This window comes from Xanthomonas sp. LMG 8993 (assembly GCF_009835065.2).
In the GTDB taxonomy this organism is placed as follows: domain Bacteria; phylum Pseudomonadota; class Gammaproteobacteria; order Xanthomonadales; family Xanthomonadaceae; genus Xanthomonas; species Xanthomonas arboricola.
Genome location: NZ_QVIF02000011.1, coordinates 1 through 115,343 on the forward strand (window position 1 = coordinate 1; position 115,343 = coordinate 115,343).

Annotated in this window: 84 protein-coding genes, 1 pseudogene and 1 riboswitch (1 of these 86 running past the window's edge); of the genes and pseudogenes, 44 read left to right on the top strand and 41 right to left on the bottom strand. The window is 66.3% G+C overall.

The genetic code is table 11. The features are described from left to right. The first annotated feature begins 334 nt into the window (after nucleotides 1-334). The 3 genes from mutM to DYQ94_RS17520 all read left to right on the top strand — a co-directional run bounded on the left by mutM (nucleotide 335) and on the right by DYQ94_RS17520 (nucleotide 4,107). Nucleotides 335-1,150, top strand: a complete 816-nt coding sequence (mutM, locus tag DYQ94_RS17510; protein ID WP_126966969.1) for a bifunctional DNA-formamidopyrimidine glycosylase/DNA-(apurinic or apyrimidinic site) lyase — start codon at nucleotides 335-337, stop codon at nucleotides 1,148-1,150. Nucleotides 1,151-1,333: 183 nt separating this feature from the next. Next, nucleotides 1,334-2,437: a DUF4380 domain-containing protein gene (locus DYQ94_RS17515; RefSeq protein ID WP_160955256.1), complete on the top strand. Its 1,104-nt coding sequence runs from the start codon at nucleotides 1,334-1,336 to the stop codon at nucleotides 2,435-2,437. 68 nt (nucleotides 2,438-2,505) lie between these two features. Beyond that, on the top strand, nucleotides 2,506-4,107 hold the full coding sequence (locus DYQ94_RS17520; protein ID WP_160955255.1) for an OpgD/OpgG family glucan biosynthesis protein: 1,602 nt from the start codon (nucleotides 2,506-2,508) through the stop codon (nucleotides 4,105-4,107). A 147-nt stretch (nucleotides 4,108-4,254) separates the two neighbouring features. Here DYQ94_RS17520 and DYQ94_RS17525 read toward each other — a convergent pair whose 3' ends face one another. Then, complete coding sequence (locus DYQ94_RS17525; protein WP_024937659.1) at nucleotides 4,255-5,499, bottom strand: GAF domain-containing sensor histidine kinase; 1,245 nt, start codon at nucleotides 5,497-5,499, stop codon at nucleotides 4,255-4,257. Nucleotides 5,500-5,705: 206 nt separating this feature from the next. Further along, complete coding sequence (locus DYQ94_RS17530; protein WP_024937658.1) at nucleotides 5,706-6,371, bottom strand: thymidine kinase; 666 nt, start codon at nucleotides 6,369-6,371, stop codon at nucleotides 5,706-5,708. Between the two features lie 113 nt (nucleotides 6,372-6,484). Here DYQ94_RS17530 and rep point away from each other — a divergent pair, with 113 nt between their 5' ends. From rep to DYQ94_RS17545, 3 genes are all read left to right on the top strand, one after another. Continuing rightward, nucleotides 6,485-8,461, top strand: coding sequence for a DNA helicase Rep (rep, locus tag DYQ94_RS17535; protein ID WP_024937657.1), 1,977 nt, complete (start codon nucleotides 6,485-6,487; stop codon nucleotides 8,459-8,461). Nucleotides 8,462-8,524: 63 nt separating this feature from the next. Further along, nucleotides 8,525-9,115: a GNAT family N-acetyltransferase gene (locus tag DYQ94_RS17540; RefSeq protein WP_160955254.1), complete on the top strand. Its 591-nt coding sequence runs from the start codon at nucleotides 8,525-8,527 to the stop codon at nucleotides 9,113-9,115. 150 nt (nucleotides 9,116-9,265) lie between these two features. Further along, the gene (locus DYQ94_RS17545) at nucleotides 9,266-10,300 is read left to right on the top strand and encodes a DUF4272 domain-containing protein (RefSeq protein WP_160955253.1); all 1,035 of its coding nucleotides are present in this window, start codon (nucleotides 9,266-9,268) and stop codon (nucleotides 10,298-10,300) included. A gap of 132 nt (nucleotides 10,301-10,432) precedes the next feature. On the opposite strand, the gene DYQ94_RS17550 is transcribed toward DYQ94_RS17545, so the two are convergent. Beyond that, nucleotides 10,433-11,101, bottom strand: coding sequence for a YceH family protein (locus tag DYQ94_RS17550; protein WP_160955252.1), 669 nt, complete (start codon nucleotides 11,099-11,101; stop codon nucleotides 10,433-10,435). Between the two features lie 57 nt (nucleotides 11,102-11,158). After that, a complete protein-coding gene (locus DYQ94_RS17555; protein WP_160955251.1) occupies nucleotides 11,159-11,365 on the bottom strand; it encodes a hypothetical protein in 207 nt (68 codons plus the stop codon). 16 nt (nucleotides 11,366-11,381) lie between these two features. Between DYQ94_RS17555 and DYQ94_RS17560 the strand changes: the two genes are divergently transcribed. Together DYQ94_RS17560 and pyrF are read left to right on the top strand one after the other, a co-directional pair. Further along, nucleotides 11,382-12,347 carry a 5'-nucleotidase, lipoprotein e(P4) family gene (locus DYQ94_RS17560; RefSeq protein WP_160955250.1) on the top strand — a complete coding sequence of 322 codons (966 nt, stop codon included), beginning with the start codon at nucleotides 11,382-11,384 and terminating at the stop codon, nucleotides 12,345-12,347. Beyond that, nucleotides 12,344-13,075: an orotidine-5'-phosphate decarboxylase gene (gene pyrF / locus DYQ94_RS17565; RefSeq protein WP_160955249.1), complete on the top strand. Its 732-nt coding sequence runs from the start codon at nucleotides 12,344-12,346 to the stop codon at nucleotides 13,073-13,075. Before DYQ94_RS17560 ends, pyrF begins: the two co-directional genes overlap by 4 nt. Nucleotides 13,076-13,326: 251 nt before the next feature. Here the strand turns inward: pyrF and DYQ94_RS17570 are convergent, their stop codons facing one another. The 4 genes from DYQ94_RS17570 to DYQ94_RS17585 form a co-directional block, all read right to left on the bottom strand. Further along, nucleotides 13,327-14,847, bottom strand: coding sequence for a tryptophan halogenase family protein (locus DYQ94_RS17570; protein ID WP_104590377.1), 1,521 nt, complete (start codon nucleotides 14,845-14,847; stop codon nucleotides 13,327-13,329). Between the two features lie 107 nt (nucleotides 14,848-14,954). Then, a complete protein-coding gene (locus DYQ94_RS17575) occupies nucleotides 14,955-17,990 on the bottom strand; it encodes a TonB-dependent receptor domain-containing protein (protein ID WP_054592241.1) in 3,036 nt (1,011 codons plus the stop codon). Nucleotides 17,991-18,307: 317 nt separating this feature from the next. Next, nucleotides 18,308-21,337: a TonB-dependent receptor gene (locus DYQ94_RS17580; RefSeq protein WP_102256377.1), complete on the bottom strand. Its 3,030-nt coding sequence runs from the start codon at nucleotides 21,335-21,337 to the stop codon at nucleotides 18,308-18,310. 135 nt (nucleotides 21,338-21,472) lie between these two features. Further along, nucleotides 21,473-22,525 (bottom strand): LacI family DNA-binding transcriptional regulator, encoded by a 1,053-nt coding sequence (locus tag DYQ94_RS17585; RefSeq protein ID WP_024937639.1) that lies wholly within the window; start codon nucleotides 22,523-22,525, stop codon nucleotides 21,473-21,475. A 406-nt stretch (nucleotides 22,526-22,931) separates the two neighbouring features. On the opposite strand from DYQ94_RS17585, the gene DYQ94_RS17590 reads away from it, so the two are divergent. The 3 genes from DYQ94_RS17590 to DYQ94_RS17600 all read left to right on the top strand — a co-directional run bounded on the left by DYQ94_RS17590 (nucleotide 22,932) and on the right by DYQ94_RS17600 (nucleotide 27,878). Next, nucleotides 22,932-23,906 carry a hypothetical protein gene (locus DYQ94_RS17590; protein ID WP_160955232.1) on the top strand — a complete coding sequence of 325 codons (975 nt, stop codon included), beginning with the start codon at nucleotides 22,932-22,934 and terminating at the stop codon, nucleotides 23,904-23,906. After that, nucleotides 23,906-26,572, top strand: a complete 2,667-nt coding sequence (gene plsB, locus DYQ94_RS17595) for a glycerol-3-phosphate 1-O-acyltransferase PlsB (protein ID WP_104647869.1) — start codon at nucleotides 23,906-23,908, stop codon at nucleotides 26,570-26,572. The genes DYQ94_RS17590 and plsB overlap by 1 nt, the downstream gene beginning before the upstream one ends. A 325-nt stretch (nucleotides 26,573-26,897) precedes the next feature. Beyond that, on the top strand, nucleotides 26,898-27,878 hold the full coding sequence (locus DYQ94_RS17600) for a zinc-binding dehydrogenase (protein ID WP_160955233.1): 981 nt from the start codon (nucleotides 26,898-26,900) through the stop codon (nucleotides 27,876-27,878). A gap of 416 nt (nucleotides 27,879-28,294) precedes the next feature. Here the strand turns inward: DYQ94_RS17600 and DYQ94_RS17605 are convergent, their stop codons facing one another. Then, a complete protein-coding gene (locus DYQ94_RS17605; protein ID WP_023905744.1) occupies nucleotides 28,295-28,498 on the bottom strand; it encodes a YdcH family protein in 204 nt (67 codons plus the stop codon). 156 nt (nucleotides 28,499-28,654) lie between these two features. Between DYQ94_RS17605 and DYQ94_RS17610 the strand changes: the two genes are divergently transcribed. Beyond that, nucleotides 28,655-29,227: a hypothetical protein gene (locus DYQ94_RS17610; protein ID WP_039527696.1), complete on the top strand. Its 573-nt coding sequence runs from the start codon at nucleotides 28,655-28,657 to the stop codon at nucleotides 29,225-29,227. 189 nt (nucleotides 29,228-29,416) lie between these two features. Next, nucleotides 29,417-29,770 carry a ribonuclease E inhibitor RraB gene (locus tag DYQ94_RS17615; protein ID WP_160955234.1) on the top strand — a complete coding sequence of 118 codons (354 nt, stop codon included), beginning with the start codon at nucleotides 29,417-29,419 and terminating at the stop codon, nucleotides 29,768-29,770. Nucleotides 29,771-29,869: 99 nt separating this feature from the next. Here DYQ94_RS17615 and DYQ94_RS17620 read toward each other — a convergent pair whose 3' ends face one another. From DYQ94_RS17620 to DYQ94_RS17635, 4 genes are all read right to left on the bottom strand, one after another. Further along, the gene (locus tag DYQ94_RS17620; RefSeq protein WP_065033360.1) at nucleotides 29,870-30,403 is read right to left on the bottom strand and encodes a lipocalin family protein; all 534 of its coding nucleotides are present in this window, start codon (nucleotides 30,401-30,403) and stop codon (nucleotides 29,870-29,872) included. 345 nt (nucleotides 30,404-30,748) lie between these two features. Further along, entirely contained in the window at nucleotides 30,749-31,783 is a 1,035-nt protein-coding gene (locus DYQ94_RS17625; protein ID WP_184429189.1) for a glycoside hydrolase family 43 protein, read from the bottom strand. Nucleotides 31,784-31,819: 36 nt separating this feature from the next. Then, entirely contained in the window at nucleotides 31,820-33,307 is a 1,488-nt protein-coding gene (locus tag DYQ94_RS17630; RefSeq protein ID WP_039563770.1) for an MFS transporter, read from the bottom strand. Between the two features lie 99 nt (nucleotides 33,308-33,406). Next, on the bottom strand, nucleotides 33,407-36,349 hold the full coding sequence (locus DYQ94_RS17635; RefSeq protein ID WP_160955235.1) for a TonB-dependent receptor: 2,943 nt from the start codon (nucleotides 36,347-36,349) through the stop codon (nucleotides 33,407-33,409). A 282-nt stretch (nucleotides 36,350-36,631) separates the two neighbouring features. Here DYQ94_RS17635 and DYQ94_RS17640 point away from each other — a divergent pair, with 282 nt between their 5' ends. From DYQ94_RS17640 to DYQ94_RS17665, 6 genes are all read left to right on the top strand, one after another. Beyond that, complete coding sequence (locus DYQ94_RS17640; protein WP_126966950.1) at nucleotides 36,632-38,137, top strand: MFS transporter; 1,506 nt, start codon at nucleotides 36,632-36,634, stop codon at nucleotides 38,135-38,137. Nucleotides 38,138-38,147: 10 nt separating this feature from the next. Beyond that, a complete protein-coding gene (locus DYQ94_RS17645) occupies nucleotides 38,148-39,134 on the top strand; it encodes an endo-1,4-beta-xylanase (RefSeq protein ID WP_126966949.1) in 987 nt (328 codons plus the stop codon). Between the two features lie 43 nt (nucleotides 39,135-39,177). Next, complete coding sequence (gene uxaC, locus DYQ94_RS17650; RefSeq protein ID WP_126966948.1) at nucleotides 39,178-40,599, top strand: glucuronate isomerase; 1,422 nt, start codon at nucleotides 39,178-39,180, stop codon at nucleotides 40,597-40,599. Between the two features lie 163 nt (nucleotides 40,600-40,762). After that, nucleotides 40,763-43,462 (top strand): beta-galactosidase GalB, encoded by a 2,700-nt coding sequence (gene galB, locus DYQ94_RS17655; RefSeq protein WP_425519015.1) that lies wholly within the window; start codon nucleotides 40,763-40,765, stop codon nucleotides 43,460-43,462. Between the two features lie 50 nt (nucleotides 43,463-43,512). Continuing rightward, nucleotides 43,513-44,697, top strand: coding sequence for an endo-1,4-beta-xylanase (locus DYQ94_RS17660; protein ID WP_126966946.1), 1,185 nt, complete (start codon nucleotides 43,513-43,515; stop codon nucleotides 44,695-44,697). A gap of 76 nt (nucleotides 44,698-44,773) precedes the next feature. Beyond that, a complete protein-coding gene (locus DYQ94_RS17665) occupies nucleotides 44,774-45,820 on the top strand; it encodes an SMP-30/gluconolactonase/LRE family protein (RefSeq protein WP_126966945.1) in 1,047 nt (348 codons plus the stop codon). A 206-nt stretch (nucleotides 45,821-46,026) separates the two neighbouring features. On the opposite strand, the gene DYQ94_RS17670 is transcribed toward DYQ94_RS17665, so the two are convergent. Together DYQ94_RS17670 and DYQ94_RS17675 are read right to left on the bottom strand one after the other, a co-directional pair. After that, nucleotides 46,027-46,923: a DUF3800 domain-containing protein gene (locus DYQ94_RS17670; RefSeq protein ID WP_237475025.1), complete on the bottom strand. Its 897-nt coding sequence runs from the start codon at nucleotides 46,921-46,923 to the stop codon at nucleotides 46,027-46,029. Between the two features lie 117 nt (nucleotides 46,924-47,040). After that, nucleotides 47,041-48,084 carry a Kelch repeat-containing protein gene (locus DYQ94_RS17675; protein WP_065033366.1) on the bottom strand — a complete coding sequence of 348 codons (1,044 nt, stop codon included), beginning with the start codon at nucleotides 48,082-48,084 and terminating at the stop codon, nucleotides 47,041-47,043. Nucleotides 48,085-48,245: 161 nt separating this feature from the next. Between DYQ94_RS17675 and DYQ94_RS17680 the strand changes: the two genes are divergently transcribed. Next, complete coding sequence (locus tag DYQ94_RS17680) at nucleotides 48,246-49,256, top strand: DNA-binding protein (RefSeq protein ID WP_202397606.1); 1,011 nt, start codon at nucleotides 48,246-48,248, stop codon at nucleotides 49,254-49,256. 80 nt (nucleotides 49,257-49,336) lie between these two features. Here DYQ94_RS17680 and DYQ94_RS17685 read toward each other — a convergent pair whose 3' ends face one another. After that, on the bottom strand, nucleotides 49,337-49,495 hold the full coding sequence (locus DYQ94_RS17685) for a DUF2256 domain-containing protein (protein ID WP_046346114.1): 159 nt from the start codon (nucleotides 49,493-49,495) through the stop codon (nucleotides 49,337-49,339). Between the two features lie 227 nt (nucleotides 49,496-49,722). On the opposite strand from DYQ94_RS17685, the gene DYQ94_RS17690 reads away from it, so the two are divergent. Next, the gene (locus tag DYQ94_RS17690) at nucleotides 49,723-50,145 is read left to right on the top strand and encodes a hypothetical protein (RefSeq protein ID WP_046345117.1); all 423 of its coding nucleotides are present in this window, start codon (nucleotides 49,723-49,725) and stop codon (nucleotides 50,143-50,145) included. Nucleotides 50,146-50,217: 72 nt separating this feature from the next. Further along, a complete protein-coding gene (locus DYQ94_RS17695; RefSeq protein ID WP_054591735.1) occupies nucleotides 50,218-50,589 on the top strand; it encodes a hypothetical protein in 372 nt (123 codons plus the stop codon). A gap of 66 nt (nucleotides 50,590-50,655) precedes the next feature. On the opposite strand, the gene DYQ94_RS17700 is transcribed toward DYQ94_RS17695, so the two are convergent. Further along, the gene (locus DYQ94_RS17700) at nucleotides 50,656-51,660 is read right to left on the bottom strand and encodes a 2-hydroxyacid dehydrogenase (protein WP_126966944.1); all 1,005 of its coding nucleotides are present in this window, start codon (nucleotides 51,658-51,660) and stop codon (nucleotides 50,656-50,658) included. A gap of 337 nt (nucleotides 51,661-51,997) precedes the next feature. Next, nucleotides 51,998-52,327 (bottom strand): SymE family type I addiction module toxin, encoded by a 330-nt coding sequence (locus DYQ94_RS17705; protein WP_241235278.1) that lies wholly within the window; start codon nucleotides 52,325-52,327, stop codon nucleotides 51,998-52,000. Nucleotides 52,328-52,761: 434 nt separating this feature from the next. Between DYQ94_RS17705 and DYQ94_RS17710 the strand changes: the two genes are divergently transcribed. Then, nucleotides 52,762-53,148, top strand: a complete 387-nt coding sequence (locus tag DYQ94_RS17710; RefSeq protein ID WP_126966943.1) for a bleomycin resistance protein — start codon at nucleotides 52,762-52,764, stop codon at nucleotides 53,146-53,148. A gap of 147 nt (nucleotides 53,149-53,295) precedes the next feature. Here the strand turns inward: DYQ94_RS17710 and DYQ94_RS17715 are convergent, their stop codons facing one another. The 7 genes from DYQ94_RS17715 to DYQ94_RS17745 all read right to left on the bottom strand — a co-directional run bounded on the left by DYQ94_RS17715 (nucleotide 53,296) and on the right by DYQ94_RS17745 (nucleotide 65,083). Then, nucleotides 53,296-54,759 (bottom strand): mannitol dehydrogenase family protein, encoded by a 1,464-nt coding sequence (locus tag DYQ94_RS17715; RefSeq protein ID WP_160955237.1) that lies wholly within the window; start codon nucleotides 54,757-54,759, stop codon nucleotides 53,296-53,298. Between the two features lie 229 nt (nucleotides 54,760-54,988). Beyond that, nucleotides 54,989-57,676: a glycoside hydrolase family 3 protein gene (locus tag DYQ94_RS17720; RefSeq protein WP_160955238.1), complete on the bottom strand. Its 2,688-nt coding sequence runs from the start codon at nucleotides 57,674-57,676 to the stop codon at nucleotides 54,989-54,991. Nucleotides 57,677-57,678: 2 nt separating this feature from the next. Next, nucleotides 57,679-59,373, bottom strand: a complete 1,695-nt coding sequence (locus tag DYQ94_RS17725) for a glycoside hydrolase family 43 protein (protein ID WP_160955239.1) — start codon at nucleotides 59,371-59,373, stop codon at nucleotides 57,679-57,681. After that, entirely contained in the window at nucleotides 59,373-60,632 is a 1,260-nt protein-coding gene (gene manD, locus DYQ94_RS17730) for a D-mannonate dehydratase ManD (protein ID WP_104543696.1), read from the bottom strand. The genes DYQ94_RS17725 and manD overlap by 1 nt, the downstream gene beginning before the upstream one ends. A gap of 11 nt (nucleotides 60,633-60,643) precedes the next feature. Further along, nucleotides 60,644-62,608, bottom strand: a complete 1,965-nt coding sequence (locus DYQ94_RS17735) for a sialate O-acetylesterase (RefSeq protein WP_126966939.1) — start codon at nucleotides 62,606-62,608, stop codon at nucleotides 60,644-60,646. Then, complete coding sequence (locus tag DYQ94_RS17740) at nucleotides 62,605-64,800, bottom strand: alpha-glucuronidase family glycosyl hydrolase (protein WP_126966970.1); 2,196 nt, start codon at nucleotides 64,798-64,800, stop codon at nucleotides 62,605-62,607. The genes DYQ94_RS17735 and DYQ94_RS17740 overlap by 4 nt, the downstream gene beginning before the upstream one ends. A 118-nt stretch (nucleotides 64,801-64,918) precedes the next feature. Beyond that, the gene (locus DYQ94_RS17745) at nucleotides 64,919-65,083 is read right to left on the bottom strand and encodes a hypothetical protein (RefSeq protein WP_016903660.1); all 165 of its coding nucleotides are present in this window, start codon (nucleotides 65,081-65,083) and stop codon (nucleotides 64,919-64,921) included. Between DYQ94_RS17745 and DYQ94_RS17750 the strand changes: the two genes are divergently transcribed. After that, nucleotides 65,034-66,050: a LacI family DNA-binding transcriptional regulator gene (locus DYQ94_RS17750; protein ID WP_228960737.1), complete on the top strand. Its 1,017-nt coding sequence runs from the start codon at nucleotides 65,034-65,036 to the stop codon at nucleotides 66,048-66,050. The genes DYQ94_RS17745 and DYQ94_RS17750 overlap by 50 nt on opposite strands. A 69-nt stretch (nucleotides 66,051-66,119) precedes the next feature. Here DYQ94_RS17750 and xylA read toward each other — a convergent pair whose 3' ends face one another. Continuing rightward, nucleotides 66,120-67,457, bottom strand: coding sequence for a xylose isomerase (gene xylA, locus DYQ94_RS17755; protein ID WP_046342382.1), 1,338 nt, complete (start codon nucleotides 67,455-67,457; stop codon nucleotides 66,120-66,122). A gap of 481 nt (nucleotides 67,458-67,938) precedes the next feature. On the opposite strand from xylA, the gene ttcA reads away from it, so the two are divergent. From ttcA to DYQ94_RS17770, 3 genes are all read left to right on the top strand, one after another. After that, complete coding sequence (gene ttcA / locus DYQ94_RS17760) at nucleotides 67,939-68,859, top strand: tRNA 2-thiocytidine(32) synthetase TtcA (protein WP_065048696.1); 921 nt, start codon at nucleotides 67,939-67,941, stop codon at nucleotides 68,857-68,859. A 66-nt stretch (nucleotides 68,860-68,925) separates the two neighbouring features. Continuing rightward, nucleotides 68,926-69,831 carry a recombination-associated protein RdgC gene (locus DYQ94_RS17765; protein ID WP_007974628.1) on the top strand — a complete coding sequence of 302 codons (906 nt, stop codon included), beginning with the start codon at nucleotides 68,926-68,928 and terminating at the stop codon, nucleotides 69,829-69,831. 741 nt (nucleotides 69,832-70,572) lie between these two features. Beyond that, nucleotides 70,573-71,358 (top strand): YgjP family zinc-dependent metalloprotease, encoded by a 786-nt coding sequence (locus tag DYQ94_RS17770; protein WP_039513591.1) that lies wholly within the window; start codon nucleotides 70,573-70,575, stop codon nucleotides 71,356-71,358. Between the two features lie 150 nt (nucleotides 71,359-71,508). Here DYQ94_RS17770 and DYQ94_RS17775 read toward each other — a convergent pair whose 3' ends face one another. The 3 genes from DYQ94_RS17775 to hemH all read right to left on the bottom strand — a co-directional run bounded on the left by DYQ94_RS17775 (nucleotide 71,509) and on the right by hemH (nucleotide 73,771). Further along, nucleotides 71,509-71,796: a hypothetical protein gene (locus tag DYQ94_RS17775; protein WP_065048698.1), complete on the bottom strand. Its 288-nt coding sequence runs from the start codon at nucleotides 71,794-71,796 to the stop codon at nucleotides 71,509-71,511. 140 nt (nucleotides 71,797-71,936) lie between these two features. After that, entirely contained in the window at nucleotides 71,937-72,803 is an 867-nt protein-coding gene (locus tag DYQ94_RS17780; RefSeq protein WP_160955283.1) for an alpha/beta fold hydrolase, read from the bottom strand. A gap of 2 nt (nucleotides 72,804-72,805) precedes the next feature. Then, entirely contained in the window at nucleotides 72,806-73,771 is a 966-nt protein-coding gene (hemH, locus tag DYQ94_RS17785) for a ferrochelatase (RefSeq protein WP_126965101.1), read from the bottom strand. A gap of 152 nt (nucleotides 73,772-73,923) precedes the next feature. Here hemH and DYQ94_RS17790 point away from each other — a divergent pair, with 152 nt between their 5' ends. From DYQ94_RS17790 to tatC, 4 genes are all read left to right on the top strand, one after another. Further along, on the top strand, nucleotides 73,924-74,826 hold the full coding sequence (locus DYQ94_RS17790; RefSeq protein ID WP_024937602.1) for a lipid-binding SYLF domain-containing protein: 903 nt from the start codon (nucleotides 73,924-73,926) through the stop codon (nucleotides 74,824-74,826). 73 nt (nucleotides 74,827-74,899) lie between these two features. Next, nucleotides 74,900-75,127, top strand: a complete 228-nt coding sequence (tatA, locus tag DYQ94_RS17795; RefSeq protein ID WP_016904256.1) for a Sec-independent protein translocase subunit TatA — start codon at nucleotides 74,900-74,902, stop codon at nucleotides 75,125-75,127. 15 nt (nucleotides 75,128-75,142) lie between these two features. Continuing rightward, on the top strand, nucleotides 75,143-75,775 hold the full coding sequence (gene tatB, locus DYQ94_RS17800) for a Sec-independent protein translocase protein TatB (protein ID WP_126965083.1): 633 nt from the start codon (nucleotides 75,143-75,145) through the stop codon (nucleotides 75,773-75,775). Then, complete coding sequence (gene tatC / locus DYQ94_RS17805; RefSeq protein WP_024937600.1) at nucleotides 75,772-76,509, top strand: twin-arginine translocase subunit TatC; 738 nt, start codon at nucleotides 75,772-75,774, stop codon at nucleotides 76,507-76,509. The genes tatB and tatC overlap by 4 nt, the downstream gene beginning before the upstream one ends. Before the next feature lie 267 nt (nucleotides 76,510-76,776). On the opposite strand, the gene DYQ94_RS17810 is transcribed toward tatC, so the two are convergent. From DYQ94_RS17810 to DYQ94_RS17820, 3 genes are all read right to left on the bottom strand, one after another. Continuing rightward, nucleotides 76,777-77,676: a BPSS1780 family membrane protein gene (locus DYQ94_RS17810; protein WP_016904253.1), complete on the bottom strand. Its 900-nt coding sequence runs from the start codon at nucleotides 77,674-77,676 to the stop codon at nucleotides 76,777-76,779. 45 nt (nucleotides 77,677-77,721) lie between these two features. Further along, on the bottom strand, nucleotides 77,722-78,486 hold the full coding sequence (locus DYQ94_RS17815) for a glutamine amidotransferase (protein ID WP_115510014.1): 765 nt from the start codon (nucleotides 78,484-78,486) through the stop codon (nucleotides 77,722-77,724). Between the two features lie 544 nt (nucleotides 78,487-79,030). Next, a complete protein-coding gene (locus DYQ94_RS17820) occupies nucleotides 79,031-80,845 on the bottom strand; it encodes a GspE/PulE family protein (RefSeq protein WP_054591723.1) in 1,815 nt (604 codons plus the stop codon). A gap of 90 nt (nucleotides 80,846-80,935) precedes the next feature. Here DYQ94_RS17820 and glyQ point away from each other — a divergent pair, with 90 nt between their 5' ends. The 3 genes from glyQ to DYQ94_RS17835 all read left to right on the top strand — a co-directional run bounded on the left by glyQ (nucleotide 80,936) and on the right by DYQ94_RS17835 (nucleotide 85,957). Next, the gene (gene glyQ, locus DYQ94_RS17825; protein WP_039513568.1) at nucleotides 80,936-81,844 is read left to right on the top strand and encodes a glycine--tRNA ligase subunit alpha; all 909 of its coding nucleotides are present in this window, start codon (nucleotides 80,936-80,938) and stop codon (nucleotides 81,842-81,844) included. Nucleotides 81,845-82,139: 295 nt separating this feature from the next. Then, nucleotides 82,140-84,368 (top strand): glycine--tRNA ligase subunit beta, encoded by a 2,229-nt coding sequence (gene glyS / locus DYQ94_RS17830; protein ID WP_126965084.1) that lies wholly within the window; start codon nucleotides 82,140-82,142, stop codon nucleotides 84,366-84,368. Beyond that, on the top strand, nucleotides 84,368-85,957 hold the full coding sequence (locus DYQ94_RS17835) for a tetratricopeptide repeat-containing sulfotransferase family protein (protein ID WP_126965085.1): 1,590 nt from the start codon (nucleotides 84,368-84,370) through the stop codon (nucleotides 85,955-85,957). The genes glyS and DYQ94_RS17835 overlap by 1 nt, the downstream gene beginning before the upstream one ends. A gap of 217 nt (nucleotides 85,958-86,174) precedes the next feature. On the opposite strand, the gene DYQ94_RS17840 is transcribed toward DYQ94_RS17835, so the two are convergent. Continuing rightward, nucleotides 86,175-88,880 carry a TonB-dependent receptor domain-containing protein gene (locus DYQ94_RS17840; protein WP_184429199.1) on the bottom strand — a complete coding sequence of 902 codons (2,706 nt, stop codon included), beginning with the start codon at nucleotides 88,878-88,880 and terminating at the stop codon, nucleotides 86,175-86,177. Between the two features lie 224 nt (nucleotides 88,881-89,104). On the opposite strand from DYQ94_RS17840, the gene DYQ94_RS17845 reads away from it, so the two are divergent. The 5 genes from DYQ94_RS17845 to DYQ94_RS17865 all read left to right on the top strand — a co-directional run bounded on the left by DYQ94_RS17845 (nucleotide 89,105) and on the right by DYQ94_RS17865 (nucleotide 96,130). Beyond that, on the top strand, nucleotides 89,105-90,886 hold the full coding sequence (locus DYQ94_RS17845; protein ID WP_016903873.1) for an autotransporter assembly complex protein TamA: 1,782 nt from the start codon (nucleotides 89,105-89,107) through the stop codon (nucleotides 90,884-90,886). Next, nucleotides 90,883-94,743 carry a translocation/assembly module TamB domain-containing protein gene (locus DYQ94_RS17850; RefSeq protein ID WP_126965087.1) on the top strand — a complete coding sequence of 1,287 codons (3,861 nt, stop codon included), beginning with the start codon at nucleotides 90,883-90,885 and terminating at the stop codon, nucleotides 94,741-94,743. The genes DYQ94_RS17845 and DYQ94_RS17850 overlap by 4 nt, the downstream gene beginning before the upstream one ends. 284 nt (nucleotides 94,744-95,027) lie before the next feature. Further along, nucleotides 95,028-95,462 carry a hypothetical protein gene (locus tag DYQ94_RS17855; protein ID WP_126965088.1) on the top strand — a complete coding sequence of 145 codons (435 nt, stop codon included), beginning with the start codon at nucleotides 95,028-95,030 and terminating at the stop codon, nucleotides 95,460-95,462. 10 nt (nucleotides 95,463-95,472) lie between these two features. After that, entirely contained in the window at nucleotides 95,473-95,922 is a 450-nt protein-coding gene (locus DYQ94_RS17860) for a 3-dehydroquinate dehydratase (RefSeq protein WP_046345097.1), read from the top strand. After that, nucleotides 95,903-96,130, top strand: a complete 228-nt coding sequence (locus tag DYQ94_RS17865) for a hypothetical protein (RefSeq protein ID WP_016903869.1) — start codon at nucleotides 95,903-95,905, stop codon at nucleotides 96,128-96,130. The genes DYQ94_RS17860 and DYQ94_RS17865 overlap by 20 nt, the downstream gene beginning before the upstream one ends. A 90-nt stretch (nucleotides 96,131-96,220) precedes the next feature. Here DYQ94_RS17865 and DYQ94_RS17870 read toward each other — a convergent pair whose 3' ends face one another. Further along, the gene (locus tag DYQ94_RS17870) at nucleotides 96,221-97,951 is read right to left on the bottom strand and encodes an outer membrane protein assembly factor BamB family protein (protein ID WP_024937591.1); all 1,731 of its coding nucleotides are present in this window, start codon (nucleotides 97,949-97,951) and stop codon (nucleotides 96,221-96,223) included. 551 nt (nucleotides 97,952-98,502) lie between these two features. Beyond that, on the bottom strand, nucleotides 98,503-99,087 hold the full coding sequence (locus DYQ94_RS17875; protein WP_126965090.1) for a gluconokinase: 585 nt from the start codon (nucleotides 99,085-99,087) through the stop codon (nucleotides 98,503-98,505). Between the two features lie 158 nt (nucleotides 99,088-99,245). On the opposite strand from DYQ94_RS17875, the gene DYQ94_RS17880 reads away from it, so the two are divergent. The 3 genes and pseudogenes from DYQ94_RS17880 to DYQ94_RS17890 all read left to right on the top strand — a co-directional run bounded on the left by DYQ94_RS17880 (nucleotide 99,246) and on the right by DYQ94_RS17890 (nucleotide 106,702). Further along, nucleotides 99,246-100,628 (top strand): MFS transporter, encoded by a 1,383-nt coding sequence (locus DYQ94_RS17880; protein WP_126965091.1) that lies wholly within the window; start codon nucleotides 99,246-99,248, stop codon nucleotides 100,626-100,628. A 2-nt stretch (nucleotides 100,629-100,630) separates the two neighbouring features. Continuing rightward, nucleotides 100,631-103,045: pseudogene (locus tag DYQ94_RS17885) on the top strand (GH36-type glycosyl hydrolase domain-containing protein); the annotation flags it as partial. Nucleotides 103,046-103,252: 207 nt separating this feature from the next. Then, a complete protein-coding gene (locus DYQ94_RS17890) occupies nucleotides 103,253-106,702 on the top strand; it encodes a hybrid sensor histidine kinase/response regulator (RefSeq protein ID WP_126965093.1) in 3,450 nt (1,149 codons plus the stop codon). Nucleotides 106,703-106,798: 96 nt separating this feature from the next. On the opposite strand, the gene DYQ94_RS17895 is transcribed toward DYQ94_RS17890, so the two are convergent. Both DYQ94_RS17895 and DYQ94_RS17900 read right to left on the bottom strand, forming a co-directional pair. Further along, nucleotides 106,799-107,383 carry a manganese efflux pump MntP gene (locus DYQ94_RS17895; protein ID WP_039521230.1) on the bottom strand — a complete coding sequence of 195 codons (585 nt, stop codon included), beginning with the start codon at nucleotides 107,381-107,383 and terminating at the stop codon, nucleotides 106,799-106,801. 12 nt (nucleotides 107,384-107,395) lie between these two features. Continuing rightward, nucleotides 107,396-107,558: riboswitch (yybP-ykoY riboswitch) on the bottom strand. Nucleotides 107,559-108,156: 598 nt separating this feature from the next. After that, the gene (locus DYQ94_RS17900) at nucleotides 108,157-108,906 is read right to left on the bottom strand and encodes an IclR family transcriptional regulator (protein WP_126965094.1); all 750 of its coding nucleotides are present in this window, start codon (nucleotides 108,904-108,906) and stop codon (nucleotides 108,157-108,159) included. Between the two features lie 180 nt (nucleotides 108,907-109,086). Here DYQ94_RS17900 and fucP point away from each other — a divergent pair, with 180 nt between their 5' ends. Beyond that, nucleotides 109,087-110,394, top strand: coding sequence for an L-fucose:H+ symporter permease (gene fucP, locus DYQ94_RS17905; RefSeq protein ID WP_126965095.1), 1,308 nt, complete (start codon nucleotides 109,087-109,089; stop codon nucleotides 110,392-110,394). Beyond that, nucleotides 110,391-110,759: an L-fucose mutarotase gene (locus DYQ94_RS17910; protein WP_104575721.1), complete on the top strand. Its 369-nt coding sequence runs from the start codon at nucleotides 110,391-110,393 to the stop codon at nucleotides 110,757-110,759. Before fucP ends, DYQ94_RS17910 begins: the two co-directional genes overlap by 4 nt. A 488-nt stretch (nucleotides 110,760-111,247) precedes the next feature. Here the strand turns inward: DYQ94_RS17910 and DYQ94_RS17915 are convergent, their stop codons facing one another. The 4 genes from DYQ94_RS17915 to DYQ94_RS17930 form a co-directional block, all read right to left on the bottom strand. After that, nucleotides 111,248-112,567 (bottom strand): L-fuconate dehydratase, encoded by a 1,320-nt coding sequence (locus DYQ94_RS17915; protein ID WP_104590333.1) that lies wholly within the window; start codon nucleotides 112,565-112,567, stop codon nucleotides 111,248-111,250. 481 nt (nucleotides 112,568-113,048) lie between these two features. Continuing rightward, nucleotides 113,049-113,906: a fumarylacetoacetate hydrolase family protein gene (locus DYQ94_RS17920; RefSeq protein WP_016901782.1), complete on the bottom strand. Its 858-nt coding sequence runs from the start codon at nucleotides 113,904-113,906 to the stop codon at nucleotides 113,049-113,051. 158 nt (nucleotides 113,907-114,064) lie between these two features. After that, the gene (locus DYQ94_RS17925) at nucleotides 114,065-114,835 is read right to left on the bottom strand and encodes an SDR family oxidoreductase (protein WP_039521219.1); all 771 of its coding nucleotides are present in this window, start codon (nucleotides 114,833-114,835) and stop codon (nucleotides 114,065-114,067) included. Beyond that, on the bottom strand, nucleotides 114,832-115,343 hold the 3' portion of the coding sequence (locus DYQ94_RS17930) for an amidohydrolase family protein (RefSeq protein WP_160954422.1). 361 nt of this gene lie beyond the right edge of the window; 512 of the gene's 873 nt are visible here — the last part of the coding sequence; its start codon lies off the right edge, out of view; it ends in the stop codon at nucleotides 114,832-114,834. Before DYQ94_RS17930 ends, DYQ94_RS17925 begins: the two co-directional genes overlap by 4 nt.

Genomic DNA, 115,343 nt, shown 5'->3' on the forward strand with positions numbered 1-115,343 from the left:
TGCGCCGATGGTAGTGTGGCTCAAGCCATGCGAGAGTAGGTCATCGCCAGGGGCTTTACCCGAAACCCTCAGTCCAACAGGACTGAGGGTTTCTTTTTGTGCGAAATTTAGCCAAAGCCAAAGCCAAAGCCAAAGCCGAAGCCAGAGCTAAAGCCAGAGCCAGAGCCAGAGGCAGAGCTGAAGCCGAGTAGCGCCAGGGCAATCAAACACTCGGACGCTCCAGGCGCAATCGAGCATCGTAACGAGGCTGGGGCGACGAGCTGGATTTACTGCCGTTGGTCACCATATTGAATCGGTGTCGGTGCACCGCCGGCCTGGCCAATTGGAGACCTGCATGCCCGAGCTGCCCGAAGTCGAAACCACCTTGCGTGGACTGGCTCCGCATCTGGTTGGCCAACGCATCCATGGCGTCATCCTGCGACGCCCCGACCTGCGCTGGCCCATTCCCGAGCAGATCGAGCGCTTGTTGCCCGGTGCGACCATCACCGATGTGCGTCGCCGGGCCAAATACCTGTTGATCGATACAGATGCCGGCGGCAGCGCGCTGCTGCATCTTGGAATGTCCGGAAGCCTGCGCGTCTTACCCGGCGATACCCCGCCGCGGGCGCACGATCACGTGGATATCAGCCTGGAAAATGGCCGTGTCCTGCGCTTCAACGATCCGCGTCGGTTTGGTTGCCTGTTGTGGCAGAGCGATGCACACGTGCACGATCTGCTGGCGGCACTCGGCCCGGAACCCTTATCGGATGCATTTACTGGCGATTATCTGCATGCATTGGCGCATGGCCGGCGCGCGGCAGTGAAAACCTTTCTGATGGATCAGGCGGTCGTCGTCGGCGTGGGGAATATCTATGCGGCAGAAAGCCTGCATCGCGCCGGAATCAGCCCATTACGCGAAGCGGGCAAAGTGTCGTTGGACCGTTACCGGCGTCTGGCCACGGCAGTGAAAGACATCCTCGGTTACGCCATCCAGCGTGGCGGAACCACGCTGCGCGATTTCATCAGCCCGGACGGGGCGCCCGGTTACTTCGAGCAGGAACTCACGGTGTATGGGCGCGAGGGTGAAACCTGCAAGCAGTGTGGACGTGTGTTGAAACACGCCACGATCGGGCAACGTGCGACGGTGTGGTGCAGCAGTTGCCAACGTTGAACGCCGGACAGGTGACCCACGCTGATCGAAACACCAGCCTCCAGTTCTGGATCAGTGACGACCGCTGGCCGTTAGCCCTCGGATAACAGCAAACGGGACCTTGGAGCCACAGTGGCCGATTGCTTGATGGTGCGTTGCCGTGCATCGCGCCACAATCGTGACGTCCTGCGATTGGAGCCGTCCATGCCTGCCTCACTGCGCTACTTAACGCCAATCATGTTTGTGGGTACATCAGCGTTGCCGCTGGCAACAGGCGCATGCGCGGATGAGCTTATGTCCAGCACCAAACCCGCAGTTGAGCGCATCCAGTTGCACAACGGGGTTGTTGAACTCAGTGCCACGCCCGCGTTCGGTGGGCGCGTGCTGTCCTTCAATTTGCGTGGACACCCCAACGTGTTGAAGACCGGCGAGGCGGTTGATCAGCAGCCCGCGCCAGAAGTGTCCGCGACTGCAGGCGATATCCCGTACCTCGGCCACGATGTCTGGGTAGGGCCGCAGAGTCAGTGGTGGGTGCATCAACAGGTCAACCCGACACGTAAGGCGGCCACCGCAGTTTGGCCACCGGATCCGTATCTGTCGTTGGCAACCACACGTGCAGTCACGCGTAGTGACGATCAACTGATCCTGGAAGGCGTGCCCAGTCCGGTCACCGGCGTGCAGCTACGCAAGCGGGTGACTCTTGCATCCACGCGTGCCGATACCGTGGAGGTAGAAGCAATCGCTCGGAATATTCGCAAGGAGTCGATCACCTGGGATCTGTGGTTCAACACGCGGGTCGCGGCGGGCACGCGTGTATTCGTACCGGTTGCCGACGCGGCAGACATTCGCCTCCAGCCGCCGACCGAGGCCGGTACGGTTGCGCCGGCCTACCGGCATCACGGCGGCGTGTTTGCATTGCGTGCCGATGCACGTCAGGACGGGCTGATTCAGCGTGGCAAGGTGTTGTTGCAGCCTTCGGCAGGCTGGATGGCAGGCTTTGCGGGCGACCAGGTGCTGGTGATCCGCTTTGCGCACCAGCCGCTGTCCGCGATCCATCCGGAGCAAGGGCAGGTGGAGCTGTATCTGGACGCGCCGCCGCAGCATCCCGAGCGCGGGCTGCTGGAAATGGAAGTGCACGCGCCGTACCGGCGGCTGGCGCCGGACGAGCGCATGCAGGCGAACGAGCAATGGACCTTGCTGCGCTACACCGGACCCGACGTGCAGCAGGCGCAACATCAGTTCCTGTGCAGCAAGGCGCAGGAGCTGCAGCTGACCAATGCGTGCGCGCCTTCGTCTGCCGCGCCCTGACCTCCGCATTCACCTCCGTGCCGAGCTGTGGCTATGATGGCGGCCATTCCCTGAGCAGACCGATGCGCATGCAACGACGCCACTTCCTGAAGAATGCCGCCGCCGCATTGGCCGCGCTCGGTTTGCCGGCGCTGCCGCAGTGGGCGTTGGCGGCCAAGGCCGTTGGTCTGCGTCGCCTGGGGCAGCCGCAGCCATTCGACTATGGCTGGCTCAAGGGGCAGGCGCGTGCGTTGGCCACGGCGCCTTACAAGAGCCATAAGCAGCTGCTTCCGGGGTCGTTGGAGGCGTTGAACTGGGATCAATACCAGTCGATCCGCTACCGCCAGGACCATGCGCTATGGGCGGACGGCAACGGCAAGTTCCAGGCGAAGTTCTTTCATCTGGGGCTGTATTTCCACACCCCCGTGCATATCTACGACATCGTCGATGGAAAGGCGCAGCAACTTGCCTACGACCCGGCGGCGTTCGATTACGGCAGCAGCGGGCTGGGCGGCAAGCAGTTGCCCAAGGACCTGGGCTTTGCCGGGTTCCGTCTCAATACGCGCAAGGACACCGATCGCGATTTCTCGGCCTTCCTGGGCGCGAGCTATTTCCGTGCGGTCGGCAAGGAAGGCCAGTACGGGCAGTCGGCGCGCGGGCTGGCGATCGACACCGGTACCGGTGGGCCGGAGGAGTTCCCGGACTTCATTGCCTATTACCTGGAGCAGCCGGCCGACGATTCGAACACCGTGGTGGTGTACGGGCTGCTGGATTCGCCCAGCGTTGCCGGTGCGTATCGCTTCGCCATCACCAATGGCGAAGTGCTGGTGATGGAGATCGACAGCGCGCTCTACCCGCGCAAGACCATCGAACGGCTGGGCATCGGCCCGTGCACCAGCATGTACCAGGTCGGCGAAAACGATCGCCGCATGGACTGGGACTGGCGGCCGGAAATCCACGACACCGATGGCCTGGCGATGTGGACCGGCGGTGGCGAGTGGATCTGGCGGCCGCTGTGCAACCCGCTGCAGCTGCGCTTCAACATGTTCGTCGATGAGAATCCGCGCGGATTCGGCCTGCTGCAGCGCGATCGCAACTTCGACCATTACCAGGACGACGGCGTGTTCTACGAGAAGCGCCCCTGCCTGTGGGTGGAACCCAAGAACGGCTGGGGCAAGGGCTCGGTGCAGCTGGTCGAGATTCCGACCGTGGACGAGACCTTCGACAACATCGTGGCGTTCTGGAATCCGCAGGACAAGCCGCAGCCGGGGCAAGAGTTGCTGATGGGGTACCGGTTGTATTGGGGTGCGCATCCGCCGGCCAGCTCGCCGCTGGCGCATTGCGTGGCCACGCGCACCGGCCTGGGCGGCATCGTCGGGCAGAAGCGCAGCCATTTCTCGTGGCGGTTTGCGGTGGATTTTGCCGGGGGCGAACTGGCGGCGTTGGCCAAGGACCCCAAAGCCAAGGTCGAGGCCATCCTCCAGGTGTCGCGTGGCAGCACCGAGATCGTGTCGGCGCGTCCGCTGCATGAGCTCAAGGGCTACCGGGCGATGTTCGACCTGGTGCCGCCGGATGACAGCACCCGGCAGATCGATATCCGCCTGTTCCTGCGCGCCAACGGCAAGCCGCTGACCGAAACCTGGCTGTACCAGTGGACGCCGCCGCCGGCGAGCGAGCGCAAGGTCTACTAGCGCACAGGGACGTCGCGCGACCGATAAGGTGGGCGACTGTCACGCAGGTGCGGATGGCGCAGTGACGACAGGCCGCCGATTTCGAATGGCGACCGCGGCTGCGTTACAGCCGCAAAGTCGCGGATGCGTCGCCCAGGCGCCGCGGACTCAGGCCGACGTCGAGCTGTTGACCAACTGCATGCGCGCACGCGGACGCACGCAGGCCAGGTCCACCCGGAAGCAGGTGCCGTCCTTGCCGCTGAGGATGCGCAGTTCGCCCTGATGGGCCCGGGCGATCTGGGCGGCCATGTGCAGGCCCAGATCCACTTCGGGCAAGGCGCGTCCGCCAGTGTGCACGTGGGTGGAGGCCTGCAGCACGTCGAGCCGGCGCGGATCGATCCCGTCCAGATTGCAGACCTCGATGCGCAGGCGGCCCTGCTCGGTGACCGCGACCGCCTTGATCAGCGAACTTTGTTGCCCCTGCACCACGGCGTTGATCATCAGGCTGCCGAACATCTGTGCCAGGCGCACCGCATCGCCATGCACCGGCTCGTCGATGGCCACATGCGTGGACAACACCTGGTTCGGATACGCGGCGCGGGTTTCGTCGACGACCTGCGACAAGGCATCGAGCAGATCGCTGCCGTTGCCGTAGTCCAGTTGCAGCCAGTCGCGTTCGATACCGCGCGCGAAATCGTTGGCGAAGTCGATCAGTTCTTCCATGCGCCGCAGGCTGCGCTGCATCGACCGGATCGCGCCGCCCTGGCGCTGGTTGAGCGGGTCGATCGCCAGCATGTCCACCACCGCATGCATGGACTGCAGTGGGTTACGTAGATCGTGGCCAAGGATGCCGATGAATTCTTCGCGCAGGCGCGCGGAGGCGCCGATACGCCCCAGTTCGCTGCGTGCGCGCCGCGATTCCTGCGCGCTCTCTTCGGCGCGCTGCTCGGCCTGGATCTGCGCTGCCAGCAGTTGCGCCAGCAGCTCGACCTTTTCCACCATCGGCGCATCCATGACGCGCGGCAGCGGGTCCAGCGCGCACAAGGTGCCGAACACGCTGCCGTCGTCGAATTTGATCGGCACCGACACATAGCTCTCGAAGCCATACAGCCGCGGCGTGGGGTGGTCGCGGAAGACGGGGTGCTCGGAGGCATGGCCGAACCACAAGGCGTTGCCCTGGGTACGCACGCTGTCGCAGAAGGTGGTGACCAGGGGCAGCTCGTCGCCGGGCGCCAGGCCGAACGACAGCTCGTCGCGGACCTGGCAGGTGATCCAGCGCGTATCGGTCACGCGCGCAACAGCCGCGAACCCCATGCCGGTCAGACGGGTGAGAATGGTCAGGACATCCGGGACCGACGATAGCCGGCCAACACGCGCGATATCTGCGCGTAACTCGGGAGGAAGCGGACCCATGAATTGCCTCCCGACAAGTGGATGGTCGCCAGTTTACAGGACTGCGGTTGCGCCTGGTTGCGCGTGGATCGCTGCAACGGCACGGCAACGATACGCCTGTTGATGTGTAGCGGAAATACAGCGGCGATCGAATGCCTGCAGGGGTTTAGCGGCGCATCACACGTGCATACCGGGGCAATGCGTCGATAGCGTTTCGGCTGAATTCTTCAGCCCGTCCCCGTGCCGGTTTCCCTGTCCGACGAGCCCGCAGGCGGCAGCGGCAACGCGATCTGCAGCGGGTCGATGCGGCCTTCGCCACGCATGATCTTCTTGAACTCGGCGCGGCTGACCGACACGTAGCGCTCGTTGCCGCCGATCTCCACCTGCGGGCCGTCCTGCACGGCGTGGCCTTGCGCATCCACGCGTACGGTCATGGTGGCCTTGCTGCCGCTGTGGCAGATGGTCTTGATCTCCTCCAGCTCGTCGGCCCAGGCCAGCAGGAACTGGCTGCCCTCGAACAGCTCGCCGCGGAAGTCGGTGCGCAGGCCGTAGCACAGCACCGGAATGCGCAGGCGGTCGACCACCTCGCTCAACTGCCAGACCTGGCCACGGTTGAGGAACTGCGCCTCGTCCACCAGCACGCAATGCAGCGCGCCTTCGGCCTGGATGTCGCGTTCGATCAGTTGCTGCAACTCGGTGCCGCGATCGAAGGTGCGCCCGTCCGCGCGCAGGCCGATCCGCGAGGCCACCACGCCGCTGCCGGCGCGGTGATCGAGCTTGGGCGTGAGGATCAAGGTGCGCATGCCGCGTTCGCGGTAGTTGTGCGCCGACTGCAGCAAGGTGGTGGTCTTGCCGGCATTCATTGCCGAGTAGTAGAAGTAGAGCTTGGCCATTGGTGGATTTTACCGGGCCGGGCGGCCGGCGGTGACGGCCATCTGCATGAACCGGTGGCGCAGGCCTGCCCGGCGCGGCGCCGTTACAATGGCCTGCTCTGTTGGAAGCCTCTATGCACGGTCTCAATCCCCCGCAAAGCGCCGCAGTGTTGCACTGCGAAGGTCCCTTGTTGGTGCTGGCCGGTGCCGGCAGCGGCAAGACGCGCGTGATCGTGGAGAAGATCGCGCACCTGATCGCCACCGGCCGCTATCCGGCCAAGCGCATCGCCGCGATCACCTTCACCAACAAGTCGGCCAAGGAGATGCGCGAGCGTGTGGCCAAGCGCATCCGTGGCGATGGCGCCGATGGCCTGACCATCTGTACCTTCCACGCGCTGGGGCTGAAGTTCCTGCAGATCGAGCACGCCGCTGCCGGCTTGAAGCGCGGCTTTTCGATCTTCGATTCCGACGATGCCGCCGCCCAGATCAAGGACCTGATGCACGGCGCCAAGCCCGATGCGATCGAAGATGCCAAGAACCTGATCTCGCGCGCCAAGAACGCCGGCCTGTCACCCGAACAGGCGATGGCGGCGGCACGCAGCAACCGCGAAAAGGAAGCCGCCAGCCTGTACGAGCGCTACCAGGCGCGGCTGACCACCTTCAACGCAGTGGACTTCGACGACCTGATCCGCCTGCCGGTGCAGATCCTGGAGGCCAACGAAGAGATCGTGATGGGCTGGCGCGAGCGCATCGGCTACCTGCTGGTGGACGAGTGCCAGGACACCAACGATGCGCAGTACCGGCTGCTGAAAATGCTGGCCGGGCCGCGCGGCAACTTCACCTGCGTGGGCGACGACGATCAGAGCATCTACGCCTGGCGCGGTGCCAATCCGGAAAACCTGCAGCAGATGGGGCGCGATTATCCGGCGCTGGAAATCATCAAGCTGGAACAGAATTACCGCTGCTCCAACCGCGTGCTGCGTGCGGCCAATGCCTTGATCGCGCACAACCCGCACGAGCATTTGAAGACCTTGTGGAGCGATCAGGCCGACGGCGAGCGCATCCGCGTGTGGGAATGCCGCGACAGCGAGCACGAAGCGGAAAAGGTCGCCGCCGAGATCTCGTTCCTCGGCACCGCCAAGCAGGTGCCGTGGAGCGATTTCTGCATCCTGTTTCGCGGCAATTTCCAATCGCGGCCGTTGGAAAAGGCGCTGCAGCTGCTGCGCGTGCCGTATCACCTGACCGGCGGCACTGCGTTTCTGGAGCGGCAGGAAGTCAAGGACGTGCTGTCGTGGTTGCGGCTGATCGTCAACCCCGAAGATGACGCGGCGTTTTTGCGCGCGGTGCAGTCGCCCAAGCGCGAGGTCGGTGCGACCTCGCTGGCGCGGCTGGCCGAGCTTGCCAGTGCGAAGTCGGTGCCGATGTCGCGCGCGGCCGAGTCGATGGGCGCGCTGCAGCACCTGCCGCCGCGTGCGGCCAATGGCCTGAGTGCGTTCACCGATATCCTGCGCGATATGCGCGAGCATTCGGCCAGGCTGCCGGCGGGGGAACTGGTGCGCATGCTGGCCGACAAATCCGGCCTGCTCAACGACCTGCGCAATCAGTCCAAGGACGAAACCGGCTTCCAGCGGCGCAAGCGCAATCTGGACGAGCTGGCCGAGTGGTTCGAAGGCGGGCCGCGTGGTGCAAGTGCCAGCGATCTGGCCGCGCAGCTGGCGTTGTTGTCGCGCAACGACAAGGACGATGGCGGCAACCAGGTACGCATGATGACCATGCACGCGTCCAAGGGCCTGGAATTCCGTTACGTGTTCATCGTCGGCTGCGAGGACGGCGTGCTGCCGCATGAAGTGAGCCTGGAAGAAGGCAACCTGCAGGAAGAGCGCCGGCTGCTGTATGTGGGCATCACCCGGGCCAAGGAGCAGCTGTGGATGAGCCACAGCAAATTGACGCGCAAGTTCGGCGAGCATGTGCGGCTCAAGCCCAGCCGCTTCTTCGACGAGATCCCGGCCGAAGAATTGCAGCGCGATGGTGCCGACCCAGTGGCCGATGCCGAGCGCAAGAAAGAGCGCGCCAGTGCGGGCTTGGCGGCGATCCAGGCGTTGTTCGACTAGCGGTTGTTGCGTACCGCGCAGGCTTGCCAGCGACACGCCTGCACGGCAGTCTGGTTTGCCCTGATGCTGGAGTGCGCCGTGACTGACGTGATCGAAACCCCGCGTTTGCGCCTGCGGACATTGGATCCCGAGCGCGATGCCGACGCAGTGCTGACGCTGGTCAACGACCCCGGCTTCATCGCCGGCATCAACGACCGCGGTGTGCGCACCCGCGAGCAGGCGCGTGATCATCTGCGTGAGTGGGCGCAGGCGCACCAGGAAAAATACGGCTTTGCGCACTGGGCGGTGGAGACGCGCGCGGAAGGGGCGTTTGCCGGCACATTGGGGTTGTTGTGCCGCGATACCTTGCCGATGCCGCATATCGGCTTTGCGCTGCTGCCCGAGCACCGCGGCAAGGGCTATGTCAGCGAGGCCGGGCGCGCGGTGCTGGACCATGCGCGTGATGTGCTGGGGTTGCCGCAGTTGTGCGCGATCGTGTCGCCGGACAATGCCGATTCGATTCGCGCGCTGGAAAAACTTGGGTTGCAGCGGCAAGGCCTGCGCGTGTTGAGCCAGGAGGACCATCCGGTGCTGTATTACACGATCGCGCTCGCTCCGGCCGACATGGACAGCCGGGCAGGCCTGCGGCACCCTGGCGGCGACTCTCACCGCTGAACGCGGCCGACACAACGCAGCAAACAGTCGTCAGCGTGGCGGGCACGGCGCGCAGGCACTTCGGTAGACGAACGGCGCAGCGACTCCGCACCGCACCTGCCTGGCGATAAGCGCCGTCGTTGTGTCCGTCGCCCCAACAAGGACACTTGCATGCCATTGCTGGTCAACGCCTATTCCACACTGCGCGAGCCGTTGTGGCCGGATTTCCTGCCGCGCGTCGCCGTGCAGCACCGCGACCACGCCGATCCGGAATTGGCCACGCATCTGCATGGTTTCGTCGGCTACGTGAGTCAGGCCGGCGACGGCCAGATGACTCAGCCGCGCTATCACCTGATGCGGCATGTGCAGCGGGTGCGCCAGCACTTCACCTTCGAGGTCGACGATGCGGCTTTCGGGGAATTGGCGCAATGGGCCGAGCAGGCCAATGCGGTGTGTTTTCTGGCCGATGGCAGCGTGCGCGACCCGCAGGGGCGGGTGCTGATCAGCCAGGGCGAGCCGGCGATCGATGAGCAGGCGCAGGTGCCGTATCCGCCGGATGCCTTGCAGCGGCGTGCGCAGCAACTCGCGCAGCTGACCGCGCAAGGCATTCGCGTGCCACCCAGCCTGCCGCCGGTGCCTGGCGAGGCCGAAGCACGGGTGCGCGATGCGGAGGCGGTGACGCAGCGCATGCTGGCGTTGTTTGCGGTGGCCTTGCGTGCGGAGATGCTGGCCGCCGGCGATGCGCCACCGGCGTTGGAAGCGATGGACACCCGCCTGCCCGGTGTGGCGGCGGCACTGTCGCCGCAGGAGCGCGCCTTTTTTGCCCAGCCTGCGCCGGAGCCCCAGCAGCTCGCCAACTTCGGCTGGCGCTACGAGAGCCTGGCCGTGCTGCAGTGGGCCCTGGGGCTGGCCGAGGCGCTGCCGGAGCCGACCGACCTGTGCGATGTGCCCCTGGCGGCCCAGCGCGCGCTGGAGCATGCCGAAGCCGCGACGCGGCCGTCGCTGACGCTACGGCCGGTGCCCGAGCTGCTGGATGCGCTGGACCGGCACTTGCGCCTGCATTGGGCGGTGCGCCAGGCCGGCCAGAGCGAGCAACCGCCACCGGCCGGCATCGTGCCGGGCGTGGTCTACGAGCGTCACTACACCCTCAACTGGCTGCTGCACTTCGAAGACGCCGACTGGGATGAGGTGGATACGCCGACGTAAGCGGGCCGGCCGCACGCTGCGCCGTCACTGCGCGGCCTGCGCGTCGTCTGGCGGTCTGGCTGGTCGTTGCGTGCTTTGCGCCCCGCGCAGGGGTCGATGTGAAGCGGGCATCTCCAGGTGCGGACCGTCGCGCTAGGCGCCAGCCGCCTCCAGGCGCGCCTGCACGGCGGCCAGCGCATCCTGCAGCTCGGCGACGGTGGCTTCCAGCGTTTGTACGCGCGCTTCCAGCTCGCTGCTGTCGGCACTGCTGCGGGGGCCTGGCGCAGCGCGTGCCGCCGCGGCCTGCAGTGCGTCCAGATCCAGCTCGCCGCTGAGCAGATGCATGTAGCGGTCCTCGCGCTGGCCGCTGGCACGCGGCAGTTGCACCGCCAGGCCGCGCTGGATGAGCCGGTCCAGATGGTGGCGTACGTCGTCGGCATCGTTGAAGCGCGCCAGCCGCTCGCTACGCGCGAACAGCTCGCCCAGCGTCTGCGGGCCGCGCAGCAGCAACAGGCCGATCAGGGCCACCTGCTGGCGGGTCAGGTCCAGCACGCTGCCCAGCCGGTGTTCGTAACGCTCGGCGCGCGAGGAGAACTGCTGGCGGACCAGCCCCAGGGTTTCGAGTTGACGCAGGGCGTGATGCACCACGCCTGTCTGCAGGTTCAGCACCGGCTCGCGTGCGGTCTTCTGGTTGGCGGCCACCTGCGCGGCATTGACCGTGAGCGGATACGCATCCGGCGTGGTCGCCTCTTTTTCGATCAGGCAGCCGAGCACGCGGGCCTGGGCGGTATCGAGGACGGGCGGGGAAGGTGCATCTGTCATGGGGCGACTCCGGGGCAATCAGCGCACAAGCATATGCCGATCCTGTATCGGCGTTCTTCAGGCCGCGATCCCATGCAGGGCAGCCAGAGCGGCAACGGGATCGAAGCGGCCGTCAGTCGTTGAAGGCGCATGAAGCACGCGTGCAACGCCAGCAAATCCCACGGTGACCACGTCGCCGTGCGTGCGCACGTGCCGCTGCCCGCAGCACTGCTGTCGGCCAGAGCGGGCGGCGCGGCGCGAACCCGCTAAAATCGCGGTCTTCATTGCCGCTCCTGTCCTGGTGGATGCCATGCGCCCCTCGCTTTACGCCCCGTTGTCCCTGCTCGCCTGCACTGCGCTGGCCCTGAGCGCCTGCAAACCCGGCGACAAGGAGCTGGCGCAGCGCGCGCAGGACGCCGCCGTGTCCGCCAATGCGGCCGCCGGCGCCGCCGCAGCCAAGACCGCCACGCCGCCCGCAGCCGCCACCGTGCCGGCCGGCGACGACAACCTCAACGCAGTGTTGTGGATGCAGCGCTCGGAGGAATACCGCGCCGTGGCCGAGCAGACCTACCGCGCCGCTGCCGACAAGCTGGACGCTGCGCTGAAGCAGCCCAACTGGGACGCGCTGGTGCCCGAGGAACGCGGCAATGCCGCCACCGGGCTGAAGCCGGCGGTGGTGCTGGACGTGGACGAGACGGTGCTGGACAACTCGCCGTACCAGGCGCGCCTGCTGCGCGACGGCAAGGAATACGACGAGCTGAGTTGGGACCAGTGGGTGGCCGAGAAGAAGGCCAAGCCGATCCCGGGCGTGGTGGATTTCGCCAAGGCCGCCAACGCTCGCGGCATCACCCTGGTCTACATCTCCAACCGCGCCGTGCACCTGAAGGACGCCACGCTTGCCAACCTGCGCAGCGTCGGGCTGCCGGTGGCCGATGACAGCGTGTTTCTGGGCCTTGGCACCGTGGTCCAGGGCTGCGAGCAGAACGGCAGCGAGAAGAACTGCCGGCGCCAGTTGGCCGGCCAGAAATACCGCGTGCTGATGCAGTTCGGCGACCAGTTGGGCGACTTCGTGCAGGTCACCGCCAACACCGGCCAGGCGCGTGGCGCGCTGCTGCAGCAGTACCACGACTGGTTCGGCGAGCGCTGGTGGATGCTGCCCAACCCCAGCTACGGCGGCTGGGAGCCGGCGCAGTTCAACAACGATTACGCCCAGCCCTGGCAGCAGCGCCACGATGCCAAGCGCGCCGCGCTGGAGGTGGCCCGATGAGCCGCGCCCCGTTGCCGCTGGCCGCGCACGAGCGGCTGATCTTCGCGCTGGATGTGCCCGGCCACGACGAGGCGATCGCCTGGGTCGACCGCCTGGGCGAGTCGGTGTCCTTCTACAAGATCGGCATGGAACTGCTGGCCTCCGGCGAGTATTTCCAGGTACTCGACGCCCTGGCCAGGCGCGACAAGCGCGTGTTCGTGGACCTGAAGTTCTTCGACATCCCGGCCACCGTGGCCGGCACCATCCGCCGCCTTGCGCAGTGGCCGGTGAGCTATTGCACCGTGCACGGCTGGCACGCCGGCATGCTGCAGGCCGCCGCCGAGGCCAACCACGGCGACATGCGCCTGCTGGCGGTGACCGTGCTGACCTCGATGGGCCGGCCGGACCTGGCGGCGATGGGCATCGACCGCGAACCGGTGGAGGTGGTGGTGGAGCGCGCGCTGGCCGCGCAGGCCGCCGGCATCGACGGGGTGATCGCCTCCGGCCAGGAGGCCGGCCCGATCCGTAGCGCCACCGGCGCGGGGTTTTCAATCGTCTGCCCCGGCATCCGCCCAGGCGGCCCGGTCGGCGACGATCAGCAACGCACCGTGGGTGTGGCGCAGGCCTTCCACGACGGCGCCGATGCCATCGTGGTCGGCCGGCCGATCCGCCTGGCGGCCCATCCGGCCGCTGCGGCGAATGCGATCCAGGCCGAGATCCAGGCAGTGCTGCGAGCGGAGCAGCACTGAAGGAGCATGGGTTGGTGCACGCTGCGCATGGTGCAAGCAAGCAAAATCAATAAGTTAAAGCGATAGAATTAAAGTGTTGCTTTAACGTTAAAGCCTGCGTACGATGCCCCTCGTCCGATGTCAGTCGGAAGCTGTGCCACTCATTGTCCACCGGGCTTGTCCCGGTTTTCGAAGGGATCGGGCCTTGTGCCCGGTCCTTTTTTTTGCCTGCCGATCGGTGCTTGCAGCGACTGCGTCGGCGGTGCCGTCGCTCAACGCGGCGCCGCTGCCTTGCAGTAGCGATCGATGAACTGCTGGTGGGTCGGCATGACGTCCACGCAGTGGCCGATGGTCTGCGCCACGCTGGCCAGGAAGCGTTCGGCGTCGTGATCGGGTACCTGGTCCACCAGCGGGTGGTAGCCCTGCGGCAGGATGCCCTGGCCGACCATCACCTGCACCCAGCTGATCTCGGCGAACATCTCCTCGGCATTGCGGTAGAAGCGCCCGCTGTCGCGGAACAGGTCCAGCGTGGTCTGCAGTTCCGGGGTGATCGGCATCGTGCGGCAGTGGCGCCAGAACGCGCTGTCGTCGCGCTCGGTGGCGTGGTAGTGCAGCACCAGGAAATCGCGGATGCGGTCGAACTCGAATGCCAGCCGGTCGTTGTAGCGCTGCACCAGCACCGGGCTGATGCCCTCGCGTGGAAACAGCTCCAGCAGCCGGGAAATGCCGGCCTGGATCAGATGGATGCTGGTCGATTCCAGCGGTTCCAGGAAGCCGCTGGCCAGGCCCAGCGCCACCACATTGCGGTTCCAGAACTGCTTGCGGCGCCCGGTGGTGAAGCGCAGCGGGCGCGGGTCGGCCAACGGCTTGCCGTCCAGGTTGGCCAGTAGCGTGGCGGCGGCTTCGTCGTCGCTGATGTGCGCGCTGGAGTACACATAGCCGTTGCCGGTGCGGTGCTGCAGCGGGATGCGCCACTGCCAGCCGGCCGCGCGCGCGGTGGAGCGCGTATACGGCGTGGGCGGGCCGACGTTTTCGCTCGGCACCGCCAGGGCGCGGTCGCAGGGCAGCCAATGGGTGAAGTCGTGGTAGCCGGTGTGCAGCGCTTCTTCGATCAACAGCCCACGGAAGCCGGAGCAGTCGATGAACAGGTCGCCGCTGACGACCTGCCCTGAGGCCAGCTGCAGCGATTGCACGTGGCCGCTGTCCGCATGCAGCTGCACCTGCTCGACCAGGCCTTCGATACGGGTGACGCCGCGCTGTTCGGCGTAAGTGCGCAAGAAGCGCGCGTACTGCGTGGCATCGAAGTGATACGCGTAGGCGATATTGGCCAGCGGCGAATTGGCCGGCACATCGCCGGCCGAGGTCATGAACTTGCCGCGCACCGCGGCCACGGTGTTGAGCGTATAGGCGCCCAACGGCTGCGCCTTGCCGCGCGCGTGCTGCTTGATCCAGTACTGGTGGAACGGCAGCAGCCCAAGCGGGTGCCCAATCTGGGTGCCGAAGCCATGGATGTACGACGTGCCGGGCCGCTGCCAGTCGACGAACTCGATGCCGAGCTTGAAGCTGCCCTGGGTCTGGCGGACGAACTCGGCTTCATCGATGCCGAGCAGGTTATTGAAGGCCTTGATGTGCGGCACGGTGGCCTCGCCGACGCCGACGGTGCCGAGCTGTTCGGACTCGATCAGCTGCACCTTGAAGCCGGGGCCGAGCACGCGCGCGAACGCCGCGGCGGCCATCCAGCCGGCGGTGCCACCGCCGACGATGACGATATTGCGGAGGGGAGCGGGGATCATGCCTGTGTGTTCCTGGGCAAAGATGGCGGACGGACAAACGAACGGGGCCAGCCGGCCCCGTTCGAACTACCACACGCCCACGTCGGCGCGTGTGGCGATGGGGCCAATCAGAACTTGGCGCCGATTTCCAGCACGACACTGCGCGGCACGTAGTTGATTTCGCCACTGGTGTTGATGGCGATGTCCGGATCGAACTGCCCGTTGCTGCCGAAGCCGTTGTAGGCGTACGCGCTGTAGTTCTTGAAGTTGAAGGCGTTGAGCAGGTTCACGCGCGCGTTGAGCTTGAAGTCCCCGACCACGGTGAACTCCTTGGTGGCCTGGAAGTCCACCGTGCGGTAGCCCCAGATATCGCCACCGACCAGGAACTTGCCGCTGCCCGGCGGGGTGACACCGACCTGCTGGCAGGTCGCGCCATCGGGATCGGTGAAGCCGAAGCAGGCGATCGTGTTGATCGGCTCGGGCGTTGCCAGCACCAGCTTGGCACCGAAGGTGACGCCCCACGGACCATCGATCGAACCGGAAGCGACAAAGCGATGTGCGGCCACGGCATCGGACTTCACGAACGGATAGCCGCGGATGGTCGCCTTGTCGAAACCGTACGGCTCATCAATGTTGCGGTTCTGGCGCGCGCTGGTGTGGGTGTAGGACAGGGTCAGGCCCCAACCGGATTCCTTGGTGTACGGCTTGTCGGCCGACAGCAGGACCTGGCTGTTGCGCTGCTCCAGGCCGTTGCTGCCCAGAATAGTGTTCTGGTAACCCGGCACCGGCTCGCCCCACGGCACGTTGCCGTTCTGGAAGTAGGAGCCATCCGGATAGCGGTTGATCAGGCCCATCGCGAAGCCGTCGTAGCTCAGGATGCGCTGGAACGTCACATCGGTCAGCCAGTCGCCCACCTGGTTGGTGATGCCGATGCTGTACTGGTCGCTGTACGGCGTCTTGAGCTTGTTGTTGAACATGAACAACTCGGCGCTGCCAGCGACACCGGGAATGGTGTTGAGCTGATCGATGCCGTTGAGGTAACGCGGGTCGAACGCAACGCACGTGCGGTCTGCGCGATAGCACTGCTGGGTTGCCGGGTTTTCGAAATACACCGCGACCGGCGACAACGCCGCCTTACTGGTTTCCAGGGCCAGCTGCTCGAACAGGTTGCGGTCGTACGAACGCGCGGCACCGCCGTGCAGGATGGCGGCCTCGTCACCGAAGAAGTCGTAGGAGAAACCGAAGCGCGGAGCCCAGGCATCCTTGAAGTTCTTGCGGTTGTTGCCGGTGCTGATGTAATCGGCCACGTTGATGCCGCTGGGTAGCAGACGGTTGGCCCATGGTTGACCGGGGTTTTCCGCATCGTTGGCGTACAGCGCGTCGACGAAGGCCTGCGAGGTCACGAAGTCGGTGTAGGCCGGTGTGTCCTCGTAATCCCAGCGCACGCCGATGTTGATCATCAGCTTGTCGGTGGCGGCCCAATCGTCCTGCAGATAGATGCCGTACTGCTTGGACGGCGATACCACCGTCGCCCGCTGGCCGGGCGTGGTGTAGGGCGCAATGAAGTCGACGCGATACGGCGTGGATTCCACGCTGCCGCCGTTGACGCGGTAGCTGAACTGCGGATTCAGCGCGGCCGCGTCCTGCGAGGTCAGCTCGATGTCCTTGTAGTTCACACCCATCTTGATGGTGTGTTCGCCGTGCCACTGGAAGCTGGTGAAGGTCAGGTCGTTCTGCAGGAACCAGCCCTTCTGGCTCTTGCGCTGCGCATTCCTGCCGCCGGCCGAACCGGTGGTCAGGAAGGTGCGCTCATCGATATCGGTGGAGCCGGCACGCGGCTGGAAATATGTGTAGACGATGCCGTTGCCCAGCGTGCGCGGGGTCGGGTTGTTCTCCGAGTTTTCGGTGCCGACGATGACCTCGTTGAACCAGTTGTCTGCACTGTGCTGCCAACGCAGGTTGGTGCGCTTGTCCTTGTTGATCTTGTCGGTGGCTTGCGCGAGCGTGTTGGTGCCGCCCACGTTGGCGGTCTGGGTCTCGTCGCGATAGATCGTGCTCAGCTCGATGCGATCGCGATCGGTGGGTTCGAAATCGATCTTGCCGAAGAACAGGTCTTCTTCGAACGGCATGTTGGCCGGGCCGTACTGGCTGGCCAGATCGGAAGGCAGCTGGTTGAGGAACGCGGCTGCCTCTGCGCTCGGTTGCACGCTCTTGGGTGCGACGTTCTCCTTGCCTTCGTAGGCAACGAAGAAATGCATGCGGTCCTGGATGATCGGCCCACCCAACGCAAACCCGTATTCCTTGGTCTGCGAATCGATCTTGCCGTTGGCTTCCTCGTCGGGCCGCTTGTCGCGCAGATCCTGGTCGGTGTAGCGATAGAAGGCTTCACCGTGGAATTCGTTGGTGCCGGACTTGGTGGCCGCGGTGATCGCCGCGCCACTGATCTGGCCGTATTCGGCCTTGTAGTTGGAGGTGATGACCTTGTATTCGCCGATCGCCAGCTGCGGGAACGGGTTGCCCTGGGTGTCGCTCTGGCCGGCAACGCCGCCGCTGCGCACGTAGCTCTTCTGGCCGACGCCGTCGATATACAGATTGCCGGCGCTGGCATTGGAGGCGCCACCGCGCAGCTTGGTGTTGCCGTTGCCATCCACCTGAAACACCATGCCCGGCACGGTGTCGGCGAACTCGAGGAAGTTGCGCGTGGCCTGCGGCAATTGCTGGATCTGTCGCGCCGAAATGGTGTTGCCCACCTCGGAGGTCTTGACGTCGCGAATCATCGGCGCGCTGACCGTCACCGTGTCCAGTGTGGTCGCGTCGCCGGCGGGCGCCGCGGCCGCCTCGGTGCCGAGATCGACGGTGGCGCTGGAGGCCACCGACAGGGTCACCGTGCGGCTGGCGCCATTGGATTCGACCTTGTAGGTGCCCGGCTGCAGACCGACGATGGTGTAGTTGCCGTTGGCATTGACCGGTGCGCGTCGCACCGAGCCAGTGGCAAGGTTGGTGACGACGACCTCGCTGCCGCTCTGTGCGGAAGCGACCTGTCCGCGCAACGTGGCGTTGCTGGACTGGGCCATGGCCGGGGTGGTGGCGAACAACGAGGCAGCCAGGGCGCAGCACAACAGGCTACGTGCCGGCAGGGTGGAGACGGTGCGGTGAGTCTTCATGACTTTCCCCCTCCCAGGGGTAAAGCGCGAACCAGTGAAGTGACTGGCGCGTCGAGGTTGGTGCTTGGTGTGGATGGAACGGGTACAGCGGGCAACAAACAAACAGCAGGGACGGCAAACACAGCAAAAACGGTCGCCAACCGGAGCGTGGCGTCTGCGGCATCGCGCGCATCGCGCGTCGCGCCGCAGCAACACACCTCAATCGGGACGATGCAACAAACCTGCGGCCGGCCCCTCCCCATTGCCGTGGGGCCGATGCAGCTTAGGCAGCGGGTACGGTACCGGCGTCGAGACGCCGGATGCCGCCAACGCAGCCGTTACCAGATGATGCGTGCGCTCATGAACAAGGTCCGTGGCGGAGTGGACATCGCGCCGTACTGGTTGATGCTCACGCGCGGGTCGTATACGCCGGCACTGCCCCAGTCGATGCTGTACTGATCGTAGTTGCGGAAGTTCAGCGCATTGATCAGATCACCGCGCACCTGCACCGTCACCGCATCGGTGATGTGCATGTCCTTGGACAACGACAGGTCCAGCTGGCGGGTGCCGAAGATGTCGCCGCCGGCGATGAACTTGCCGCCGGGGGCATCCACCGAGACCACGCGGATGTTGTCCGAACTCGGGCCGCCGTACTGGTCGTAGGAGATCGCCTCGTTGCGCGGCGGCACCGTGGCCAGGGTCAGCTTGGCCGAGCCGCTGATGCCCCAGAACAGGTCGTAGATGCCGGTAAGCACCAGGCGGTGGCGCGGCACCGCATTGAGATCCAGGAACGGATAGTCGGCAATGGTGGCCGCATCGAATCCGTAGCGATCGTCGTTGCCGCGATTGCCGCGCGCACGCGAGAAGGTGTAGGCCGCGGTCAGGCCCCAGCCGCTCTCCTGCGTATAGGGCTTGTCTGCCGACAGCAGCAACTGGCCGGTCTTGGTCTCCACGCCGTTGTTGCCGATGATCAGGTTGCCGAAGCCGCGGGGTGTCTGGCCGAACGCCTGGTTGCCGTTCTGGAAGAAATCGCCGTTGGCATAGCGGTTGCCCAGGGTGAAGATGAAACCGTCCTTGCTGTGGATGTACGACAGCGTGGCCGAGGTGTTCCAGTCGCCCAGCTGGGTGCGCAGGCCCAGCGAATACTGGTCGGCATACGGCGTCTTCAGATCGTTGTTGAGCAGGTCGATTTCGCCGTTGCGCACGCGCGCATCGACCAGGTTGGCCAGGCTGTCGGGATTGCTCACATAGGTCGGATCGAAGGCGGTGCAGGTACCCGGCGCCGGGACGCAGTTGGTGGGCCCGGCAAAACGGATCGTGTACTGCGCCAGCGCGGATTTGATCTGCTCCAGGCCCATCACGTCGAACAGGTTGCGGTCGTAGCTGCGGCCGGCACCGCCGAACAGCACCAGCGACTCGTCGCCACGGAAGTCGTAGGAAAAGCCCAGGCGCGGTGCGAAGTTGTTGTTGTCCTGTTTGCGATTGCGGCCGTTGCTGATGTAGTCGTTGATGTCCACCCCGCCCTTGGCCAGCTGCTCGGCGTAGGTGGCGCTCACGGCCGGATCGGTGCCGGGGCCGTTCAAGGCCGCCACCACTTCCGGCGGGGTCACGTTGTCCAGGTACGAGGGAATCTTTTCGCCATCCCAGCGCACGCCGATATTCAACTGCAGCTTGTCGTTGACGTCCCAATCGTCCTGGATGTACAGGCCCAGCTGCTTGCTGGTGGTGGTCACCGACGGTGCGGCACCGGCGAACGGCAGGTTGAAGCGCACTTGGTAGGGAATGGCCGAGGTGCCCGCGCCATCGCCCACCGCGTAGTAGAACGACGGGTTGGCCGCAGAGTTTTCGCTCTGGGTCAGCTCCACTTCCTTGTACTTCACGCCCATCTTGATGACGTGGTTGCCGTGCCACTCCAGGTTGTTGAAGGTCAGGTCGTTCTGGAAGCTGGGGCCTTTCTGGCCCTTGCGCTGGATCGCCAGGCCGCTGGTGGCGCCGTCGTTGAGCAGCACGTCGTCTTCGGCGATGCCGCGCGTGTACACGCTCTGGCTGCCCACGGTATAGGCGGTGGGATTGAACAGCACGTCCTCATAGGACACGCGCGCTTCGTTGACGTAGCGCTCGCCGTAATGCTGCCAGCGCAGGTCGAAGCGCTTTTCGGTGTTGAGGTTGATCTTGGAGGCGATCGCGGTGGTCTGGCCGCCGACGCTGTCGCGGCTTTCCTCGTCGCGGTACTTGCCGGTGAGCTCGAGGCGGTCGTTCTCGCCGATGTCCCAGTCGACCTTGCCGAAATACAGGTCTTCGTTGAACGGGCGGGTGACCGAGCCGAGCCGGCTCTGCACGCCGGCGGGCAGGTCGTCGCTGAGCGCGCTGAAGCGATCGGGCACGGCCACCGGATCGGCCGAGACCTCGAAGCCCTTGCCTTCGTAGCTGAAGAAGAAATGCGCCTTGTCCTGCACGATCGGTCCGCTCAGCGCAAAGCCGTATTCGTCCTGGTGGGTCTTGCGCTTGCTGCCATCGGAGTTGGGTGCGCCGGCGCGTTCGTCGGGCTGGCGCGCGCGGAAATCGGTATTGCTGGTGCGTCCGAAGATCTCGCCGTGGAACTCATTGCCGCCAGACTTGGTCGAGGCCACGATCGCTGCCGAACCGACCTGGTCGAACTCGGCCTTGTAGTTGGAGGTGATGACCTTGTACTCGCCGATGGCCAGCTGCGGGAACGGGTTGCCCGCGCTCTGCTCCTGGCCGGACACGCCACCGAACAGGTAGCTCTTCTGGCCGACGCCGTCGATGTAGACGTTCACCGCCGAGCTGCCCTGCGCGCCGCCGCGGATCTGGCTGTTGCCGTTGGAGTTGGTCTCGAACTGCATGCCCGGCACGGTGTCGGCGAACTCCAGGAAGTTGCGCGTCAGCTGCGGCACGGTGCTGATCTGCTTCAGCGACACGTTGGTGCCCACTTCGGAGGTCTTGACCTCTTGGAGCGTGGTGGCGGTGACCTGCACCGCATCCAGCGTGGTGGCATCGCCGGCAGGCGCCGCGGCTGCGCTGCCGCCCAGGTTCAAGGTGACCGACGAGGCCACCGACAGGGTCACGGTCTGCTCGCTGCCGGGGCCGGCATCCACCTTGTAGGTGCCCGGGGGCAGGCCGACCAGCGCGTAGCTGCCGTCGGCACCGGTGGGCACGCGTCGGACGGCACCGCTGGCGACATTGGTCGCGGTCACGGTGGTGCCGGCCTGTGCTGCCGCAACCTGGCCGCGCAAGGTCGCATTGCTGGACTGGGCCATGGCCGGGGTGCTGGCCAGCAACGAGGCGGCAAGGGCGCAGCACAACAGGCTGCGCGCGGGCAGGGTGGAGACGGTGCGGTAATTCTTCATGACTTTCCCCCTCCCAGGGGTAAAGCGCGAACCAGCGGAGTGGCTGGCGCGTCGGTACTGCGTCAAGCGGGACAGCTGGCAACAACGGCAAAGGACTGCAAGCAACACACGTTCGGCAAAGCGTGGTGGCGCGTTTCAGGTGGGAGGCGCCGCCCGCGGCGCGCTGGACGCGCGCACGATCAGTTCGGGAACCATCTCGGAAAACGCGGGGGGGGCGGCATCGGAGGGCGGGGCGGGCGCATCGACCAGTTGCTGGCCCAGCAACAACTGCAATGCCCGCGCGCCCAGCCCGGCGATATCCACCCGCATGGTGGTCAGCGCCGGCAGCACGTAGCGCGCCATCGGCACGTCGTCGAAGCCGGCCAGCGCGATGTCCTGCGGCACCTTCAGCCCGGCATGGCCGAGCGCGAACAGGCAGCCCAGCGCCATCATGTCGTTGGCCGCGAACACCGCATCCGGGCGCGCGCCCTGTGCCAGCGTCTGGCCGGCGCGGTAGCCGGACTCTTCGTCGAAGTTGCCCGGCAGCACCCACGGCTGCACGTCGGCATCCAGCGCCAGCTCGTCGCGGTAGCCGCGCAGACGCTCGTGCGCATCGAAGTTGTCGGCCGGCCCGGCGATGAAGGCGATGCGGCGGTGGCCGCTGTCGCGCAGGTGCCGGGTCATCGTCCGCGCGCCGCCGTAGTTGTCCACGTTGAGCACCGGGCGCTGGCTGGCCGTGCCGGCGCAGTTGAGCAGCACTGCCGGCAGGCCGCCGGGCAGGGCGTCCTCGTGCACGCCGGAGTCGCCCAGCGAGGGCGACATCACCACCACCCCGTCCACGCGCCCGGGCAGGCGTTCCAGCGCCTTGCGCTGCGCCTGCGGGTCGCCGTGCGAGCTGGACACCAGCAGGTGGTAGCCCTGCTCGCGCGCCACCTGGTCGATGCCGCGGATCAGTTCGGAAAAGAACTCGCCATGCAGGTCAGGCAACACCACCCCGATGGTGTGGGTGCGCCGGCTGCTGAGGCTGCGCGCGGCGTGGTGCGGGATGTAATGCAGCGCGCGGGCCACCTGCAGCACGCGCTCGCGCACCGACTCGGCCACATGCTGGTGCCCATTCATGGTGCGCGAGACCGTTGCCACCGACACCTGCGCTTCGCGCGCGACGTCCTTGATGGTGACGCTACCGCCTTCGGAGCGTGGCCGACTCATGGCAAAACCTCCAGGACAACGCGGTTGCCACCGCACGCCGGGAAGGGTCGCACGGTCCGCTGGCGCAGAACGTTCGTGTCACACATGCACATGAATGACATCGGCCCCAACCGATGGCGACCTCAGAGCGAGATGGCGCGCACGCTAGCAGGAACTGCAAGCGCTTACATGATGCGCTGCACCATTGGGCCAAACGCAGGTGGCACAAGGGCTTGGCGGCATCCCCTGGACAAGTTTGTCCGGGAAGGACAACGGCAGTCAATGTCGGACACTGGGCGACAACATGCATGGAACTACGAAAATCTAACGTTTCCGTACCGTACCCGGGCGCACGGTTGTCGCGCGCCTTGCCGCCAGTGCGTTCAGACAGCAAGATGCGCCGATCGATCAGGGGAACAGCGTGCGCATGTCGCCATCTACCGTCCGCGCCGGCCGGTTCCAGTCCATCGCGTGGGTGCTGCTGGCAGCGCTGTGCCTGGGCAGCTGCCAGCGCGCCGACAAGACCGCCGCCTTGCCGGGCGCAAGCGCCGAGCCAGCCGCAGCGATGCAGTCGATGACCCTGCCCTTGCGACGCAACGACCTGGTCGCCTATGCGCGGATCCGGGTCACACCTGCGCAATACACCCAGCTGGAGGCGGCCTGGCGCAGCGGTGCCAGCCGTTGGCCGCTGACCGAGCTGCCGCTGCCCAACGAGGTCGGCAGCCTGCTCGGCACTTTGTCGGCGCCCGGCGCCGAGCGCCAGCTGCAGCAGGCCTTCGATGCACAGCTGGCCGGCCAGTCGCAGGGCATCCGCCAGGCCGCGCAGTCGCTGGGCCAGTTCGGCGTGCAATACCTGCGCAGCCGCAGCGACTACCAGCCCGAGCAACGCGCCCATTACGTGCAACTGGTCGATGCCCTGAGCGCCTGGGCGGCCACCGCGCCGCTGGCCGACCGCGCGCGTGCCAGGGCCAGCATCGCCGACCTGGTGACCGCCGCCCGCGCCACCGGCATCGGCTCGGACGCCGATCTGCAGCGCTTGGGGATGGAAGAGAGCCTGCGCCGGCTCGGGCCGTTCTGGGCCGCGGCCAAGCAGGTGCTGGAGCGTTACGGCCTGTCGCTGGACAGCAGCCTGGATGCGCTGCGCACCGGCTTGATCAGGCAGGACGGCGACCGCGCCCAGGTGCGGCTGCGCTATCCGCTGGCCGCGCACGACATCGACCTGAGCATCGGCCTGATCAAGCGCGACGGCCACTGGTACCAGCAGCAGACCCAGGACGAGGTGCAGGCGCTGCTCGGCGCTGCGCCGGCGGCGCCCGCACCCGACGCCGCTGCAACGCCTGACACCCCGGCGGCCGCGCCCGCCACGCCCGCCGCCACCGGGCAACGCCCGGCTGGGCGATAATGACCGTGATGCCAGAACAGAATCCCCTGCCGTTCCCGGACGGCCAGCCCGCCCCGCCCAGCGCTGCTGCCGATCTCGGTGCCACGGCCGCCGCCTTGCCGACCGCCGTTCCGGTTCCGCCGGACGCTGCGCCGTCGATCGCGCCCGCCGTCGCCGCTGCCCGCAGCGCCAAGCGCCCGTGGTGGGCGCGCCTGCTCGGCCGCCTGGCCGACCCCTGGCTGAGCCTGACCATCGAACCGGATCAGCCGAGCCGCTACGACGACGGCACGCCGGTGGTCTACGTGCTGGAGGACTACGGCCTGTCCAGCGCGCTGATCCTGGACAAGGCCTGCCGCGAGGCCGGGCTGCCCTCGCCACTGGTGCCGCTGCCGGGCGACCCGCTGCAGCGCAAGCGCGCCTACCTGGCGCTGTCGCGGCGCAGCAGCAGCAATTCGCTGATCCCCGAGCAGCGCGGCGGCAAGACCCATTCGGATTCGCTGGCCAAGCTGCTGCAGGCGCATCGCGTGCGCGCCGACCTGGACGTGCATCTGGTGCCGGTGTCGATCTTCGTCGGCCGCGCGCCGGACAAGCAGAGCGGCTGGTTTGCGGTGCTGTTCTCGGAAAACTGGGCGCTGGTCGGCCGCTTCCGGCGCCTGCTGGCGGTGCTGCTCAACGGCCGCACCACCATCGTGCGCTTCGCTCCGCCGATCTCGCTGCGCCAGACCATGGCCGAGGGCCTGCCGCCCGAGCGCACCCTGCGCAAGCTGCAGCGCGTGCTGCGCACCCACTTCCGGCGCATCCGCGAGGCGGTGATCGGGCCGGACCTGTCCACCCGCCGCCTGCTGGTGGACCAGGTGCTGGCCGCCGATTCGGTACGCGAAGCCATCGCCACCCAGGCCAAGCGCGACAACTCCAAGCCGGTCGATGCCTGGCGCAAGGCGCATGCCTACGCCTGGGAGATCGCCGCCGACTATTCCAGCCCGGTGGTGCGCTCGGCCAGCTTCCTGCTGACCCACGTGTGGAACCGCATCTACGCCGGCGTGCTGGTGCATCACCTGGACAAGCTCAAGCAGGCCGCGCCCGGGCACGAGGTGGTCTACGTGCCCAGCCACCGCAGCCACATGGATTACCTGCTGCTGAGCTACCTGCTGTACGAACGCGGCATCGTGCCGCCGCACATCGTGGCCGGCATCAACCTCAACCTGCCGGTGGTCGGCACGCTGCTGCGCAAGGGCGGCGCGTTCTTCATCCGCCGCTCGATCAAGGGCAATGCGCTGTATTCGGCGGTGCTTAGCGAGTACGTCGCCCAGCTGGTGGCCGGCGGTTACTCGATCGAATACTTCGTCGAAGGCGGGCGCTCGCGCACCGGGCGTCTGCTGCAGCCCAAGGGCGGCATGATCGCGATGACGCTGCGCGCCTACCTGCGCCAGCCGCGCAAGCCGGTGCTGTTCCAGCCGGTCTACATCGGCTACGAGAAGCTGATGGAAGGCAACAGCTACCTGGACGAGCTCACCGGTCGGCCCAAGGAGAAGGAATCCATCTGGGGCCTGCTGTGGTCCATCCCCAAGGTGCTCAAGCAAAACTACGGCCAGGTGGTGGTGAACTTCGGCGAGCCGATCGCGCTCAACGACGTGCTGGCCAAACACGCGCCCGACTGGGACGGCCAACCGCTGCCCGACGACGAAAAGCCCACCTGGCTGGCACCGGCGGTGGACACGCTGTCCACCCAGATCCAGACCCGCATCAACTGCGCCGCCGACGTCAATCCGATCAACCTGCTGGCGCTGGCGCTGCTGTCCACGCCCAAGCACGCGATGGGCGAGGCCGACCTGATCGCGCAGATCGAGCTGTGCAAGAAGCTGCTGGCGGAGATGCCGTATTCGGACCGTGTCACCGTCACCCCGCACACCCCGGCGCGCATCATCACCCACGCCGAAGAGATCAACGTGCTCACGCGCGTGTCGCATCCGCTGGGCGATGTGCTGAGCGTCAGCGGCGACACTGCGGTGTTGCTGAGCTACTTCCGCAACAACGTGCTGCACCTGTTCACCGCCTCGTCGTGGGTGGCGTGCTGTTTCCAGAACAACCGCCGCATGAGCCGTGCCGGTCTGTTGCGCCTGGGGCGCACCGTGTACCCGTTCCTGCAGGCGGAGTTGTTCCTGCCGTGGAGCGAGGACCGATTTGCCGAACGCATCGAGCAGACCATCGACATGTTCGTGCGCGAAGGCCTGCTGCTCAACGTCACCGACGACGATGGCGGCATCCTCACCCGCAATACCGGGCAGACCGACGAGGTGTTCCGCCTGCGTGCGATCGGCCATTCGCTGCAGCAGGCCTTCGAGCGCTATTACATCGCCATCTCGGTGCTGGTGAAGAACGGCCCCGGCGTGCTCGGTGCCGGCGAACTGGAAAGCCTGTGCCAGCAGGCCGCGCAGCGCCTGAGCCTGTTGTACGCCCCGGCCGCCCCGGAGTTCTTCGACAAGACCCTGTTCCGCAGCTTCATCCAGAAACTGCGCGAGCTGCGCCTGGTGTGGCCGGACGAGAACAGCAAGCTGCTGTTCGACGAGCGCCTGGATGCCTGGGCCAAGGACGCCAAGTTCATCCTTGGCCGCGAATTGCGCCATACCATCGAGCGGGTCAGCCCCGAGGCGGTCAAGCCGGACGTGGTGCTGCCGCCGGCCGAGTAAGGCGTCAGTACAAACGCCAGCGTCTCCTTGCGGCAGGTGATGCGGGCAATGGCAGCGCACCCACAAGGAAGAGCAGATGCGCACGACGCCTCCCCTTCTCCCACCGGGAGAAGGTGCCCGAAGGGCGGATGCGGGTCGGTCAGCACGCGACCCCCGGCGCTGTAGTAGGCCAGAGTCACACCAGGCGTGCTCCACCAACGCGCGCAACTTCACACAACAGTTCCGTTCGTTTCATCCGCCTCTTGCAGCAATGCCGATAGCATCGCGCCACCTTTCATCACGATCGGGTGCGTTGGATCACTGGCGTGCCCGGCAGGAGACTTCCATGCGCGCAGCCATCCACACCCAATTCGGCGACCCGGCCAAGGTGCTCGAACTCGGGCAACGGCCCACCCCGCAGCCCGGCAAGGGCCAGGTGCGCATCGCCATGCGTCGCTCGCCCATCCACAACCACGACCTGTGGACGGTGCGTGGCAATTACGGCTACAAGCCGGAGCTTCCCGCAATCGGCGGCAGCGAGGCGGCCGGCGTGATCGACGCCCTCGGCGAAGGCGTACAGGGCCTGCAGACCGGCCAGCGCGTGGTCGCCGCCGGCGTGCACGAGAGCTGGGCGGAGTTTTTCCTGGCCGACGCGTCCGGCGTGGTGCCGCTGCCCGACGCGCTGGACGACGACCGCGGTTGCCAGTTGATCGCCATGCCGCTGAGCGCGCTGATGCTGATCGAGTTCCTGCATGTCGAAAAGGGTGACTGGATTGTGCAGAACACCGCCAACGGCGCGGTCGGCAAGACCGTCGCCATGCTCGCCGCCGCGCGCGGCATCAACGTGGTCAATCTGGTGCGCCGCGACGCCGGCGTGGACGAGCTGCAGGCCCTGGGCTTTGGCAACGCGGTCTCCACCGCCCGGGAGGGCTGGCAGGACAGCGTGCGCGCGCTGGTCGGCGAGGCGCCGATCGTGCGCGCAATCGATTCTGTCGCCGGCAGCGCGGCCGGCGACCTGATGGGGCTGCTTGCCGAAGGCGGCGAGCTGATCTCATTCGGCTCGATGACCGGCGAGCCGCTGCAGATCTCCAGCGGCGATGTGATCTTCAAGCAGGCCAGCGTGCGCGGCTTCTGGGGCAGCAAGGTCATGGCCGCCACCAAGCCCGAGGACAAGCGCCGCATGATCGGCGAACTGCTCAAGGCCGCCGTCGATGGCAGCCTGGCTCTGCCGGTGGAAGCGGTATTCGATCTGGAAGATGCAGCCACGGCGGCCGCGGCAAGCGCCGAACCGGGCCGCCGTGGCAAGATCCTGCTGCGCGCAGGCTGAGGATGGCGGCTCGGGTCGTCTTACGACAGTCGGCGCCTGACGCGCAAAAGCGGTGAGGCGCTTGCACGTCCGCTGACGCGAATAAGCGCCCGGATCCGTTGCCCAGATCGGCCGAAGAGATCGACAATTCTCCAAGACCGGCATATCAAGCCCCTCTCCCCTCGGGGCGAAGCCGCACCGCTTGCGCGCCACTGGCGCGCGTGCCTTTGAGCGCCCGCGTCGCAAGACGTGGGCTGGGGCGCGCAGCGGGGTTGGGGTGAGGGTGTGGCCCAAGCGACAAACGCGACACGCCTCAGCTCAAGCCGGCGCCATGCCGACAAAACCCTGCCTGCGTCATCAACTGACTCAACTTCCTGTCACCGCGACCTTGATATCCACTGCCGCAAAGCAGACCCAGGCGGCCGCACGCACCAACCTCACGCCGGCTCGTCAGGCACCAGCTCCATTTCCAGCCGCGTGATGCAGTCCTTGAGATGCAGCTTGCGCTTCTTCAGGCGCTTCATCTGCAGCTCGTCGTCCATGTTGGCGGGCACGCGCTGGATCTCCTCGTCCAACGCGCGGTGGGCGCGTCGCAACTCGGCGATCTGCTCGGCGATCTCGGCGGGTGAGAGAGTTTCCACGGCTCCGAGCATACACAACCACGGGCCGGCCGCGTCACCTGTGCTTGCCAAGCCGCCCGGGGCTGCGACAATGCCTGCGCGCCGTTGGGGAAACGGCGGCGCGCCTCACCTCATCATTGCCGCGCGGCCACGGCCGTCGAGAAAGGAGTCTTTACGATGCGTTTGCGTTCTTCCCTGCTGGCCCTGAGCCTGCTCACCGCCGCCAACCTGGCCAGCGCCGCCGACGTCGCCAAGTACGACGGCTTTTTGTGCTGCAACCTGCGCACCGACGGCAGCTGGATCAGCGACAGTAACTACGCCGAAGACGGCAAGCGCATGCTTCCCGTAGGAACCCCGGTCAGCGTCACCGGCTTCGGCCGCAACCGCGTCAACCTCAAGATCGCCGGCGAAAAGCAGTCCATCGGCAACGATTACAGCCGCGACCTGGACAACACCGCCTTCGCCGCCCGCTATGTCGTCACCGCCGACCCCAAGCTCAAGCTGGCCACCTTCCCGCCCAAGATCCGCCAGGCCATCAATGACGGCAAGCTCACCGGCGGCATGACCCGCGAACAGGTACTGATGGCGGTCGGCTACCCGATCAGCAGCGAAAACCCGAATCTGGACGCCTCGCTGTGGCGCTACTGGCGCGACAGCTTCTCCGAGTACCAGGTGCAGTTCGGCCCCAGCGGCAAGCTGGTCAAGGTGACGGCCGATCCGCAGTTGATGAATCTGGTTTGGCTGCCGTGAATTGCCCGAGGTGGTCGCACATCGTGCGGCCATCTGCGTAGCAGGTTCATTGCCTGAGCAGGCACCTCGAACACCGGGAGACGGTAGGCTCCAGCAGCCGAGGTCTGGATCCTGGCGACACGCGATCAGAGCGCACAATCAGCGCCAGCGCTCTTCCCTGGCCACCGGCCGCCAAAGACCGAAGCTCACATGCAACGACATCCGGACCTGTATCCCAACGACGATAACGGCAACACCCTCTGGCACATTGCCCAGCAAGGCGTGGACCTGTCGAAGCCGCGCGAGATTGCGTTCTCCGTGGTCTTCCCCACGAAGGAATCGGCCTTGGAGTTCTCGGTGATGCTGCTGCGCTTCGAGCAAAAGGTGCGTTGCTGCCACTATCCGGAAAACACCGAATTTCCGATGGACGTGACGGTGTATCCGACCATGGTCCCGTCGCACAAGGCGATTTCGGCATTCGAGGAAGAGCTGGCCGTGGAGGCCAAGCCCCTGGGTGGCCTGAATGACGGCTGGGAGTTTTCCGTGGATGACAAGGACGCCTGACGCAGCCCGCGTGCGAGAGCCGGCGATGCAGTCACTGCATCGCTGAGCCCGTTGCACCCTCACCGCGTTACCGCGTTACCGCGTTACCGCGTTACCGCATCAGCGCTGCGACTGCGGTACGCGGCGCAGCTGCGACACGTCATAGCCCATGGCGGCGATGCGTTGGACAGCCTGCTGATAGTCGGCCTCGGAGACCTGCGGAGTACGCGCCATGTACCAGACGTAATCGCGCTTGCTGCGCGCCACGATGGTCTGCGCATACGCTGCATCCCGCCAGGCGATCACATATTCGGCCTTGAACGGCCAGAAGAACTGCATGCTCCACAGCGCACCATTGCCTTCCTTCGCCACCTGGCCGATCGGATGCATGGACTTGAGCGGCGCCTGGAAGCTGCCCTTGCGGTAGGTGAAGGTGGTCTGGATGCGGCCGTCCGGCCGCAGCGCATAGCGCTCCACGGCATCGTAGGCCTTGCGCTCGGGCCGGGTGGGAATGTGCGCGATGACGTACCAGTCGCCCATGAAGCGCGGCACGTCGACGCTGTCTGCGCGGGGCAGGGCGGCACGCGACTCGCTCCCACTGGCACTCCCGTAGACCGCTAGCGTCAGCAACAACAGCATTGAACCACCTCGCATGGCAACCTCCACCAGAAAAAACCCGTAGATAGGCCTACGGCGTTACTGTGCGTCCGGATGCAAGCCCATGCGATGCAGTTCCGGACTGAGTGCACGCTGGCGTGGTGTGCCAGCGGCACGACCGTAACGCTCGACATGTCATGGCGGTGTTGAAGCGCCAGGCCGACGCCTTGCGCATGCCAGGAAACGCGTGATCGCGGGAATAGTGGGCGCCGGGTCGACGATCAGCCGCAACGAGGACTACGACGCGCTTTGAAAGCGCAACGGTGACAGGACGTGTCGTTCAGCGCCGGCGGTTGAGCCATGACGCGCTGATAGCCCAGGGAGGCGGTAGCCCGACGGCATTCACCAGGGCGATACCGCGTCTTCCCCATATGGATGAATCGTCGCGATCCTTCCATCCGCGTCGTGCTCCAGCGGTGCCATCTTGATGCTGCGCAGATGCGTCTGCCCGCCCGACAAGACAGCATCGTGATAGAAAAGATACCACTGGCCGTTGAACAGGCAGATGGAGTGATGCGTGGTCCAGCCGACCACCGGTGCGAGCAGCACGCCCTGGTAGGCGAATGGCCCGTACGGGGTATCGCTGGTGGCGTAGCAGATGCGGTGGGTGTCGCCGGTGGAGTAGGACAGGTAATAGCGGCCGGCATGGTGGTGGACCCAGGGGCCTTCGAAGAAGCGGCGGGCGTGGTCGCCTGCGCGTAGCGGGGTGCCGTGTTCGTCGAGGATGATGATCTCGCGGGTGGGTTCGGCCAGTTGCGTCATGCCCTCGTGCAGGCGGGCGACGCGCGGGCCAAGTGCGGGCGCGTCGTCGCCCGGTTCCTGATGGTCCGGCGCATAGACGTTGTCGCGGTACTGCTGCAGCTGGCCGCCCCAGATGCCGCCGAAGTACAGGTAATGCGCGCCGTCGTGGTCGGCAAATACCGCCGGGTCGATCGAGTAGGTGCCGGCGATGGGTTCGGCTGCGGCGACGAACGGGCCTTGCGGGCCATCGCCGACCGCCACGCCGATCTGGAAGATGCCGTCGGCCCGCTTGGCGGGAAAATACAGATAGGTCTTGCCGTCGCGCTGCGCGGCATCCGGTGCCCACATCTGGCGCTGTGCCCACGGCACGTCGCGCACGTGCAGCACTTGCCCGAGGTCTTCCACCGGTGCACCGGGATGGGCCATGCGGAAGACGTGGTAGTCGGCCATGTCGAAGTGCGAGCCGTCGTCGCTGAAGGCAACGCCGGCATCGATGTCGTGCGAGGGATAGATGTACAAGGCGCCGTCGAACACGTGTGCGGAAGGGTCGGCGGTATAGAGGTGGGTGACCAGCGGTGCGGAAATGGCGGTGCGCGCCAGCGCCTGCAGTGCAGCGGTGTGCAGTTCATCGGACATGCGCGTACCTGTGCATGAGGTGGGAGGGAGAGGGCGTCAACTGGTGGCGAGCGCGGCGCTGCGTCGGCGCAGGCCCAGCTCGTGTTCGATGCGGGTTTCCAGCGGCTTGTCGATCTCGTACAGCGCTAGCAACGCTGTACCGAGCAGGAACGGGATGGACGCATACACGCTGATGGCCAGGCGAATGCCGTTTGTCACGGCATCGCTTTGCAGCGGCAGGGCGGCATCGTAGCCATAGAACGCCAGGATGCCGGCGACCAGCGCGCCGCCGACGCTCAGGCCGATCTTCAGGCCGCACAACATCGCCGAGAAGATGATCGCGGTGGCGCGGCGGTGGTTCTTCCATTCCGAGTAGTCGGCCACGTCGGCGATCATCGCCCACAGCAGCGGGATGGTGATGCCGTAGAAGAAGCCGTGCAGCACGTAGGAGGCGAACACCCAGGCGATCGCAGTCGGCGGATACACGTAGAACGCCAGCAGGAACAGCGTGGAGATCAGCAGCGCGCCGCCGAACACGTTGCGCTTGCCGTAGCGGTCGGCCAGCCGCTTGGAGAAGCCGATGCCCACGATCATCGCCAGGATGCCACCGGCGCTGAACACGCTGAAGGCCGAGGTGGGTGCGTCCTGCGGCCATTGCAGCGCGCTCAGGCCGGCGCCGGTCAGCATGCTGTTGATCGCAGCGATGAAGCGGTTGAAGCCGGCGTTGTCGAGGAACAGCGTCAATGCGTTCGCGTCGAGGGTGTACTTGAAGTAGTAAATGTACATCCCGCCCTTCATGGCGAGATTGATGAAGACAAGGATGGTCAGCGACAGCATTACCAGCCAGGGTCTGTTGCGGACCAGATCGGTGAGGTCCTGGCGCACGCTGCTGCGTTGTTCGCTGATCGGCAGCACGCGCTCGCGGGTGGTGAAAAAGGTGATCAGAAAGCACAGCGTGCCGACGGCGGCAAACAGCGCCATGGTGTTGCGAAAGCCCTGTGCCTTGTCGCCATTGCCCAGGATCAAGACCAGCGGCAGCAACAACACCTGGATGATGAACTGTGCAAACGTCACCGCCAGGAAGCGGTACGCCGACAAACTATTGCGCTGCTCCATGCTGCCGGTGAGCACGCCGCTCAATGCCGAGTACGGCAGGTTGTTGGCCACGTACACCAGCATCAGCAGCGTGTAGGTGGCGAAGGCGTAGGCGATCTTGCCCTGCTCGCCGAGTGCGGGTGTGTTGAACGCGGCCAGCGACAAGGCACCGAACGGCAATGCCGTCCACAGGATCCACGGGCGGAACTTGCCCCAGCGCGTGCGGGTGCGGTCGGCCAGGATGCCGATGATGGGCGTGAACACGAACGCGCCGAGCATGCCCACCACGAAGATCAGGGTGGCGGCCACACTCGCCGGGATGCGGAACACATCGGTATAGAAGAACGCCAGGAAGGTGACCAGCGTCTGGAAGATCAGGTTGGCCGCCAGGTCGCCCAGGCTGTAGCCGATCTTTTCGCGCAAGGAGAGCTGTTGTGAGCGATCGTTCATGAGGTGCGGCGGGGCTCAGGGAGTGCTGCGGAAAACGCCGCGGCGCGCGCCAGGCTGCCGGTCGCGATGGGAGGTGATCGCGACCGGCAAACACAGCACTCAAAAGGTACCGCGGATGCCGAGCATGACCGTGCGCCCGGGCTCGTACAGATCGTAGGTGGCGTTGGGCCAGGCGTAGGTGGTGCGCAGCGGCTCGTCGGTGAGGTTGGTGACGTTGAGGGTGATCTGCGGCTTGGACGGCAGCGATTCCAGCGTGTAGCTGGCAGACAGATCCAGCTGCCCGCGCGCATCGGCGTTGAGGCGCGCGTAGGGAATGCCATTCTGGTTGGCGCCGGAGATCACCATGTCGTCGTTCCAGGTGTAGGACAGGCGCACCGAGGCGGCGTCCTTTTCCCAGTACACGGTGCCGTTCCACAGGTTGGGTGCAACGCCGACCGCCACTGCCGGAATGCCTTCGCCTTCGGAGGATTGGGTGACATGGGTGTAGTTCACGCTGAAGCCCAGACCGTCGACCAGCCGGTCCAGCGGCTGCACCCAGATCGCCTCGGTGCCGCGGATGTTGAGCACGCCGTCGGCGTTGACCTGGGTCTGGACATCCACGGTGGCCGCATTCGGGCCGCCGCGCTGGTCCAGGCCGGCCTGCTGAATCGGCAGCAGGCTGTCGTAGGGCACGCCCAGGTCGTTGAAGGGGATACGCCGCACGCCGTTGACGGTGAAGCCGCTGATGCGCTTGTTGAACAACGTCAGGCCCACATAGCCTTCGCCGCCGGTGTACCACTCGCCACCGAAATCCACGTTGGTGGACAGGTACGGCGCCAGGTTCGGATTGCCCTGGGTTGCGGTCTGCGCGGAGGGGTCGCTGAAGTTGGTGTTGGGCAACATCGCGCTGGGGTCAGGCCGGGTGAGCGTGCGCGAGCTGGATAGCCGCAGCACCACGTTGTCGGCCACGTCCCAGGCGGCGTTGAACGAGGGCAGGGTCTCCTTGTAGTCCGAATCCAGCACCTGGACGCGGCGGATGCCGTTGATGGTGACCGGGCCGGTGATGGTCTGGTCGGTGGTCACGTAGCGCACGCCGGCATTGAAGCGCAGCGTGCGGTTCCACACTTCGGTTTCCGCGTTGGTTTCGATATAGAAACCCCAGTTTTTTTCGCGGATGCCGCCGGCCGAGGCACCGGTGTTGGCGGAGTTGGTCTCCGGTGCGGAATCGCGCAGCGCGTAGTAATTGGTGTCGCCCAGGAAGCGGTTGAAATCGGCGGTGATGAAGCCATCCGGGCCGGGGCGCAGATAGCCGGCCAGCGCCGCATTCGGGATTGCCGAGCCAGGGCCGCCGTTGCAGACATTGCCACCGCCACCGCGGCAGACCACCTGCTCCCAGGCGATGCTGTTGTCGAAGCCGCGGATGGTGCGCTCGGCCTGGTCGTAGGCGGCGCCGATCTTGATGTTGCGCTTGTCTTCGCCGAACTGCAGGTCGGCGCGTGCGCCCCGGGTTTCGGTCACGCGTTTTTCGTTCTGGATATTGACCCGGCCGCCGTTCCAGCCCCAGCCCAGATTGGGGTCGTTGAGATCGAGCGGGCTGCTGATCGAGGGGCGGTCGCCGCCTTCGTTGCGGTAATCGACGGTGGTGAACGGCGAGGTGACCAGGATGCTGGGCGACTCGCGCTGCAGCCAGCTGCGCGTGGCATTGGCCTGCACGTTGAGCTTGATGTCCTGGTTCTCGCCGAACAACAGCTCGGCACCCGGATTGACGCTCCAGAACTTGACCTCTTCCCGGTACGGGCGCGCTTCCAGGAAGTACTGCGCATTGGCAAACGTGGCGCTGGTGACCACGTTGTTCTGGTCCAGCTGCATGCCCAGCGGGATCATGTTGCCGTTGCGGCCGATCAGATTCATGCTGATCCGCTCGGTGGTGCGCTTGGCTTCCGAATACAGCGTGTCCAGGTAGAAATGCATGCTGTCGGACGGGCGCCATTCCAGCGACATCACCGAGGCATCGCGGTCGCGATCGCCATTCATGTAGACGCTGCGGCCCAGCCGCGGAATCAGCGCGTCGCTGATCTGGTCGATGCTCAGGCCCGGGTTGCGCGCCAGCAGCCAGGCCGCATCGATGGTCTCGCCGGTGGTCAGGCCGCTGCCGGCGGTGGCCGGCACGCGGTCGGGAATGCGCCAGTTGCCGCCACCATTGACGTTGCACGCGGCCGGTTGATTGGTGGCCGGGGTGCCGGCAGGCGGGGTGAGGCCGCACTGGGTGTAGGTGAGGCCGGGGTTGGTCCAGCCCACGCTTTCGAAGCCGCGCACGCCCAGCTTGCTGCGCACCGAGGCCACGCCCAGCAATGCGCCGAAGGTGCCTTGCTCGTTGGTCCAGCTGCCCATGAAGGCGCCGCGCGGGGTGGTCTTTTCGCTGGTGCTGTTCCAGTCCGCCTGGGCCTGATAGGTGAAGTGCACGCCGGGGCGATCGAACGGACGCGCGCTGCGCATGTCCACCACGCCGGAGACGCCGCCTTCGAGCATGCTGGCGGTGGGCGTCTTGCTGACGGTGAGCTGGGTGAAGAACTCGGTGGGAAACAGGTTCAGATCGACTTCGCGGTTCTGGTTCTGCGCGTTCAGGCCGATCGAGGCGGTGGCGATGCTGGCGCCGTTGAGCGTGGTCTTGGTGAAGCTGGTGCCCAGACCGCGGATGGCGATGTTGAGGCCCTCGCCATTGACGTCGCGCGAGAGCTGCACGCCGGGGATGCGGTTGAGCGACTCGGCGATGTTCATGTCCGGAAACTTGCCGATGTCCTCGGCAAACACGGTGTCGGCAAAGCCCACCGAGTCGCGCTTGGCGTCGGTGGAAAACTGGATGCTGCGCCGGTAGCCGGAGACGGTGACGGTGTCGAGCTGGGTCACCGCATCACCGCTGGCAGCGGCGGCCGTGGGCGGTTGTGCGGTGGCGGCAGCGCTGTCGGCATCGCTGGACTGTGCCCAGGCGGCGGTGCTGGTCATGCCCAGCAGAATGGACCCCAATGCGCAGGACAACGCGGTTTGTGCGTAGCTGTTCTTCACCGTAATCCCTTCCCTAACAGGTGAGCAGATGTCCCACGCATCGCCCCTGCGCAGGGAGTGCCGCTGCCGGTAGCGGCGCGGCGATGGTGCGATGGGGGAGACGGGCGATCAGCGGTGGCCGATGTTAGCGCTACCAAATTCAGAACATCACGCTGCAGGGCAGCATAGGCGACGGAAGGCATCGTGGCGGCTGCGACAGTGGCGCTGATCGGAATGGTGCCGGCTGCATATGGCGCACTGGCGTGTTGCACTGCGCGATGGTTTTTGCCCGGCAGCGTGGTAATGGTAGCGCTATCACCCGTGGCGCAAGGCCACCTTCGTGCAGGTGCAGTGCTCGATGAATCGAACCGAAGAACGCGGCAACCAGAGGCCGGGCCACGCGCGACATGTGGCAGCGCATTGCAGTGGCCGTTGCGCGATTGCCCGTCGCAGGCTGCGTCCAGCAGCGCTATGGCGCCCGCGCACATGAGCGAGTTGCCGCAAGCGGCTGCCCCTGCCGGCACGCTGGCGCGCCTGGGCCGCATGCGTTGGCGTGTCTGCGCACTGCTGCTTGCCGCCACCACCATCAACTATGTCGACCGCCAGGTGCTGGGCGTGCTGGCGCCGTTTCTGCAGACGCAGATCGGCTGGAACGAGATCCAGTATGGCTATATCGTCACCGCGTTCCAGGCCGCCTACGCGCTGGGCCTGTTGTGCAGCGGTGCGGTGATCGACCGCTTCGGCACACGCGTCGGTTACGCACTGGCGATCGGCATCTGGAGCCTGGCGGCGATGGGGCATGCGCTGGCCACCAGCGTGGTGGGCTTTGCGATTGCGCGCTTCTTCCTGGGGCTGGGCGAATCCGGCAACTTCCCCGCTGCGCTGAAGACGGTGGCCGAGTGGTTCCCGCGTCGCGAGCGCGCACTGGCCACCGGCATCTTCAATTCCGGCTCCAACATCGGTGCGATCGTCGCGCCGTTGCTGGTGCCGCTGATCGCCACCGCCTGGGGCTGGCAGGCGGCATTCCTGTTCACCGGCGTGCTCAGCGCCACCTGGCTGCTGGTGTGGTGGCTCAGCTATCACCCGCCCGAGCAGCAACCCGGCCTGTCGGCGGCAGAGCTGGCGCATATCCGCAGCGATGCGCACGAGCCGGTGCAGCGGCGGCTGTCGTGGTTGCAGGTGCTGCGGCATCGGCAGGCCTGGGCGTTCGTGCTGGGCAAGTTCATCACCGACCCGATCTGGTGGTTCTTCCTGTTCTGGCTGCCCAAGTTCCTGCATGCCGAATACGGATTGAGTCTGTTGCAACTGGGCGCGCCGTTGATCGTGATCTTCGTACTGGCCGATATCGGCAGCATTGCCGGCGGCTGGGTCGCCGGGCGCTTCATCGCGCGCGGCTGGAGCGTTAACCGCGCACGCAAGAGCGCAATGCTGATCTGCGCGATCTCGGTGGTGCCGATCGTGTTCGCTGCACGCGCCGATAACCTGTGGCTGGCCGTGGGCCTGATCGGCCTGGCCACCGCTGCGCATCAGGGGTGGTCGGCCAATCTGTTCACGCTGCCATCGGACATGTTTCCACGCCACGCGGTCGCCACCGTGGTCGGCATCGGCGGCTTTGCCGGCGCGGTCGGTGGCATGCTGATCGCCACCTTCATCGGGTTCCTGCTGCAGGCCACCGGCAGTTATGTGCCGGTGTTCCTGATGGCAGGCTCGGCGTATCTGCTGGCGCTGGCGGTGGTACACATGCTGGTGCCACGCTTGGCGCCGGCGCAGCTGCCGGCAGATGCCGCCGCCACCGCCGCATCTTCCTGAGGGGATCATCATGCAATTACGCACACTGGCAATCGGGTTGTTGTTGGCGGCGAACGTCGCAACGCTTGCGCAGGCCGCACCGCTGGCTTCCGGCGCGCCCAAGTTCCTGGGCAGCGCCTACAGTCCGCAACAGTCCCCGGGATTTGCGCAGTACTGGAACAAACTCACGCCGGAAAACAGCGGCAAGTGGGGCAGCGTGGAAGCGGTGCGCGACCAGATGGACTGGAGCGGGCTGGATACCGCCTACCGGCTGGCCAAGGCCAACGGCATGCCGTTCCAGATGCATGTGATGGTGTGGGGCAATCAGCAGCCGGAGTGGATCAAGTCGTTGCGGCCGGCCGAGCAACGCCGCGAGATCGAGCAGTGGTTCGCCGCGGTGGCGCAGCGCTATCCGGAGATCGACCTGCTGGAAGTGGTCAACGAGCCGCTCAACGACCCGCCCAGCAAGGACGACACCGGCGGCGGCAATTATCTGCAGGCGCTCGGCGGCAACGGCGCCAGCGGTTGGGAGTGGGTGCTGCAGTCGTTCCGGCTGGCGCGCCAGCACTTTCCGCGTGCGCGGCTGATGATCAACGACTACAGCATCACCAACAGTCCCCAGGCCACGCAGAAGTACCTGCAGATCGTGCAGTTGCTGCAGCGCGAGCAACTGGTCGATGCGATCGGCGTGCAGGAGCATGCCTTCGAAACCACGCCGAATGTGGCGATGTCGGTGCACCGCGACAATCTCGATGCACTGGCCGCGACCGGCTTGCCGATCTACATCACCGAGTTCGATCTGGACGGGCCCACCGATGCGCAGCAGCTGGCCGCCTACCAGCGTGTGTTCCCGGTGTTCTGGGAGCACCCCGGCGTGCGCGGCATCACGCTGTGGGGCTTTCGTCCCGGGCTGTGGCGCGACAAGGAAGCGGCCTATTTGATTCGCGCCGATGGCACCGAGCGGCCGGCGCTGACCTGGCTGCGCGATTACGTTGCCAGCCACGGTGCGGCGCGGTGATCCCGGTGCCCTGCCTTTTTCCTGCCCGTTCGGCGATCGACTGATGCCTACCTCCATTCCGCTGACCCTCCACGCCGACCGCCTGTTGCCCGCCGACCCCAGCACGCGTGCGATCGCGCGCCGCCTGTACGCGAAGATCGCTGCACTGCCGATCATCAGCCCGCATGGTCATACCGAACCGGCGTGGTTCGCTACCGACGCGCCGTTCGCCAATGCCACCGAGTTATTGCTGGTGCCGGATCACTACGTGTTCCGCATGCTCTACAGCCAGGGCGTCGCACTGGATGCCTTGGGCATTCCGCGTGCGGATGGATCGCGCGCGATCGTGGATCCACGCGCGGCGTGGCGCGTGTTCGCTGAGCACTACACGTTGCTGCGCGGTACGCCGTCAGCGTTGTGGTTGAATCATGTCTTCCATGACGTGTTCGATCTGCGCATCCGGCTGGATGCCGGCACTGCCGATCATTACTACGACCACATCACCGCGGCGCTGCAGACGCCGGCATTCCGTCCGCGTGCCCTGTTCGAGCGCTTCGACATCGAGGTGATTGCCACCACCGAGTCGCCGCTGGACACGCTGCAGCACCACGCGGCCATTCGCGCCAGCGGCTGGAAGGGACGCGTGCTCACCGCGTACCGCCCGGACCCGGTGGTCGACCCCGAACACGAACAGTTTGCCGCTGCGCTGCAGCAGTTCGGCGCGCTCACCGGCGAGGATGTGCTGAGCTGGCAAGGCTATCTGCGTGCGCACCGGCAGCGCCGCGCCTTCTTTGCCGCGCATGGCGCCACCTCGACCGACCACGGCCACCCCAGCGCGGCCACCGCCGATCTGTCGCCGGCCGAGGCGCAACGCCTGTTCGACACCGTGGTACGTGGTGCCGCCACACCGGCGCAGGCCGAGCTGTTCCGCGCGCAGGTGCTGACCGAAATGGCGGCGATGAGCCTGGACGATGGCCTGGTGATGCAGTTGCACCCGGGCTGCTTTCGCAATCACAACCGGCAGTTGTTCCAGACCTTCGGGCGCGACAAGGGCGCCGATATTCCGATGCGCACCGACTACGTGCACGCGCTCAAACCCTTGCTGGACCGGTTCGGCAACGACCCGCGCCTGCGCCTGATCGTGTTTACGCTGGACGAAACCAGCTACAGCCGCGAGCTGGCGCCACTGGCCGGCCATTACCCCTCGTTGTTGCTGGGGCCGGCATGGTGGTTCCATGACGCGCCGGAAGGCATGTGGCGCTTCCGCGAGCAGACCCTGGCCAGCGCCGGCTTCTACAACACCGTGGGCTTCAACGACGATACCCGCGCCTTCCTGTCGATTCCGGCGCGGCACGATGTGGCGCGGCGCGTGGACAGCGCCTTTCTCGCCAAACTGGTCGCCGAGCACAGGCTGGACGAGGACGAGGCGGTCGAGGTTGCGATCGATCTGGCGTATCGCCTGCCCAAGCAAGCCTACAAGCTGTGAGGCTGGGCGAGGCAGCACGCAGCGATGCCTGCACGCGTGCACGTGGTGCGGATGGGACACGCCTGCAGGCACGGTCGATGCGAGGCGCGATATGACGCACACGGGCATGCAGGCGAGGGTGATGCGCGCGCTCAGGGATTGCGCACGCCTCGCGCGTGTCGCGATGCTTTGCATCTGCCTGGTAGTGCCCGCGCTGGCAGCACTACCGGCGCCGACCCAGTTGCCGCGCGAGCGCGTCTCGCTCAACGCGCAGTGGCGCTTCCATCGCGGCGATCCTCCAGACAATCGGCAAATCCTGGACTACGACATCCGCCCGCACGTGCTACGCAGCGAAGACGGCAAGGTGGCCGACGCGCAGCCCGAGCAGGCGCAGCGCCTCGATACCACCGCAACCCGCGTGCTCAAGCCATGGATCCTGCCCACGGCCAATGCCTTGATTGCAGATCCCGCGAAGCGGCACGAACGCCCGCCCGGCCACCCCGGCAGCAGTGTCGCTTTCGTGCAGCCGCAGTTCGACGAAAGCGGCTGGGAGCGCGTGGATCTGCCGCACGACTGGGCCATCGCCGGGCCGTTCCTGGCCGATGGTCCCTATGGCGGCATGGGGCGCTTGCCGAGCTGGGGCGTGGGTTGGTATCGCAAGCGCCTGGACATCCCCGCCAGCGATCGCGGGCGCGCGCTGTTTCTGGATCTCGATGGCGCCATGGCCTATGCCACGGTCTGGCTCAACGGCAAGCTGGTCGGCGGCTGGCCGTATGGCTACAGCTCCTGGCGCGTGGACCTGAGCCCCTATGTGGTGTTTGGTGCGCGCAACCAGCTGGCGATCCGCCTGGACAACCCGCCCGACTCGGCGCGCTGGTATCCGGGCGGCGGGCTGTATCGCAATGTGTGGCTGACCAAAGCTGCGCCGCTGCATGTCGCGCATTGGGGCACGCAGCTGACCACGCCGCAGGTCTCGGCCGACACCGCGCAGGTGCAGCTGGCGATCACGCTGGACAACGCCGCGCGCAGCGCGGTGCAGGCACAGGTCAGCACCGCCATCTATGTGCTCGACGATGCACGCGGCACACGCAGCGGCGCGCCGGTCGCGCGCATTGCCGCCGTGCAGGTTGCGGTTGCCGCCGGTGGCAGCGCCCGTGTGCAGGGCAGTACGCAGATCGACCACCCGCGTCTGTGGGGCCCGCCGCCGACCCAGCGCCCGCACCGCTATGTCGCAGTGACGGAGGTCAGTCAGGACGGGCACGTGGTGGATCGCTACGAAACACCGTTCGGTGTCCGCAGCATCGTGTTCGATGCCGACAAGGGCCTGCTGGTCAACGGCGAACATGTGCCGATTCGCGGCGTGAACAATCATCACGACCTCGGCGCGCTGGGTGCGGCGTTCAACCTGCGCGCCGCCGAGCGGCAACTGCAGTTGCTGCAGCAGATGGGCGCCAATGCCATCCGCATGAGCCACAACCCGCCCGCACCGGAGCTATTGGAGCTGACCGACCGCATGGGCCTGCTGGTGGCGGACGAGGTGTTCGACAGTTGGGAGATGAAGAAGACCCCGCTGGATTTCCACCTGGTGTTCCCGCAGTGGCACGAGCCGGACCTGCGCGCGATGCTGCGGCGCGACCGCAATCATCCTTCGGTGATCCTGTGGAGCGTCGGTAACGAAGTCGGTGAGCAGTACACCGGCGAGCAGGGCGCGGCGATCGCACGCACACTGCACGCCATCGTGCATGAGGAAGACCCCACGCGCCCCGCCACGGTGGCGATGAACTACGCCTCGCCCGAGATGCCGCTGCCCGCTGTGCTGGATGTCATCAGCCTCAACTACCAGGGCGAAGGCATCCGCGACGCACCGGAATTCGCAGGCACCGAGCGCATCCGCAAACAACCGCAATATCCCGCGTTCCATGGCAGGTTCCCGCACAAGCCCATTCTCAGCAGCGAGACCGCCTCGGCGTTGAGCAGCCGCGGTGTGTATCTGTTTCCGGTGACGCCAGACATTAGCGCGCCGGTGCGCGATGGGCGCGGCGGCGATTCGGTCGCGCACCAGGTCAGCGCCTACGAACTGCATGCGGTGGACTTCGGCTCCAGCGCCGACAAGGTGTTCGCGGCGCAGGACCGGCATCGGTATGTCGCCGGCGAATTCGTCTGGACCGGCTTCGATTATCTGGGCGAGCCCACGCCGTACTACAGCTCGCGCAGTTCGTACTCCGGCATCTTCGATCTGGCCGGTTTTCCCAAGGATCGCTACTGGCTGTATCAATCGCGTTGGCGCCCCGATCTGCCGATGGCGCATCTGCTGCCGCACTGGACCTGGCCCGGCCGCGAGGGTCAGGTCACGCCGGTGCATGTGTTCACCTCCGGCGACGAGGCCGAGCTGTTCGTCAATGGCGTCTCGCAGGGGCGCAAGCGCAAGGGCCCGCTGCAGTACCGGCTGCGCTGGGACGCGGTGGTCTACCAACCCGGCGAGCTGCGCGTGCAGGCGTACAAGGAAGGCAAACCCTGGGCCGACGACCGCGTACAAACCGCCGGCAGCGCCGCGCGCATGCAGGTGACGCCCGACCGCGGCAGCATCCGTGGCGACGGGCAGGATCTGAGTTTCGTCACCGTGCGCCTGCTCGATCGCGATGGACGTCCTGTGCCGACCGCCGGCGACCGCCTGCGTTTCCGCATCGAAGGCCCGGGCGAGCTGGTCGCCACCGACAACGGCGATCCCACCAACCTGGAATCCTTCGCCGCGCCGCAGCGCAATGCGTTCAACGGGCTGTGCCTGGCGATCGTGCGTGCCAAGCCCGGCGCGCGTGGCACCATCACGCTGCATGTGGACTCCGACAGTTTGCAGGCCGCCAGTGCGCAGGTGGTGGTGGAGTGATGGGGTTCCCGATGACGCACTACCTGCGGTACCTGCACAGGAATCCGGCGATGCAGCAGACCCACGAGCGCCCAGCAGCAGGCTTGCGTTTTGTTCTGGCCCTGATCGGCGCTGTGATGGCAGTGCCGGCCTTGGCTGACTGCGACACCCGCAGCACCTCGCTCGAGCACGCCTACGCCGACGGCTTTCTGATCGGCACCGCCGTCAATGCCGACATCGTCTCCGGCAAGGACGCTGCCTCTGCCGCGCTGGTCGCCTGCCACTTCAATGCCATCACTGCCGAGAACGTGATGAAGGCCGAAGTGGTCGCTCCGCGCCCGGGCGTGTTCGACTTCGGCACGGCCGACGCCTTCGTCGCCTATGGGCGCGATCACGCCATGTTCGTGGTCGGCCATACCCTGGTCTGGCACAACCAGACGCCGGAGTGGTTCTTCGTCGATGCACAAGGCAAGCCCAACAGCGCCGACGCGCAGCTGGAGCGCATGCGCGCGCACATCGAGCGCGTGGCGGGGCGCTACGTCGGCAAGGTGCAGGCCTGGGACGTGGTCAATGAGATCATCGACGAAGACGGACGTTACCGCGATACCAACTGGGTGCAGCGCGTCGGCGATGGCGACACCGTGGTGCGCAACGCCTTCACCTTTGCCCAACGGTATGCGCCGGATGCGGAGCTCTACTACAACGATTTCAACGCATGGCGGCCGAGCAAGCGCGATGGCATCGTGCGCATGGTCAGGATGCTGCAGCAATCGGGCATCCGCATCGATGGCGTCGGCATGCAGGGACACTGGGGGCTCAACTATCCCAGCCTGCGCGATATCGAAGACGCCATCGATGCCTACGCCGCGCTCGGCATCAAGGTCATGATCACCGAGCTGGACATCGACGTGTTGCCACTGACCAGGGAAGGCCAGGTCATCGGGACCGGACTTGCGCACAAGCAGTTCCAGCTGCCGGAATTCAAGCGCTTTCTCGACCCGTATCGCGAGGGCTTGCCGCCGCAGGTGCAGGCGCAGCTGCGCGATCGCTACGCCGAGCTGTTCGCGCTGTTCTGGCGCAAGCGCGACAAGCTCGCACGCGTCAGCGTGTGGGGTGTCAGCGATGGCATGTCCTGGAAGAACGATTACCCCGTGCCGGGCCGCACCAACTATCCGCTGCTGTTCGATCGCAATCACCAGCCCAAACCGGCGCTGGATGCGGTGTTGGCGGTACCCGCGCACGCTGGCGAGCGCTAGCACGGCTGCCGGCATGCGCAGCAGGCCTGCACGCGCATGGTGGCATCATGGCCCGACTTCGTTACTGGACAGACCGATGCGCTTGCCGCCCTATCTGCTGTTGGCCGTTCCGCTGCTGGCAATCCTCGCCGCCTGCACCAGGAAGGAGGTGCCGCCACCGCGCTTTGCCGCGATCGGGCATCTGCAGAGCTTCGATCGCAGCTTCAGCGACGTGGTCGCTGGCGATGCGCGCATCGAGAAGCTCAGCGAAGGCTTCACCTGGTCCGAAGGCCCGGCCTGGGTCCGCAACGGTGGCTATCTGCTGTTCACCGATGTGCCGGAAAACAAGCTCTATCGCTGGTCCGAGGACGCAGGCCTGTCGGTCCTGCTGTCGCCGTCCGGTTACAGCGGCCCGGAGCAGGCCACGCTGCGCGAAGCCGGCGCCAATGGGCTGTATGCCGAACCGGGCGGCACCGTGTTGCTGGCCGATTCGGGCACGCGCATCGTCGCCAGGCTCGACCCGGCCACGCGCAAGAAGACGCCGCTGGCGACGCAGTTTGAAGGTCACCGTTTCAACAGCCCCAACGATCTGGTCCGCCGCAGCGATGGCGTGGTGTTCTTCACCGACCCGCCTTACGGCCTGAAGGGCATGAACGATTCGCCGGTCAAGCAGCTGCGCTACAACGGCGTCTACCGGCTGGACACCGACGGCAGCGTGCATCTGCTGGACGACAGTCTCAGCCTTCCCAACGGCATCGCACTGTCGCCCGATGCGCGCACCCTTTACGTGGCCAACTCCGATCCGGAGCGCCCGATCTGGATGGCCTACACGCTCGACGCAGCCGGTGCGGTGACCAGCAAGCGCGTGTTCGCCGACGCCTCCGATCTGGTCGCCAAGGACGCGCCCGGCCTGCCCGACGGCATGGCGGTTTCCGCCGACGGCCACCTGTTCGCCACCGGCCCCGGCGGCGTCATCGTGTTCGCCCCCGATGGCCGCAGGCTGGGCCGCATCGAAACCGGCGAACCCATCTCCAACTGCGCCTTCGGCAACGACGGCCATACGCTGTACATGACCTCGCACGCGATGCTGGCGCGGGTGCGGGTCAAGGCGCTTGGCTTGGAGTTTGCCCAATCGCCGCTTTAGTAGGAGCGGCCCTGGCCGCGATGGAGCTGTACCGGTCACCCTGTGTTGCAAATCGTTCTGCTTTCAGCAGTCACAACAGCTGATGGATACGATGTGCTGACAGACCGGTTTTGTAGCAGGCAACCTTGAATTCTGCGGTCCAGAACTCTAGACTCGCACCCTAAGTGGACTGGGGGTTCCCGGTCGGCGTCATAGCCTCGGTGAGATCACCGGGGCTTTTCGCTTTCTGGCGGCGGGAAAATTTTCAGGCCCCAGCCTTCATAGTCGACACCCAATTGACGCCGGCCTTGCTTGCAGAAGAATTTTCGCTGCAGCACGTCGAATGCGCGATTGGGATGATCCGGGCGCAGTACCGATAGCCCGATGGGCCGCGCAACGAGGTCAGCCAGTTGCAAGCCAGATGAGTTGGCCTTTTTGTCCGCAAAGACGATGGTGAAGGGAAGTTGCCGGCCCCAGCGGTTTGCGTCGTCGCAGATCCGCCTGAATTCCAGCTCCAGATCGCGGTCTTCCTTCTTGCCACGGCACTCAACCACCACGTGCGTTGCAACGTCGTCCTGCTTCTTTTCCTGCATCAGTTCGAAAAGTGTTTCCAGGCAGAATGCGAGCGCCAGGTGGTAGGGATTGTCTGCGGTCTGGGCCTTTTCCTTCAGCCGTGTCTTGTCGATGACACAGCTGATCAGGATGAAGTTGTGCGACTCGATGATGCCCGTCAGCTCGTCCAGAAAAATCGTCTTTTCCAACCGATCACTGAAGCGGAAATATCCCTTTTCCTTGCGGATGTCATGCTCGTGGAGAATCACCACGTCATGCCCGAAATGCCTGAACTTGAATGACTCAATCGCGGGAACCACGCGTTGCGCGTAGTGGCCTTTGTGGAAGACACACAAGGCCAGCACAAACACCGGATAGTTGGGATCTACCGACTCCAGGCCGTGGTCGCCGCTTTCATCGACATAGACGATGTAATTGCTGTAACGCGGGTCGGCAGCCGCCAGTAGTGGCGGTGTCGCCGGCTCGCCTTCCGCCTGTACCAGTGGCAGCGAAAATTGCCCGGCAACGCCAGGCATCGTTGATGGCGTGTGATCTGATCCACGTTTCGGCATGACCGCTCCCTGGCGCTGCACATTGGACAACGATGCAGCAGATTAGATCCTCATCTGCAGAGGCACAATCTTCAACCAAGTCTCTCGCAGCATGCCGTACGCGGGAGGCGGAATGGCCTATTGCGCGCTGCTTTCATGCAGTACCAGCACATCATCCAGCTCCGGCCCGCCGCCGCGGTTGCCGCTGCCCGCCACGATGTACAGAGCGTCGCCGACCGCTGCGGCCTGGGTGCCATGGCGCCCTCGCGGCAATGCGGCCAGCGGCGTCCAGGTGGAGGTGGCCGGGTCGTAAGCTTCGACCTCGTCGTGCGCCTTCACCTGGCGCGTGCTCTCGCCGCCCATGACCAGCAGCTGGCCATTGCGTGCAATGGCGGCGGCACCGGCGCGCGGCGTCGGCAGTGCGGCCGGGGCAACGCTCCAGGTGCCGCGCTGGATGTCATAGACATCGACTTCGGAAATGGTCTGCGCCAAGGTGTTGCCGCTCTCGTGCGATGACCTGCGGCCACCGGCCGCGTACAGCTTGCCGTCGAGCACCACTGCATGGAAGTGATCGCGCGCACGCGGTGCGTCGGCCAGCTGCGTCCATTGCTGCGTCCTGGTGTCGAACGCATCCAGCCACGGCACGTACCCGCTCATATGGCCGCGCGTGTTGCCGCCGACCAGGTACAGCACGCCGTCGTGCGCCACCGCGCCTGCCGCGCCGCGGCGACGGCCTTTGGGAATCTCCGCGCCTGCCTGCCAGCGATCGGTGGCAGGGTCGTAGATCAACAAGTGGGTCAGCGCGGCTTCTTCCGGGTAGTCGCCGGTCAGGCCGCCGACGACGTAGATCTTCCCCGACGACACCACTGCCTGCGCATGGCTGACCGCCAGCGGCGGCGTGCTGCCCTTGGACCAACGGCGTGTTGTGGTGTCGAAGATGTCCAGCGGGCGGTCGTCGCGCCCTCCGATCAGATAGAGCCTGTCGCCGACCGACACCAGGCTGTTCTCATGGCGCGCGTGCGGTTTGTTGTGCGGGGTCAGCGTCTGCCAGGAGGCCACCTGCTTCGATTGTGCCGAGGTGGCCACCGGCACCGCCTTGTCGGTGGCCTGACCAAGCGCGGGGAAAGTGCCGACCGCGGCAGCAAACAGGCTTGCGCGGAACCAGCTCGTCAACAGGCGCATGCAGCACTCTTCCGATGGCGTGGGCAGGCCAGTGTAGCGACACGTGCGCGATGATCCACTCGCACAAGCAGGCTGATCCAGGGCCAGGTCGCGCGTGCTTGCGCATTGCCGTGATGTCCCCGGCAGGCTGCCTAGGCAGTCCTGGCTGCCGGCTTCTTCACATGCAGCAGCACCGCGCATGCGAACACTACGGCAACGCGATACGACAGGAGAAAGGTGTGGCACGCAAACCGGCAAAGCAGGCGTCTTCGACAACACCGCCCAAGACAGTTGCCGACGCGGCGGCACGCGGACTGCGGTTGCGCGAGCAGCATGGGCGTGGTGGCACCGCAATCGGCGTTGCGCGTGCGCGCGATCTTTCGGCACGGAAATCGCTTTCCACGCAGACCATCCGGCGCATGCATGCGTACTTCGCGCGCCACAGCGTGGACAAGACTGGCAAGGGCTGGGCCGACCGTAGCGCGCCATCGGCCGGCTACATTGCCTGGCTGCTCTGGGGCGGCGATGCCGGCCAGCGCTGGGCGGCACGGCAGTACCAGCGTCTGGAAGAGGCGGCGAGCGCGAAGACCCCGGCAGGAAAACGAGCAAGCGCGACCACGACGGCCGCCGCCCATGCCAGTGCCGCGGACAAGCGCACCCCGAAGAAGACCGCGAGAAAGAAGGCGGTCGCAAAGAAAGCAACCCGAACGTCGCCAGCGAGGAAACCGTCGGCAACACGGGCCGCGACCAAGAAAACGAGCGCCGCTAGCGCAGCGACGCGCAAGTCGGCGCCCTCGGCCGGCGCCCGCAAGGCGACCGGCAAGAAGGCAGTCAAGAAGGCAGTCAAGAAGACTGCGGCCAGGAAATCTCCTGCAAAGAAGGCAGCATCGACGAAGAAAGCGGTAAACAAGACGGTCGCCCGCCGAACTGCAGCCGGGAAGAGCGCTTCCACGCGCGGTGCAGCGAAGAAAGGCACAAGCAAGACGTCTGCGCCATGGAAAAAGCCCAACCCCAAGAGTCGCTCGCGCTCAGGTCCGCTGTCCCCGGCGCAGAAGGCACAGGCCAGACAACGTGCCAAGGCAGCAGGCCGCCCCTATCCCAATCTGGTGGACAACATGGCAGTGGCAGGTAAAGGCAGCGCTGCCAAGCGGGCGAGTGGATCGGGTGCTGCGAAAAAAGCTGGTAAACGTTAGCCGCAACCGGCTGTCAGAATGGCCGAACCCGCTCGGCTCACGCGCGACGGCACGGGAGAGATGGGTTGCGCGTAAGCAGACTATTGTTCCGGGCGCTGCCGCTTGCTGTTTCGGCGGCATTGGTCCGAACAATACTTCACCTCGTCCCACACCTTTTCCCACTTCTTGCGCCAGCAGAAGGGTCGCCTGCATTGAACGCAGAGCTTTTCCGGCAAGTTCTGCTTCTTGTGGGCGGCCATGGGAATGCGGACGTCGGACGCTGTGCGGCAGGGGTTCAAGCATGCCATAGCGATGCATTGGGCCGAAGCCTCCGCCGCTCCACGAGATGCGTCGGCGGGCTTGGCAGCGTGGTCGTGAAAGCGGCACGCGCAGTGTCTATAGTGATGCAGGTTGGCTTGTGCCGAGATGGAACGAGCCTCCCCAACGCGGGGACATGCACTCGCCTCATCATCAGACAAGGACGCCCATGAAGCTGTTTCCACTTCTACTATCTGCCCTGCTGTACGGCATTTCGCTGTGCCTTCCTGCACTGCATGGCGGTAATGATCAACTGGGTGGATTTGTCATCCTGCTGTTTGGCTGGATGCAGGTGCTCGATGGCCAGTGCCTGGCCTGGATGAGTAACCCGGTGTTCCTGTTGGCATGGCTGTGTTATTTCCTCAAGGCGGACAAGATGGCGGCGGCCCTGTTGGTAGCGGCTTGCCTGATCGGGTTGGATACCTTTCGCGCAACCCGGTTCGACAAGAACGAGGCTGGCCAGCAAGTCATGATCGATCACGTGGGCGCCGCATTCTATGTGTGGGAGTTGAGCTTTGTGGTCCTGCTCGTGCTGGTGCTGACGCGCATCTTCAATACATCCGGCGGCAGCCAGGGCGTCCGGGTATCGTGACCCACAGGCAAGCCAAGATGTCTGAATTGTGCAGATCTGCATGACATCCAGAGGGCGCTCAGGACCATCGACATGTGGCCGGTCAACTTGAACCGCAGGGCGGTCATTGCCATCGCCACGCTGGCGATTGCCTGCATCGCATCCAATCCGGAGGTTGCAGCGGCCATACCACTGCTGGAGATGGTGGGTATCGACGTGTTTGCATACTTGTTGGCAAGCCGGCTGGGCCCGGTTCTGCTGCAGGGCGTGGCGCCGGTGATCCGGGATGCATACATGCGCCGGGGCCACAGGCGGGTGCGGCCACTGGGCCATGCAGTCAACTGCCGCCTGGGTGGATACTTGCGGCAGGTGAGTTGGTACACCGGTCAGCTGGGGCTGGCCGCCGCGGTTGGTTGCACGCGGATCTGTGCGCTGCGTCGCCAGGCAACTGCCGTACCGGCTTGAACCCGAGTACCACGACAGAGGAGTCGATGCGTCGAACCTGCGCGGCTGGTGAGCGAGAAGGTGCCGCTAAGGTGCCGGAACACGATTCGCGCATGGGGAACCGGCAGCGAAATCGGCAAGGTTGCGCAGGGTGATGTCGGAGATCTCCTGCAATGCCTCTGCGGTGAAGAACCCCTGGTGCCCGGTCACCAGCACATTGGGGAAGGTCATCAGGCGCTGAAACGCTTCGTCGTCGATGATTTCGCCCGAGCGGTCCTGGAAGAACAATGCGCTTTCCTGTTCGTAGACATCGATGGCCAGATGGCCGAGCTGGCGGGACTTGAGCGCGCGGATCACCGCATCGGTATCCACCAAGCCACCGCGCGAGGTGTTGACCAGCATCGCACCCGGCTTCATCGACGCCAGCGCCGTGTCATCGATCAGGTGCTGCGTTGCCGGTGTCAGCGGGCAGTGCAGCGAGACGATGTCCGAGCGGGCGAACAGTGTCTCCAGCTCCACCCGCTGCCCAAGCGCATCGAAGCCAGGCGTGGGATAAGGATCAAAGCCCAGCACATCGCAGCCCATCCCTTGAAAGATACGCGCAGTCGCCAGCCCGATCTTGCCCAGCCCGATCAGGCCCACCGTCTTGCCGTGCAAGGTGCGGCCGAGCAGGCCATTGAGCATGAAGTTGCCCTCGCGCACGCGGTTGTAGGCGCGGTGCGTCTGGCGGTTGAGCGTCATGACCAGCGCCAGGGTGTGCTCGGCCACCGCTTCGGGCGAGTAGGCCGGCACGCGTGCCACGAACAGCCCAAGTGCGGTGGCCGCAGCAAGATCCACATTGTTGAAACCGGCGCAGCGCAGCAGCACCGCGCGCACACCGGTCGCGTGCAGTGCCTGCAGCACGGGCGCATCGAGCTGGTCGTTGACGAACACGCAGACCACCTCGCAGCCCTGCGCCAACGCTGCCGTCCGCAGATCGAGTGATGCCTCGAAATAAACGAACTCGGCTGCACATTGCGTGCCTGGGCGTAGTTTCGCTTCATCGAGAAAGCGCTTGTCGTAAGGGCGCGTGCTGAAGACAGCCATTTTCATGCAGAGAACTCCATCGGTGCGCGAATACGGTAGCTTGCGCGTGGCCATGTGGCGCTTGAACCTGTCCGAACGTGGGCGGGGCGTAGGTGAGGCCAAGCATGTCATGTCGAGCGATGCGGCGCAGATGCCATTGCAGGCACGAAGCTCTCTACCGCTGACAGCCCCTGCGCTACGCAGCCTTGCTTTGCTGCTCCGCACCGCAACAGGCACCTCTGCTCTCAGGCGCAAACAGCCGGCCTCCCTTCTGCAATCCAGACAGGAGCAGAATGCGTCCCTTCTCCCGTGCACGGGAGAAGGAACCGCAAAGCGCCGGGTGAGGGCGCTCGCCCCAGGCGTGTCACCTGCGGCGCGATCTCACCGCTGGTACCGCAGGCGCCACGCGGCTGATCAACAGCACGCCGCGTCCCACCGTCACCCGCAACGCATCACCCACTGCGAAACCGCAGTGTTCCAGCCAGCGCCCGGACAGCCGCAGCTTGGGCACCGCACAACCGATGACATCCTCGGCACGCCGCACGTCGTAGTGCTGGTAGCTCATGGTGACCCGCTCGGGAATGCGGAAGCCGGGCTTGCGCAAGGGCGGGGTAGGCGCCAGCGCTGGATCCACCGCTGGCTCAGCACCGGTCATGCCGGCAGCCGGGCGGTGCTTGGATCTGGCGCGTGTCACAACAGACCGCCTGGAAGGCGATGCAGCGCGTGCACTGGCGGTTGCTTTTGGACGGGTCATATCGAACTCCTTGTGCGATAGGAAGTCCGCCATCTCGCTGCTAAACGAGGGTGGCGGACGATGCGCGGTTAGCAGACCGGTCACAAGGAACCGGCAGACCTTGCGGTCTCCGCGCACCGCCCGCCGTAAAGCGAGCACGCCTGCCCATGCGATAAGTCGGGCAAAAGAAAAGCGCCGACATCGTGCAATGGGCGCTGGTGCGCCTTGTGATTACGGGCTGCTAAACCCGGCTGCGGAATGTGCCGCAGCAGAGCGATCTTGCTACTCGCCAATGCAGCGAGTCAAGACAGCACGGCACGGCTCCCAACCGATCCCTCGTATCTGGCGTATTGTTGTGCTCAAAGACGGCTTCGTTATCCCACTACGAGAAAGCGATGACTTCCACTGCCGAAACGCCAGACCGTGCGATTCCACTGCTCCCCGGTCGCTCGATCGAACGCACGGTCGCCTTCTATCGGCGGCTGGGCTTTGTCGGCGACGCGCACCCGCACGATGCGGGCTACGCGATCCTGACGCGTGGCGAGGTGGAGCTGCATTTCTTCGCACACCCGGACCTGGATCCTGCGGCCTGCTATGCGGGCTGCTATATCCGGGTTGGCGATGTCGATGCGGTCTACGCCGCCATGCGCGCCGCGCAGCTACCGGCGCACGGCATCCCCAGACTCGATGCTGTCAGCGACAAGCCCTGGGGCATGCGGGAATTTGCGCTTGTCGATGAGAACGGCAATCTGATCAGGATTGGGCAGCTAATCGGTAGCTAGGCGTCCAATCGCCTGCATCTGCGTACCTGGCTATCCGGAACAGGCCGTCGGTCAGGTGGCACGATATACACGCTGCCCGACATCGCACGATGCAGATATCGGACCTTGTTGGCATGCGATGGCAGCCGGCGATGCGTTTGCCGCGCATCACCGTGCATCGGTTGCCAGCTGTATCTCTGCCGGTGTTGCAGTGCCCAGCGCAGCATAGGCAGCGCGCAGTGCCTCCACAAGACGCGCATCGCCAGAGAGCGTAGCGAACACCGCATCCACGGTGAGGAATGCCGCGATGTCATGGCTGGCATCGCCGGTGGTCGAACGGGCGATGTCGCTGAGGACCTCGCTCAGTGGATCGACCAGGGTAATGCCGTTGGCCGCCTGCCTGCGCACGAACTGCAGCCATGCCGCTACCGGAATGCAGAGCCGGTCGACCCGGCGCCCGGCGTCCAATGCATCGCTGATGACGCCGAGCACGCGCACCGGAATCTTCTGCGAGCCATCCCATGCGATCTGGGCGAGCAGGTGGCGGATGGCGGGGTTGCGGAAGCGGGCGAGGATGGCGCCGCAGTAGTGCTGCAGGTCGAAGCCTTGCATCGGTTGCAGGGTGGGGGCGATGTCCTCGCGCATCAGGGTTTCGACAAAGGTGGCCAGTTGCGTGTGGCGCATGGCGTCGGCGACGGTTTCCAGATCGAGCAGGCTGCCGAGATAGGCGAGTGCGGAGTGCGGGCCGTTGAGCAGGCGCAGTTTGGCGCGTGCATAGCCGGCGATATCGTCGCTGAGAATCACCCCTGCGCTTTCGAAGGCGGGGCGGCCGTTGCAGAAGCGGTCTTCGATCACCCACTGGCTGTAGCGCTCGCGCTGGATCGGCCAGGCGTCGTGCAGACCGGTTTGCGCTTGTACGTTGGTGCGCAGTGCGTCGTCGGTGGCGGGGGTGATGCTGTCGACCATTGAGCGCGGGAAGGTGACGTGCCGGTCGATCCATGCCGCAAGCGCGGGATCGGTTTGCTGTGCGAGCAGCAAGACTGCGCGGCGTAGCAGGTTGCCGTTGTCTTGCAGGTTGTCGCAGCTGAGCACGGTGAACGGTGCGCTGCCCTGCTGCCTGCGTTGTTGCAGGCCGGCGACGAGATAGCCGACGGCGCTGCGCGGTGTGCCGGGGTTGGCGATGTCGTGCGCGATGTCGGGATGGGTGAGGTCGAGGGTGTCGCCTGCGAGGCAATATCCCTTTTCGGTGATGGTGAGGGTGACCAGGCGCACGGCGGGATCGGCCAGGCGCGCGAGCACGGCGGTTTGTTCGTCGGCAGCGCACAGCACCTCGCGGATGGCGCCGATGATGCGCAGCTGCGGGTGTTCGTCGAGCAGGGCGAGGGTGTAGAGGCCGTCTTGTGGGCGCAGGGCGTCGCGCACGCTCGGGCTGTGCAGGGAGACGGTGCAGATGGCCCAGCTGGGGTCCTGCGCGAGCAGGTCATCGATGTAGACGGCCTGGTGGGCACGGTGGAAGGCGCCTGCGCCTAGATGGACGATGCCGATGGTGGTCTGTTTGGGGTCGTAGCTGGGAGTGAGGACGGTGGTTGGTAGGTGCGCGAGTGTTGCGATGGAGAGCGTTGGAATTGGCATGGGTTTTTGTTTGGAATCGTGGGGGTGCTGCAAGTTCGCCTGTGGCCGTACCCTTACCCCAACCCCCGCTCCGCGCCCCGGCCCACGTCTTGCAACGCGGGCGCTCCAAGGCACGCGCGCCAGTGGCGCGCAAGCGGCGCCTCTTCGCCCCGGCGAGAGAGGGGCTTAGGGCAATCGCGGCTGAGGGTCTTCTTTGGCCGTGGCCGCATGGCGAGGGTGTCAACGGCTGCTACTTGTCGGTGACGGTAAAGCGTTGTGTGCTGCGGATGTCTGCACTGGAAGCGCCGATCTGTACTTCGTAGTCGCCTGGATCCACTGCGTAGGCCTTGCGCTGCTCGTCGTAGATGCGCAAGGCGTCTTGCGCCTTGAGGGTGAAGCGCAGCTGCCGTTGTTCGCCGGGTTGCAGGGTGATGCGCTGGAAGCCGCGCAGTTCCTTGATGGCGCGTTCGCGTTGCGGCTTGAGCGGATGCAGATACAGCTGCACTACTTCATCGCCTGCGCGTTGGCCGGTGTTCTTCAGCGTGACCGTGGCCGTGAGCGTGCCATCGGCGGCAACGGTGGTGCGATCAAGGCGTAGATCCGAATACGCAAACTGCGTGTACGACAGGCCATGGCCAAACGGGTACAGCGGCTTGCCGGTGAAGTAGCGATAGGTGCGGCCGCGCATGGCGTAATCGTCGAAGGCGGGCAGGCGCTCGTCTTCCTTGTAGAAGGTGATCGGCAGGCGGCCGCCGGGACTGGCCTGGCCGAACAGCACATCGCCAACCGCGCTGCCGCCGCGTTGACCGGGGTACCAGGCCAGCAGGATGGCGGGCACGTGGTGCTGCGCCCAGTCGATCGCCAGCGCCGAGCCGGTGGTCAGCACCGCAACCACCGGCGTGCCGGTGGCCTGCAGTGCCTGCAGCAATTCGCGCTGCGGTTTGGGCAGGCGGGTGTCGGTGCGGTCGCCGCCGGCAAAACCGGGATAGTTGACGTCCATCTCCTCGCCTTCGACATCGCCGGTGAGGCCACCGACGAACACCACTACCTCGGCGTTGCGTGCGGCGTCCACCGCTTCCTGCAGCGGCGGTTTGGCGCCGGGCATGCGCCAGGCCAGACGCACGCCGGCATCGCGCGTGGCCTCGAAGTATTCCACGCGCAGGTCGTAGGCCTTGCCGGCTTCCAGCGCGACGCTGGCATTGCCGCCGCGCATCCGCGGGGCCTCGCTCCATTGATCGATGAGCAGCTTGCCGTCCAGAAACAGGCGCACGCCGTCGTCGGCGGCAATCTGCAGCTCGTAGGTGCCCGACACCGGCGGCAACAGCTGGCCATGCCAGCGCACGCTGAAGTCGTCCTTGGCCAGCGCTCGGTCGGCCTGCAGTTCACCGCGGCCCACGGCATCGTCGGTGGGCGCATTGCGGTCCCATCGGAAGGCGATACGCGGGTCGATGCGGGTCAGCACCGGCTGGCCGGCCAGGGCGCGGCCCTTGAAGTATTCGCCGGTGAGGCCGTTCTGCTTGGCATCCGGCGCCGGGCGCAGATAGCGGGTGTCGATCGGTGCCGCGGCATTGGGGTCTTCGCGCCCTTCCACCAGGTCGCTGCCGCGCGCGTAGACCACCTGTGCCTGCGGTGCAGCGTCGCGGATGCCTTGCAGGATGGTGACCGGCGCGGCCGGCGTGCCGTAGTAATTGCCCAGCAGCGACATCGGGTCGTCGGCGGTGGGGCCGATCACGGCGATGCGCTTGAGCGTGGGTTTGAGCGGCAGCAGGCCGTCGTTCTTCAGCAGCACCAGCGATTCGCGCGCGGTGCGGCGGGCCAGTGCATCGTGCTCTGGCGATTGATTCACCGCCGCAGGAATCTGCGCCCACGGCACCCTGGCCGGCGGGTCGAACATGCCCAGCCGCATGCGCGAGGTCATCAGCCGCTTGAGCGCGGTGTCGATGCTGGCCTCGTCGATCAGGCCGGCACGCACCGCCGCCGGCAACGCGGCATAGGTGTCGCCGCAATCCAGGTCGGTGCCATGCTTGACTCCGAGCGCGGCGGCGGCCTCGGGCGTGGGCACGATCTTGTGGTTCTGCCAGATATCGCGGATGGCGGCGCAGTCGCTGACGATGTAACCATCGAAACCCCAGTCGCGGCGCAGGATGCCTTCCAGCCGCGTGCTGGCCGAGGCGGATTCGCCATTGACGCGGTTGTAGGCGCCCATCACTGCGGCGACCTTGCCTTCCTGCACCAGGGCCTGGAACGCGGGCAGATAGGTTTCGTGGAGATCGCGCTCGCTGGGATGCACGTCGAAGTGATGACGGTCGGCCTCGGGGCCGCTGTGCACGGCGAAGTGCTTGGCGGTGGCATCGAGCTTGCGGTACGGCCCTTGCTGCGCCTGCAGGCCCTGCACGAAGGTCACGCCCATGCGCGCGGTCAGGAACGGGTCTTCGCCATAGGTTTCCTGCCCGCGGCCCCAGCGTGGATCGCGGAAGATGTTGATGTTGGGCGACCAGAAGGTGAGTCCCTGGTAGCGCTTGTGCTCGCCGCGCGCCAGGAACGCGTGGTGCTTGGCGCGCGCTTCGTCGCTGATGGCGGTGGCCACCTCGGCCATCAACGGGGTATCGAACGTAGCAGCCAGGCCGATCGCCTGCGGAAACACGGTGGCGCCGCCGGCACGCGCCACGCCGTGCAGCGCTTCGTTCCACCAATCGTATTCGGGCACCTGCAGGCGCGGGATCGCCGGGGCGGCGTTCTGCATCTGCGCGGCCTTTTCTTCCAGCGTCATGCGCGACACCAGGTCGGCCGCACGCGCGTCGAACGGGCGTTGGGTATCCAGATACGGCGGCGGCGTTGCGGCCTGCGTGCCGGTGGCGGCCAGCGCCACCGCCAGCAGTAAGCCGCGCGCAGGTGGGCGACGCGGGGCGGTGGCGCGGTGGGCGGGGTGCGAATGCATGGTCAGTCCTCCTGGGTGCGGTGCGGTTCCAGCTGGGCAAACGGCCCGATCATGCTGCCGACGAAGCCGCCGGCCTGTGCGGTGCTGAGCATGCCCGCATCGTCGTTGCGGTGTAGCGATTGCCAGCCGCGCCCATCGGCATCGAAGGCAAAGCTGTACGCACCGCCATCGCCGCTGATCTGCAGGCGCAGCTGCGCCGTTGCGGGGACGCGGGTGCGTGCGAGCGTGGTGGTTCTTGCGCCCTCGCGCTTGTCGAGAAAGACGTCCAGCGCATCGCCGTTGCGTCGCACGCCCAACGCATACCACGCATTGGAATTCTGCAAGACCGCAAGCCCGGCGCTGACGCCGGCCTGCGTGGGCACCGCCAACGCGGTACTTGCGGCAAAGCGCGTGTGTTGCTGGCGCCGCGCGAGGAAGGCGGGTGTGGTTGTGCTATCCAACCCTTGCGCACTGGCATGGAGGGTCAGCCAACCGGCGCGTGCGCTTAGATCGGCCACCTCATGTTTGGGCACACGCAGAGATAGCCATTCGCGCTGCAGCGAGGTGCCGGCGAAGTCGTCGCGCCAGGTGAAGTTGCCCGACAACGGGGCTTGATCTGCCGGGGTCTTGGCGCCGCGCGGGCTCTGTGCGACATACGGAATCGGCTCGCCGGCCGGCAGGATCGACGGCCAGCCATCGCGCCAGTGCACCGGCAGCAGGAAGGTTTCGCGCCCGGTGTTGTAGCGTTCGCCCGCATACGGGCGGCTGGCCAGGAACACCGCCCACCATTGCCCGTCCGGTGTGTCCACCAGATCCACATGCCCGGCATTGCTGATCGGATGCGCGCGCCCGGCCGGCAGGTCGCGTTGGGTCAGGATCGGATTGTGCGGTGATGCGACATACGGCCCCCACACGTTGCGGCTGCGCAGCACCACCTGCGAATGCTGCGGCCCGGTGCCGCCTTCGGCACACGAGAGGTAATACCAACCGTCGCGTTGATACAGATGCGGGCCTTCGATCCAGATCGGCTTGCTGGCCAGATCCACCCCACCGTTGAGCAACACCTTGCGCGGGCCGACCGGTTGATTGTTGGCGAGGTCGAAGCGCTGCATCCAGATCGCGCGATGGCCTTCGTACAACGGCGTGCCTTCCGGCGGGCCGTTGTTGAGCAGGTAGGCGCTGCCGTCGGTATCGAAGAACAACGACGGGTCGATGCCGTCGATGCCCGGCAACCACGTCAGTGCCGACCATGGGCCGGCGGGATTGCGGGCGCTGGCGATGAAGTTGCCGCCGCTGTCGACCGAGGTACCCACCACATAGAAACGCCCGGCATGATGACGGATGCTGGCAGCGAACATGCCACGCGACACGCCCAGCCCGTCGTAGTCGAGCTGTTCGCGGCGCTCGACCACATTGCCGATCTGCGTCCAGTGCACCAGGTCGGTACTTTCGAACACCGGGATCGCCGGGAAATACGCGAACGTGGAGTTGACCAGGTAGTAGCGCTCGCCCACGCGTGTCACGCTGGGGTCCGGGTAGAACCCGGCCAGCACCGGGTTGCGGTAGTGGCCGGGTGGCAATGGCGTGGCGAACACCGCATCGTCGCCGCGATACTCGAACCAGTCGAAGGCGACATCGGCGTGTGCTTGCGCCTGCACGCGCGCAGGTGCGGCCACCGCAAGCAGCAGTGCCGCAAGCGCGGCCGGCAGCCAGCGCATCACCAGTCCCACATCGCACCGTCTTCCAGCCGCGCGATCGGCAACTGCTTGGGCACGTAGGGATACTTCGCGGCCAGGGCTTCGTCGATGTCCACGCCATGCCCGGGTGCTTCGCCGCAATGCAGGCGGCCATCGCGGAATACGTAATCGTGCGGGAACACCGCGTTGGCCTCGTCGGAATGGAACATGTATTCCTGGATGCCGAAGTTGGGCACCCAGGTGTCGAAGTGCAATGCCGCGCCCATGCACACCGGCGACAGATCGGTGGCGCCGTGGAAGCCGGTACGCACCTGATGCAGCGCGGCGAAATCGGCCAGCCGGCGCACATGGGTGATGCCGCCGGCGTGGACGATGGTGGTGCGGATGTAGTCGATCAGTTGCTGCTCGATCAGGTGCTTGCAATCCCACAGCGAATTGAACACCTCGCCCACCGCCAAGGGGGTGACCGTGTGCTGGCGAATCACCTCGAACGCGCGCTGGTTTTCTGCAGGGGTGGCGTCTTCCAGCCAGAACAGCCGGTATGGTTCCAGGTCGCGGCCCAGCCGCGCGGCCTCGATCGGGGTGAGCCGGTGGTGCGCGTCGTGCAGCAGCTCGATCTCGTCGCCATGATCGTTGCGTAGCTGCTCGAACAGCTTGGGCACCACGCCGAGATAGCGTGGTGTGGACCACACCGTTTCGGTCGGCAATTCGCTCTCTGCCGGCTCATACGGTTTGCCGCCGCTGGAAATGCCGTAGGTCTTCTTGATGCCGGGCACGCCGCACTGCGCGCGGATGGCGATGAAGCCCAGCTCGCGGAAGCGGCCCACCTCATCGCTGGTTTCGGCGATATCGCGGCCATTGGCATGGCCGTAGACCAGCGCGCCCTCGCGCGAGCGCCCGCCCAGCAGCTGATACAACGGCAGGCCGGCCATCTTGCCCAGGATGTCCCACAAGGCCACGTCCACCGCAGCGATCGCGCTCATCGTCACCGGGCCGCGCCGCCAGTACGCACCGCGGTAGAAGAATTGCCAGATGTCTTCGATGCGGCCGGCATCGCGGCCGATCAGGTTCGGCACCAGGTGTTCCTGCAGGTACGCCGCCACCGCCAGTTCGCGGCCATTGAGCGTGGCATCGCCCAGCCCGGTGATGCCCGAGCGGGTGCGGATCTTCAGGGTGACGAAGTTGCGGCCCGGGCAGGTGACGATGACGCGCGCCTCGACGATCTCGCGATCGCGGGCCGAGCCTTGCAGCGGAGCAGGGGAGTCGGGGGTCTGTGACATCGTGGTCTCGCTCAGGGAGAAGTGGCGGCAGTGAGGGGGAGTTCGAACGGGCCGGCCGGCAGGCCGCTGCGGTCGTACAAGGTGCATACCGGGCTGTCGGCCCAGCAGTAGCGCACGCGCGTGACGGCCAGGCCGGTGGGAACGCGCAGGCTGATGGCGTGGTCGTGCAAGCTGGCAACGGCATAGCGGCAGCTGTTGGACGCGGCGCCGCACAGCTCGAAGCCGATCGGCGCATCGGCGCCATAGCTGAGCAAGGCGGTGTCCACCTCGTCGAAGGCGATGCGCACGCTGTCGCCTTCGCGTTGCGCGCTGCGCGGCACCGGGCCGGAGGGCGCAAGCGCCTCGCCGTACACCACTTGCCGCGCCACACGCGCCAGGCGCCGGCCCAGTTCCTGCTTGTTGGCCGGATGGATGTCGTAGCGGTCGCCGATGTCGATCGTCACCGCCAGGCCCGCATGCGCATCGTTGGCGACGAAGCGGCGCTGCGCCTCGCGCAGCTGCGCCCAGCCGCTGTCGACCGGCTGGGTGGGCGGCGCGCCATAGTTGGCCAGCTGCACGATCAGCAGCGGCAACTGCGCACCGAAGCGCTGCCGCCAATCGCGTTGCCATGCAGCGAGCAAGGCCGGGTAATGCACCGCATCGCCGGCATTGGATTCGCCCTGGTACCACACCACGCCACGCAGGCCGAGCTGGCCGAGCGGGGCGATCATGCCGTTGTACAAGGTGGTCAGCCCGGCCGCCGACGACCACGGCGCGCGCGGTGGCGAGCCCAGTTGCGGCGGCACGATGCGGTACTGCCAGGGCGCATCCAGTGGCAGCGTGCTGCCATCGGCGAACTGCAGCGCACGCGATTGCGCATCGCCCAGCAGCCCACCGCGCCGATAGGTGTTGAGCACATTGAGCACGATGCTGTTGCGCCCGGCATGCAGGCGCCCGCGCGGCACGCTGTAGCGACGCGGCTGGTCGGCACCGTAACTGCTGCCCACGCCGCGCCCGTTGACCCAGGTCTGGTCCAGTTCGTCCACCGGCCCGAGCAACAAGCTGGCGTCCTGCGCGGCCTGCGCCGGCGTCAGCTCCACGCTGGTGCGGTACCAGACCATGCCGTTGAAGCCGACCAACTGCGGCACACCCCAGTCGTCCCACGCGCCCAATGCCGCCGGTGCGGTTTGCCAGGCGCCGGGCGCATCCGCCTGCCAGGGCTCGCCTTCGCCGTGCGCATGCCACCAGGCCTCCCACAGCGCCCCCCAATGCGGCGCGGCATCCACCGGGTCGCGTGCGTAACGCGCCAGCACATCCAGCGCCGGGCCATCGTCACCGGCAGCGCGCAGTGCCTTCTCACCGATCCAGGCCTGCAGTTGCGAGCCGCCCCAGGAGGCGTTGATCAGGCCCATCGGCACATCGACGGTCTTCTGCAACTCACGCGCGAAGTAATAGCAGGCCGCAGAAAAATCCTTCACCGTCTCCGGTGTGGTGAGTTGCCATGCCGCAGCGCCACCGAAGCGGCGCTGCGGCGTCGGGCTGGACTGCGCCGGCACCTTGAACATGCGGATGCGCGGGTTGTCGGCATCGGCGATCTCGCTGCGTGAATCCAGGGTGCGATGCACCTGCAATTCCATGTTGGATTGGCCCGAGCACAGCCACACATCGCCGATCAGCACGTCATTGACCTGCTGCGTCACGCCCGTGCTGGTGCGTGCGCTCAAGCTGTACGGGCCACCCGCGGCGTGCGCGGGCAGGCGTGCCTCCCAGTGGCCTTGCCGATCTGCGCGTGCCTGCACCTGCTGCGCATCCAGTTGCACGCTCACGCGCGCGCCAGGGGGTGCGTCGCCCCACACCCGGATCGGCGCATCGCGCTGCAACACCACATGCTCCTGAAACAGTGCATGCAGCAGCGGCGCATCGGCCGCCTGCGCCAGGCGCGGCAGCAGTGCTGCGCAGAGCGTTGCCATGATGACCGTCGAGAGGCGCGCGTTCATTTCGGATTCCCCGGTGCATACGGAAACTTCAGCGCCTGGTAATACGCCAACGGATGCGCCGGCGGCGCCGTGCCGGCCGGCAACGGCAGCCCGGACACGCGCTGGAAGTAGGCGATGCTGGCATCGCGCCACCACTGCGCTTCGTCCTGCTGGATCGCCAGGAAGTTCGCTACCTGCTGGTAACGCGGTGGATCGATCTTGCCGGCAAGCCCCTGCCAGGTGGCTCGCATGGCACGCACCTCGTCCACGCCATGGTCGTAATGCCATACCAGCTCGTCCCACAGCGTCCGCCGGGAGGCCATGCGGTGCTCCCAGGGCACATGGTGGAACCACAGCAGGTAATGCTCCGGCACGCGCTGCACATCGCCGAACATGCGCGCCACTGGCTTGGCGTATTGCGCCACCGCATTGCTGCCGCTGGCGCTACGGTCAAAGCCGATCCCGTTACGGTCGGCGCGGTGGTAGTAGACCGGGTCCCAGTCCGGGCGCTCGCTGCCCGCATCCCAGGGTGCCGGGCCGTAGTGATGGCCGCGACCCATCAGGTGATGCAGGCCGAGCGGGGTCATGTAGTCCACCACTGCCTCGCGCGAGCGCAGCATCATGTCGACCACGGGCGTCACCACGTCAGCATCGTTGGAGAAGGTCATGCGTGCCCACTCCTGCGCGATCGCCTGCGGCGACAACTGCGGGTTCCACGCCAGCCGCCCGTACGCATACCAGTTGGCCTGATCGAAGATCGAGCCGCTCCAGTTGCGGTCCGCACCGATGTTGGCCACACCGGCAATGCCGGTCAGGCGCGTGTGTCTGGCATCGTTGAAGAGCGTGCCATCCACGGTTCTGGCAACGGTCGAGCCCTTGCCGTGTGCATAGGTGTCGGCCTGCAGGGTCTCGGCAAACAGCGTGCCCAGATAGGCCAGATGGGTCGAAAAGCCCAGATACTCCTTGGTGATCTGGAACTCCGGCATCAACGGCGTCTTGCGCATCGCACCGAACAGCGGATGGAACGGCTCGCGCGGCTGGAAGTCGATCGCTCCGTTCTTGACCTGCACGATCACGTTGTCGCGGAATTGCCCATCCAGCGGCAGGAACTCGCTGTACGCCTGCTTGGCGCGATCGTCCGGTTGCTCGTGCGAATAGACGAATGCGCGCCACATCACCACCCCGCCGTGCGGCGCCAGCGCGTCGGCCAGCAGATTGGCGCCATCGGCATGGCTGCGCCCGTAATCCTGCGGGCCGGGCTGGCCTTCGGAATTGGCCTTTACCAGGAAACCGCCGAAGTCCGGAATGCGTGCATAGATCTGGTCGGCTTTGTTGCGCCACCACTGCTGTACCTGCGGATCCAGCGGGTCGGCGGTCGTCAAACCGCCGATCTCGATCGGCGCGCTGAAGCGCGCGCTGAGAAACACGCGAATGCCGTAAGGGCGAAACACCTTGGCCAGTGCCGCCGCCTTGTCCAGATACTGCGGCGTCAGGCTCCAGGCCTTGGCGTTGACGTTGTTGAGCACGCTGCCGTTGATGCCCAGCGATGCATTGGCGCGCGCGTACTCGGTGTAGCGTGGATCCAGGTAACCCGGCAGGGTCTGCCAGTTCCATAACGAGGCGCCGGCATAGCCGCGCTCGACCACCCCGTCCAGGTTGTCCCAGTGGTTGAGCATGCGCAGCTGCAAGCGCGGCGACTCGCGCAGGTCCAGCGCGGCCAGCGACTGGCCGGTCTGCAACAGGCGCAGGAAGTGGAATGCCCCATACAGCGCGCCGACATCGCTGCCGCCGACGATGACGGTCGTGCGATGCCCGTCCACGCTGACACTGCGGATCAGATAGCCCTCGCGGCCCAGGCCGGTGGTCTGCAGCTGCAATGCCGCGATCTGCGGCGCAGCCGCCGCGCCCAGCAAGATCGCCCCATCGCGCGTGACATTGGCGGACGACTGCGGCGCAGCACCAAGCAGGCCCGACAGTCCACGCTGCAATTCCTCACGTGCAGCCTGCAACGTCGGCGAGTCGCCGGCGACGATCAACTCGCTTGCGTTGCCACGCAACTGCGCCGCGTCGGCCAGCGGGTGGTAGCGCAACCATAAATCGTAGCCATCCTCGGCCCGCGCGCCGGCACTGGCCAGCATCAATCCGCACAGCAACGTCAGCGCCAGCCACCACGGCTGCGCCAACGCTGCGCAATACGCGCCGCAGCGCCGCATTGCACGCGCGCTCATGCGGCATGCTCCAGCGACATCACCGCACGCCGCGGCGTATCGCCGCTCTGCCTGCTTCCCGGTACCATGCGTCGCATCGTCATGCACGCAGTCGGCGCTTGCGTTACTGCAGCGGGTTGTGTGCATCGTGCAGGTTCGCCACCCACTTGAAGAGGCCACGCTTGGAGAAGGTCAGGAAATCGGTCCGCCGCACCAGCCGCGCGACCACCATCGACGAGGTGGCGGCGCTGGCGAAGGTCTCGCCGATGACGGTCTCGCGCGTGGTCAACAACAACGGCAGCGTGCGCGATGCCACCCGTGCCCGCGTGCTGCGCGCGGTCGACAAGCTGGGCTACACGCCCAACCTGGCGGCCAGTGCCCTGGCCGCCGCGCAGAGCACGCGCATTGCGTTGATCTACAGCGATCCCAGCGGCGCCTACCTGCGTGAGTTGCTGCTGGGCGTGTTGCGGGTTGCCTCGCGCACACCGATCCAGCTGGTGATCGATTGCTGGGACGACCTGGATGCCGACGCCGAACGCCGTGCCGCGCGCAAGCTCGCCAAGGGCGTGGCCGGAGTGATCCTGCCGCCGCCGCTGTGCGAATCCAAGGCCGCGGTACTGGAGCTGGTGCGCGCCAAGGTGCCGGTGGTGGCGATCGCCTCCAACCATTTCAGCCCGGATGTGGCCTGTGTGCGCATCGACGAATTCGCTGCCGCCAAGGAAATCACCGAGCATCTGATCGCGCAGGGCCACACGCGTATCGGTTACATCGCCGGGCATCCCAACCTGTCTGCCAGCACGCGTCGCTTCGAGGGGTTCCAGGCCGCGCTGGCCGATGCGGGCCTGCGGCTGGACCGGCATCTGGTGCAACCGGGCGACTACACCTACAAATCCGGCCTGGTCGCTGCGGAAAAACTGCTGGCGCGCAAACGCCGCCCCAGCGCCATCTTCGCCAGCAACGACGATATGGCCGCCGCCGCAATCTCGGTCGCGCATCGACGCGGGCTGGATGTGCCGCGCGATCTGTCGGTGGTCGGCTTCGACGACACCTCCGCCGCCACTGCGGTATGGCCCGAACTCACCACCGTGCAGCAGCCCATCGCCGCCATGGCCGACGCTGCGCTGGACATCCTGTTGAAGACGATTCGCGCCAAGGAGCGCACGGCGAAGATGGTCGATCATGTGGTCGCGCACCTGCTGGTCAAGCGGGATTCGGTGGCCGCACCGGCGGCGCCGGATGCAACGGAACAGCCATGACGCTGCACGCGGTTCTGCGCGCAGGCCGCCGATGGTCGCCTGCGCGTGCAGGCGACCATCGGCATAACATCAACGCGTCAGATACTGGTTGATCAGGTTCTCGTAGGCTTCCTGACGGCCGCTGAGCTGCTTGGGTTCGTTGCCGGCGGCGTACTTGGCCAGATCCACCAGCGTGCTGCTGCCGTTGGCGAAGTCCGCGCCCGCGCCGCTGTCGAAGCTGGCGTAGCGCTCGGCGCGCCACTGCTCCAGCGGCGAGGAGGTCAGCAGCGCATTGGCCACTTCCAGCCCGCGTGCGAACGCGTCCATGCCGCCGATATGCGCCAGGAACAGATCCTGCGGGTCGGACGACTCGCGGCGCACCTTGGCATCGAAGTTCAGCCCGCCCGGTGCCAGCCCGCCCTGGCGCAGCACCACCAGCATCGCGCCGACGGTGTCGTACAGGTCGGTCGGGAACTGGTCGGTATCCCAGCCGTTCTGCGGGTTGCCGCGGTTGGCATCGATGCTGCCGAGCAGGCCGGCGTCGGATGCCACCTGCAGGTCATGCTCGAAGCTGTGACCCGACAGTGTGGCGTGGTTGGCTTCGATGTTCAGCTTGAAGTCCTGGTCCAGGCCGTGCTGGCGCAGGAAGCCGATCACCGTGGCGCTGTCGAAGTCGTACTGGTGCTTCATCGGCTCCATCGGCTTGGGCTCGATCAGGAAGTTGCCAGTGAAGCCGATCGCGCGGCCGTAGTCGCGTGCCAGGGTCAAGAAGCGCGCCATGTTGTCCTGCTCGCGCTTCATCTGGGTGTTGTGCAGGCAGGCATAGCCTTCGCGGCCGCCCCAGAACACGTAGTTCTCGCCGCCCAGCTCGACGGTGGCATCGATGGCGGCCTTGACCTGCACCGCCGCACGCGCCACCACGTTGAAGTCCGGGTTGGTCGACGCACCATTCATGTAACGCGGGTGCGAGAACAGGTTGGCGGTTCCCCACAACAGCTTGATGCCGGTGTCGGCCTGGCGCTGCTTGGCAATGCCGACCATGTGCTTGAGGTTGCTCTGGTACTCGCCGATGTCGTCGGCATCGGGCGACAGGTCGATGTCGTGGAAGCAGTAGTACGGCACGCCGAGCTTGGTGAAGAACTCGAACGCGGCATCGGCCTTGGCTTCGGCGCGATTCAACGCGGTGTTGCCGATATCCCACGGGTACGCGCGCGTGCCCGGGCCGAACGGATCGGCGCCGTTGCCGCAGAAGCTGTGCCAGTAGGCCACGGCAAAGCGCAGATGCTCGGCCATGGTCTTGTCGCCGACCTGCTTGTTGGCGTCGTAGACCTTGAACGCCAGCGGGTTGTCCGAGTCGCGGCCTTCGAAGCCGATCTTGCCAATACCGGGGAAATATTCCTTGGCGCCGATGTAGACGGTGTTGCTCATGGGGTGGAACTCCTGCAGAGAGGCGAGGGGAGAAGGGAAAGATGTCGCACGCGAGTGACCAGCCACGCAGCGCAGCGATCGCGCATGCAGGCCGTCACCGCCGCCACCGGCGCGCAGTCTCAATCAGCGCCGGGGACGGACGCCGGCACGGGCCCTGACCCGTGCAGCGCAGAATGTTAGCGCTACCACAATCGCGACCGAAAAAAGCCGCGCGATGGAGCGAAGCTGAAGATGCCATGCCGATCCCGAGTGAAGCGGTCTGCCCGACTTTACCCAGCCCGGCGCAGAAAGGCTTGCTGCGCTGCGAGATGTGCGCTGCCCCGAGCACCTGCGGCACACCTCTAGCGTTGATCGGCTCGCTAGCGCCCTGGCACCGCCAAACCAGCGCCGAGCACCCCGCGCGTACGCGGCTGACCGCCCGTTCAGCCGCGTACGCGCGGCGCCGGCCCGCCGCGCGCCGGGCAGCTACAATGGCCGGCTTATGACCGCTGTCCTGCCGCTGCCGCAACCCCTGGCCGACCCCGCGCCGCGCGACCCGCGCCAGCGGTTGCAGCGTGAGCAGCTGCGCCTGGGCAAACGCCTGCAGCGCCAGGTGGGCCAGGCGATTGCCGACTTCGGCATGATCGCCCCCGGCGACAAGATCATGGTCTGCCTGTCCGGCGGCAAGGACAGCTACACCTTGCTGGACATGCTGCTGCAGTTGCAGCGCAAGGCGCCGGTGCCGTTCACCCTGGTGGCGGTCAATCTGGACCAGAAGCAGCCCGACTTCCCCGCGCAGGTGCTGCCCACTTACCTGCGTGGGCTGGATGTACCGTTCGACATCGTTGAGCAGGACACCTATTCGGTGGTCAGCCGGGTGATTCCGGCCGGCAAGACCATGTGTTCATTGTGCTCGCGGCTGCGGCGCGGCGCGCTGTATGCCTACGCCCAGACGCATGGCGTGACCAAGATCGCGCTCGGCCACCATCGCGACGACATCGTGGCCACGTTCTTCATGAATCTGTTCCACCACGCCCGGCTCGCGGCGATGGCACCCAAGCTGCGCAGCGACGACGGCGCGCATGTGGTGATCCGCCCGCTGGCCTACGTGCGCGAAGCCGATATCGCCGCCTACGCGCAGGCGCGCCAGTTCCCGATCATTCCGTGCAACCTGTGCGGCAGCCAGGAAAACCTGCAGCGCCAGCAGGTCGGGCGGATGCTGCAGCAGTGGGACCGCGAGCAGCCCGGGCGGGTCGAGCAGATCGCCCGCGCGCTGGGCGATGTGCGGCCCGAGCAACTGGCCGACCGCACCCTGTTCGATTTCCTGGCGCTGGGCCGCAACGGCGATGCAGCACCGCCCGATCCTGATCCCGATTCCAGCGCCTGGCTCGCCGCCGGCGACAGCGCACACGACAGCGACTGACGCGGCCATCGCGGCGCCGGCAGTCTTTCCACCCTCCCCGTTTCTTCCTCCTCTTCGGTCTGACGCATGTTCTTTCGTAATCTCACCCTGTTCCGTTTCCCGACCACGCTGGATTTCTCCGAGATCGACACGCTGCTGCCGCAAGTGCAGCTCAAGCCGGTCGGCCCGCTGGAAATGAGCTCGCGCGGTTTCATCTCCCCGTTCGGCCGCGACGAGCAGGAAGTGCTCTCGCACCGTCTGGAAGATTTCCTCTGGCTCACCGTCGGTGGCGAGGACAAGATCCTGCCCGGCGCGGTGGTCAACGACCTGCTCGAGCGCAAGGTCGCCGAGATCGAAGAGAAGGAAGGCCGTCGCCCCGGTGGCAAGGCCCGCAAGCGCCTGAAGGACGACCTGATCCATGAGCTGTTGCCGCGCGCCTTCGTCAAGAGCTCGCGCACCGATGCCATTCTGGACCTGCAGCACGGCTACATTGCGGTCAACAGTTCCAGCCGCAAGAGCGGCGAGAACGTGATGAGCGAGATCCGCGGCGCACTCGGCAGCTTCCCGGCACTGCCGTTGAATGCCGAGGTCGCACCGCGCGCCATCCTCACCGGCTGGATCGCCGGCGAACCCTTGCCCGAAGGCCTGAGCCTGGGCGAAGAGTGCGAGATGAAGGATCCGATCGAAGGCGGCGCGGTGGTCAAGTGCCAGCACCAGGAACTGCGCGGCGACGAGATCGACAAGCACCTGGAAGCCGGCAAGCAGGTCACCAAGCTGGCGCTGGTGCTGGACGACAATCTGTCGTTCGTGCTCGGCGACGATCTGGTGATCCGCAAGCTCAAGTTCCTCGATGGCGCACTGGACCAGCTCGAACACAGCGAAGACGACGGCGCACGCGCCGAACTCGATGCCCGTTTCGCGCTGATGAGCGCCGAAATCCGGCGCCTGTTCCTGCTGCTGGAAACCGCGTTGAAACTGAGCAAGGCCGAGTAAGCGCAACGGTCGAGCGGTGGCGTGGTGTTGTCGCGATCGATGCTCGAGTCAAATGCCCGGTGAGTGGAGTGCGCGGTGCCCTCACCGCTCGCGGGACACGCCATGCATCCGTTCGTGGAGGCTCCTTGGCGGCGTCCATGCCGCCAAGGGTTTCGCAACTGGCAAGGACACCGCGCCAGTCAGTTGGTCGGCTGCTTTCTTGAAAGCGTGTCGTCCGGCTACGCTGCGCCAGGCAATGAAAAGTTTGCAGCTTGCGTGTCGAAAACTTGTCCACCGCTCGGCATGCGAAGGAGGAGAGTGAAAAGCTGGTCGACGCACAGTGATCCGACCGGCGCAGGTCATGCCCTGCCTGCAACCACACACCGACCATCTCGACTGGCCCTTGCCCGCTCGCCGTCGCGGGACCTTACGCGGCATGGATGCCGCGTAAGAGCCTACAAGGACGTACTTGCGGCGTGTCCCGCGATGGTGGGCGGGCAAGGGCCCTGCAGCCAAGTCGCCGATCAGCCGCTCTGCAACTGTTCCATTCGCGCTATCCAGTACGACACCCAAAACACAGAGACTTGGCCGTGCTGGGCGGGCAAGGGCCCTGCAACCAGGCCGCAGCTCTAGCGACGTCGGCTGCGCCCACCTGGCGGTGGGCAGCGTCGTTTGCCAGTCGCTCAAAGAAGTCGCGCCAACATCGAATGCATCAATCGCCCCGTCTCACCACCTGACACATCGCAGCGCTATCCTGTGCCCATGTTCAAGCCCGTCCGCCGCCTTATCGCGCCCGCCCCGCAGGTTGTCGAACGCGATTGCCTGCGCCTGCAGCTGGACGGGCGCGAGATCGCGGTGCTGCGCGTGCGCGACCCGCGTGCGCGGCGCATCAAGCTCAGTGTGGACGAACGCGGCGCGCGGCTGACCTTGCCACTGCGCGCAAGCCTGGTGGCCGGCGAACGCTTTCTGCAGGCGCATCTGGACTGGCTGAGCACGCAATTGTCGCGTTATCAGCAGGTGGATGCGTTTCCGGCGCTGGAGCGTGGCGTGCCGGGGCTGCTGCCGTTACGCGGCGCCTTGTTGCCGCTGAGCTGGCACGACGGGCGCTACGCACGCATCGAGGTCACCGATGACGGCGCGCAGTTCCATGTGCCGACCCGCCTGGGCGATGCAGGCCTGCGCCGCACGCTGAAAGAATTCTACGAAGCGCAGGCGCGCGCCGATGTCGGCCGCTGGTTGCCGAGCTATCTGCCCGGCCTGCCGCGCGCCCCGGCGCGGGTGCGGCTGAAGGTGATGTCCTCGCAGTGGGGCTCGCTGGCACCGGATGGCTCGATGGCGCTGGATCTGGCGCTGGTGCTCGGCCGCCCGTCCGCGTTCGAATACGTGCTGGTGCACGAGCTCTGCCACCTGCTGCAGGCCAACCACTCACCGGCGTTCTGGGCCGAGGTGGAACAACGCTTCCCCGCCTGGCGCGACGAGCGCAGCTATTTCCACGAGCACGGCCGCCAGCTCAAGGCGCAACTGCGGCGCTTGTTGCAGGTGGAGTGACGCGGGTCGTCGCGATGCAGTTGCCGTCGCTGTGGCGGCGCTCCTGCAACGATCAATGCGCGAAGTCGGGGCGCCAATGCGCTTCGGGCTTTCGTAGAGCTGCTGCGCGATGGCGCGGCTAGCGAAGTGACATAGCGCCACGCGGCTGCGCTAGCGCCATTGGTAAGACGCGGCGCGCGCAAGGTGCCGGCAGGCCAGCGGCGACAGCCACGCAAAGCGCCTGGTCAGGGCACACTCGATGGCCGCGATGCCGGCCTGCAGCTCGCGTGCCGGTCCCCAATGGTCGGCGTCGCAGGCCACCGACCAGACCTCATCCAGGCGCCGGCGATCGTCCGGATTCAGTTGCGGCGACGCGTGCACCGTCTCCAGGAACGTCCCTGGCAAACTCCACTGCTCGAAGGACTCGATCGCGGCGACAAGCGGGTCTGGATGGCCCATTGCGCTAGCTCAACGGTGCCAGGATGCCGTGCGCCGCTGACGATGCCTGCTGGCACTGAGGTCTGCTGTCGCATGCAAGGCAGCAAGCACGAACGTCAGCGCCATGGCATCGCGCAGGACGCATGCACGCATTCCACGCATCACGCGTGCGGCGGCGGCAACGACGCCAGGAATCCATTGATCACCGCCGCCACCGCGTCCGGCGCTTCCATGTGCACATGATGCGTGCCCGGCAATAGATGCAGGCGTGCATCGCGCATCAGTGCCACGCGGTGATCGCGCAGGGCATCGGGGAAGTACACCTGCGCCGGCGTGGCGAAGATGGCCTGGGTCGGGCAGGCGATGGAGGCCAGCAGCACGTCGATCTGCGCTTCGGTCATGCGGATGGCGGTGGGCAAGGTCAGGCGCGGGTCGCTGCACCAGCTGTAGCCGCCTTCGACCGCGCAGACCCCGCGCTCCACCAGCAGCCGCGCGGCCGGTTCGGTGAGCTGGTTGGCCATCATGCGTGCGCGCACCGGCATCTCCATCGACGGAAACACCCGCAACGGCCGCTGCGCCAGCGTGCGTGCCGACGCCACCGCATCGCGCAGGCGGGTGGCGGTGCTCTCGACCGGCTCGGCCAGCGCACCCAAGGCCTCGATCGCGATCAAGGCCTCGATGCGCTCCGGCGCCGCGGCCGCGAGCAAGCTGGCGACGCCGCCGCCCAGCGAGTGGCCGAGCACGCTGAAGCGCTCCCACCCCAGCGCATCGGCTACCTGCAGCAGGATCGCGATCGCGCTGCTGAGCGTGTATTCGGCGCCGGTCGGCAACCACGCGCTGTGGCCGTGGCCGGGCAGATCCAGCAGCACCAGATCCAGGTCCTGCGCGTGCAGATGCGCGCTCAGCGGCAGGAAGCTGGCGGCATTGTCGAGCCAGCCATGCAGTGCCAGCACCCGGCGCGGGCCACGTTCGGGGTTGCGCAGCCCGGTGACCCGGCCGATCGCCAGGTCGCACGCAAACGGCTCCAATCTCACGCGCGTCGCGCCACTGCGGCCAGTGCCTGCGCATGTGTCGGGCTGGCGTTGAGGCAGGGGATGTAGCTGAGCTTGGCGCCGCGTTCGGCCAGCGTTTCGGCAAAGCCCAGCGCCACTTCTTCCAGGGTTTCCAGGCAGTCGGTGGCAAAACCCGGGCAGACCAGGTCGAAGCTGCGCACGCCGCCTTCAGCCAGTTTCCACAAGGTCGGCTCGGCGTACGGCTGCAGCCAGCGTTCCGAACCGAAGCGCGACTGGTAGCCCATCTGCCATTCGTCCACGCCCAGGCCGAGCGCGGTGACGATGGCCTGCGCGCTGCGCTCGCATTGCTGCGGATACGGGTCGCCGGCATTGGCCACGCGCTGCGGCAGGCCGTGGAAGGAGAACATCAGCTTCTCGCTGCGCCCGTGCGCCTGCCAGTGCGCGCGGATCGAATCGGCGATCGCCGCGACCCAGCCGGCGTCTTCGCAATAGTCCTGGATCACCTCGACCGCGATTTCCGGCGCGCTCGGGCGCCAGGCATCGATCACGTCCTGGATCGAGGCGGTGGTGGTGGTGGAATACTGCGGATACAGCGGCAGCACCACGATGCGCCTGATGCCGCGCGCGCGCAGGCCATCCAGCGTCTTGCGCAGCGCCGGGGCGCCATAGCGCATGGCCCACTCCACGTGCCAGTCCGGCATGACCTCTTTCAGGCCCTCGGCCAGGCGGCGCGTGTACACGGCCAGCGGCGAGCCGTCGGGCAGCCAGACCTTGGCGTATTTCTCGGCCGACTTGGGCCCGCGGATCGGCAGGATCACCCCGTACAGCAGCGGCTTCCAGAACAGCGGCGGGATCGCGACCACGCGGCGGTCGCTGAGGAACTCGGCCAGGTAGCGGCGCACGGCCGGGGCGGTGGGCGACTCGGGGGTGCCGAGATTGACGACCAGCAGGGCGGTATCGGGGGTGGTGTTCATGCGCACCATTCTGGCAGAGCGCAGCAGCGCTGCCGAGGACAGCGCATCGATCGCCGCCATTGACCGCCTCTGCCGCCTGGCTGCGCTCACCACCGATTCATTGCGCCACCACTAACGTCGCGCCATTGCTATCTTTGACGGATTGTCCTCTGGAGCTTGTCATGCCTCGTCTGTCGCGCCTGGCCCTGTTGTTGTCGCTGACCTTCGCCGCCGGCCACGCCGTCGCCGGCCCGGAAGAGGACCAGCGCGCGCGTAACGCGGTGCGCGTGCTCAACGAGATCATGAAGATCCCCGAGCAGGCGATCCCGGACAAGCTGCTCGACGAGGCGCGCGCCATCGTGGTCATCCCCGACACGCTCAAGGCCGGGCTGGTGATCGGCGGCCGGCGCGGGCACGGCCTGATGTCGATGAAGAATGCCGATGGCAGCTGGTCGCAGCCGGTGTTCGTCAAGCTCACAGGCGGCAGCATCGGCTTCCAGGCCGGCGTGCAGTCCTCCGACGTGGTGCTGGTGTTCCGCAACGACCGCAGCCTGGACAACATCGTCAACGGCAAGTTCACCCTCGGTGCCGATGCCGGCGTGGCCGCCGGCCCGGTCGGCCGCAATGCCGCCGCCGCCACCGACGGCCAGCTCAAGGCCGAAATCTGGTCGTGGTCGCGCGCCCGCGGCCTGTTCGCCGGCGTGGCGCTGGACGGTGCGGTGCTGCAGATCGACGATGCCGCCGACCTCAACGCCTACGGTGGCGGCGCCACCCCGCGCATGATCTTCGAAGGCCGCACCAACGAGCGTGCCTCCACCGACGTGATCGCCTTCCGCGACCGCCTGGAAGAGGCGACCTACACCGCACGCGCCAATCGCGGTACCGATGGCAGCGCCGACGATGGGGCCAGCGCGCCGCGTCCGGCAACGCCGCCGCCGGCACCGGCGACCACTACGCCGCCGCCAGCGGTGAACGAGGCCAGCACCGTGCCGATGCAGCCCAGCACGACGCCACCGCCGCAGCAGGGCTTCCAGCCGGTGTCCGATGGCGAAATCCGTACCGAATCGCTGGACGGCAACCGCTGACAGGCTGTCATCCCCCTGCGCGGTGCGCTGGGGTATCCTGCGTCTTCCTTCTTCTTCAGCAAGCGAGCAGATCATGGGCGGTTTCAGCATTTGGCACTGGCTGATCGTGCTGGTGATCGTGTTGCTGGTGTTCGGTACCAAGCGGCTCACCAGCGGTGCCAAGGATCTCGGCAGCGCGGTCAAGGAATTCAAGAAAGGTATGCACGACGACGACAAGCCGGCCGGCAAGCTCGGTGACGACACCCGCACGGCCGAGCAGGCACGTGAGGCGCAGGCCGAGCGCGATCGCGACGCGCGTTGATCCGGAGCGGCGTCGGTGTTTGACATAGGTGTTGGCGAACTGACGCTGATTGCGATCGTCGCCCTGGTGGTGCTCGGTCCCGAGCGCCTGCCCAAGGCGGCCCGGTTTGCCGGACTGTGGGTGCGCCGCGCGCGCATGCAGTGGGATTCGGTCAAGCAGGAGCTGGAGCGCGAGCTGGAAGCCGAAGAGCTCAAGCGCAGCCTGCAGGATGTGCAGGCCTCGCTGCGCGAAGCCGAAGACCAGCTGCGCACCAAGCAGCAGCATCTGGAGCAGGGCGCCCGCGCGCTGCACGACGAGGTGGGGCGCGATATCGATATCCGCAGCCCGGCCACACCGGTGGCGACACCGCTGGAGCTGGCGCACGCGGATCTGTCGGTCGGGGCAACTGCCACGTCGGCAGCAGGCGCTGCGGATGCGGCCGACCATGAGGCCGCACCGGTCATTGCCCAGGCCCAGCCGATTGCGCCGGCGCCCCATCAAACCTCGGTACCGGCCCCGCACGACACCGTGGTGCCGGCGCCGAATGCCGCGCATCTCAGCAGCACCGGCGCGCAGGCGCCGGCCACCGCCACGCCGCTGGAGCCGAGCACGCTGAAAGCGCCGAGCGAGCCGACCGCGCCACACAAGATCCAGGAGAAACAGCCGTGAGCCTGTTCGACGACGCACAGGCCGAAAGCAGTCTGATCGAGCATCTGGTCGAATTGCGCGCGCGCCTGGTGCGCGCCCTGATCGGCCTGGGCGTGGTGCTGCTGGCGTTGCTGCCGTTCTCGCGTGCGATCTATTCGTGGCTGGCCGCGCCGCTGATTTCGCAGCTGCCGCTGGGGCAGACGATGATCGCGATGAACCCGGCCGGTGCGTTCTTCGCACCGCTCAAGCTGACCTTCTTCGTGGCGGTGTTCGTCAGCGTGCCGTGGCTGCTGTACCAGGCCTGGGCCTTCGTGGCGCCGGGCCTGTACCAGCGCGAAAAGAAACTCGCATTCCCATTGCTGGCCTCGGCGGTGGCGTTGTTCTACATCGGCTGCGCGTTTGCGTATTTCCTGGTGTTGCCGGCGGTGTTCCACTTCCTGACCACGTTCAAGCCGGACGTGATCGCCATTACCCCCGACGCCAATTCCTACCTGGATTTCGTGCTGGCGATCTTCTTCGCCTTCGGTGCGAGCTTTGAGCTGCCGGTTGCACTGGTGATCCTGGTGCTGCTGGGCTGGGTCAGCCCCAAGCAGCTGAGCGAAGGCCGCGGCTATGCCATCGTCGGCATCTTCATCCTGGCCGCGGTGCTCACCCCGCCGGACGTGGTCTCGCAGCTGATGCTGGCCATCCCGATGTGCCTGCTCTACGAGCTGGGTATCGTCGCCTCGCGCGCGGTGGGGCCGAAGCCCGCCTAGCGCTTTTGCCGCGGTGAGGCGCGCCGATATGCAGGCGCGCAACCCGGCATCACCCGAACGCAATCACCCCCGTAGGAGCGCACCCGGGCGCGACTGGGCTCTCCTGAGGAAAGCTTCGTCGCGCTCAGGCGCGCTCCTACGGGGTGGGATGGTCAGGCGGCGAACACGTTGGCGCGAGCGAGGGCGTTCCCGGGGGACGCTTCATCGCGCCCAGGTGCGCTCCTACGGATCAGGGTTTCGTTGTCAGCACATTGCCGGTCAAGGCGATCAGGCGGCGAACACATCCGGGCGCGACGGTGCCGTGGGCTGCGCGGTTGCGCCTGCGTGGGTGAACATCTGCTTCCAGGCGGCGTACACCGAGCCGGCGAACACCGGCATCAATACCGCCATCAGCAGCAGCTGGGCCAGCCACATCGCCACGGTCTGCCCGGCCACCAGGCCGACGATCAGCGCCACGATCATCACCGCAAAATAGATGGCGAAGATGGCGATGAAGGCCAGCACGAAGAACACCAGCATCGCCGGCAGGTTGTGCAGGCTGGCGCGCAGGCTCTCGCGCAGTGCATGGCCGCCGGTGCTGCGGTCGAACATCACCTGCGGCGGCATCACGAACAGCGCCAGCGTCATCGCCGCGAAGGTGGCGATGGTCAGCAGCAGCCACAGCAGGATGCGTCCGGCCGGCAGGCTGGCGGCCAGCTGCTCGATCTGCACCGGGTCCGGCTGCGCGCCGGACTGGCTGATCTGGTTGATCTTGATCATCACCTCGGACAACTGCTGCAGCCCGCTGGCGCCGATCATCACCAGCAGCAGCACGCCCAGCAGCAGGCCGGCGATCAGCTGCGGCAGCAGCGACACCAGCAGATGCGGCGCGCGGCCGTCCTGCAGGCCGTGCAGCAGATGCGACGGCTTGGCGATGCGGCCTTCGTCGACCTCGCGGATCGCCCACAGCAGGCCGCCCATGAACAGCGGGCCGGCCAGCACCAGCAGGAACTGCAGGGCCGGGCCCAGCAGCGGTACCAGCACCGACAGCGACACCACCAGGGTGGCCGCCACGCTCCAGATCACCCCCAGCGAGCCAAGCGCCAGCGGCGCCCGCTTCAACAGCGAGAAACCGGTCAACAGCCATTCTGCGCCGGCAGACGCCGGCACCTTGCGGATTTCGCTCATTCCCATTCCGGATCGATACGCACCGGACCATCCGGCGTGGCGCGATTATCGCTGCTTTTGCGTGTGTGCGGCGGGATGAGTGGTCACTGTTTGCAGGCCGCGTGCGTGATGCACGAACCGGCGCAGCAGCTTGCGGGCGATCGGCGCGGCGGTGACCTCGCGGGCGACCGTGCGGGCGCAGTGCCCGTGGCGGGCAATGCACTCGGCGCGCGCCTGCACATAGCCGCGCATGTGGTGGGTGGCGAACTCGGGGTGGAACTGCACGCCCCAGGTGGCCTGCCCCCAGCGGAAGGCATGGCAACGGTCCTGCCGCGAATGCGCCAGCACGATGGCCCCGTCCGGGGCGCGCACCACGGTTTGCATGTGCGTGGCGTGCGCCGGGAAGTGCGCCGGCAGGCCGGCAAACAAGGGGTCCTGCTCGGCCGGTGGGTGCAATTCCAGCGCGATGGTGCCGGACTCGCGCCCGGCCGGGTTGTAGTCGACTTCGCCGCCCAGTGCATGCGCCAGCAGCTGGTGCCCGTAGCAGATGCCGAGCAGCGGCATGCCCTGGTGGGCGGCATCGCGCAGCCAGGCGGCACTGCGTTCGCTCCAGTCGGCGCGGTCGGTGACGTAGGCGGCCGAGCCGCTGACGATGGTGCCGGCAAAGCCGCCGCGGTCGGGCAGGCGGCCGCCGTTGGCGACATCGACGGCGACGGTCTCATGCTCGGCCAGCCCGGCCGCGACGCGGATCCAGTGCCGAAAACGGCCGTATCGCTTCATCTCCGGCACGGGATGCCCGGTTTCGATGATCAGGAACGGCAAGGCGGACATGCGGACGGAAATCCAGCAGCGACTGATGTGCCCGATTGTAGGCAGCTCCAGGCGGTTTTTTTCAAGTGGCGTGCCAACGCATGCAGCTAAGGTTATTCCGGATGGCTATGTGCTGATGGCTGGGGGGCGGGGCGCTGGTTACTTGCGCTGTGTGGATGTAAGAGCAGTAATGGCTGAGATGGCTTGTGCCACGTCGGTTGCCGACTCGGTTGCCGCGGTGATCGTGCGCCGCTGATCTGGTTGTATTCGGCCGTGCCGTGTACCTGGTCAATGGCGAGGCCGAGCCCCTGCCAATGGCGCAATGTGCGTGCCGACGTACCCTCATCCGCCCTTCGGGCAGCTCCTCCCGGTGGGAGAAGGGAGCAAACGGTGGGAGAAGGGAGCGAGCCCCTCTCCCGCCGAGCGAGAGGGCATGGCCTGCGCGCCACTGGCGCGCGTGCCTTGGAGCGCCCGCGTCGCAAACGTGGGCCGGGCCGGGGCGCGGAGCGGGGGTTGGGGTGAGGGGCGCCTGTGCCGATAACCGTGCAAGTCCCAGTCGATCCGCCTAGTCCCGCGGCGGCAACACCGACAACACCTCTTCCACCGTGGTCAGCCCGGCGGCGACCTTCTCCAGGCCGGTGCGCCGCAGCGTGCGCAGGCCCTCGCCACGCGCGGCGTGGCTGAAGCTGGCCAGGTCGGTGTCGGCGCGGATCAGGCTGCGCAGGCGCGGGCTCACCGGCAGCAACTCGTACAGGCCGACACGGCCTAGGTAACCGGTGCGGCGGCATTCCAGGCAGCCGACCGGCGCGTGTACGTTCAGCACCTGCGGCAGCGCTTCGCCCGGCTCGCGGATCGCCGCCCACTCGTCGTCGCTGAGCGTATGCGGGCGCTTGCAGTGCACGCACAAGGTGCGCACCAGCCGCTGCGCCAGCACCCCGTTGAGCGTGGACGCCACCAGGTAATGCGGCACGCCCAGGTCCAGCAGGCGGGTGATCGCCGAGGCAGCGTCGTTGGTGTGCAGCGTGGACAGCACCAGATGCCCGGTGAGCGAAGCCTGCACCGCCATCTGCGCGGTCTCCAGGTCGCGGATCTCGCCGATCATGATGATGTCCGGGTCCTGGCGCAGCAGCGTGCGCACGCCGCTGGCGAAATCCAGGTCGATGTTCTGCTGTACCTGCATCTGGTTGAACTCGGGCGCGATCATTTCGATCGGGTCTTCCACGCTGCATACGTTCACGTCCGGCGTGGCCAGGCGCTTGAGCGTGGAATACAGCGTGGTGGTCTTGCCCGAGCCGGTCGGGCCGGTGACCAGCACGATGCCGTGCGGGCGCTCGACCAGCGCGCTCCAGCCGGCGGCCTCTTCCGGGCTGAAGCCGAGCTGCTCGATGCTCTTGAACGCCGAATCCGGGTCGAAGATGCGCATCACGCACTTCTCGCCGAACGCGGTGGGCATCGTGGACAGGCGCATTTCCACCTCGCGCCCACCCGGCGACCGGGTCTTGATGCGGCCGTCCTGCGGGCGGCGGCGTTCGGCCAGGTCCATGCGCCCGAGCACCTTGATGCGGCTGACCACCGCGGTCATCACCGACGGCGGCACTTCCAGCACCTTGTGCAGCACCCCGTCGATGCGGAAGCGCATGCGCCCGGCCTCGCGACGCGGCTCCAGATGGATGTCACTGGCCCGCTGTTCGTAGGCGTACTGCAGCAGCCAGTCGACGATATGCACGATGTGGTGGTCGTCGGCATTGACGTCGCCGGCGCGGCCCAGTTCCACCAGCTGCTCGAAACTGGGCAGGCCGGCACCCGGTTCGGCGCTGCGCACATCGCCGCGCGCGCCGCGCACCGACTGGGTCACGCCGAAGAACTCCATCGTGTAGCGATGCAGGTCCAGCGGGTTGATCAGCGCCAGCTCGATGCGACGCCGGCTCAGATGCTGCACGTCGGCCAGCCATTCCAGCGCCAGCGGCTCGCTGGTGGCGATCAGCACGCGCTCGGCGTCCAGCGCCAGCGGCAGGATGCGGTGGCGGCGCGCATACGCATGCGAGACCACACCGGTGACCGCGGCCACATCGATGCGGGTGGGATCGATGCGCAGATAACGCAGGCCGGTGCGGGTGGCCAGCCATTCGGTCAGCCGTTCCAGCCCGAGTTCGCCGGCCGGCGGCTGCGCGGCATGCAGCTTGAGATTGGCCAGCAGCACCAGCGGATGCACCTCGCTGGCATTGCGTACGCCGGCGGCGGAGAACTGCACGCGCTCGTGTTCGTGCGGCACCACCATGCCATCGGCGAGCAACGCGGCAGCCACCGGGTCGAACATCAACCGGCCGCGCGGCAGGATCGCCGCTGCGCTGTCTGGATCGGCCGTACGCCGCTGTTCCATGTTCGATGTTCCCCTGCGGCGGTGCTCCGCGGCAAAGCGCTGCGGGTCGGCCGGTATACTAGCGCACCCCTTCCGCACGGCCTTTGCTGCATGTCCGATTCCCGGCGCGTTCCGATCACTTTCCAGGGCCTGATCCAGACCCTCAACCAGTACTGGGCCGAGCAAGGCTGTGTGCTGATCCAGCCGCTGGACCTGGAAGTGGGCGCAGGCACGTTCCATCCGGCCACCTTCCTGCGCGCGCTGGGACCGGAGCCGTGGAATGCGGCCTACGTGCAGCCCTCGCGCCGCCCCACCGATGGTCGCTACGGCGAAAACCCCAACCGCCTGCAGCGCTACTACCAGTACCAGGTGGCGATGAAGCCCAACCCGGACAACATCCAGGACCTGTACCTGGGGTCGCTCAAGGCCCTGGGTATCGATCCGCTGGTGCACGACCTGCGCTTTGTCGAGGACAACTGGGAATCGCCGACGCTCGGCGCCTGGGGCCTGGGCTGGGAGGTCTGGCTCAACGGTATGGAAGTCACCCAGTTCACCTACTTCCAGCAGGCCGGCGGACTGGAGTGCAAGCCGGTGCTGGGCGAGATCACCTACGGGCTGGAACGGCTGTGCATGTACCTGCAGAGCTGCGACAACGTCTACGACCTGGTGTGGACCTACGGCCCGGACGGCACACCGGTGAGCTACGGCGATGTCTACCACCAGAACGAGGTGGAGCAGAGCGCCTACAACTTCGAGCATGCCAACGTGGCCGAGCTGTTCCATCGCTTCGACGCCTGCGAAGCCGAAGCCAGGCACCTGGTCGAGGTCGGCCTGCCGCTGCCGGCCTACGAGCAGGTCACCAAAGCCAGCCATGCGTTCAACCTGCTGGATGCGCGCCGCGCGATCAGCGTGACCGAACGCCAGCGCTACATCCTGCGCGTGCGCGCGCTGGCGCAGGGCGTGGCGCAGGCGTATTACGCACAACGCGAGAAGCTGGGCTTTCCCGGAGTGAAGAAGTAACCAAAGCCTCTCTCCCCCGGGAGAGGGGTTGGGGTGAGGGGACGGAGGCGCAGTCCTCCTGCACCCAGACTCCACAGAGCTTCGCCGGTCCCCTCATCCGCCTCTTCGAGGCACCTTCTCCCGACGGGAGAAGGAACACGCAAGCTTCTCTCCCCACGGGAGAGGGGTTGGGGTGAGGGGACGAGGTGTGGCCCTCCTGCACCCAAACTCCACAGAGCTTCGCCCGTACCCTCATCCGCCCCTTCGGGGCACCTTCTCCCGACCGGAGAAGAGAACACGTAAAGGTCCACGTCTTATGAGCGAACAACTTCCCCTGCTGATCGAACTGGGCACCGAAGAGCTGCCGGTCAAGGCGCTGCCGGGTCTGGCGCAGGCTTTCTTCGATGGCGTGCTGCACGGTCTGGAAAAGCGCGGCGTCGCGGTCACCCGGGGTGATGCCAAGCCGCTATCCACACCACGCCGCCTGGCGGTGCTGCTGCCGGGCGTGGCCACCGAGCAGCCCGAGCAGCGCTCCGAAGTGCTGGGCCCGTATCTCAACATCGCGCTGGATGCCGAGGGCAAGCCGACCAAGGCGCTGGCCGGTTTCGCCGCCAAGGCCGGGATCGACTGGACCGCGCTGGAGCGCACCAGCGACGCCAAGGGCGAGCGCTTCGTGCACCGCGCGGTGACGCCGGGCGCGCGCACCGCCGACCTGCTGCCCGACATCCTGCGCGAGGCGATCGCCGCGATGCCGATCCCCAAGCCGATGCGCTGGGGCGCGCACGAATACGCCTTCGCACGGCCGGTGCAGTGGCTAGTGCTGCTGTTCGGCGACAGCGTGGTTCCGGCCGAGCTGCTGGGCGTGCGTGGCGATCGCCTCAGCCGCGGGCACCGCTTCATGCATCAGGGCGAGGTATCGCTGGCGGCACCGGGCGACTACGTCGAGGCCTTGCGCGCGGCGCATGTGCTGGTGGATGCGGACGCACGCCGTGCGCGCATCGTCGAAGAGGTCGAAGCCGCCGCCAGGCAGGCCGGCGGCAGCGCACGCATCAGCGACGACAACCTGGAGCAGGTGGTCAACCTGGTCGAATGGCCGTCGGCGGTGCTGTGCAGCTTCGAGCGCGACTTCCTGGCGGTGCCGCAGGAAGCGCTGATCGAAACCATGGAGATCAACCAGAAATTCTTCCCGGTGCTGGACGACGGCGGCAAGTTGACCGAGCAGTTCATCGGCATCGCCAATATCGTCTCCAAGGACGTAGCCGAAGTCGCCAAGGGCTACGAGCGGGTGATCCGTCCGCGCTTTGCCGATGCCAAGTTCTTCTTCGACGAAGACCTCAAGCAGGGCCTGGAGGCGATGGGCGCGGGTCTGGCCAGCGTCACGTATCAGGCCAAGCTGGGCACGGTGGCCGACAAGGTGGCGCGTGTGGCGGCGCTGGCCGAGGCGATCGCGCCGCAGGTGGGCGCCGATCCGGCGCAGGCGCGTCGCGCTGCGCAGCTGGCCAAGAACGACTTGCAATCGCGCATGGTCAACGAATTCCCGGAGCTGCAGGGCATTGCCGGGCGTCATTACGCCAAGGCCGCCGGTGAACCGAGCGAGATTTCGCTGGCCATCGACGAGGCCTACCAGCCGCGTTTTGCCGGCGACGACATCGCACTGTCGCCGCTGGGCAAGGTGCTGGCGATTGCCGAACGGCTGGATACCTTGGCTGGTGGCTTTGCGGCCGGTTTGAAGCCGACCGGCAACAAGGACCCGTTCGCGCTGCGGCGCAATGCCCTGGGGCTGGCGCGGACGGTGATTGAGAGTGGGTTTGATCTGGACCTCAAGGATCTGCTCTATCACGCCTACAGCTCTGCAAAACAGTCGATGTCTGAGGTTGTGCTGCGGCAGAAAAAAGATGTTGCAGACAAAGCACGTGCGTCAGGTGTAGATGCCCCCACGTCACATGCGAATCAGCGATCGCTGCATTTGGAAGAATTGGCTGAGCTCTTCGACTTCATCCTCGACCGCCTACGCGGCTACTACGCAGACAAGGGCGTTCCTGCCACCCACTTCAACGCGGTCGCCGCACTGTTCTCGGTCGCGCCCGAGGGCGCTCCTACAGGGCTCGTAGAAGCGCACCTGGGCGCGACCCACGGCTCCCTCTACGACTTCGACCGCCGCATCGATGCGATCGGCATCTTCGCCACGCTGCCTGAAGCCGAAGCCCTGGCCGCAGCCAACAAGCGCATCCGCAACATCTTGCGCAAGGTCGAGGGCGAGATCCCCGGCGACATCGACACCACGCTGCTGCGCGAACCGGCCGAAGAAGCCCTGGCCGAAGCGGTGGAAGCGGCCATCGGCGATACCGGCGATGCGCTGCACCGGCACGACTACGTCGCCGTGCTCGCACGCCTGGCGCGGTTGCGCCCGCAGGTGGACGCGTTCTTTGACGGGGTGATGGTCAACGCCGAAGACGCGCAATTGCGCGCCAATCGTCTGGCCCTGCTGAAGAAGCTCGGCGACCGCCTCGGCAGCGTCGCCGCCATCGAGCATCTGTCCAGCTGATGGCTGCGTCCGCCGGCGCGGTGCACTGGCAGACCGCGCAGGCCGCGTTGGCACGCCGCGACCTGGCTGTGGCGGCGTCTGCGTTGCAGGCGCTGCTGGAGGTGGAGCCGGCGCATGTGTCGGCCCGCGTGCTGCTGGCCGGCACCGTGCTGGCCAACGGCAGGATGCGCGAGGCGGTTGTGCAGCTGCGGCTGGCCGCAGGCGATCTGGGCGACGACGTGGCGATGCGTTGCCGCGTGGCGCAGGCCTTGTTGCGGGTCGGCGAGCATCGCGCACTGCATGCCTTGCTGCGGCACCCGTCGGTGATGCGGTGCCAGGACGGCGCGACCTTGGCCTTGCTCGCGCACGTGCATCAATCGCTGGGCGAACATGTCGACGCACTGGCGATGATGCAGCGCGCGCAGGCCTGCGGATTCGATGGACCGGATTTCCGGTTTTTTCTAGCGGTGCAGTTGCAGTTCAATGGTCGCCTCGATGAAGCGGCGCAGGCGCTGGAGCATGCGCTGGCGCACACGCCCGGCTATGGCCGCGCGGCGTTGACGCGTGCGCGCCTGCGCCGGCAGAGCGCCAGCAGCAACCATGTGGAACAACTGCGTCAACAGTTGCAGCTCGCCAAGCCCGACAGCGAAGATCGCGCCGGGCTGGCGTTCGCGCTGTACAAGGAGCTGGAAGACCTCGGCCAGACCGAGGCCGCCTGGGACGCGCTACAGCACGGCAACGCGGTGATGCATGCACGCCTGCGTCATGACGCCGAGGCCGAGGCGGCGTTGTACGCGCAGCTGGGTGCGTTGGCCGATCAGGGCCTGTTCGCCGCGCAGCAAGCCCCCGTCGCACACGGCCCGCAACCGATCTTCGTGCTCGGTTTGCCGCGCTCGGGCACCACGGTGCTGGAGCGGATGCTGGGCAACCATTCCCAGATCGTGTCGGCTGGCGAGTTGAACGACTTCGGCCATCAACTGCGCTGGGGCACCGACCAGGCCGGTCGCAGCCTGCTGGATGCGCGCCTGCTGCAGGCCTTGCCGACGCTGGACTACGCGCAGATCGGCGCGCGTTACCTGGAACAGACGCAATGGCGAGCCGGATCGGCACGCTGGTACATCGACAAGCTACCGGCCAATGCAGTGGCGATCGGCGCGATCGCGCGCGCCTTGCCGGGGGCATTGATCGTGCATCTGGTACGCGAGCCGATGGCGGTGTGCTTCTCCAATTACCGCGCGCTGTTCGGTGATTCTTACGCCTACAGCTACGACCTGCACACGCTGGCGCGCCACTATCAGGCGTATCACGCCCTGATGGCGCAGTGGCGCGCGGCATTGCCGGGCCGGGTGGTCGATGTGGACTATGCGCAGATGGTGCGCGATCCATCCGCGGTGTTGCAGCAGTTGATGACGCGCTGTGGGCTGCAGATCGAGCCCGGGCAGATCGATATCACCAGCAATGCGGCCGCGTCGGCCACGCTGAGCAGCGTGCAGGTACGCGAAGGCGTGCATGGGCGCAACGTCGAAGAATGGCGGCGCTACGCCACGCAGCTGGGGCCGCTGCGGCAGGCCTTGTTGCGTGCCGGCCTGATCCAGACCGACGCACGCTGACAACGGCCAGCGAAACGACGCGGAGACGCCGCCGCGATGTATGCGCTATGCCCGCAATCGAAAACGCCTGGGTGTCGCCAGCCTCGTCGTGTCTGGCCACTCCAAGTCCGCCCACTCGCAGCAGCGGCGATCCCCAAGCGCTCGATCCAAAAACGCTTGTCTCAAAACGCCAACGGCAGCCCCGTGGCTGCCGTTGGCAAATACCACCCTGGCTGACTCAGTGCGCGCCGAAACGCCAGTTGAGCTCCAGCATGTAGGAACGTCCGTAACCGGTGTAGTTGAAGATGTTGTAGTACGGATAGCTGCTGTAGGTGCGATCGCGCGGCGGCCGGGTGTCGGCCAGGTTGTTGACCGTGGCGGTCAGCGAGATGTCGTCGTTGACCGCATAGTCCAGCGTGGCATTGAGCGTGGTCCACGCACCGACCTTGCGTGCGCCTTCCACCGCATAGCCATCGGTGCTTTGCTGTGCGGTGAAGTTGGGCGTGCGTCCGTAACGCTGGCCGAACAAGGTGGTGGTCCACGCATCCTTCTGCCAGGTGATCGAGGCATTGGTGATGCTGCGGAACTCGGAAGAGAAGAACGGCTCGCTCAGCAGGTCGCGCACCGGGTCTTGCGGGAACTGCTGACTTTCATGCTTGAGCGTGAGGTTGTATTGCGCGTCGAACACGAACAGGCCCCAGGAGTCGGTAGCCAGGTTGTAGGTCGCCTTGGTCAGCACGCCGGAGATTTCCTCGTTGGAAATATTGACCGGGTTGATGCGGATGTTGCTCAGGCGATTGGGTACCGGCGCATCGGCGGCCGTGCGATCGATGCGCGACAGCGCGTCGACGCAGGTCGGCGAGTTGATATCCAGGGCGCCGAGCCGGCAGGCCGATTCGTTCTGCAGCAGGGCATCGGTGCTCAGGTCGCTGACCTTGTCATCGATCTTGATGTTGTAGTAATCGGCGTTGACGCTGAAGCTTGCGCTCGGCGACCACACCACGCCGGCACCCCAGGACTTTGCGGTGATCGACTTCAGATCCGCATTGCCGGACCGACGGCCCTGGATGCTGGTGCCGCCATAGGTGCAGTCGGCGATCGGCACGTTGGGTTCTTCGAGTGCGCAACGGTAGTAATCGTTGACGCCCTGGAAGAAGCCGCTGTCGCCAGCGAAGGAAAATGCCATGTCCGGTGCCTTGAACGCAGTGGCGTAGTTGCCGCGGAACAGCAGCGAATCGATCGGACGGAATTCCAGCGCGGCCTTGTAAGTGAACTTGGAATCGCCGCCGCCGCCCTGGTTCTTGTAGTCGTCGTAGCGGCCCGACAGATTGGCGGTCAAGGTGCTCAGGATCGGCACCCGCATTTCGAAGGCCGCCGCCCAGTTCTCGCGCTTGCCGCTGCCCTGGGTGCCGGTCAGCTGGTAGAAGTCGCCAGCGATCACGCGTTGGTCGGTCGGGTTGGTCCAGTACTGATTACCGGCCTGCACCACACCGGCGACGCCGACCGCACCGGCCGGCAGGTTGAACAACTCGGTGTTGGTCAGCTGCAGGTTGACGTTCTGGGTCCAGGTCCGGGACTTGGTGCGGATTTCGTCGTTGAAGCTGCGGTACTGCGCCGGCGTCAAGGCGCGATAGAAGTTGGCATCGTTGGGTGAATAGATCGGGTAGCCGTAGTACTCGCCCTGCGGAGCGCCAAGGAACTGTTCGCGGAAGAAATCTTCAATGCGGTCGGCCAGCGGCCACTGCTGACGGCTTTCGATGCGATATTCCGAGCGTGCGTAGTAGGCATCGTAGGTCCAGTTGCTGGCACCCAGGCCGCCTTTCAGGCCAAGCGCGATGTTGTAGGAGTCGGCAGTCTGGCGGTCGTTGTTGAAGTTTTGATTGCCGGTTTCCTCCGGCGCAAAGATGCGTTGATAGCTTTCGAGCTGCTGGCTGTCCTGATTGTAGAAAAAACCACCTGTATCGGAGGAGGTCTGCCAGAAGCGGGGGCCGCTATTGACCTCGACCTTGGTGCGATTGAGCAGCAGGGTCGAGTACAGCTCGACGTTATCGTTGAAGGCATAGCTCAGGTTGGCATAGCCGCTGGCGCTGCGTTCCTTGTTGAGGATGCTGGCGTAGCCCGGCTCGGTGCGGCTGCTGCAGAAGTTGCCGCGGTTGGCGCGGTTGTCGTACTGCACCGAGCCATTGAACAGCGGTCCCAATGCAGTGCAATTTTCGGCGCCCGGATCGAGATAGGTGGTGGGCAGGTTATGCAAGGCAATGCGTGAGCCGTAACGCAGGGTCGGGTCAGGATTGTCGCTGGTGGAATCGAAATCGCGGCGCTGGTAGCCGTAGATCGGATCCTGATTGTTGAGCTGCAGGCCCCACACGATGTTGGCGCCACCGATCTCGTTGCCACCGGTGAGCTGGAAGCGCTGGTTGTTGCCGCCACCCCCATCGTAGGTGCCCATGCGGTAATTCATCTGCACGCCGTCCATGCGCTTCTTCAGGATGATGTTGACCACGCCGGCAATGGCGCTGGAGCCGTAGATCGAGGACTGGTTGCCCGGCGCCACGTCGATGCGTTCGACCATGCCCACCGGCACGCTGGCCAGGTCGACGAAATTGCTCTGGCCGTTGTAGAGCAGTGGGTAATCGGCCATCGGCCGGCCGTCGATCAGCACCAGGGTGAAGCCGGGGTCCAGGCCGAGCAGGCTCAGCGATTTGGCGCCGGCAGTGAAGCCGCCACTGAACTGACCGTCCTGGACCGAGCCGGTGGCCATCGGTTGCGAGCGCAGCACGTCGTAGACGTCCTTGAAGCCGCGGCGCTGGATGTCCTGAGCGGTGATCGAAAACACCGGGGTCGCGGTTTCGACCTGGGACCGGGGAATCAACGACCCTGTCACCGTGACCTTGTCCAGTTGAGTCACTTCACCTGAATCCTGTGCCGTCGCAAGCGATGGCATGGTCAGGGCGGTGCACACGGCGGTGACCAGCAAATGACGTTTCATGAAACGCACCTCTCTCTCCAAAGGTATGAACGGGCGCGCGGCAATCGGGGGGCCGCACGCAATGGGTGTCAACGAAACGTTAACAACGTACCGACTGTACCGAGTTCTATCCGATGCCGTATAGGCGTGTTTCTTCAGTTTTTTTGTCCCTTCACGCCCAGGCTGGGTATCCTTTGCCGATGCTTAAAGCCGCGTTTGCTCTCTCCCTGCTGTGCACCCTGTTCGTTCCGCTGCAAGCGGTTGCCCGGGCGACCATCGACAAGATCGAAATCAAGGGCTTGGACGACGACGCCGACGCCGAGATGATCGAGAACATCGAGGTCTCCCTGTCTCTGTATGAGGCCGTCGGCAAGGAGCAAGGCGAGTCGCGGCTGGAGTATCTGCTGGCGCAGGCCGAACGGCAGACGCGCGAGGCGCTAGAACCGTTCGGCTATTACTCGCCGACCATCGAGCTGGCCGCGCCGCGCACCGGCGACAAGGTGACCGTGGTGATCACCGTGGAGCGCGGCGAACCGGTACGCGTGCGGCAGTCGCATATCTCCATCACCGGCTGGGCCGAGCAGGACCGTTACCTGGGCCAGGATCTCAAGCAGTTCGAACCGCGCGAAGGCCAGGTCTTCAGCCATCCGCAGTACGAAGCGAGCAAGGTGCGCATCACCCGCCGGCTGGCCGAGCGCGGTTACTTCGATGCCGACTTCACCCAGCGCCGCGTCGCGGTGACGCGCGCCGAGCACGCCGCCGATATCGATCTGAACTGGGACAGCGGCCGCCGCTACGACATGGGCAAGGTGCGCTTCGACTACGACTACTTCCGTCCCGGCCTGTTCGAGCCGCTGGTGTATTGGGACGAGGGCAGCTACTACCACGAAGGCAAGCTGGATCGCCTGCGCGAGTCGCTGACCAAGCTGGATTACTTCAGCACCATCGACATCCAGCCCAAGCCGGAAGAAGCCGACGACCAGGGCCGGGTGCCGGTGGATGTAAAGCTCACCCGCGCCAAGCGCACCGTCTACACCTCCGGCTTGAGCTACGGCAGCGAGAGCGGCGCCGGTGTGCGTGGCGGCGTGGAGCGCCGCTACGTCAATTCGCGCGGCCACAAGATGGACACGCAGCTGGATTACGCGCAGAACCGCAAGAGCCTGACCACCAGCTACCGCGTGCCGGCGTTCCGCTGGCTGGATGGCTGGTACACCGCCTCGGCGCGGCTCTACGACGAGCAGACCGAATACATCGACCTGCGCAACGTCAAACTCACCGGCAGCCGCAGCGGCCAGATCAACGAGCGCTGGAGTGCGATCGCCTCGATCAACGCCCTGCGCGAGCGCTGGCGGTTCAGCAGCGGCAGCGATTTCACCGATGCGGTCTATGAGACCTCCACGCTGATCTATCCGCAGTTGCAGGTCAATTACGTCAATGTCGACGATCGCCTGTTCCCGCGCAGTGGCGTGTCCGGACAGGCATTCATCCGCGGCGGTGCAGAAGGCGCCGGCTCGGACACCAATTTCGGCCAGCTCTACGGCCAGCTGCGCTGGTTCCTGGGAGCCGGCGACAACGGCCGGGTGATCCTGCGCGGCGAAGGCGGCACCACCTGGACCAGCGACCTGGTGGCGATGCCGCCGAGCCTGCGCTTCTTTGCCGGCGGCGCCAACAGCATCCGCGGCTATGCCTTCCGCGAAGTGGGCCCGCGCACGCCCAAGCCGGACGAATTCGCGCTCGGTGCCAAGAACGTGGTCACCGCCAGTGCCGAATACGAGCATTACCTCAAGGGCGGCCCCTGGGGCGGCGCGGTGTTCGTCGATAGCGGCAGCGCCTTCGACGACACGCCCGACTGGCACACCGGTATCGGCTTCGGCTTGCGCTGGCGCTCGCCGGTGGGCCCGGTGCGCGTGGACATCGCGCATGGCCTGAACGATCCCGACTCGCAGTTCCAGCTCTATATCGATATCGGGGCCAACCTGTGAGTACGCCGACCCCTACGCCACCCGCCGCACCGCGCCGCGCGCGTTTCTACCGCCGCCGCCGCTTCTGGGTGGGCTCGGGGCTGACCTTGCTGGGCCTGGTGTTGCTGGCGCTGATCGCGGTGTACTGGCTGCTGCAGACCGTGGCCGGGCGCGACGTGTTGCTGGCGCAGGTGACCGCGCGCCTGCCGGTCGGTGCCACCTTTACCTATAGCAAGGTCGAAGGCCCAGTGGCCGGCCCACTGACCTTGCGCGATGTCGATTTCCGTTATCAGGACATCCACTTCACCGCCGAGCGTGTGTACCTGGAACCGGACCTGCGCCCGCTGCTCGGGCGCAAGCTGCAGCTGGATGCGGTGCAGGTCAGCAATGCCAGCCTGAATCTGGGCAAGAGCGAGGAGCCGTTCACGCTGCCGAGCTGGCCCGAATCGCTGCCGCAGATCAACGTGCCGCTGGCGATCCAGGCCGACAAGATCGCCGTGGAGAACCTGCGCATCACCCAGCTGCAGCAGCCGATGATCGTCCTGCACAAGGTGCAGGGCGGGCTGGAAGTGGCCACCGGCGAACTGCGCACGCGCAATCTGGTGGTCGATACCGACATGGGCGACTTCCGCCTGCACGGCGACTACGTGCCCAACGACGATTACCGCGCCGACCTGACTGCAACCGCGGTGCTGCCGGCCGCGCGTGGGCGCACCCCGGCCAGCCTGGGGCTGGTCGCACGCGGCGATCTGGACAAGATGGAAGTGGCCATCGCCGGCCGCGCGCCGGCACCGCTGCAGGCCAGTTTGGTGTTCACCGGGCGCGACGATCCGACCTGGGTCTTCAAGGCCGTCACCGACGCGCTGGATACCTCGCTGCTGACGCCGGCCACCAATGGGGAGTATGCCGCCCCGGCCACACCGATCGCGCTGAACCTGCAGGCCTCCGGCAAGGGCGGCAACGCCGACCTGCAAGGCAGCGTCAAGCAGGGCGAGCTCAGCGCCACCTTGCAGCCCTCGCACATCAGCCTGCTGGACCAGGTCATCACCGTCGAACCATTGGTGATCGATGCCTTCGAAGGCCGCGCGCAGTTGCGTGGGACTGCCGATTTCCGCGACACGCAGAATCCGAGCTTTCGTTTTGCGGTCAATGCCAGCGGCCTGCGCTTCACCCCGACGCCGGACCCGGCCACCCCCGATGCGCCGGTGGTGCCGGTGGAATTGGTCGATGCGCGCCTGGGCGTGGCCGGTAACCTGAAGGCGTGGGCGGCGATCGGCCGCGCCACGCTGGAGCGCGACGGGCAGCAGGCCGCGCTGGTGTTCGACAGCCGCGGCAACGATCAACGTGCGCAGCTCAAGCAGGTGCAGGCCAAGACCCCGGGCGGCTCGCTGGATCTCACCGGCGAGGTGGGCTGGACCCCGGAGCTGCAGTGGGATGTCACTGCCCAGCTGGCCAAGTTCGATCCGGGCTACTTCGCGCCGGGCTGGAACGGCAATCTCTCCGGCAAGGTCGCCTCCAAGGGCCGCCAGTTGCCGGCACCGGCCGGTGGCGTGTCGCCGGGCTTCGAGGCCACGGCCGATATCCCGAGCCTGACCGGCCAGCTGCGTCAACGCGCGCTGTCGGCCAACGGCAAGTTCGCCCTGCGTGGTGAACAGGGCGAGGGCCAATTGCAGCTGTCGCTGGGCAATAGCCGTATCACTGCCAGGGGCAAGGTCGGCGACCAGCTGGATATCGCCGCGCAATTGCAGCCGCTGCAGCTGGACGATGTCTTGCCCGGCGCCACCGGCACGATGCGCGGGCAGCTGCAGGTCAGCGGCCGTCGCGACGCGCCCGACATCACTGCCGACCTGGTCGGCAACGGCTTGCGCTGGAACGACTACAGCGCGCAAAGCATCAGCTTGCGCGGGCGTCTGCCGTGGCGCGGCAGCGACGGGCAGCTGGCCTTGCAGGGCACCGCGATCGAAGCCGGCGTAGTGCTGGACAGCGTGCGCGTGCAGGCACGCGGTGCGGTGGAAGCGCTGCGCCTGGATGCGGATATCGCCAACAGCATGGCCAACGTCGCGCTGCAGGGCGATGTCCGTCGCAATGGCGAGCGTTGGCAGGGCCAGGTCGCCACGCTGCGGATCGCACCGGCCAAGGGCGATGCCTGGGCGTTGCGCCAGCCGGCGCAGTTCAGCACCGATGGCGCCGCGTTTACGCTCTCCGACACCTGCCTGGGCGCGGCCACCGGCGGCGCGCTGTGCGCCAGCGCCAACTGGCCGCGCGAGGGCATGGTGGTGCACGGCGATGCACTGCCGCTGTCGCTGGTGCAACCGTGGCTGCCCAAGCAGGAGGGGCGGCAGATCTATCTGCGTGGCGATTTGTCGCTGGACGGCAGCTTCAAGCCGCGCGGCAATGCCTGGGAAGGCTCGTTCCGCATCGCCTCGCCCGAAGGCGGCATCCGCCTGGGCGAAACCCGCTACGCCGCGGTAGCCGGCAACCCCAATCGCGGCGAGTTGCTGCGCTACGACCAGTTCAGCGTGCAGGCCGATTTCACCCCGCAGCAGATCCAGGCCAAGCTGGGTATCGGCTTCCAGGGCGCCGGCTTTGTCGATGCCAAGTTCAACACCGGCTGGGATGCGTACGCGCCGCTCAACGGCGAGCTGTATCTCAATATGTCGCGGCTGTACTGGCTGGAGCTGGTGGTGGCCGATGTGGTGCGGCCCAAGGGTCTGGTCGAAGGTCATGTGAGCCTGCGCGGTACTCGCGACAAGCCGCTGCTGGGTGGCGATGCCACCCTGAGCGATTTCACTGCTGAATATCCGTCGATGGGTTTGACCCTGAGCGAGGGCAAGGGCCGCTTCGACGCGCTACCGGATGGCTCGGCAAAGATCACTGCTTCTGCCAAGTCGGGGCAGGGCACGCTCAACATCGATGGCGGGCTGTCGTGGTTCGGCACCAGCACGCCGTTGCTGCTGAATATCCGCGGCGAAAACGTGCTGGCCTACAACACCAGCGAGTTGCGCATCATCGCCAATCCGGACATGCAGTTCGGCATCACCGACAACACCATGCAACTGCGTGGCAAGGTCACCGTGCCCGAAGCCGACATCGACCTGGAACGCCTGGATCGCGGCACCTCGGTATCCGAGGACGTGGTGGTGCTGGACCCGGTGGATCCGGAAGAAGCGCCCGCCTCGCCGCTGGATATGGATCTGGCCATCGTGCTTGGCGACAAGGTCAACATGAGCGGCTTCGGCCTGAAGGGCGGGCTGAGCGGACAGATGCAGATCCGCGCCCGCCCGGGCCGCGAGATGACCGCCAACGGCGGGCTGGACGTGCGCGGCCGCTACAAGGCCTACGGCCAGGACCTGACCATCAGCCGCGGCCAGCTGACCTGGAACAACAACATCGTCTCCGACCCGCGCGTGAGCCTGCGCGCCGAACGCAAGGTCGGCGATGTCACCGCCGGCATCGACGTCAGCGGCCGCGCCGAATCGCCGCGTGCCGATGTGTGGTCGGAACCGGCGATGTCGCAATCCGAAGCACTGTCGTACCTGGTGCTCGGCCGCGGCCTGTCCACCGCCAGCAGCGACGAAACCCAACAGGTCAGCGCCGCCTCGGCCGCCCTGTCGGCCGGCAGCAGCCTGATCGCCTCGCAGATCGGCGCCAAGCTCGGCCTGGACGAAGCGGGGGTGAGCGAGTCCAGCACCGTCGGCTCGGTGGTGGGCTTCGGCAAGTACCTCTCGCCGAAACTCTACGTCGGCTACGGCGTCTCGATGGTCGGCAGCGGCTCGGTCCTGACGCTGAAATACTTGCTCAGTCGCGGCTTCGATATCGAAGCCGAATCCAGCACGGTGGAGACCAAGGGCTCGGTGAACTGGCGGCGGGAGAAGTAGTCGCCCGCCGTGCATCGGCGCATCGACGGTGTGTGGTGTTGTATTGCGTCAGGTCAGGATATGACGCAATGCGGATGTCCAGGATGAGGCCGTGCGTCAGGCATGGCCAGGTCGAGCGCTGCGGTGATCTAGAACCGGCGCGCGACGTTGCGGGGCAGGGCACGCCCGGCATCGGGCAGGCATTACGCACTCTTTATGCCCGCACGCCAGGGTGCAAATAGCCTCTTTATGCCCGGCAGGCCTACCTTGGCACTCCCGCACTGTGGTGCGTTGAGTCGAACACGATGTGTATCCTGATTTTGCAAGGTCCGCAGGCCGATCCGGCGCAGGTGGCGCCGCTGCAGCTGCCCGAGTGTGCCGGACGCGCGCTGCGCACGCTGGCGTGTGCCGATGTCGATGGTTTGATCGCCGGCTTGCAGGCCGCCGGTGGCGATGCCGAGGTGGAGCTGGTGCTGCTGGATTCGGGTGATCTGGCGCCGTCGGAGCGTGCGCAGGTGCATGCGACCGCATTGCGTGCTGCACTGGACGCGCTGCCTACGCCCTATATCGAGCTACACACCGATGCCGATCAGGAACTGGAGCCGTGGCTGCATCCGCAGCATGCGCCGCTGGCGGTGGTGATTACGCCGCACGATGCACCGCGCGCCTATGCGATGTCGCTGGGTATTGCGGCGCGTTGTCTGCCGTCGCTGTGCGCGCCCTTGCGCGCCGCTGCCTGAGGAGGCCGCCATGTCGATCATGATCGTGCGTGGGCCGGAGGCGGCGATGCCGCTGGTGCGTGGGCCGCAGCCGTTGCCGCGGGCCGTCATTCGGCAGCTCGTGCAATGCGCCGGCGACGCGGGCAAGACGGTGGCCTTGCGTGCCTGCGGGTCGGAGCAGGAGCTGCTGGATGCCTTGCGCGTGGCCGGGCAGGCGCGGATGGAAATCGCGTTGATCGATCCGGGCAGCTGCGTGGACAGCGCGCGCCTGCACCGTGTACTCAGCGCGTTGCCGTACCCGTTCGTGGAGGCTCACGACGATAGCGTGGACCGTCCGGAGCGTTGCCTGCCGGAGGGGTTCGGGCAGCGCATTGCGACGGTGCGCGGTTACTGCGCGCAGAGCTATCTGCTCGGGCTGGAAATCGCGTTGGAACATCTGGGCTGCACGGAGATCCAGGGCGATGTCCACGTCGGTACCTGAGCTGCGCCAGCTGCATTATTTCGCCGACTACGAGGGCTATTGCGACGGTCGGCCGGTGCTGTGGGGGCAACTGGCCCATAGCGTGGACGTGCCTGCCGATGGCGTGCTGGATGCCGCCGGGCTGGTCACTGCGTTGCGCCGCCGTGCGGCAGAGGCGCATGGGCTGGAAGCGGGGCAGATCCGCCTGTGCCAGGTCACGCGGCTGTAGCGGCGTGACACACAACGACGCCACCCGAAGGTGGCGCCGTCGTTCTGCCGTGATTGCGCGTCGCTCGCCGCAGATCACATGGGTTGACGCTTACTTGGCCGGGCTGGCCTCCGGCACGAACTTGGTCAGCTGGTTGGCCGTTGCGGCTGTGCCGAAGTTGAAGCGGCCGTAGCCGGCGCCCCAGTACAGCGCACCGTCCACGATGGCCGGCGAGCTGATCACCGAGCCGGTGGCGTCGTGGTTCCACAGCGTGGCGCCGGTGTCGGCGTCGAGGGCGACCATGTTGCCGGCCATCGAACCGGCGTAGAGCAGGTTCGGCGACACCGTCAGCGAGCCCTGGCCGCCGGCCGGCACGTTCGGATTCACGCGGTTGATGCCGGGCACCTTGACCTGCCACTTGATCCTGCCGGTGGCGGCATCCAGCGCTGCCCACGAGCCGCCGTTGTGGCTCTGGGTATTCGCAGGCCCCAGCGTATAGGTGGCGTTGGAGCTGTTGTTGATGGCCACATAGACCTGCGACTTGTACGGATCGAACGCAGTGCCCCACTCGACGCCGCCAGTGGTGCCGCCGGGACCGACCTGGGTCGACCAGACCTTGGCACCGGTCTTGGCGTCGAAGGCCCAGTAGATGCCGCTCTTCTGCCCTGCGCCGACCAGCTGCTGGGCCTTGCCATCGCGCCACACGGTGAACAGCTGCACGCCTGCGCCGCCGAAGTCGTAATCAGGGCCGGTCAGGTTGGTTGCCTGGGTGTTCGGGCACAGGCCATTGGTGGGCGCCACGATGCACGACAGGTTCCAGGCGTCGTAGCCTTGTGCACGGTCGGCCCAGACCAGCTTGCCGGTGTCCAGATTCAGCGAGATCACCGAGTCGACGTAGTTGTCCGGCGCCATGCACGCCAGTTCGTCCTGCACGGTGAGTTCACTGCCGCGATAAGAGCGTGCGTTGGACACGCAGTTACCCACGCTGGCGGGAATGTTGTAGTTGTTGCCGGTGCCGAAATACAGGCGGCGGTTGATCGGATCGATCGCCACCTGGCCCCACACCGATGCACCGGTATAGCCCTCGGGCACGTTGTAGAACTGCCACACCTTCTTGCCGGTGTTCAGATCCAGCGCCACCACGCTGCCGCGGAAACTGAAGGTGTGGGTCGGGTCCAGGTTGCCCCAGTCGCCGGAGGACACGGGCACGTACACGCGGTTGCCGTAGATCACCGGCGAGGAGGTGATGCGCGCTTGCGGGTTGGCTTCGGCGGTGGTCTTCCACAGCAGCTTGCCGGTCTTCTTGTCGATCGCCAGCACGGTGCCGGCGGCCTGGTCGCCGACGATGATGCTGTTGGCACTGATGGCCGGCGTGTTGCGCGTCACCGAGTTGGCATTGCCGGTGTAGTCGGACAACTTGGCCTGCCAGTTCGGTTTGCCGGTCTGGGTGTCGACGCTATACAGCGTGCCGCCCCAGTCGGGCACATACAACGTTCCACCTTCCACGCTCGGCGTGGCCGAGATGTCGCCGGTGGTGGTCAGGGTCCAGGCCGGCTTGAGGCCTTTGACGGTGGTGCGGTTGATCTTCCACTCGCCCGGCGCGAAGCGCTGATTCAAGTAGCCGCCGCCGGCGGTGGTCCAGCTGGTGGGGCTGGCAAATGGCAGCTGATTGCCGAAGCTGCGCCAGATCTGGCCGGAGCGTGCAAAAGCCTGGGTATCCAGCGACGACACCGACTGTTGTGCGGTTGCGGAGCCGGCCTGGGCGAAAGCCACTGCGCTGGCAAGCAGGCAGGGAACGAGCGTCAAACTGCGAAATCGCAAGCGGCGAATTGAATTTGTCATCACGGCATGTCCATAGATGGAAGGAAGCGCTGGATCCCCCCGGATCTGCCGAGTGAAGATGGCCGATTGTGGCGACCGTGCAACACACGCACCTTTCCGCATTCATTCAACGGTCGGGTCCGCTCGCATCTGGTGCCACCAGCTCGAAAAAATTGCGTTCAAGGTGTTCGCTATTCGCACAAATGCTGATGATTCATCACGATCGGCGCCGCTGCGATAGGAAAAATGATTGGCCGCGATGCATGCGTATTTGCATGCAAATCAATGGTCTACAAAAAGTAACCAGGAAATGTTGCGCCACCTTGTGAGGTTGGCCACGGTGTCGAACACAGCCCCTCTTCCTGCGTGGCGAGAAGGCACGGTTTGCGCGCCACCGGCGCGCACGCCTTGGAGCGCCCGCGTCGCGGAGCGGGGGGGTGGGTGAGGGTACGGTGCGAAGCTTCTGTGTCGTCAAAATGCACGAGGCTTCGCGCGTCCCCTCATCCGCCCCTTCGGGGCATCTTCTCCCGCTGGGAGAAGGAAACAGCCAGGTAGCTGCGTTATCCGGCGCGTTATGCGCTTTGCGGCGAGGGCACGGCGGTGTGCGCTGCAGCGGGAGCGATCAGCGCCAGCTGCGCGATCGCATCCTGCACCACCTCCGCCACCGTGGTGTCCACATCCACCGACACCACATCGGCTTCGTCCAACGGCAATTCCAGGGTCTGCAACTGGCTGTCCAGCAGGCTGGCCGGCATGAAGTGGCCGGCGCGTGCGCTCAGGCGCGCGGCGATCACGTGCGGGGCGGCGTGCAGGAACACGAAGCGGATCGGAATGCCGCTGCGGCGCAGCAATTGCCGATGTGTGCCGCGCAAGCCCGAGAACGCGAGCACCACCGACTCGCCTGCCTGTACGCAGTCGCGCAAGGTGGCCGCCAGCAACTCCACCCACGGCAGACGCATCGCATCGGTGAGTGGCTGGCCGGCGGCCATCTGCGCGCGTGCGGCCACGCTGTGGTAGTCGTCGGCGTCCAGAAAACGGTAGCCGTAATGCGCTGCCAGCGCCTGCGCGATGGTGGTCTTGCCGCTGCCGGAAACGCCCATCACCACGATGGCCAGGGGCGAAGCGGACGCGGGTGTAGCGGGGGCGGCGGTGTCCATCACGTCAGGTTATATCTCCGGATCGATTCGGCATTTTGCCGGATTTCACGTTGGCGGCAGTCGATGCGTGGTGTAGCGTCGGCGCTCCTCGCCAGGTGAGCGGGCCGCCCAGCGTAACGGCGCGCTCGGCCGGGTTCAACGCACTCCAAGGTCTGCCGATGCCGTCATCGCCTGCAACGTCTCCTGCATCGGCGCGCCTGCGCTGGCGCGAAAAACTGGGCTACGGCGCCGGCGATCTGGGCCTGAATCTGTACTGGGCCAACATCTCGGCGTTTCTGCTGATCTTCTACACCGACACCATGCATCTGCCGGCAGCGGCGGTGGGCACGATGATCCTGTTGACCAAGATCGCCGATGCGATCGCCGATCCGGCGATGGGTGCACTGGCCGATCGCACACGCAGCCGCTGGGGCAAATTCCGCCCGTATCTGTTGTGGGGCGCCGTGCCGATGGCGGTGACCGGCGTGCTCGCCTACACCACGCCTGCGCTGGATCAGAACGGACGCATGTGGTGGGCCACGATCAGCTTCCTGGTGATGATGCTGGCCTACACGGTGGTGAGCATTCCGTACTCGGCATTGTCCGGCGTGATCACCGCCGACAGCAGCCAGCGCACCAGCTTGATCAGCCTGCGCTTCATCGCCGCGTTCGTCGGCACCACGTTGGTGAATTACTGCACGCTGGATCTGGTGGCCTGGTTCGGTGCCGGCAACGATGCACTGGGCTGGCAACGCACCATGATGCTGTACGGCGCGGTGGCGGTGGCGTTGTTCGTGACCGTGGCGCTGACCACGCGCGAGCGCGTGCAGCCACCGCCGCAACAGCGCACGCCGATCCGCCGGGATATCGCCGACCTGCTGCAGAACAAGCCGTGGTGCGTGCTGTTCGTACTGTCGCTGATCATCATGATCACCATTGTCATGCGCGGTGGTGCGGGCGTGTATTACCTCAAGTACTACGTGCAGCGGCCGGACCTGACCGGGCTGTTTCTGGGTGGCTATTCGGTGTCGCTGGCAGTGGGCGCCGCGATCACGCCGTTGCTGACACGGCATTGGGACAAGCGCCAGTTGATGACCGCGCTGATGGCGGTGGTGGGCGTGTTGAGTTGCCTGATGTTTTTCATTCCTGCCGACGCGGTGTGGGCGATCTTTGCGTTGAACATGTTGATCGGTCTGGCATTGGGGCCGAAGTCGCCGCTGGCATTTTCGATGTATGCCGACAGCGCCGACTACACCGAATGGCGCACCGGCCGGCGCGCCACCGCGATGACCTTCGCCGCCGCGACCTTCTCGCAAAAGCTCGGTGGCGCGCTGGCCTCGGCTGGCATCGCCTGGGTGCTGGCAGGCATGGGCTATGTGGCCAACAGCGCGCAGTCGGCGGGGTCGTTGACCGGCATCGTGCTGCTGCTGACGGTGATCCCGGGCACGGTGGCGCTGCTGGCAGCCTGGACCATGCGTTTCTATCCGCTCGATGATGGCCTGTTGCGCCGCATCCAACACGAACTGGCCGCGCGCAAGCGCGACGAACAGGAGCACCGCTGACCGTGTCTGCACTCTCCCACGCCGATTCCAGGTCCACGTCCGACGACGATCTTTCCGCGTTGCTGGCGCCCAGCGCCGACGGCACGCGTTATGCGCTCTACAGCCCCACCGCGATGCCGAACGCGGGCGGGTTCTTATGGAACCGCCGCATGATGCTGCAGCTGACTTGCCGTGGTTACGCCACCGGGCAGTTCATGCAGCCGGAGCCGGCCAAATACGCGCATGCACCGCTGCTGGAAGCGCGCAATTTCATGATGCCCGAGCAGCCGTACTACGCGCATCATCCCGGGCGCTTCTTCTATCTCAAGGACGAAGACAGCGGCGCGTTGTATTCGGTGCCGCACGAACCGGTGCGTGCAACGCCGGAGCAGTTCGCGTTTTCCGCGGGCAAGCACGATGTGCGCTGGCAGGTGCGTCACGACGGCATCGTGGTGGAGCTGTGCGTGGCGTTGCCCACCGACGATGCAGTGGAGCTGTGGGAATGCCGCGTGCATAACCAGTCCGGGCGTACGCGCCGGCTCAGCCTGTATCCGTATTTCCCGATCGGCTACATGTCGTGGATGCATCAGGGAGGCGCTTACGAGCCGGCGCTGGGCGGCATCGTCTGCCGTAGCGTGGCGCCGTACCAGAAGGTGGACGACTATTTCCGTCAGCGCGATTTCAAGGACTGCACCTTCCTGTTGCATGAGCAGCCGCCGGTGGCCTGGGATGCGCAGCAGATGGCCTTCGAAGGCGAGGGCGGCCTGCATGCGCCCTCGGCCATCCAGGCCGAGCAGCTGGGCAACAGCGATGCGCACTACGAGAACCCGGCCGCCGCGTTGCAGTATCGGCTGACGCTGGACGCCGATGCGGCACGCGTCTACCGCTTCGCGTTCGGGCCGGCCAAGGACGATGCGGAAATCGCCGCGCTGCGTGCGCGTTATCTGTCCGAAGCCGGCTTTGCCGCCGCTGCGCGCGACTACGCGCAGTATCTGCAGGGCGGGCAGGGCTGCGCGCAGATCGCCACGCCCGATCCAGCCCTGGACAACCTGGTCAACCATTGGTTGCCGCGGCAGGTCTTCTATCACGGCGACGTCAATCGCCTGACCACCGATCCGCAGACGCGCAACTATCTGCAGGACCACATGGGCATGGCCTACCTGCAGCCGGCCACCGCACGCGCGGCGTTGTTGCAGGCACTCTCGCAGCAGGAGCCCAGCGGTGCGATGCCGGACGGCATCCTGCTGGTGGAAGGCGCCGAGCTGAAATACATCAACCAGGTGCCACATACCGATCACTGCGTATGGTTGCCGATCTTCCTGAGCGCCTATCTGGCCGAAACCGGCGATGCCAGCGTGCTCGATGCGGTGGTCCGTACGCACGATGGACAGGCGCTCAGCGTGGCCGAGCGACTGGATGCAGCGATGCAGTGGCTGCTGGACGCGCGCGATGCACGTGGCTTGAGTTTCATCGCGCAGGGCGATTGGTGCGACCCGATGAACATGGTCGGCTGGCGCGGCAAGGGCGTGTCCGGCTGGCTCACCGTGGCCACCGCGTATGCATTGCGGCTGTGGTCGGGCATCTGCGCAGCGCATGGGCGAAGCGCGCAGGCGGAGACGTTTGCGCAGGCCGTGCAGGCGATCAACGCCGATGCCAACCGCGAGCTGTGGGACGGCAACTGGTATGCGCGCGGCATCACCGACGATGGCGTGCGCTTCGGCATCGCCGAGGATGTGGAAGGACGCATCTATCTCAATCCGCAGAGCTTTGCGCTGCTGGCCGGCACCGCCGACAGCGCGCAGCGCGCGGCCTTGCTGGAGGCGGTGCGCGAGCAGCTGCATACGCCGTACGGGCCGGTGATGCTGGCCCCGGCCTACACGCACATGCGCGATGACGTGGGGCGGCTGACGCAGAAGTGGCCGGGCGCCGCGGAAAACGGCGCGGTCTACAACCACGCGGCGGCGTTCTACCTGTACAGCCTGTACCAGATCGGCGAAGCCGACCGCGCCTGGGAGATCCTGCGCGCGCTGCTGCCCGGCCCCACCCGCGAGGACGTGCTGCAGCGCGGCCACCTGCCGGTGTCGCTGCCCAACTACTATCGCGGCGCCTGGCACCAGTACCCGCGCACGGCCGGGCGTTCCAGCCAGCTGTTCAACACCGGCACGGTGGCCTGGGTGTATCGCTGCGTGCTGGAAGGGTTGTTCGGCCTGGTCGGCGAAGGCGACGCATTGGCGATCCGCCCGCAGCTGCCCTCGCACTGGCCGCAGGCCCGGGTGACGCGCCAGTTCCGCGGCGCGCAGTTCGAGGTGACGCTGACGCGTGAACCGGGGCGCACGCACGTCGACGTTGAGGTGGATGGCACCGCCTGCCCGGACCAGCGCGTGCACGGCATTGTCGCCGGACGCACGTACCAGGTGCAGGTGCGGCTACCGGGCTGAGCGGCGCGCCAGGTGCGGCGCCTGATTGGGGCAACTGCGATAACTGCCAAGCTGGTGTAGGAGCGCGCTTGCGCGCGATAAGGTTTTCCCGCCAGTGCCCTATCGCGCGCAGGCGCGCTCCTACGCACGTGCGGCCAGGCGGGCTGTTCTCCACTCCCGATTCCCCACTGCGTAAACTCCCCGTTCGCATTGGCCTAGGAACGCCCCTTGGTATCAAGCTGGATCCTGCTGCTGGTCTCCGTCGGCTATGCCGTGCTGCTGTTCGGCGTGGCCTGGTGGGGCGACCGTCGTCCGCTGTACCCGGAGCGGCCGTGGCTGCGGCCGGCGGTCTACAGCCTGGCGCTGGCGGTGTACTGCTCGTCGTGGACCTTCTATGGCGCGGTCGGCTCGGCGGTGCGCAACGGCATCGGCTATCTGCCGATCTACCTGGGCCCGCTGCTGTTGCTGCTGTTTGGCTGGCGCATCATCGAGCGGCTGGCGCTGATCGCACGCGCCGAAAACACCGTCTCCATCGCCGATTTCATCTCTTCGCGCTATGGCCGCTCGCGGCGGCTGGCGGCGCTGGTGGCGGTGATCGCGCTGGTCGGCATCGTTCCGTATCTGGCGCTGCAGTACAAGGCGGTGGCGATGAGCCTGGAGGTGCTGACCGGGCATAGCAGTGCCGGGCGCGGCATCCTTGCCGATCCGGCGTTGTACGTGGCGCTGTTGATGGCCTTGTTCGCGACCTTGTTCGGCACCCGCCAGGTCGATGCCACCGAACACCACCGCGGCATGATGCTGGCGATCGCGCTGGAGTCGGTGATCAAGCTGATCGCCATCGTCGCGGTGGGCCTGTTCGCCTGGGTGTGGCTGAGCGACCACCAGGTGCCCATCGCCGACTCGGCGCGCACCCTGTTCGAGCACACTCCGTCGGTGGGCTTCATTTCGCAGACCTTGCTGAGCTTTCTGGCGGTGATCTGCCTGCCGCGCCAGTTCCATGTGGCGGTGGTGGAATGCAGCGACGTCGGCGACATCCGGCGCGCGCGCTGGTTGTTCGGTGCGTACCTGGTGATCATCTCGGCGATGGTGGTGCCGATCGCGTCGGCCGGCGTGGCCTTGTTCGGCAAGGGCAGCACGGTGGTCGACGACGCGGTGGTGCTGGCGCTGCCGCTGAGCCAGGGCAACACCGTGCTGGCATTGGTGGCCTATGTGGGCGGGTTCTCGGCCGCCACCGGCATGGTGATCGTGGCCAGCATCGCGTTGGCCACCATGGTCAGCAACGACCTGGTGATGCCGGTGCTGCTGCGCCGCCGCGGCAGTGCCGATGCGCGCGCGGCGGTGGCCTCGCGGGTGTTGTGGATCCGTCGCGTCGCCATCCTGTTGCTGGCGCTGATCGCCTACGGCTACCACCGCAGCGTGGCCAACGACACCACCTTGGCGGCCTACGGCCTGATGGCCTTTGCGGCAGTGGCGCAGTTCGCCCCCGGCGTGATCGGCGGGTTGTACTGGCGCGGCGCCAGCCGCAAGGGCGTGGAGACCGGCATGGTGCTGGGCTTCATGACCTGGATCTACACGCTGCTGCTGCCGGCCGCCACGCGCGCGGGCTGGTTGCAGCCGGAGTGGCTGGTGGACGGGCCGTTCGGCATCGCCTGGTTGCAGCCGCAGCAGCTGTTCGGCATGCGCGGCTGGGACCCGCTGGCGCATGGCACGTTCTGGTCGCTGCTGATCAATGTCGGCGCGATGATGCTGGTCTCCGCACGCTGGCGCCCCGGGGTGGACGAACGCCTGCGCGCCGCGCCCTTCCTGGACCCGTACGCACAGCGGCCGGCGGTGGCCGGCGACTGGCCCGGGCATGTGCGCGTGGCCGACCTGCAGGCCCTGGCCGAGCGCGTGGTGGGCGAGCGGCATGCGCACCGCGCCTTTGTCGACCAGGCGGTGCTGCTGGAGCGCGAACTGCAACCCACCGTGGTGGCCGACCGCGCCTGGGTGCAGTTCACCGAACGCCTGCTGGCCGCCTCGATCGGCGCGGCCTCCGCACGCCTGGTGCTGACCAGCCTGTTGCGCGGCTCGGGCATGGACCTGGGCGAGGTGGTGGCGGTGCTGGACGAAGCCGGCCAGGAGCTGCGCTTCAATCGCGAGATCCTGTCCACCACGCTGGAAAACATCAGCGCCGCGGTCAGCGTGGTCGACCCGGAGATGCGCCTGACCGCGTGGAATCGCCGCTATCAGCAGCTGTTCGGCTACCCGGACGGCATGCTGTATGTCGGCCGTCCGGTGGCCGATCTGATCCGCTACAACGCCGAGCGCGGCGAGCTGGGCGAGGGCGATATCGAAGATCAGATCGATCGCCGCATTCGCCACATGCGCGCCGGCTCGCCGCATGTGTTCGAGCGCACCCGCAGCGACGGCAAGGTGATCGAGATGCGCGGCCAGGCGCTGCCCGGCGGCGGTTATGTCACCAGCTACAACGACATCACCGACTACAAGCGTGCCGAACGCGCGCTGCTGGACGCCAACGAGAACCTGGAGCAGCGCGTGGCCGACCGCTCGCGCGAGGCCGAGCTGGCGCAGCAATCCAAGACGCGCTTTCTGGCCGCGATCAGCCACGACGTGCTGCAGCCGCTCAATGCCGCGCGGCTGTTCGCCTCGGCGCTGCGCGAGAGCCATCAGAACAACGAGGAACAACGCCATCTGGCCGAGCGCGTGGATGCCTCGCTGCGTGCGGCCGAGGAGTTGCTCGATGGCCTGCTCGACGTCTCGCGGCTGGATGCCGGCGGCCTGCGGCCCACGGTCGAGGATTTCGATGCCAGTGCGCTGATGCACGAACTGGCCGCGCAATACGCGCCGGTGGCCTCCAGCCGCGGCCTGCAGCTGCAGGTGCACAGTCGCCCGTTGTGGGTGCGCAGCGACCGCCGCCTGCTGCGCCGGGTGATGCAGAACTTCCTCGCCAATGCGCTGCGCTACACGCGCCAGGGCCGCATCGTGCTGGGCATGCGCGGCCGCGGCGCGCACGTGGAGCTGCAGGTGTGGGATACCGGCCCGGGCATTCCCGAGCACCACATGCGGCAGATCTTCGAAGAATTCCGCCGCTATCAGCAGCCGTTCGACTGGGGCGAGCAGGGCCTGGGGCTGGGCCTGTCGATCTGCCAGCGCATCTCGCGCCTGCTCGACCACGACCTGAGCGCACGCAGCCAGGTCGGCCGCGGCAGCATGTTCTCGATCCTGCTGCCGCGCGTGGCGGCAGCCCCGCTGCCGCCGCTGCTGCCGGTGGCCGTTGCGCGCGCGCTGCCCAGCGGCGATTCGCTGGCGGGCCTGCGCGTGCTGTGCGTGGACAACGACCGCGAGATCCTCGACGGCATGCGCGCCCTGCTCGGTCGCTGGCAGGTGGAGGTGATCACCGCCAGCACCGTGGATCAGGCGCTGGAGCGCGCGCGCGAACAGCCGGATCTGATGCTGGTGGATTACCACCTGCACGACCGGCTCGATGGCCTGGACACACTGGATGCGCTGCAGGCCGTCGCCACCGCGCCGATTGCCGGTGCCCTGCTCACCGCCGACGGCCGCGACGAACTCAAGCAGCTCGCACGTGCGCGTGGCTATCGCCTGCTGACCAAACCGGTGAAGCCGGCCTCGTTACGCGCGTTCCTGAGCGCGCATCACGATGCGAAAACGCGCTGAGCGGTGCGACTGCAGCGTAGGAGCGTGCCTGCGCGCGACGAAGCTTTATCGGTAACGCCCGGTCGCGCGCAGGCACGCTCCTACGAGGGGAGGTGCTTACGCTGCGCCGCTCAGGTGTTCGTAGAGGATGACGCTGCCGACGATCACCAGGATCAAGCCGCCGAGGATCTCGGCGCGCTTGCCAATCAGGTTGCCGAGCACGCGGCCCAGCATGACGCCTGCGGTGACCATGCTGAAGGTGCACAGCCCCACCACCACCGCCACCACGCCGATATGCACGTCCAGGAACGCCAGGCTCACGCCGACCGCCATCGCATCGATGCTGGTGGCAAAACCGGTGGTGGCCAGGGCGAGCAAGCCATGCCGTTTCGGGGTCTCGGACGTTGCTTCTTCAGCGTCGTCCGCATCGTTTCGCAGCCCGGCCACGATCATGTGTGTGCCCAGCGCACCGAGCAGCACGAAGGCGATCCAGTGGTCGTAGTCGGACACATAGCTGGACGCGGCGCGTCCCAGCAGCCAGCCGATCACCGGGGTGATCGCCTCGATGCAGCCGAAGATCAAGCCGGCGCGTAGCGCATCGCGCCACTGCGGCTTGCGCATCGCCGCGCCCTTGCCGATCGCCGCGGCAAACGCATCGGTCGACATCGCGAAACCGATCAAAACAATGGAAAAAGGGGACATCGACATTCTCGGGTTGGGCACGGTCACAACGACATGCGCCCGCGCCAACCTTCGTCGTGCACGCATGCCGCTGGTCTCGCCAAACCGGAACTGGTTGCCTGCACCACGGCGCAACGGCCGAGTATGTTGATGCAGGCGCTTCCGACGATGCGAAAGCAGGCTACTCCCCAAGGGGCGCGCAGTGTACCAACGCATGGCCGCGTTCGGTGCGTCTGCAGCGCACGCGAAGGTCGGTCTGATCTTTATAGCCGTGGCTATTGCGAGCAGGGGTGACGCGGTTTTTGCCTTGTTTTCAGGCATCAAAGCCAGGCAGGCATGTCCACGCAACGGCGCGATGCGGCACCCGATAGCCTTGACTATAGCGACGAACGGTCTGCATGCCGGTGACCGAGGTAGCGAAAAAACGCGGGGAAAGCCGCTGATGTGGGGTGTGCTGCAAGCAGTGCGAGTGGAAACGTCATGCTTGGATGCGCGTGCATGAGCCAGCGCTTGCTTCGTGCTGTCTTTCCAGACGTCGTGCAGGAGTGCCGCGATCGACAACGATGCCGCGATCTCCCCGGCGTCTCGATGTGCACGGCTTGCGATGCCGCAGGTGCTGGCGAAGTGGTTCGGGTGGACGGCGATGGCCAGGCTGCCATCGCAGCGCTGCGGAACGAGCGCGCTGCGCTCCACGCACAGGGCCGGCCGCGCTGCGGGAGGACCGCAGAAGTCAGCCTTCGGAAGCGAGCAACAGAAACACCAGCGCCGACGCAGACTCCCGGCGCGGGTCGCGGCTACATCAATGCGGCGGAAATCTCCGCCGTCGCCGCACACAGGGCCTGCAAGGCCGCGTGCGGGCCGACCAACTCCGGGCGGCGCGCGATGAAGGGAACGGTGAGCGTATAGGTCGCACTGCCGCGTTGCAGGATCGGTGCGGTCAGGTCGACCACGCCCACCACCGCTTCGCTGGGTTGCATGGCGTAGCCATCGTTGCGGGCCTGCGCGGCGGCGGCGAGGAACTGCGCACGCTCGAACGGCACCTCGCTGGCGTCGAGCATGTCCAGCCAGCGCGCCTGCATCTCCGGCTGCTGGAACGCGAACAGCACCAGCCCGGAGCTGGAATGGGTCAATGGGCGGCGGTGGCCCGGGCGCACCACCAGGCCCAGGTCGCTGGGCACGTCCATCTGCGCGATCACCACGATCTGGTCGCCGGACGGCGCCACCAGGTGGCAGGGCTGATAGATCGCATCGGCCAGCCGCCGCATCACCGGTAGTGCCGCTTCGCTGATGCTCTGCACCTGCGGCTGCTGCATGCCGAGCATGAACAACCGATTGGTCAGCACGTAGTCGCCCTCGCCGTCGCGGGTGAGATAGCCGCGCTCCTCCAGCACCTGCAGCATGCGGAAGATCTCCCCGCGCGAGCGGCCGATGCCCTGCGAGATCGCGCCCATGCTCATCGGCTGCGCCTGGCGGGCGAGCAGCTCGAGGATGTCCAGGCCCTTGTCCAGGGCGGGGGCGCGGTACTTGGCGGGTTCGGTGCTCATCCGTTTGCGGCTCCAGGCAAGGCTGCGGCGCGCCAGGGTACAGGCATCGCGGGCAGCGGTGAGAAGTGGCGCTTGCGTGCAAATATAAACAAAGATTTTATATTTGCATGGCGCTGGCGTGCGCAGTACGCTCGCCGCACAGCAACGCAAGCGCCACAGCCTTGGGAGGGGATCGGTCGCATGCATCACAGTGACATTGCCGCGTCACCGCGCGGCAACCTGGCGCGTACCGCCATGGTTCCCCTGTTGTTGATCGTGAGCCTGTTCTTTTTGTGGGGCATGGCCAACAACCTCAACGACATCCTGATCAAGCAGTTCAAGAAGGCCTTCGAGCTGACCGACCTGCAGGCAGGGCTGGTCCAGAGCGCGTTCTACCTGGGCTATTTCGTGTTCGCGATGCCGGCGGCGATGTTCATGCGCCGCCACAGCTACAAGGCGGCCGTGGTGCTGGGCCTGCTGCTGTATGCGTGCGGCGCGTTCCTGTTCTACCCGGCCGCGCAGGTGCATACCTACTGGCTGTTCCTGCTGGCCTTGTTCGTGATCGCCAGCGGCCTGGCGTTCCTGGAAACCACCGCCAACCCGCTGGTGACCGTGCTCGGCCCGGCAGAAGGCGCGGCGCGGCGGTTGAATCTGGCCCAGGCATTCAACCCATTGGGCTCGATCACCGGCGTACTGGTCGGCCAGCACTTCATCTTCTCCGGGGTGGAGCACACCCCGGCCGAACTGGCGGCAATGGCGCCAGCCGCGCGCGAGGCGTTCTTTGCCGCCGAATCCTCAGCCGTGCAGACGCCCTATCTGATCATCGGCGCCGTGGTGGTGCTGTGGGCGATCCTGATCGCGCTGGTGCGCTTTCCCACCGGCGCGCCGGAGAGCGATAGCGGCGTGGCGCCCAAGCGTGCACGCTTCGGCGAACTGCTGCGCAATCGGCGCTTCATGTTTTCGGTGGTGGCGCAGTTTTTCTACGTGGGTGCGCAGGTCGGTATCTGGAGTTATCTGATCCGCTATCTGCAGGATGCGGTGCCGGGCACGCCCGAAAAAACCGCCGCCACCTACCTGACCATCTCGCTGGTGCTGTTCATGGCCGGCCGCTTCGTCGGCACCGCACTGTTGCGCTATCTGGCGCCGGCCAGGTTGCTGGCGAGTTTTGCCACGATCAATCTGGTGTTGTGCGCGGTGGCGATCGCCTTCCCCGGTTGGACCGGCTTGTACGCGCTGGTGGCTGCCAGCGTGTTCATGTCGGTGATGTTCCCGACCATCTTTGCGCTGGGCCTGGATGGCATGCATGACGATGCGCGCAAGCTGGGTTCGTCGTTGCTGGTGATGTCCATCATCGGTGGCGCGCTGCTGACGGCGGTGATGGGCGCGGTGTCGGACATGGCCGGTATCCACTGGGCGATGGTGGTACCGGGTGGGTGCTTTGCGGTGATCCTGCTGTTCGCGTTGCGTGCGCGCCGCGCTGCGCCGGTGGTTGCAGGAGTGGGCGCATGAGCACGCGGCGTCTGTGTTACGTGCTGGATCTGCACGACGATCCGCAGTTGATCGCCGAGTACGAGCGTTGGCATCGGCCCAGCGAGGTCTGGCCGGAAGTGGTGGCCTCGCTGCAGCAGGCCGGCATCCAGGAGCTGGAGATCTTTCGCAGCGGCGACCGCCTGGTGATGCTGATGGAGGTCGGCGACGACTACGATCCGGCGGCCAAGGCGGCGCGGGATGCGGCCGATCCGCGTATCCAGGCCTGGGAAGACTTGATGTGGCGGTTTCAAAAGCCGTTGCCTGGCAGTGCGCCGGGAGAGAAGTGGCGCGAGGCCGGGCAGATCTTTGCCTTGAGTGCAGCGGTTGGAGCGGGGCAGGGTTAGGGTGTTGGCCTGCGTTTTTTGCGGATGTGTTGGCTCCGCAGTGAGGCGTTGGTCTTGAGTGTCTTTACTGCCGCTGCCGCCGGGCGTCGAAAAAGGTGTCTTTTGCGGGCGCAGCGTGAGTGGTGCAGCGCAGGCGTGACAGCTGCGTCGCAGATGCCCCAGGCAGAAGCGGTCTCGATCGCGATCGGGCAATCGGGCAATCGGGCAATCGGGCAATCGGGCAATCGGGCAATCGGGAAAGCCTGTCGCGGCTTGAGCCGCTCCTACGACACATCCTGCGATTAGATGATGCGGCGTGTTGGGTCACGCCTTCGCTGCGGCCAGGTCCTCGACCCGGAAGCGGCTGTCGGGTGGCGGAATTCTGCTATCCGGAGCCGTCGTGCGCGTGCTCCATGCACAAGCGGCCTCGGTCGCGATCAGGCAATCGGGAACGCCTGTCGCGGCTTGAGCCGCTCCTACGACATCCTGGGATCAGGTGATGCGTTGGATTAGGCCTTTGCCGTGGCCAGGTCTTCGACCCAGAAACGGCCGTCGGGGTAGCTGAATTCCGCGATGGAGGCCGGGTGCATTTCGGCGGAGAAGCCGGCGGCTTGCGGGGCCAGGTAGCGGCCGTGCTGGATGCGCACCGGGTCGAGGAAATGCTGGTGCAGGTGGTCGACGAATTCGATCGCGCGGTCTTCCATCTTGCCGGTGATGGCGACGAAGTCGGCCATGGCCAGGTGTTGCACCAGTTCGCACAGGCCGACGCCACCGGCATGCGGGAACACGCGGATGTTGAACTTGGCGGCCAGCAGCAGGATGGCGAGGTTTTCGTTGACGCCGCCCACGCGCGCGGCGTCGATCTGGATCAGGTCCACCGCGCCGGCCTGTAGCAACTGCTTGAACACCACGCGGTTCTGGGTGTGCTCGCCGGTGGAGACCGGCACCGGGGTGATGCCCTGGCGGATCGCGGCGTGGCCGAGCACGTCGTCCGGGCTGGTCGGTTCCTCGATCCAGGCGATGTCGAATTCGGCCAGCTGGCGCATCCAGTCGATCGCCGGGCCCACGTCCCAGCGCTGGTTGGCGTCCACCGCCATCGCGATGTCCGGGCCGATCGCCTCACGCGCCAGGCGGCAGCGGCGGATGTCGTCCTGCACGTTGGCGCCGACCTTGAGCTTGATGGTGCGGAAGCCATCGGCGACGGCTTCTTTTGCCAGGCGCACCAGCTTTTCGTCGGAGTAACCGAGCCAGCCGGGTGAGGTGGTGTAGGCGGGATAGCCCTGTTCGATCAGCGTGGCGATGCGCTGCGCACGCTGCGGTTGCGCAGCGCGCAGGATTGCCAGCGCTTCGTCGCGGGTGAGCGCGTCGGTGAGGTAGCGGAAGTCGATGGTATCGACCAACTGCTCCGGGCTGAGCTCGGCGATGTAGCGCCACAGCGGCTTTTTCGCCGCGCGTGCGGCCAGGTCCCAGGCGGCGTTGATCACCGCGCCGATCGCCATGTGCATCACGCCCTTTTCCGGGCCCAGCCAGCGCAGCTGCGAGTCGTTGGTGAGCCGGCGCGCGAACGCACCCAGATCGGCAATGACTTCCTCGACCGACAGGCCGACCACGTGCTCGGCCAGTGCGGCCACCGCGGCGGTCTGCACATCGTTGCCGCGGCCGATGGTGAACACCAGGCCGTAGCCGGCCAGGTCATCCGGCGCATCGGTGCGCAGCACGACGTAGGCGGCCGAGTAATCCGGATCCGGATTCATCGCATCCGACCCATCCAGCTCGCGCGAGGTGGGGAAGCGGACGTCGTGGGTGTCGAGGGCGATGATGGTGCTCATGGAAGTCCTGGGCGATGGAAACGGGAAATAGGAAAACGGGCAAAAAAAACGTAAGCAACGCAGTGCGCTTGAGCCCCTCTCCCCTCGGAAGAGGGGTTGGGGGGAGGGTACGGACGCGAAGCGCCGACTGTATTGAAGCGCTGCAGGTACGCATGCGTTTGCAACACAGATCAACGAACAACACAGATCAACGCATCACTGCACGACCAACTGCGTGTGGATACCAACGCGCGACAGCACCTGGAAGTTCAACGCCCTCGCACATCGCTTGAAAAATTTGCGCATGACACATCAACACACATGCCGACATGTCACGCCTGACGGCAAACGCACATCGCGACGAACTGCTTGGATATGTCGCTACGTACCCTCACCCCAACCCCGCTACGCGCCCCGGCCCGCGCTTGCGGCGCGGGCGCACCAACGCACGCGCGCCAGAGGCGCGCAAGCCGTGCCCTAGTGCCCCGTTGGGAGAGGGGCTTTAGGCAGCATCACGCGGATGCGCCACCACCGGCTGGCGCTGGCGGCCCAGGCCTTCGATCTCCAGCTCCATCACGTCGCCCGGCTTCAGGTACACCGGCGGCTTCTGGCCCAGGCCCACGCCCGGCGGGGTGCCGGTGCTGATCACATCGCCCGGCATCAGCGTCATGTAGCGGCTGATGTGGCTGACCAGTTCGGCCACGCCGAACACCATCGTGCGGGTGCTGCCGTTCTGGTAGCGGTGGCCGTTGACCTCCAGCCACATCGACAGGTTCTGCGGGTCGGCGATTTCGTCGCGGGTGACCAGCCACGGGCCGATCGGGCCGAAGGTGTCGGCGCTCTTGCCCTTGACCCACTGGCCGCCATGCTCGAGCTGGAACTCGCGCTCGGACAGATCGTTGATGACTGCGTAGCCGGCGACGTGGTTCAGTGCTTCGTCCACCGCCACATCGCGCGCCACATCGCCGATCACCACGCCCAGTTCCACTTCCCAGTCGCTCTTGACCGAGCCACGCGGGATGATCACGGTGTCGTTGGGGCCGGTCACCGCAGTGGTGGCCTTCATGAAAAGGATCGGCATCTTGGGCACGTCCATGCCCGATTCGGCCGCGTGGTCGGCGTAGTTCAACCCCACGCAGATGAACTTGCCGATCTGCCCCACTGCGGCGCCATAGCGCAGCTCGCCTTCGAGCAGCGGCAGCGTGGACACGTCCAGCGCACGCAGTTTGTCCAGGCCGGCATTGGTGATGTGCTCGCCGGCCACATCGTCGATCACGCCGCTCAAATCGCGGATGCGGCCTTCGCCATCGATCAGGCCAGGACGTTCCTGGCCGGGGGCGCCAACGCGTACGAGTTTCATGCAGTCTTCCTTTGCAGGTGAGGAATGGAGCGGCCAGCAACGCTAGCGCGCATGCATCGGGTGGATAAGGACGGCGTGCTCAAATCAAGCCAGTACGGCTCGCATCCGGCACTGGCCGCCCACGTTACGGTGCGCGGCACGGCGGTGCGTTGCTGCGCTCAGTTGGACCAGCCGCCATCGATGATGTGGGTCTGGCCGGTGGTGAACGACGATTCGTCCGAGGCCAGGTACACCACCAGCTGTGCGATCTCGCGCGGGTCGCCCAGGCGGCCCATCGGCTGGCGGTCGGTGAAGCTCTTCCACACCGCCTGTTCGTCGCCGCCCAGCGCCTTGACGCGCTGGCCCAGCGACGGGGTCTTGATGGTGCCGGGGCAGATCGCGTTGCAACGCACGCCCTGGGCCACGTAATCGGCGGCAATGGCCTTGCTCAGGCCGATCACGGCGGCCTTGGTGACGCCATAGACGAAGCGGTTGGGCACGCCCTTGATGCTGGAGGCCACCGAGGACATGTTGATGATGCTGCCGCGGCCGCGTTCGAGCATGCCCGGCAGCACCGCCTTGCAGGTGTAGTACATCGCATCGACGTTGATCGAGAACGAGCGCCGCCAGGCCGGCTCGTCGCAATCGAGAATGCTGCCCTGGTGCACGAAGCCGGCGCAGTTGAACAGCACATCGAACGGGCCGTGCGCCGCGACCAGCGCGGCAACCGCCGCCGCGTCGGTGACATCCAGCAGCTGGGTGGTGATGGCCTCCGATTCGGCCGCCAGCGCCTGCAGGGCAGCGGCGTCGATATCGGTGGCGATCACCTGCGCACCTGCGCGTGCGCAAGCCAGCGCGCTTTCGCGGCCGATGCCGGCGCCGGCGGCGGTGATCAGGCAGCGCTTGCCATGCAGGCGGTCGTTGGGAGTTGCAGGGATCGAGACAGTCATACCGAAGAGGTTCCGTGGGTGGGGGCCGCCGGCCGTGGCAGACGATAGAACGTGCGTGCGTTGTCGCCGAACACCGCTTCGGCATGACCGTCGGCGTATGTGGCGACCAGCTGTTGTGCGATGTCGAACCACTGCGCGTAATCGGCGCGCTGGGTCAGCACCGGCCAGTCGCTGCCCCACAGCACACGCTGCGGGCCGAAGCGTGCGAACAGATGCGCGACATACGGTGCCAGCGCCTCCACGCCGGCGCCGCGCGCTGCTTCGGTGAGCAGGCCGGAGAGTTTGCAGTGCACGTTGGGATGCTGGGCCAGCGCGGCCATGCCGGCGGCCCAGGCGACGAATTCGCCCGCGGCGATCTGCGGCTTGCCGCCGTGATCGACGACCACGCGCAAGTCAGGGTGACGCTTCAGGCGCGCCTGCAGCGCCGGCACATGCACGCTGCGGATCAGGGCGTCGAAGGCCAGGTCATGCGCGAGCAGCGCATCGAAGGCGGCATCCAGTTCGGGCT

What these genes read in the sequence shown, in the direction of transcription:
- mutM (WP_126966969.1), top strand. Translation starts at nt 335, where the DNA reads ATGCCCGAGCTGCCCGAAGTCGAAACCACCTTGCGTGGACTGGCTCCG.
- DYQ94_RS17515 (WP_160955256.1), top strand. Translation starts at nt 1,334, where the DNA reads ATGCCTGCCTCACTGCGCTACTTAACGCCAATCATGTTTGTGGGTACA.
- DYQ94_RS17520 (WP_160955255.1), top strand. Translation starts at nt 2,506, where the DNA reads ATGCAACGACGCCACTTCCTGAAGAATGCCGCCGCCGCATTGGCCGCG.
- DYQ94_RS17525 (WP_024937659.1), bottom strand. Translation starts at nt 5,499, where the DNA reads ATGGGTCCGCTTCCTCCCGAGTTACGCGCAGATATCGCGCGTGTTGGC.
- DYQ94_RS17530 (WP_024937658.1), bottom strand. Translation starts at nt 6,371, where the DNA reads ATGGCCAAGCTCTACTTCTACTACTCGGCAATGAATGCCGGCAAGACC.
- rep (WP_024937657.1), top strand. Translation starts at nt 6,485, where the DNA reads ATGCACGGTCTCAATCCCCCGCAAAGCGCCGCAGTGTTGCACTGCGAA.
- DYQ94_RS17540 (WP_160955254.1), top strand. Translation starts at nt 8,525, where the DNA reads ATGCTGGAGTGCGCCGTGACTGACGTGATCGAAACCCCGCGTTTGCGC.
- DYQ94_RS17545 (WP_160955253.1), top strand. Translation starts at nt 9,266, where the DNA reads ATGCCATTGCTGGTCAACGCCTATTCCACACTGCGCGAGCCGTTGTGG.
- DYQ94_RS17550 (WP_160955252.1), bottom strand. Translation starts at nt 11,101, where the DNA reads ATGACAGATGCACCTTCCCCGCCCGTCCTCGATACCGCCCAGGCCCGC.
- DYQ94_RS17555 (WP_160955251.1), bottom strand. Translation starts at nt 11,365, where the DNA reads ATGAAGACCGCGATTTTAGCGGGTTCGCGCCGCGCCGCCCGCTCTGGC.
- pyrF (WP_160955249.1), top strand. Translation starts at nt 12,344, where the DNA reads ATGAGCCGCGCCCCGTTGCCGCTGGCCGCGCACGAGCGGCTGATCTTC.
- DYQ94_RS17570 (WP_104590377.1), bottom strand. Translation starts at nt 14,847, where the DNA reads ATGATCCCCGCTCCCCTCCGCAATATCGTCATCGTCGGCGGTGGCACC.
- DYQ94_RS17575 (WP_054592241.1), bottom strand. Translation starts at nt 17,990, where the DNA reads ATGAAGACTCACCGCACCGTCTCCACCCTGCCGGCACGTAGCCTGTTG.
- DYQ94_RS17580 (WP_102256377.1), bottom strand. Translation starts at nt 21,337, where the DNA reads ATGAAGAATTACCGCACCGTCTCCACCCTGCCCGCGCGCAGCCTGTTG.
- DYQ94_RS17585 (WP_024937639.1), bottom strand. Translation starts at nt 22,525, where the DNA reads ATGAGTCGGCCACGCTCCGAAGGCGGTAGCGTCACCATCAAGGACGTC.
- DYQ94_RS17590 (WP_160955232.1), top strand. Translation starts at nt 22,932, where the DNA reads ATGTCGCCATCTACCGTCCGCGCCGGCCGGTTCCAGTCCATCGCGTGG.
- plsB (WP_104647869.1), top strand. Translation starts at nt 23,906, where the DNA reads ATGACCGTGATGCCAGAACAGAATCCCCTGCCGTTCCCGGACGGCCAG.
- DYQ94_RS17600 (WP_160955233.1), top strand. Translation starts at nt 26,898, where the DNA reads ATGCGCGCAGCCATCCACACCCAATTCGGCGACCCGGCCAAGGTGCTC.
- DYQ94_RS17610 (WP_039527696.1), top strand. Translation starts at nt 28,655, where the DNA reads ATGCGTTTGCGTTCTTCCCTGCTGGCCCTGAGCCTGCTCACCGCCGCC.
- DYQ94_RS17615 (WP_160955234.1), top strand. Translation starts at nt 29,417, where the DNA reads ATGCAACGACATCCGGACCTGTATCCCAACGACGATAACGGCAACACC.
- DYQ94_RS17620 (WP_065033360.1), bottom strand. Translation starts at nt 30,403, where the DNA reads ATGCGAGGTGGTTCAATGCTGTTGTTGCTGACGCTAGCGGTCTACGGG.
- DYQ94_RS17625 (WP_184429189.1), bottom strand. Translation starts at nt 31,783, where the DNA reads ATGTCCGATGAACTGCACACCGCTGCACTGCAGGCGCTGGCGCGCACC.
- DYQ94_RS17630 (WP_039563770.1), bottom strand. Translation starts at nt 33,307, where the DNA reads ATGAACGATCGCTCACAACAGCTCTCCTTGCGCGAAAAGATCGGCTAC.
- DYQ94_RS17640 (WP_126966950.1), top strand. Translation starts at nt 36,632, where the DNA reads ATGGTAGCGCTATCACCCGTGGCGCAAGGCCACCTTCGTGCAGGTGCA.
- DYQ94_RS17645 (WP_126966949.1), top strand. Translation starts at nt 38,148, where the DNA reads ATGCAATTACGCACACTGGCAATCGGGTTGTTGTTGGCGGCGAACGTC.
- uxaC (WP_126966948.1), top strand. Translation starts at nt 39,178, where the DNA reads ATGCCTACCTCCATTCCGCTGACCCTCCACGCCGACCGCCTGTTGCCC.
- galB (WP_425519015.1), top strand. Translation starts at nt 40,763, where the DNA reads ATGCTTTGCATCTGCCTGGTAGTGCCCGCGCTGGCAGCACTACCGGCG.
- DYQ94_RS17660 (WP_126966946.1), top strand. Translation starts at nt 43,513, where the DNA reads ATGCAGCAGACCCACGAGCGCCCAGCAGCAGGCTTGCGTTTTGTTCTG.
- DYQ94_RS17665 (WP_126966945.1), top strand. Translation starts at nt 44,774, where the DNA reads ATGCGCTTGCCGCCCTATCTGCTGTTGGCCGTTCCGCTGCTGGCAATC.
- DYQ94_RS17670 (WP_237475025.1), bottom strand. Translation starts at nt 46,923, where the DNA reads ATGCCGAAACGTGGATCAGATCACACGCCATCAACGATGCCTGGCGTT.
- DYQ94_RS17675 (WP_065033366.1), bottom strand. Translation starts at nt 48,084, where the DNA reads ATGCGCCTGTTGACGAGCTGGTTCCGCGCAAGCCTGTTTGCTGCCGCG.
- DYQ94_RS17680 (WP_202397606.1), top strand. Translation starts at nt 48,246, where the DNA reads ATGCAGCAGCACCGCGCATGCGAACACTACGGCAACGCGATACGACAG.
- DYQ94_RS17685 (WP_046346114.1), bottom strand. Translation starts at nt 49,495, where the DNA reads ATGGCCGCCCACAAGAAGCAGAACTTGCCGGAAAAGCTCTGCGTTCAA.
- DYQ94_RS17690 (WP_046345117.1), top strand. Translation starts at nt 49,723, where the DNA reads ATGAAGCTGTTTCCACTTCTACTATCTGCCCTGCTGTACGGCATTTCG.
- DYQ94_RS17695 (WP_054591735.1), top strand. Translation starts at nt 50,218, where the DNA reads ATGTGGCCGGTCAACTTGAACCGCAGGGCGGTCATTGCCATCGCCACG.
- DYQ94_RS17700 (WP_126966944.1), bottom strand. Translation starts at nt 51,660, where the DNA reads ATGAAAATGGCTGTCTTCAGCACGCGCCCTTACGACAAGCGCTTTCTC.
- DYQ94_RS17710 (WP_126966943.1), top strand. Translation starts at nt 52,762, where the DNA reads ATGACTTCCACTGCCGAAACGCCAGACCGTGCGATTCCACTGCTCCCC.
- DYQ94_RS17715 (WP_160955237.1), bottom strand. Translation starts at nt 54,759, where the DNA reads ATGCCAATTCCAACGCTCTCCATCGCAACACTCGCGCACCTACCAACC.
- DYQ94_RS17720 (WP_160955238.1), bottom strand. Translation starts at nt 57,676, where the DNA reads ATGCATTCGCACCCCGCCCACCGCGCCACCGCCCCGCGTCGCCCACCT.
- DYQ94_RS17725 (WP_160955239.1), bottom strand. Translation starts at nt 59,373, where the DNA reads ATGCGCTGGCTGCCGGCCGCGCTTGCGGCACTGCTGCTTGCGGTGGCC.
- manD (WP_104543696.1), bottom strand. Translation starts at nt 60,632, where the DNA reads ATGTCACAGACCCCCGACTCCCCTGCTCCGCTGCAAGGCTCGGCCCGC.
- DYQ94_RS17735 (WP_126966939.1), bottom strand. Translation starts at nt 62,608, where the DNA reads ATGAACGCGCGCCTCTCGACGGTCATCATGGCAACGCTCTGCGCAGCA.
- DYQ94_RS17740 (WP_126966970.1), bottom strand. Translation starts at nt 64,800, where the DNA reads ATGCGGCGCTGCGGCGCGTATTGCGCAGCGTTGGCGCAGCCGTGGTGG.
- xylA (WP_046342382.1), bottom strand. Translation starts at nt 67,457, where the DNA reads ATGAGCAACACCGTCTACATCGGCGCCAAGGAATATTTCCCCGGTATT.
- ttcA (WP_065048696.1), top strand. Translation starts at nt 67,939, where the DNA reads ATGACCGCTGTCCTGCCGCTGCCGCAACCCCTGGCCGACCCCGCGCCG.
- DYQ94_RS17765 (WP_007974628.1), top strand. Translation starts at nt 68,926, where the DNA reads ATGTTCTTTCGTAATCTCACCCTGTTCCGTTTCCCGACCACGCTGGAT.
- DYQ94_RS17770 (WP_039513591.1), top strand. Translation starts at nt 70,573, where the DNA reads ATGTTCAAGCCCGTCCGCCGCCTTATCGCGCCCGCCCCGCAGGTTGTC.
- DYQ94_RS17775 (WP_065048698.1), bottom strand. Translation starts at nt 71,796, where the DNA reads ATGGGCCATCCAGACCCGCTTGTCGCCGCGATCGAGTCCTTCGAGCAG.
- hemH (WP_126965101.1), bottom strand. Translation starts at nt 73,771, where the DNA reads ATGGTGCGCATGAACACCACCCCCGATACCGCCCTGCTGGTCGTCAAT.
- DYQ94_RS17790 (WP_024937602.1), top strand. Translation starts at nt 73,924, where the DNA reads ATGCCTCGTCTGTCGCGCCTGGCCCTGTTGTTGTCGCTGACCTTCGCC.
- tatA (WP_016904256.1), top strand. Translation starts at nt 74,900, where the DNA reads ATGGGCGGTTTCAGCATTTGGCACTGGCTGATCGTGCTGGTGATCGTG.
- DYQ94_RS17810 (WP_016904253.1), bottom strand. Translation starts at nt 77,676, where the DNA reads ATGAGCGAAATCCGCAAGGTGCCGGCGTCTGCCGGCGCAGAATGGCTG.
- DYQ94_RS17815 (WP_115510014.1), bottom strand. Translation starts at nt 78,486, where the DNA reads ATGTCCGCCTTGCCGTTCCTGATCATCGAAACCGGGCATCCCGTGCCG.
- DYQ94_RS17820 (WP_054591723.1), bottom strand. Translation starts at nt 80,845, where the DNA reads ATGGAACAGCGGCGTACGGCCGATCCAGACAGCGCAGCGGCGATCCTG.
- glyQ (WP_039513568.1), top strand. Translation starts at nt 80,936, where the DNA reads ATGTCCGATTCCCGGCGCGTTCCGATCACTTTCCAGGGCCTGATCCAG.
- glyS (WP_126965084.1), top strand. Translation starts at nt 82,140, where the DNA reads ATGAGCGAACAACTTCCCCTGCTGATCGAACTGGGCACCGAAGAGCTG.
- DYQ94_RS17835 (WP_126965085.1), top strand. Translation starts at nt 84,368, where the DNA reads ATGGCTGCGTCCGCCGGCGCGGTGCACTGGCAGACCGCGCAGGCCGCG.
- DYQ94_RS17840 (WP_184429199.1), bottom strand. Translation starts at nt 88,880, where the DNA reads ATGCCATCGCTTGCGACGGCACAGGATTCAGGTGAAGTGACTCAACTG.
- DYQ94_RS17845 (WP_016903873.1), top strand. Translation starts at nt 89,105, where the DNA reads ATGCTTAAAGCCGCGTTTGCTCTCTCCCTGCTGTGCACCCTGTTCGTT.
- DYQ94_RS17855 (WP_126965088.1), top strand. Translation starts at nt 95,028, where the DNA reads ATGTGTATCCTGATTTTGCAAGGTCCGCAGGCCGATCCGGCGCAGGTG.
- DYQ94_RS17860 (WP_046345097.1), top strand. Translation starts at nt 95,473, where the DNA reads ATGTCGATCATGATCGTGCGTGGGCCGGAGGCGGCGATGCCGCTGGTG.
- DYQ94_RS17865 (WP_016903869.1), top strand. Translation starts at nt 95,903, where the DNA reads ATGTCCACGTCGGTACCTGAGCTGCGCCAGCTGCATTATTTCGCCGAC.
- DYQ94_RS17870 (WP_024937591.1), bottom strand. Translation starts at nt 97,951, where the DNA reads ATGACAAATTCAATTCGCCGCTTGCGATTTCGCAGTTTGACGCTCGTT.
- DYQ94_RS17875 (WP_126965090.1), bottom strand. Translation starts at nt 99,087, where the DNA reads ATGGACACCGCCGCCCCCGCTACACCCGCGTCCGCTTCGCCCCTGGCC.
- DYQ94_RS17880 (WP_126965091.1), top strand. Translation starts at nt 99,246, where the DNA reads ATGCCGTCATCGCCTGCAACGTCTCCTGCATCGGCGCGCCTGCGCTGG.
- DYQ94_RS17895 (WP_039521230.1), bottom strand. Translation starts at nt 107,383, where the DNA reads ATGTCCCCTTTTTCCATTGTTTTGATCGGTTTCGCGATGTCGACCGAT.
- DYQ94_RS17900 (WP_126965094.1), bottom strand. Translation starts at nt 108,906, where the DNA reads ATGAGCACCGAACCCGCCAAGTACCGCGCCCCCGCCCTGGACAAGGGC.
- fucP (WP_126965095.1), top strand. Translation starts at nt 109,087, where the DNA reads ATGCATCACAGTGACATTGCCGCGTCACCGCGCGGCAACCTGGCGCGT.
- DYQ94_RS17910 (WP_104575721.1), top strand. Translation starts at nt 110,391, where the DNA reads ATGAGCACGCGGCGTCTGTGTTACGTGCTGGATCTGCACGACGATCCG.
- DYQ94_RS17915 (WP_104590333.1), bottom strand. Translation starts at nt 112,567, where the DNA reads ATGAGCACCATCATCGCCCTCGACACCCACGACGTCCGCTTCCCCACC.
- DYQ94_RS17920 (WP_016901782.1), bottom strand. Translation starts at nt 113,906, where the DNA reads ATGAAACTCGTACGCGTTGGCGCCCCCGGCCAGGAACGTCCTGGCCTG.
- DYQ94_RS17925 (WP_039521219.1), bottom strand. Translation starts at nt 114,835, where the DNA reads ATGACTGTCTCGATCCCTGCAACTCCCAACGACCGCCTGCATGGCAAG.